The following is a 115,343-nucleotide window of genomic DNA, read 5'->3' as shown; positions in this document are numbered from 1 at the left end:
TATGACCGTTTTAGCGTCGAGTTTTATTCTCAAGCAAAAACTAAGTTCAAAAACGATATTTGCACTAATTTTAAGTTATGGTGGAACAGTCATTGTTATGCTTCAAGAGCAGAAAATGCTTTCAGATCAGCATAATTTCTGGTTTGGAGCAAGCTTAGTGTTTGCTAGTGCTGTTGCTTTTGCTTGCTACCTGTTATTTACCCCACCGTTAATTAAAAAATTTGGTTCGTGGAACTTAACGGGACTATCTTTATCTGCAGCTTGTATAGGTACTCTAATACATTTTCTAGTTGTAACTAGTCATCCTATACAGCTACTTACAAGCTTACCCATGCAAGTTATTTGGTACGGAATCTGTTTAGGTTTATTCGTTACTGTTCTACCCACGCTCCTATTGATATTGAGTATAGAATACGTAGGAGCAACACAATCCGCTATTATTTCATCCATTAGCCCCATTGTTACTATTCTGTTTTCATTCTTCCTTTTAGGCGAGCATTTAAATAAAATCCAGTGGCTCGGTTGTTTTCTTAATATTTTTGGTGTGATGCTTATTACACTTAAAAGAAAATAAAACTAATAATTAAATTATAAAAAATATATTTTAAGTACTTTTATTATCTATTTTTAATGATGATAAAAAGTCATTAACTCATGATTATTTATCGTGTTCAAATAACTATTAAAGTGCCCAGTTAAAAATTATGATTAATTTTTTAATCGGGTCTATCGTATGAGCCGTCAAATCTCAACCTTAATTGGTGTTTCAGCTTTATTACTTTGGTCCACTTTAGTTGGCTTACTCAGGCTTTCTACAGAAAGTTTTGGTCCTATCTATACAGTGACTTATGTATACACCATCAGTGCTATTATTTTATTTTTAACATATGGTCTACCCGATTTAAAAAAGGTTTCAAAGAAGTTTCTTATTCTATCTAGCTTGCTTTTCGTTGTTTTTGAATTGTGTTTTGCCTTTTCAATTACTCTAGCAAATTCATCAGAAAAATCGATTGAGATGAATATTATTTTTAATATGTGGCCAACTCTCATTATTATTATATTGGCAGTATTAAAAGAAGAAAAAGTAAATTTAATGACAATATTAGGAGTGATCATAAGTTTTTCAGGCATAGTGATCATTAACTATCATCCAAACCTAAACTTTATTGATAACTTTTTAAAAAACCCGATTAGTTACCTACTCATTTTTTTAGCATCTATTCTTTGGGCGGTCTATTGTATCTACACCAAAAAGCAAAGTAATGGAACTAATGCTGTTTCGCTTTATTTTATCTTAACTGCTATAGCCTTATGGATTCTTACTCTCTCTACTCAAGGTTTCCACCTACCTCACACGCATGGAATTAACGGCTACCTGTTTGTCTTTATCAATGCTGTTTTTTTCTCGATGGGTTATCTAGCGTGGAATATTGGTATTATCAAAGGCAATATGCCCGTTTTGATTATGCTTTCTTATTTTTCTCCAATTTTCTCATCGGCATTTTCAGCTTTTGTATTGAACTCCGATTTAACAATCAATTTCTGGTATGGTGCATTAACGGTTACTTTCGGGTCATTGATCTGCTGGTTCTCAATTCGAAAAAACCATGTTCAACATAACCAAGCGAAATTAGCTTCTTAATTTATTAGTCACAGCCATCGTATTTTGGCTGTGACTTTTTACTTTTATCAAACTTTATCAATCAAACGTGTAACACCATTCACAATCATATCTACTGCGATTGTTCCAATTAATAAAGCAGCTAAGCGTCCTACAACATCAAAATAACGATCAATATATTTGGCATGGCTATAACGTAAGTGATCATGAGAAAATTTCATTGCGATCAAAACACTACAACTCAGAAATAGCACTAAGGCAATCACTATAGCAGCCTCTACAAGAGACATACTCATGCCTGTAACTACAGCTGCACTAATTGTTCCTGGCCCAATCATAAATGGCATAGCGACCGTCCCAGCCAAATGTTCAGGCGCTCCTCGCATTTCACCAATCGTATCAGCTCCTTGAAATACATATCGATATCCAATCACTAGAAAAATCAGACCACCAAAAATCTGAAATGATTCAAACCTTACATTTAAATACCGATTAAAAATTGCTTCCCCACCCCATGCAAATAAGAGGAATACCACATATGCAATGAGACCTCCTTGAATCAAAGCCTTATTAAATACTCTAGTATCTGTATGTCGAATTAGTCCGATCATATAAATACTCATGAGGAATGGGTTAAGCAGTGAGAAAAACAAAATAAATGTACTAATAAAGGGTGATGACATTTTTATGATCCCTAAACGACTTCAGGAAGCTTTTAAACTTCCTGAAAATTGATAAATGAAAAACCCATGCAAACTTTTAGAAGCTATAAATCAACATTAGATTTAAGAGTTTGTTCCATTTCCCATCATCGCCAGATGCAAGCGAGCTGCCCGTTCCACCAACAAATGGATCGTTTTTACTCATCACATATTCGGTATATAAAGAAATACTTTTATAGTCCCAAGCCACGCCAACAATGTTGCGCTGAGAGTCATCAAATCCATTTTCTTTCTTGTTAAAACCACTAAAAACGACATACGGCGTAACATTGAGCGAATCTTTAACGTTCTTAAAGACATAGCTGGTATCAACAGTATAGAAATAGCCCTTATTCGCAATGTCGTATTCGCCGTCAAAAGAACCAAAAGTTGAACTAGCTGGACTCAATGAATCTTTATTACTAATCGATTGTCGCCCTCCAGTTAACACGACATTCAGATTTTTATAGTTAATACGGTTAAATAGAGCCCATGTATTTCTCGTACCATCAGCAGAAGTTTTTTTATTCTCAATGTCTGAATACCAGTAACTTCCACCTATTGATACCTTTAGATCATCTGTACTTAAAAACTTAAGATCCTGATCTACACGTGCCATCCACATGTTTTTTTCATTTAGGTTGGTTTTGAGTGGATCAGATGAGGTAACAACATTAGCCGTATAACGAGCTGAATCTTTGCTGGCCCCGTGATAGTTACCACCATCGGTTGCGAAATACGCTAAATCTACTTTGGTAGCAGACGGTAATTCAAAGTGATAGTTTGCGCCTAAATTAGAAGCATCCTGCAAACCCATAGTGTTGTTAATACCAGCATAAAAACTGCTATCCCAAAAACGACCTGGTCCAAAAGGAATGGGTTGCACACCTACAGTAATATGATCTGTTGTATTTAAATGGTAGCCGGCATAGCCATAAACTAGAGTAGAGAAATCACAGAATTTATCATATTGATAACAACGATATTCGACTTTTCCAAACCAGTCGGGTGACTCATAACCTAGTCTTAAAATAGCTGCATCAAATTTTACTTTCTGATCTGATGCAGACTCTCCGTAATCCTTATCTTGATAATTCCCACGTAAAGCACCTGAAATTGTTAAAGCACCCGTATCACTTTTAGGATCTCCAAAAGTTACTCCGGCAAAAGCAGGTAATGCCATTCCAACTGAAATTAACCCAAATCCAAGTTTTAAATAGACCTTGCTCATTTACAAATCCTTGTTTAAATGAATATTTGCAGAAAACCTTTCCTGTCCTCTGCTTATTTTTTCAGACAATACTTCCCTGTTCAGGAGAAGCTCCTGAAATTTAAAATTTTCGTTAATTCGCCTTAGCCCTCATTCAGGGCTAAGTTGTCAAAGTAATAAAGCGACCCACATTATTCTTTTCCTGAACAATATGGATCGCTTTTGTTATGCAATTCCGTGCAATTCTTTCCAGTTACCCGGATGTACGACATAACCAAATACTGCATGTCCACCATAAATGAGTTCGGTTCCTTCAGGAATCCATAACATTTGTCCCGGACGAACTTCATATTTGTGACCATTTGCAGTAAGTTCAAAACAGCCTTCAATCACAAAAATGACTTCGTCATAAAGTAATTTCCAACTTACTTCCGCCCCTTCCCAGCGTGCAAAACCAATACCCATGTTTGGGGAAACATCAGCTCCTAATGCTCTTGCCACATAAGCCGTACCATCTGGTGTTTCGCCACGTAAATTAAAATCAAGTTGAGCGCTATCAACTAACTTTACTTCTTTCATCTATTTCTCCCGCTTACAATTCACTACGACTGCGCCATTTTTCAAATCTAATGCGTGTTCTGACACCTAAGCCTAAGAACGGTTCTGGTGGATTTAAGCTAGGCATACCAGTGACATACTGAATATCTTTTAAAGCTTGAGAATCTGAGCCAACAACGAGGTCAGCCAATAGCGTTCCAGAAATTGTGCCCCATGCCGCTCCTACACCATTGTCACAAGCACTCGCATAAACGCCGTCTTCTAATTCACCAAAGAAATTAGTGAAGTTACGAGAAATAGCGTAAACACCACCCCATGTATGGGTAAACGGAACATTCGCCAAATCTGGATAACGATCTAAAAATGCTTTGCGATGATCTTCTTGTATCCAGCGACGATTATCATCGTTAATGTTTGCACCGTATTTAGGTACATGTTTATAAGTATTACGGATTAGGATACGGCGGTCAGCGGTCATTCTTAAGGTTGTTCCCGCATGATCGGCTGGAGTAAGCCCCCAATCTAACTCACCACGATAAACTTTCATTTCCTGATCAGTTAATGGACGTGTCCAGCTCGCAAAGGTCATGACTGGTAATAAACGGTTCTTCAAGTAGCCAAATTCACGCGTAAAAATACTCGTCGCAAGTAGAACTTTAGGTGTGGTGATTGACCCTTCATCGCCTTGTAAAAGCCACTGGTTATTACTTTTTTGCAAACTACGAATTGGAGATTGCTCTAATAGCTCAACGCTGTCTGGTAAATGGTCACCCATACCGCGTACTAAAGCTGCTGGTTGCATCAAATATGAACCAGGAGTAAAAATCGCACGGCTATAAAAATCTGTACCCAATACTTTTTTAAGTTCTGCTTTTTCGACCCAACGATATGGTTCACCTAAATCTTTCATTAGGTGTTCAAAATGATTGAGGTGCGCTTCACCACGCTCACCTACAGCACCTTGATATTTACCCGCCGCAGACCATTGGCAATCAATGTTATGTCGCTCTACGAGGCCTTGTAATTGAGCAATTGCCGATCGGTTCAGACTCAATAACTTTTGCTTATGCGAAGGGTCTGGATGTGATAAAGCAAATTTATGCGGTAAGTCAATTACAAACCCTGAGTTACGCCCTGAAGCGCCTTCTGCTACACGTTGTGCATCCACTAAAATAATACGGGCGTTCGGTTTGAGTTCAGCTAATCTTCGAGCTGCTGCTAAGCCTGCAAAGCCTGCTCCGATAATGGCATAGTCAGCTTTTTGTGGACCGATTAACTTTTTAGCGGGACCTGCTGGAGGTAATGCCGCATACCAACCACAGGTACTATCATCATTTGGTAAAGCAATCATTTTGTTATTCCCTTAACTTAAACTGTGGATGGACACGAATTTAGTTTTTCAAGCCACTCGCTACGGTGGTGCTGTAATTGCCGACCAAGTAAAGCAAAGCCTGTTAATTTGCCTTGTTCATTGTAAAAACCTGCAGCTAACTCGCCGTCATGTTGTTCCACTTTCCACTCACCTGTTCCCATTGCTGGCAAAACAGAAAGCGGCAAAATTGGTGTTTTTACTAAAACTGGTGTTAATTTCAAATCCGCAGCAGTTGACTGACCTAAAAGGTTATTCACCAAAGCTGGTAATGCTTGCGTGATTGGGTTGATATAAGGTGCCCACTGGCCGTTCACTTCTGCACAATCACCTAAAGCAAAAATTGCAGGGTCGCTACTACAATGATCAAGTCCGGTACAAATACCGCGTGCTGTTTCTAGACCGGCTGCTTGCGCAAGTGCAATATTTGGTCTCAGACCAACTGCACTTAATACCAAGTCAGTTTCAAATGACTGACCATCTTGGAGTGTTAACTGGTAACGACCATTTGCAGATTGAATAGAACGGATACTATTTTGTAATTTCCACTCTACGCCCAACTGGCCTAGAGCATTTTGTAGAGCATGGCCTAAAGGTTCTGGAATAAGACGCGCCATTGCCCATTTGCCAAGCCCGACAACCGTGACTTTGATGCCATGTGCAGCTAAATCATTGGCAAATTCACAACCGATGAGGCCATCACCAAGAATTGTGACATGCTGTTTATCTGATAATTGCTGACGGAAACGGCGATAATCCGCTAGATCATTTACGCTTAGTGTTGCAGTCGAATCACCATCAATTGGAATGACAACTGGTGTTGCGCCTGTAGCAAGTACGAGTCTGCCATAAGGATAATCACCAATTGTGGTTTGAAGCTTTTTATTGGCACGGTCAATATGAGTTACTTTTGTATGTGGATAAACGCGGATATTTAAACGTTGTTCCCAACTAAGAGCAGACTCACGAACTAAACTATCTCCGTCTTTACCTAAGGCTAAAGCATTAGATAAAGCTGGTTTGCTATATAAAGCACCATCATCAGCAGTAAATACGGTAATAGACAAGTCTGGAGATTGTGCACGTAAAGTTGAAGCCACTTGGTAGCCAGCATGGCCACTGCCAATAATAACGACAGGTTCAATCACTGGAGCTGCAGCTACTACCGGAACTTCCTCAATTTCAACATCAGTAATATCGAGCATTTCGAAGTCAGCTTTACCCACCTGACACTCCGGACACATCCAGTCATCTGGAATATCTTCCCATTTTGTTCCTGGTGCTATCCCGTCATCAGGCCAGCCTTTAGCTTCATCATAGATCCAGCCACAGACAATACATAACCACTTTCTCATCTTGTCTATTTCCCTTATTTCTTACAAATTACACGCTATGTTTCAAACGGATACCGATATTGCGAGTTTGAACATAACTGTAGATGGCTTCCTGCCCTTTTTCGCGACCAAAACCAGATAAACCCACTCCACCAAATGGTGTTTCGATACCGCCAGCAAACCATTCGTTAACAAAGACTTGACCAGCAATAAGACGGTTTGCTACTCGAAGTGTTTGATTCAGATTTTCACCAAATACACCTGCAACAAGTCCAAAGTCCGTACCATTTGCGATTGCAACAGCCTGGTCTTCGTCATCAAAAGGCATGATCACCATTACAGGACCGAAAACTTCTTCTTGAGCAATCGACATGTCATCTTTTGCTTCAATAATAGTTGGCAGGACAAAGTAACCTTCTAGATCTGCAGCTTTCCCACCCGTTAAAACATTGGCACCTTCTTCACGTGCTTTATCAATCATGGTAAGAATCTGTTGTTGCTGATCTTTAGATACAACTGGAGTAAGTTCAGCATTACTTTCGCCAATACCTACAGTTAAGCTCTCTGCAAGATTCACAACAGCTGCTTTAACTTCTTCATAGCGACTGCGGTGCACCAATAAGCGAGACATCGCTGAGCAAACTTGACCAGAGTTATAGAAAATTCCAACTTTAACGCTACGTAGTAATTGCTCAAGATCAACATCAGCAAAAGCAATTGCAGCTGATTTACCACCTAACTCCATTACTGAAGGTGTTGCACGTTCAGCCGCATCTTTCAAAATGCGTTGGCCAGTTGGAACTGAACCGGTAAATACGATTTGATTGGTATCTTGATGCTTAACCAGATGAGTACCAACTTCTGAACCTTTACCACAAAGCAAGTTCACTGCACCTTGTGGGAAACCAGCTTTCTCAATAGCTTTGATGAGTAAAACCATGCCTAAAGGTGAAACTTCAGGTGACTTAATGACTACTGCATTGCCAGCTGCTAAAGCAGGTGCTAATGAGCGTGCACAGATCGAGACGGGAAAGTTCCAAGGTACAATTTGAACCGATATACCCATTGGAATATATGAAGTAAAATCAACGTAATCTTTACCTAAAGGTACTGATATCCCTTCAATTTTATCTGCCATACCCGCGTAGTATTCAAAATAGCGAGCCGCTTCATCGAATTCTTCACGAGCTGTATCAACATTTTTGCCATTTTCAAGGCACAGGATTAATGCACCCTCTTCAGCAATTTCACGAATTGCTTCTGCGGCTTTTAACATCCAAGCTGTACGTTTTGCAGGACGCACATCAGTCAAAGCACCGCTATTCACACAACGTCGAGCTGCTGCCATCGCGGCATCTGCATCTTCAACACTTGCACGCGCAACTGTTGCAAAAGCTTTATCTGTTGCTGGGTTGATCACTTCCAATTGGCGAGAAGCATCTCGCCATTGGCCATCAACATAGTTGAGGTAATGTTGCATATTATGCCTCCAATGCCGTTTTAGCTTGGGTTGCTAACCATTTCTGGAAGAAGTGAGTTGGTAAATCCATCTCTGGTGAGAAAACCCCTCCACCAAAACCAGGTGAGTGACGACCCTTTTGCATGGTTTCAACGGCAAATACATCTTCAGCAAATACAACTTTCCATGATTCTAAAGTCGCTTCACGACATGCATCATATTTAGTGTCTAGTGATTCATCACCAACGTAATACAAGCGTAGTTTTTCAATTGTTTGCTCTGGAGCGATTGGATCAATCATCATTGCAAATGCATGATCCGCTTGAATACCTAACAATACGTTCGGGAACACTGCTACATATTCAGCATGGCGAAGTTGATCTTCTGGCCAGCTTGGGAATTTTGGTAAATGCGTACCCGCTGTTGCTGACAAGTTATATTTATAACTGCCCTGACCAGCAAAGCGATCTTCGAACATAATGTTGTAGTGATCTTCAAGTTTTGAATATGTATTTAGCGCTGGATGTACCCAAGGTAAGTGATAAGCTTCGCAATAGTTTTCAACTGTAAGTTTCCAGTTACTATTTACAGGTAACTCAAAAGTTGAACCTACTTTGCTATTACGAATAAGCTCTAGACCGTTTTCGCCCAAGAAAGGCTTCCAACGTTCAACTAATGGTGCAATATGCTCTTCAAATGTTGGCGCATCACCAGAGATATTGACGAAAACCATATCCATCCAGATCTCTGAACGAAGTGCTTTTAAGCCATGTTTTTCGCATTTAAAACGTTCATCTTTATGCTGGTTAATTCCACCAATATGTGGAGTACCTTTTAAATTACCGTTTAAGTCATAACTCCAAGAGTGGTATTGGCAACGAATCACACCCTCAATAGTGCCTTCTTGTTGCACCAAAATCATACCGCGATGGCTACAAACGTTATGGAAAACTTGGATTTCCCCTTCACGGTTGCGCATCATGACTAAAGGCATGCCCATGAAATTAACAGGCTTCACATAACTTTTTTTAGGTAAATCAGAAGCAAAACCAACACATACCCAAGTTTTACTTAAAATATTGTCGCGTTCAAAATTAAAATATTCGCTACTGGTATATGCTAAATTTGGCATACCATTTGATTCAGTAATAGGGTTTAAAACATTATCGACTTGCTGAACCGTAATTAATTGCTGGCTAACTCGACTATTCATCTGAGGATCTCCATATATTTAAAACTAACGCAGAACTCCCTGCGTTGAGATGATTTGCACTCTCTGCGATTTCTTTACAGATTGTGTAAAACCTAATGGCGACAGACAAACGACTTTTTAGAGGGGTATTGATGAGTTTTTATCATGCATCCTAAAACTTGCTTTCCCTTCGATAATTTTTAAATGTATTAGGTACAAGGAATGACCTATGACTAAAACTCACCCATAGATGAGAATAAATCGGTTGAGCAATCTTTATGCTCATCACTACTCTTTTGCTATTCGCATACAACGGTTAACAGGTAGTTAACTGCTACGCATCCAAGGAGGATTTATGCGCAATACATCAGGAGCCCATACTGGACTCAACTCAACAGTGATGATTGTCTCGAAGTTATTACTTTTTATTTTTATTGCGTTTTGTATTTTTAAAGAAAAACAGGCTGGTGAATACTTTCAAATTATCTCAGATGTTTTATTGCAAAATGCAAAATGGTATCTCCTATTTTTAGCTACTTTTTTATTAGGTTTTTTGATTTATTTATGCATGAGTCGATATGGGCATATTAGACTCGGAAAAGACGATGAAAAGCCCGAATATAGTAATATTGCATGGATTTGCATGCTTTTCTCTTGTGGTATGGGAATTGGATTGATGTTCTGGTCTGTTGCAGAACCAATCACTCACTATGCAAGTAATCCGTTTACGCAAGGTCTTTCAGATGAATCAGCACGAATGGCAATGCAACTCACCTTTTTTCATTGGGGACTTCACCCATGGGGCCTATTTTGCTTATCAGCTGTTGCTCTAGGATATTTTTCTTATCGTAAAGGTTTACCTTTGGCATGCCGATCCGTATTACATCCTTTAATTGGTGACAAAATTTATGGTTCTATCGGTAATTTCGTTGATATTGTCACGATCGTTTTAACAGCATTTGGTGTTTCTCAAGCCATTAGTATGGGAATTCTTGAACTGAATGTTGGTTTAAATCATACATTTGGTATCAATATTGACGTTAGAATTCAGTTGGTTCTTGTTCTTGTTCTAGGCGTTTTAGCAACCCTATCTTTATTATCCGCGATTGGTAAAGGCTTTAAAATTATTGCTGAAGGGAACATGATTTTATCCTATGTTCTTGTCATTGCAGTCATCATAATTGGTTCAACTCGTTATATTTTTAATACTTTTTTTGAAGGACTTGGGGATTACTTACAAAATATTGTAGGAATGAGTTTATGGAGTGATGCTCAAAAAGATTCAGGTTGGCAAAGTTGGTGGACTGCTTACTACTGGCCGTGGTGGATGACTTGGGCACCTTTTGTAGGTTTATTTATTGCTCGCATTTCACGCGGACGTACGATTCGTGAAGTTATTCTAGGCTCACTTGCTGCACCTACTTTACTCACCTTTATTTGGATTGCAGCTTTTGGTGGCGCTGCTCTTAAAATTGAAAAAGCGAACCATCAACCGCCAACTCATCAAGTTGTTGTGAGTAATGCTGCGATTGTTCAAGTAGATAAAGTCAAACCTCATGAAGTTACAATCGCTGAAGCGACTAAAGAAGACCCTGCCCGTGCTGTGTTTGTTTTCTTTGATCATATTTCAGAAAATCATACTGTTACGATTTTCTTAAGCGCACTTTTATGTTTATTGTTATCTATCCATATCATCACCATTGCGAACTCAGGTGCTTTAGTTTTATGTTTTCTAGATACTAATGGTTCCACTAATCCATCAGTAGGAATTCGTCTGGTTTGGGCAGTAATTATTCCACTTATTAGTGGGGGCTTACTTTTAGCTGGTGGCCTGTCTGCCATTAAGACAGCCTGTGTGATTGCGGGTTTTCCAATCTCCATATTGCTTGCGATTATGTGTATTTCTTTAATGAAAAGTCTTCGTCAAGATCCACAAGCATGGGTCATGATGCCTGAACATGTTCGTCCTGATTTCTGTAAAACCAAATCTGAAAAGCCTGTTGCTGAGACAAAGGCTCAACTCATTACAGATAACTAAATTTAATTCAAAAAAAGGGCTCTAAATAGAGCCCTTTTTTATTATTTTAACAGTGTTAATTTAATCCCTTTTGCCCTACTTGCCCTGGTAATTGCTCTAATAACCAGCTACGGAAATGCTTTACACTCGATGGAATAACTCCCCGATCTGAAGGTTCCAACATACTAAAATTTGCTTCGGTACGTAATACAGTTTCGACTGGGCGAACAAGAGAACCATTTTCCAAATAATCATCAATTAAAGACCCCCATGCTAATGCCACTCCCTGACCATTAATTGCAGCTTGGAGCAACATTGGATAGTTATTAATATTGACTCTATTTTTAGGTTTCACCATAGGATAGTTGACTGCTTCAAACCATTCGGCCCATGTAATCCAATCCTTTTGAGAATCATCTAGATAAAGCAATGCTTTACCAAATATTTCCTCTGGAGGAGTACCCTCCTTAAATTGAGCAAGATAATTTGGACTACAAACAGGAAATACTTCTTCTGGGAATAATGTGGTGACTTTCATTCCTAACGGAGGAGTTCGGCAATAAAAAAGTGCCAAATCAAAGTCCATTTTCTGTAAATCCAAGATATTTTCTGTCGTTAATATTCTTAGATCTACACCTTCGTTATTTTGCTGAAAAGTAGCCACTTTAGGCAATAACCAAAGCGCAGCCATTGCATTGGTCGTAGCAACAGTTATTTGATGCTCTCCTTGCCATTTCTTAATTTCAGCCGTTGCTTGTGCAACATTTAATAAAGCACTATAAATCGTTTGGTAATATTGCAAGCCCATGGGTGTTAAAGAAATATTGCGATTTGCTCGAATAAATAATTCTTTACCTAGATACTCTTCCAATTGTCGAATTTGGCGACTTATCGCTCCTTGAGTAACATTTAATTCATTTGCTGCTTGTGTAAAACTAAGGTGGCGTGCGGCTGCCTCAAACACAATCAAGCTATTCATTGGGGGTAATGGCTTAATCTTCATGGACACTCCTAATTTGTCCCATTTCCGTAGAAACTCTTTTCCAATTCGAGTTCTTTTACCAAGCTATTTACTACGAAAATCAGTTTTTGAACATGGCAATATGAAATAAACCATGACTTTTCCTAATGTATAGGGCCTACCTATATGGTGTTGACGTTCCTCCCTGTAAAGCCCATAAAATCTCATAAATATATTTGAATAAAAAGTGAGTAAAAGTATTCCATCCATGAGTTTTTCTCATTTGAATAATCCCTTACCAATGTAGGGCGTTTATAGCCTACCCATGCAGGCCATAAACTTTTTATTTGGATTAAATAAACCCCAGTAAAAAATACTCAAGTAACCTCTCCCTTTCATCTGGTTTGTTGGGGTCTAAAAGTTGAACCATCGCCCCATCAATCACAAATAAGAACATGTGTGCATCTTGTTTTGCGGCATTGGCATTGGTGGTTAAAAGCAAATTATAGATTTCATTAATGAACCAGTTTCGATATTCAACGACCACCTGATACGCCTTTGGATGTGTTTTTGAAATCTCAAGAATGGCTTTGAAAGGCAAATGGTAGAGTCCGTCTAAATCGGTATGTAAAAAGTAAATTTTGCGGAGCTTTTCAATTAGCGTTAATTCTTTTTGAACATTGATAATCGAAATCACCCCATGTTTAAGTCCATCTTTTTGAAAAGTTAAGCTCATTTTAATAAGACGTTCTTTCGAGTGAAAATAATTATAAAAAGTCGCTTTGGACGTTTTTGACAATTCAATAATTCGGTCTACCCCGACTTTATGAAAGCCATATTTATTAAAAAGATATCGAGAGGTATGAAGCACGCTTAAAGCACGAAATGGGAGATCTGAATGTGGCATAGTTTTACCGTTATAAATTAAATTTTTGTTGTATATAAATGAGATAAAAATGCCGCTGCTTTTTTGGGAGAAAAAAAGGCATAGCAAAGCCCATAAAGACTGTGCTTGGCACATCTCAAGTTTTATTGTTGATTAAGTTTTTGAGCCGTAATGACTTAAAGCCTGAAAACCCTAAAAGTAATCAAGCTGATAGATATGATTTAAGTCGTGTCGTTATAGCTTTTGGCAAAGGCTGCCAAGAAATTAAGAATGTGCAAAGCCAACTCCTTTTAATTGGGAGTTCTGCCAGACATTTATAGAATTATGGTGGCAGAACGGAAGAAGGTTGACAGACTAGTATTATCTCAAACTAGCACACCCGAGAGTGTCCCTCTCCCGTCCTACCGCTACGGGAGGGAACGAGTGGTACACCACACAAGGCTATTCCTCAGAAGGAAAAGCTCTGATGCGGGAGATAATATTCAGCCTGTCAAAGCCGGCTGGCAATGTGGCCAGCAGGCAAAGGATAAGCTTCACATTTATTGCAGTCAAGCACACAAAATGACATTTGTTTTAAATTAGATCATTAAAAAGTAAGGATAAATAATGAGTTGGTTATTGTTTAAGAGGGGTTTATAAAGGGGGAAGACTTGTGGCAGCTATAGCTAGAGATTTTGGTTATGATTACTATCAAGATAAGATAGTTGAGTTTTACTTACTTAATTCCCTCTATTGCTATAATTATGTAAACTTTCCATTTTTTATAATAAATTTTTGTTGAAGAACATTTTATGAAGCTTTCTAATTATAAAAGCCTAGTTATCGCTATTCTTGTTGGTATAGTTAGCAGTGGCTTATGGACATTCTTAAGTGGAACAGTAGCACCAGCAGTTACAGCCTATTTAATTAGAGTATCTAGTTCTTTTAGCAAAAAGGTCTTTATACAAATTTCTTCTCATGACTTAACTGCTTTACAGCAATCTACCTACTTTCTATTATCATTTTCGTATGTAATTTTAGTGTTTTTGATACTTTTCTCAATTTTCTTTGCAATGCTTTATAACAAAGAAAAATTTAATAAAATAAAAGCTGATATATATCAAATAGAAGCGGTAAGAGAAGATAGCATTTTAGAAGTTAGTCATGAAGATCTAATTAATGAAGTTAAAAAAACAGATAAAATTATCAAAAAACTATTTTTATTTACTAAAATCCTTTTCCCTGTTTCATTAATAATTTTGATTACTTTATCTTTATACTCAACATTAACCTCAAAATATGTTTATGAATCTATTACATATTTTGATTACCTTATAAAAGTAAATTCAGTAAATCTCGATGATCAAACTGAAAAAATGTATATGAGTAGGTTTACACAAATTCGCAATAGTAAAGATTATATAACTATAATCGTAGAACTCGAGAAATTAGCTTTGAAAAATGGCTTATCCTTCCTTCCAAATTCAACCATAAGAAAAGAGGAAGATTTATTAAAAGATCATCCAACTTCTAAATCAGTTCACTGGAATGATATTTAATATTAGATCAATCAATTGATCAAAACTTAAAATACAATATGTCTTTATATAACTTTATATAAACCAATAAAAAGCCCTAAACCATTACAGTTTAGGGCTTTTTAAGTCATGTAAAGCTATGGCGACTTTATATGTCTTTAATCTCTTGGTAGACTGATTGAGACACGAACTCGAAACCTCTACGATATCAAGGGTAGAATAATTAATTTAATTTCATATAGTTAATATATTAATAACGTATTTTTGACGCACAATTAATATACACTTTTGCCTAACTCATCCCGAACTACATCTATCCATTTATCGTAATAGTGCCATTGCTTCCCCGCCACTAATGCGCCGAAACCATTTGCCGGATTTTGGGCATCAAACTTTCGAACAAGTTGCGTATGCTGATGAAAATTAAAAGCCGAGTAACCTTCTGCTTTCATTTTAGTTACAACCTGTCCAGGCAAATATTTCGTTTTTTCAGTTTCCTTAATAACAGCGTAATGCTTATTTAACCCCTCAGCCAAAGGTGAATCTGATTTCACAAATTCAATCACTTTATCTGCCTGACCTTTTCTATTGGCTGTCTTTGGTATAAATAAGATTCGATATGCATATCTAGGATTAGCGTAATCATCCTCACTAAGCGCTTGGTCAAAATCAAGAATGTAAGAAGATATATGTTTTGGAAGCCCTTCTTGATCAATCAACATTTCTTTCTGTTCTTGGTCTATTGAGGAAAACTGTAAACTAAAAGAAAGATGATTTTCTATACCTAACTCATCACCAAAGAATTTCTTCAAATATTCATTATAGTTTAAACAACAAGCCTGAAATCTGGCACTTAATAAATCATCAATCCTATTCGTCATTTGATGTTCAATTTCATGCCTTAAGCCTATTAAGAATCTTAAATTATTTGCAGTATCTTTATCGATTGGATTCTCAGCGCTATTTAAACAACGCTCTAACTCCCAATACTTGAAAGCCCCTTTCGTAGTTTTATGATATCTTTTTCGAGTACCTTTCATATCAAAATATTTATATTCTATTTTTTTTGAGCGAAAGTAAGCATGAAAAAGATACGTCCATGCAATAATCATTAGAACAATATATGCTTCTGACTTAAAGCACATGCTTGGATTATTAAATATTTGCACACCAGCTAAAGCAGATTCTCGAGATTTCTTAATCAATTCACTTTTTACAGATGCTATTTGCCTTGTTTTTTTCATATATTCCCAATTTAAAATAAAGTTTAAATAAATTAATTTTTTGTTATTTTATTTTACTCGAATATTAATTTAAAACTTACTGATATTAATTATATTTGACGCAAAATTGACGTATTTTTATGAGTAAAATTGGCTTTTTTGACCTTTTACTCCATAAAATCCCCATTTTTTATTTTTATTAAAGACAAAAAAAAGACTTATAAGCTACTGAATTGCTTATAAGTCCTTGATATATCTTGGTAGGTATATCCAGACTCGAACTGGAGACCTCTACGATGTCAACGTAGCGCTCTAACCAACTGAGCTATACACCTAGAATGGAAAGCATCATATTCATTTTTCAAAAGCAAAACAAGTTATTTTCAATTGAAAAAAATACAAATGAGCAGACTTTAAGCAACCTTTTTTCATTTCCCAACAAAAGAAAAACGGTACATGGTTTAACCACATACCGTTTTGTTTAGCTGAATTTCAAGTTCAACTTAACAAGGACATTTCTTTAAAGTACCGCCTGCCGATGGATAACGCGCATCGACACAATGACGATAGAAAGTCTTTGCATCCATGGGTGTTAAATCAGGATGATGAGCTTTCATGTGCTCTACATAAGTCTGATAGTCTGGAACACCAACCATCAGTCGAAAGCTTTGCTGTAAACGCTGCCACAAGGTTGCAATACGCGACCAGTTCTTTGGAGAAAGCAACAGCTCTTTTTGCGAGAGCACCGTCATTTTGATGATTTTCGCAATAATGACAGTTCCATTTTTTGCAAATTTAAAATTCATCATTACTCTCCTCGTGGGGTGACCACTTCCGGATCGGCATATACAGCAGGCGCTTCATTTACTGTTGGTTTAGGGCTTGCTAAAGCACGGCGCACAATACCAATTGAAGCAATAATCATGACAATCGAAACAATCATAAAGAAGCCACAAAGCGCAGCATTAATCTGATTCGACATCACAATATTTTGCATTTCAGCAATACTTTTAGCTGGTTTTAATATTTCACCACGAGCAATCGCGTCAGAAAACTTATGTGCTTGCGCCAAGAAACCAATCTTTGGATTTTCGTGGAAAATCTTTTGCCAGCCCGCCGTCATACAGGTCACGAATAAGAAAATCGTTGGAATGATTGTCACCCATACATATTTTTCCTTTTTCATTTTAAACAGAATGACTGTACCCAAAATGAGTGCCATTGAAGCCAACATCTGGTTACCAACACCAAATAAAGGCCAGAGTGAATTGACACCACCGAGTGGATCAATCACACCTTGATAGACGAAGAAGCCCCATCCACCGACTGCAACAGCCGTACCAACCAAGTTACCAAAGAATGAACCTGATGCTTTAACCGCAGGAATAACAATACCAACCGTGTCTTGCACCATGAAACGACAAGCACGTGTACCCGCATCTACAGCAGTTAAAATGAATAACGCTTCAAATAAAATGGCAAAGTGATACCAGAACGCCATCATTGAACGGCTATTGAAAATTTCCGAAATGATATGTGCCATACCAATCGCAAAGGTAGGTGCACCACCTGTACGCGATAAAATCGAAGATTCTCCGACTTCCTGTGCCAACACAGTTAACATTTCAGGAGTAACAACAAAGCCTAAATTACGCACAGCTTCTGCTGCAGTTTCTACAGTTGTACCCAGTACAGCCGCAGGTGCATTAATTGCAAAGTACACGCCCGGATCTAAGACAGTTGCACAGATCATCGCCATAATACCGACGAATGATTCCATGAGCATACCACCATAACCAATCACACGAATATCAGCTTCGTTATCGACGAGTTTCGGTGTTGTACCACTTGATACAAGCGCATGGAAACCAGAAATCGCACCACAGGCAATGGTAATAAATAGGAATGGGAATAAGCTACCCGAGAAAACAGGGCCAGTACCATCAATAAAATGAGTCACTGCTGGCATTTTCAGTTCAGGTAATGCAATGATAATACCGACTGCTAAACCGAGAATGACACCAATTTTAAGGAATGTTGATAGATAATCACGTGGCGCTAACAATAACCAGACAGGTAAGACTGAGGCGATAAATCCATAAATGATTAAGCACCATGTTAGCTGTGTTCCTGTTAAGGTGAAAAATTCACCCCAGTAAGGATCTGCTGCAACATGTCCACCGTAAACAATGGCAAGCATCATTAAAACGAAGCCAATAATCGAAACTTCAGCAATACGTCCCGGGCGAATAAACCGCATGTAAACGCCCATAAATAATGCAATTGGAATAGTTGCTGCAATCGTAAACACACCCCATGGACTATGGGCGAGTGCTTTAACTACAACTAATGCCAATACCGCAAGGATAATAATCATTACCCCAAGCGCACCAAGCATTACAACAATACCAGCAAAAGAGCCCAGTTCCTGTTTTGCCATTTCACCTAGCGAACGACCGTCTCGACGCGTTGAAATAAATAAAACTAAGAAGTCTTGTACTGCACCTGCGACAACTACACCGACCAGTAGCCAGATTGTGCCTGGTAAAAAACCCATTTGTGCAGCCAAAATTGGCCCGACTAATGGCCCTGCTCCGGCAATTGCCGCAAAGTGGTGACCAAAAAGTACATATTTATTGGTGGGAACATAATCCAGACCATCGGCTAAACGGTGGGCTGGGGTTAAACGTCTTGGGTTTAATTCAAATACTTTAGTTGCAATAAATAGACTATAAAATCGATATGCAATGCTATATACACATGCTGCAGCAAGTACAAGCCAAACTGCATTGACATGTTCACCACGACTGAGTGCCAGCATCCCAAAAGAAATTGCACCTATAATTGCCACTAGGCTCCAGACCAGCTTGGAGGGAAGCGTAGATTTCGCTTTCATTGTGTCCATTCTTAACCTCTCAATAAATAACTACAGCATTTTTATATTGTTATGTACTGTTCTCTCTCAAATCCTTGTGACTGTACTCCTCCTTTAATTTTTTTCCTCTTATACTTTCGCATAAAAAAAGGGATGATTTACATCATCCCTTCGATAATAGTTTATTTTTTAACTATTATGCACGCTCTAAATAATCGCCAGTACGAGTATCTACACGAACGCTATCTTCTTGCTGAACAAATAACGGAACACGAACAACCGCACCTGTTTCAAGCTTAGCTGGTTTACCGCCACCGCCAGATGTATCACCGCGTACACCCGGATCAGTTTCAACAATTTTTAATACTACGAAGTTCGGTGCGCTTACAGTTAAAGGCACGCCGTTGAACAACATAATAGTACATTTTTCATTTGAATCGTCTTTTAACCATTTAGCCGCATCGCCCATTGCAGTTTTGTCTGCAGCGATTTGCTCAAAAGTTACAGGATCCATGAAGTTCCAAAGTTCGCCATCATTGTATAAGTAGTCCATTTCTACTTCTACGATGTCAGCCGCTTCTACAGTATCGCCAGACTTAAAAGTTTTTTCTAAAACTTTACCAGTTCTAAGGTTACGTAATTTTACGCGGTTGAACGCTTGACCTTTACCTGGCTTTACGTATTCATTTTCCATGATTGAACATGGGTTACTGTCAAGCATGACCTTAAGGCCCGGCTTGAAATCATTTGTAGAATAATTGGCCATGACTGGCACACTCCAAACTTAACAAGTCAACTATGCGATATAATGCGTTCTTGCATTATCTTAATCGTGTCAAATGATAAACTATTTATACCAAGAGCAAAACTGGCAATCGCAACTGAGTGACCTTATTACTGATCCGTCGGAGTTGCTAAGCCTACTCGAGTTATCCACCGATCAGCTATTATCAGGTGCGATTCTGGCTTCTGAACAGTTTAAATTGCGTGTTCCTCGCGCGTTCGTCGGAAAAATGAACGCAAAAGACCCGTTTGACCCGCTTTTGCTACAGGTTTTACCTCATCATTTAGAACTCGAAGAACATCCTGAATTTGTAACGGACCCTTTGGGCGAAGAAGCAGCAAATCAATTACCCGGCGTATTACATAAATATAAATCACGCTTTTTACTGACTTTGACTGGTGCTTGTGCCGTACATTGCCGTTATTGTTTCCGTCGTCATTTTCCCTATCAAGAAAATTTGCCAAAAAATGATGATTGGCTAAATATTAAAAATTACATCGAAGCGAATCCGCACATTAATGAAATCATTTTGAGTGGTGGAGACCCTCTTACGCTTTCTAACCGTAAATTAGCACTTTGGCTAGAACGTTTATCATCTCTCAAACAAATTAAGATTCTGAGAATTCATTCACGGGTTCCAATTGTGATTCCAAACCGGATCGACGAAGAGCTGATTTCTTTATTAAAAAACAGTAGGCTGCGTATTATTCTGGTGGTACACTCAAACCACGCTTCTGAACTCGATGACTTTACCTGTTCAAAATTGTTGCAGTTATCTGCCGAGCACATTACTGTACTTAATCAGGCAGTATTGCTTAAAGGCGTTAATGATTCTGCACAGACATTAATTGATTTAAGTTATCGTTTATTTGAAGCTCGCGTTATGCCTTATTACTTACATGTGTTAGATAAAGTAAAAGGTGCACAACATTTTGATTTAATACCATCTGAGATAGATGATATATATCGTGATGTGTTAGCGAACCTACCGGGGTATTTGGTTCCTAAACTCGTCAGGGAAATTGCGGGCGAAAAGAATAAAACACCGCTTTTTGGGGCAACAACATTTTGAGTTATATAATAAGTGATGATGAATAATGCACTATCGGACATTTTTCACAATCAAACCGAACTCACTCGTGAACGGTTAAGCTTTTGTGAAGCCAATATTAAAGATCTTAATGAATGGGTTACTACCCTTTCTATTATGCAACTCGGCGATACGTCAAAAGCATTATTCACCGCTATTTTAGAGCTCAAAGAATTAAAATGTAGTGAAACCTTACGTTTTGATCTTATACAAACGCTTCACCCCACCATTAATAACGTTCTTGCAAGTCTAGAAAAAAACTTTTTTAACCAAGGTGTGATTAGTACAGACCGTAACGAACATATTATTGAGTTAGCGATGTTGCTGCGTTGCTATTTCGCCAGTATTTATTTGAATATTGCACAAAATAGCCATGGGCAATTACAACATCAAAAGTTTTCTCTATTTGCCTATAAGCAAAAAAAGAACTTGCAAACGGCACGCACCTTATCGACTTTTCATGCACTACAACAATTAACGAGTCTCTTATATCAGCAGCATATGCTCTATAGTGAGCCTCTTAAAGGACAGTGGCTGGTTGCACATCAACTCTACGAAACTGCTGTTCAACACAAATATCATCTCATCAATATTAATCATATTCAGGGTATCCACCACCCTCTAGCAAATATTACCCAAGCTTATGCTCAGCTAATTCTGCTCGATATTTTAAATACAAATCAGATTCGCCAATCAGAAATTCAAGCCTTATTTCAATGTAGTTTTGACTGGGCAAGAATGATTCATATTTTGCCGAAAGATACAGCATTAACCAAATATGTGGTCGACCCAAGTAAAGACCATCCGCCAGTCTATAACACCAAACGCAGCTCTAACTTTAGCCCAAGCATTTTTATTGGCACACAGGCTTTACTTGAGCATGTCACTGCAACCATGCATAAAAATGCGCAATATATTTCTAAAAATGAAAAGTTTTATTTAAGCCCAGCGTTAAAGTTTCATGTTCAGACCATTTTAGGTACAACGGCTCAACGTCGTCACGAACGTTATGAGTACAATGCCGAACTACAAATTTGTTTTGGTTTAAGTACAGCTCATTTCTATCTTGCAAAAGCAAAAAACTTTGAAGAAACACTACAACTCAACAATAATTACAACTTACAAAGTGAGTCTAAAGTTTTATCAAATTTAGAGAAAAAAGAACAACAAACGACATCCTATCAACGCTTAAGTCGTGAAAGCAAAACCATTTATCAAACCACGGTTCTCGATATTAGTGTCAATGGATATCGTATTAAATGGTCTGGAGAAGCACCGAAAAATCTAAGAACCGGTGAATATATTTTAGTCAAAGAAACTTTGCATGGACAATGGCGCGGTGGCGTAATCCGCTGGATTAAACAGTCAACAGAAAAATCTCTAGAGTTAGGTCTAGAGATTTTGTCACAGGCAATGTTCCCTTGCGCAGTGCATATTCAAGCTGAGCGTCATACACGCAATTATCATCCTGCACTATTACTACAAACACAAAATCTAGAAGAAATACAAAATACGTTGATTTTACCGGGGTCACAAATTTTTAGAGAGCAACAAACAATTCATTTACGATTGGGGACAGAAGAAATCAAAGTGTATCTACTCAAAGCACAACTCATTACTCAAAGTTTTATTCAATTTCAGTTCGAACTTCTGAATGAGCAGCAACAAAATCTGCTTGATCAGTTCATGATGAAAAAGAATAGCAACTCTAGCAGTCAAGATTTATGGGAAGCACTAAAGTGAGAAACTCTTTATTATCTAAAAAGTTAAAACGTACTGAAACACGTTTACTCATTATTGATGACAACCAGCTACGTTATAACCAGATTTTAAATTTATTATTGGGGAATAATTATCAAGTTCATGCTTTATTACTTGATGATCTAAAAAGTTTCGAAAAACAGTTAAATACGCCTTGGGATGCTATTATTTTTGGTCGTGCTTATGACCTAAAAATTGAACAAACCCTCTCCCTTATTCAAGCATCTGAGCAGCCACATTTACCTGTTTTGTTATTGCAACCTGAAGATTATCAACCTCAGCAATATCAAACCTATATTCATAAAGGTATTTATGACGTAGTTCCATTAGAGCCGTTAGACTATTTTTATATCACGCTTATTCGGACCTTGTCGTATAGCCATTTATTACAAACCGAGCAACGTCTGACCAATGAATTGGAAACTATTCATTCTCATACACAAACATTGGTCAATAACAGCCATAAAGCAGTTGCCCTCTTTCAAGAAGGTATGCACGTTAAGGCAAATATAGAATACCTCAACCTTTTTGGCTTTAAGCAAGAAGAAGAGATTATTGGCCTACCCATCTTAGATGTTTTACAACCCAATGATTTAAATGTTTTTAAACAAAGATTTAAGAAGATTTCTTTAGGTCAATTTGATCAGGCACGTTTTGAAATCCAGAGTCAACATGCGGCAATTTCAGGTAATAATGCTTTAAAACTTGAATTTATTCCTAGTCAGGAAGAAGATGCAGTACAGTTAACCATTGACTATCAACTGGATTTACAAACACCTGCAAATACCGTTTTTTCTGAAAAGAGTTATGGGTCAATTAACCCGTGGCAACAGATTAATCGACAACTATCGACACATCCAGCTCAAGCAAATGCATTGGTTTTATTTAGACTAAATCAGTGTCCAGACCGTGTGTTTCAACTAGACTGGCAAACCCCTGGGCAATATTTTAATCAACTGCAAAGTTTCCTGAAAGAACAGGCTCAAATGCCGATTTTCAATCTTGAACTTGGCGCATATCTTGGGGTTTTGCAAGCCGAAAACAGTACAGTCCTTAACTCCCAATTGGCTGGTCTGCAAAGTTTGCAAAAAGAGCATTTATTAACGGTTGATGAACTTAATTACTCAGTGCAATTCAAACTGAGTTATGCCCAAATTACTGAACAGTTAAATGAAACTAACTTTGCAAAGCTTATTGATCAAACAAATCAGCAAGAGCTACCTAAAGCAAAATCAGAAATTGAGTTAACTCCAACAATCGATATTATCTCTTCTGAACCAACCAATTCCTCCCTATCACTTGATTTAAGCCTTCAAGATATTGATGCTCCTGTGCAATCATCGCTATTGCAGCAATTAAAGCAACAGCTAGCACGGGGTGAAATTCATTTAAAATATCAGCAGATCTATGATAAGCATGATCAAGAAACCCATAACTACGAAGTGACGAGTGGTTTTATTGCAGATGAACAGTGGCATGATTTAAATGATTTAGCCGTATTAAGAGATGACAGCGAACTTTCGATTCAATTAGACCGTTGGATTTTGGTCGAGGCTTGCAAGCAGCTACATAATTTCATTACGCAGTACCCGAAAGCTAAGCTGATTATTAATCTGAATATTGATATCTTGCTCAAAGATAAATCAGCCCCTGAGCTTATTTCGAAATTACTCACCATTATTGGTAGTAAGCAAGAAAGCCCGTTGATTTTACAATTTTCAGAGCAAGCAATTCAGCCACATCTTACAATTGCACAGCAACTCATAGCCCGCCTACATCAACACGGCGCAGAAATTTCAATTCGGGATTTCACATCTTCTATGTATAGTGAATCAATATTGCAACAACTTGATGTTCAATATTTAAAATTGCAATCGAAAAAGACAGAGCTATTAAACTCAGACGCTGGCTTATCGCAATTACAGGAAATGATTCTGAATTATTTGACTGTAAAACCTGTTGGGATTTTACTTGCAGATCTTAATGATATGAACTTGTTTGCGAATGCTTGGAATGTAGAAGCACGTTTCTTACAAGGTCGCTATTTCCAGAAAAGACTTGATCGCTTAACAGACGTACAAGACCAATAATGGTCTTGTCGTCCACAAACAAAAAACGGGCATAAAGCCCGTTTTTTGTTTCGTTTTCAGTATTAACGCTTGATAGAGCGAGACATACCAGAAAAACGTTGTTTGAATTTGTCGATACGACCACCAGTGTCTACATTCTTTTGCTTACCAGTGTAGAAAGGGTGGCAAGCTGAACATACGTCAAGGTAGATAGTGTCTTTACCTAAAGCAGAACGAGTTTCGATTACGTTACCGCAAGAACAAGTTGCTACTAATGTTGCATATTTTGGGTGAATATCGGCGCGCATCGTCGATTACTCCTAATTTAGAAAGGCTTAAGCTGTTATCGCAATTGATCACTCTCAAAATAAATCGAGGAAAGCTCAAAATGAGCAGATCAACACCACAACAGACCATTCTTTTGGCTCACCGAAACCCCTAGGGTTAGAGCTAAGCACAACAAGTGGACAAGATTATACGCCAAATAATTTTTATTTGCGAATTAATCTTTAGATTTAGCCCAGTAATTTGCAATGACCCCGCAAACCATTAATTGAATTTGGTGAAAGATCATAATAGGTAACACAATCATGCCTAAAGGTTGACCAATAAATAAGATTTGCGCCATCGGCACACCACTTGCCAACGTCTTTTTTGAGCTACAAAAGAAAACCGTAACTTGATCTGCTCGGTTAAATCCAAAAGCACGCGGTAAATACAGTGCTAATAACATAATGATGGTTAAAAGAACTGAACAAGCAACCACTAAAATAAGTAAGGTTTTCCAGTTCACCTGATGCCAAAGGCCTGCAACTACTGCCCCACTGAATGCACCATACACCACCATCAAAATTGAGCCTTGATCGAATGCTTTAACAATACTTGGAACTTTTGCCATATAAGGAAAAATATAAGGACGTAATATTTGTCCTAAAATAAATGGCACTAACAGCAACAATGTAATTTGTATAATTGAAGCAGTCGGATCGAACCCATGTTGGCTTTGGCCTAAAATAAAAAAGCTCACCAACACTGGTGTGATAAACATACCGATCAAATTTGAAAAAGATGCGCTACAGACCGCTCCAGCCACATTCCCTTTTGCAACTGATGTAAATGCAATAGAAGATTGAACTGTAGAGGGTAAAAAGCACATAAACAGAAAACCCCAATACAGCTGCTGACCGAGTAGAGGTAACAAAATCGGTTTAGCTAACAAGCCAAGTACGGGGAAAACAAAAAAAGTAAATGCGAAGACAAGTAAATGCATTTTCCAATGCAAAACGCCTTCGATTACAGCCTCACGAGAAAGCTTCGCACCATGCAAAAAGAATAAAATTGCAATTGCGACTGTAGTCAGTGTATTGAAATATTGCGCTGCTTGACCACTGACTGGAAAAAATGTTGCTAGCAGTACCATTCCAACTAACAAAATTGTAAATCGATCAAGTGCCAATAACTTCAACATAGCCACATCCTATGATTATTTTAGATAATAAAAAACCCAGTTGATAAATTGACCATCTGGTCAAGCGTTCATCATACTGGGCTAAAAAAATAAAGCTAGACTTTTAAGATCTAAATCTTAAAGCATCATAGTCAATTTTTAGTTATTTGTCGCATTAGCATCTTGTTGAATCAACTCGATTTTATAACCGTCTGGATCTTCAACAAATGCAATAACGGTAACACCACCTTTCATTGGGCCCGCTTCACGCACAACTTTACCACCACGTGCTTTAATTTCTTCACACGCTTTGTAGGCATCGTCAACACCAATCGCAATATGACCATAGGCATTGCCTAACTCATAACTTGAAGTATCCCAGTTATGGGTAAGCTCAAGCACAGTATTGGTTTCTTCATCACCATAACCAACAAATGCCAGTGTAAAGCGCCCTTCTTCATAATCACGTTTACGAAGTAACTTCATTCCTAATACTTCGGTATAGAACTTTAAAGATTGTTCTAAATTGCCTACTCGCAACATTGTATGAAGCATTCGCATGTTTATTCACCTGCCTTTTCTGATTCATGAGTTTGATGATCTTTTAGAAGCTTTCCAACCCAAACCACTAAAATCAAGATTGGAATACCAATAAGAGTGGTCATCAAAAAGAACTTTGGATAGCCAATATTACTCACTATGGTACCTGAATATCCACCCAAAAGTTTTGGTGTGAGCGTCATGAGTGAACTAAAGATCGCATATTGAACAGCTGTAAATGACACACTCGTTAAACTTGAAAGGAATGCAATAAATGCTGCACCAGCCAAGCCAGACGCTAAGTTGTCGACAATAATGGCAAAATAAAGCCATAAAGAACTATATGGTTTAATTACCTTACCGCTGATTTCAACTGACTGGCCAGAAAGAGGATCGATGTAAGGGAGTGGCTCAATATTTACATCTAATTCACTTGTCGCTTTTAGATTTTCGCTCACTGCATATGGATGAGATGCAGAAAGTATTTTTTGTTCGCCCTCTACCACTGCTACATCAAGTTTTTTACTCGTTGATGCCACTAATTTTTTCGCATCAATTGCTGCACTAAAAACACCTTTTTGGTCAGTCATTTTTGCATCAAAATTTTGCCCATCAAGACTAATTATAATTTTTTGTGCAGGAGTTAAAGCTTGTCCAAAGTATTGGCCACGAACGACAACACTTCCCTCTCCCTCTTTAAATGAAACCTGATCATTTCCCATGACAGGTAAAATTTGTAGAGGTAATTTTGCCAATTCAGTAGTGAGTAATGGCTGAGTACGTACTATAGGCGGCACAGTATTTTGTGTAGTATAAGCAGCCTTTACTTCAATTTGTTTTGTTCCGCTAAAAGCAGAACTTGGAACTTCTAATTTCCATAAACCCACTTCATCTGGTTTAACTTGATAGCTTTGACCGCCAACTTTTACATCAACCATATCTAATGGCTGACCAGATTTTACGAGCCCAATGAAGATTAAATTTGTAGAACTTGCTAAAACTGCACCCACAAACATAAGCTTCATAATGTTTATGCGCTGTGCTAAAAGTCCACCTAAGAACCCACCAACTAGACTAAATAAAACGCCATAGATTTTGACCGCTTCGGCAATTTCTTCTTTACTAAAGTTCAGATCTTGATAAAACACATTGGAAATGACGCCAGCAATAATGTCTGAAATACGGAAAAAACCAATGAGAAGTAATAAGACTAATGCAAGTTTGACACCATAACGTTTAAAGAAATCTAAAATGGGTGCAATCCATGTTTCTTTCGCCATTTGCTGATTAACTACACCAAATTTAACCAGTAGATAACCCACAAAAATGGCACAAGCTGTGGCCGTTAAGAATCTTAAAGCTTCTAAACCAAATAATGCGGCGTTGTCTTTTATATTTCCAGCTTGTGAGATTGCATCTGTAATCTGTCCAGAATAAATGTAGGTAACTACAAATGAAATAACAGCAATAAAAAATACGAACACCAAACGGTAATAATCACTACTCTTATAGTTTTTATAGACACGATTTACCTGAGGTTCACGAACAAGTAACGTCGTTACAATACCGACTAACATAACCGCTGCCATGGTTAAATAAGTCATTTTCCAAGCTTCGTAAATGTAATTACCTTTAGCTGTTCCCAAATGTGCAGCTAGAAATAATGCCCCCGCTCCAGCCACGATCATTCCGATTCGATAACCAGCATTATAAGTAGATGCCAACACGGTTTGCATTTCTGTTTCGGCTAATTCAATACGGTAAGCATCAATTACAATATCTTGTGTTGCTGCTGAAAAACCAAGTAACACCGCACCTACTGCCATTTGAACCAGATAACTCTGGCCTAAAGCCGGATCAGAGAAAGCCATAATACAAATAGCTAAAATGATCAAACACTGTGCGATTAACAACCAAGCACGTCTTCGGCCTAACATTTTAGTTAAAACAGGAACAGGTAACTCATCAATGAGAGGAGCCCAAACGAACTTAAAAGAATAACCTAGAGCCGCCCAGCTAAAAAAAGTAACTGCACTTTTATCAATGCCCGCTTCTCCAAGCCATAAAGAGAGACTAGAGAAAATTAATAAAATTGGAATTCCGGCAGAAAATCCAAGAAACAGCATAATTAATGCACGGCGATCTAAAAATGCTTTAAAAGCCGAGACCCAACCCGAAGCTTGTGTGGTCATTCGTTTTTTATTTTCCATAAATTATAAATGTGCCTATTCAAACTCTTCTTACAATTGCTTTCAAGATTCTTTATGCAAACATTTTGGGTTTGGCGATAAAAACCGCAAGTTTGCTTGATATTTTATGCTAAACCTGTATACCTTTAGGCTTCAAACTTCGTTTTCTTTTGCTGGATATCAACAGTGACACAAAAACTTGATCAAGTGACTATTTCAACTTTATCACTCGCTAAAACAAACACCACAAACGTCACAGTAAATGCATTTCCTTCAGCTTTTGAGAAACCTGATATAAAAATGACCTTAGATAAGACAGTTTTAAAACCTGAACAACTTACACATATTCCAGATTTTGAAAAAATTCCAGCTTCGACAAAACGCATCAAACCTCTTAATAATTTTTTAGGTCAAGATCGTGCAAAAGCATCTGTAGAGGCGGGAATTTCTTTACCCTACTCAGGCTATAATATTTTTGCAGTAGGAACTGCTGGTTTAGGCAAACGTACCATGATTAAACGTTTGTTACAGCAGCACGCCAAAACAATGCCAACGCCTGATGACTGGGTGTATGTCTATAATTTCAAGCAAGCACGTCAACCTATTGCTCTACGTTTTCCAGCTGGTCAAGGCACTAAGTTTCAACAGGCACATGATCAAACTTGGCAAATTATTTTAAAACAACTTGAACGCCGTTTTAGTGCAGAGACTTATCACAATCGTATTGAACGTATCCGTCAGGAAACAGGTGATGTACAACAGCAAGCGCTTGTTGAACTAACCAAAGAAGGTGAAGAACTCGACTTAAAACTCATTTCGCGTAATGAGAAACACGGTTTTGTGCCAGTACAAGTCAAAGATGATCAGGTTCAAGAACTTACCCAAACAGATATTGATGCGTTAAATAGTAAACAACGTGCTGAAATTGCTGCCAATATTCGTTATATGGATAAAAAGCTGGATCGCCTTGGTCTACATTTAGGTGATTTAGAAGATGATGCACGTGACAAGGTTTCTGTGTTAAATCGAGACATCGCTACTCAAGTCGTTATGCCAAGAATGGATCTGATTTTAAATAAATATGGTCAGGTTAAAGGGCTCGAAGATTACTTAAAACAATATGCGCAAGATATTATTGATAATGTTGAACTGATTTTAGAACAAGATGAAGATGATTATGCTCCATCAATGTTTAATCGTGTTCCTGCACGTTATCAAGCCAATGTGATTGTTTCAAATAAACCAAATAGCGGTGCTCCTGTTATTTTTGAAGACTTTCCAACACACTATAATTTACTCGGTCATGTTGAACAGCTCACCCATAACGGCACAATTATCACAGATTTCACTTTGATTCGTCCGGGTTCATTGCATCAAGCCAATGGCGGATTTTTAATGCTTGAAGCTGAGCAGTTACTAGAGCAACCTTATGCTTGGCAAGGTTTAAAACGCGCGCTTAAATCTGGACAGCTTAGATTATCTTCACTCGAACATATGCTGACTTTAACAGGTAGTATTTCGATTGAACCTGCTGCAATTCCACTCGACATTAAAGTTATTTTAATGGCTGAACCTGAAATTTATTATGAAATTTTAGAGGTTGAACCAGAACTTGGCAGTGTCTTTAAAATTCGTGCAGATTTTACCGATACTCTTCAGCGCAATGAAACAAATGAACAAGCCTATATGCAGTTGATTGCCGACTATGTACAAGCTGATAAATTATTGCCATTTGATCGTAGCGCTTTAGCAGCTTTATTAACTGACTCTAGCCGCCAAGCTGAAGATCAGAGCTCATTATCATTACATGCATCTACTTTAGGTGATCTCATTCGAGAAGCACACCACCATGCGTTTAAAGCCGAAGATAAGATCGTCACTGAACAGCATATCAACCTAGCTCTACAACATCGTCAATACCGCTTAGGCTATTTAAGAGAACTTTACTGGCAAGATCTGTCACGTGGTACACAATTAATCGAAACATCTGGATACCGTTTAGGTCAAATCAATGCCCTCTCTGTTATTCATTACGCAGATGTTGAGTTTGGTTTACCTTCACGTTTAACGGCGTCTGTTTATCAAGGTGGCGGCGATATTCTTGATATTGAACGTAGTGTAGAACTTGGTGGTTCACTTCACGCTAAGGGCGTGTTGCTGATGTCTAGCTTCTTGAAAGCTCACTTTGGCCGTGAACAGATTTTGCACTTCTCTGCTGCGCTTGCATTTGAACAGAGCTATGGTCAAGTCGATGGTGATAGTGCCACTGTTGCTGAACTTTCTGCGTTGATTTCTGCGATTAGCCAGATCCCAATTGATCAATCATGGGCGATTACTGGCTCTATGAACCAGTTAGGACAAGTTCAGCCAATTGGTGGCGTAAATGCAAAAATTGAAGGCTTCTATGATGCATGTAAATTGCAAGGTTTGACAGGTAAGCAAGGTGTCATCATTCCTCGTCAAAACATGCAGCATTTAATGTTACGTCAAGATGTTATTGATGTTGTTCGCAGCGGCCAATTCCATATCCATGCGATTGATACAATTGATCAGGCACTTGAAATTTTAATGGCTCGCCCAGTCGGTACACTCGATAAAAAGGGTAAATACAGCAAAAATTCTATTTATGCAGCAGTGATGGAACAACTTGAATATTGGCAAGCCATTGAAGATGGTGCTGAAATTGAAGAAGAACCAAAAAAGAAGAAGAAAAATAAGAAAAAAATTAAGAAGCATGAAGAACTTACTGCGAATGATCTGCCACAAGAAAATGCAGAAGAAGTTGCTGCATTAAAACAGAAGTAATAAAAAAGGGCCTGTAAAATACAGGCCCTTTTTACTTTTAGACTTGCAAAATTAACGAACGATCTGAATCGCTCGCCCTCCTGCTAACTGGCTAAAATATTGTTTAAGTGCTTCAACACAACGTTGAATTTTCATTGGCTGCTGTTCATGCTTGGCAATCTCAGCATACAAAGTAAACGTTGGTAATTTCCAATCTGGCATGAGTTCAATCAAAGAACCATTTTTTAATTCTTTTTGAGCATCCAGATATAAAATTCGTGCAATACCATGTCCTTGCTGACATAACGCTTTTGCAACTTGTAAATTATTGCTCTGCAAACGGCTTTGCATGTCAATATTAAGTGTTTCACCTGTTTTTACATGTTGAAAATTGAAATGGCGCGAGTCATTCATGACATTAATAGACAACAATTCATGATCTCTTAAATCATTAGGATGCACAATTGGACTAGACTGATTCAGATAACTTGGAGAAGCTACCAAAATTTGATCTACAAAAGCCATCGGAATGACAGAGCTACTCTCTTCTACTGGAGTTGAACTCATACGTACTGCAATATCAATTCGCTCTTCAAGTAAATCGATATAACGATGCCCAACTTCGAAATGCACGGATAAACCGCGATGAGCTGACATCCAGTGAGATAATGCAGGAATGAGGTGTTGAACTGCTAAATCGGGAGTTGTTGCAATACGCAAATCTCCGATTAAGTCATCCCTCAATTCATTAATTCTGATTTTTCCCCTTTCAGCGGCCGCCAACATCTCTTGACAGCTTGAAAAAAAAGCCTGTCCGGCTTCTGTCAAACTAAGTTTACGAGTGGAGCGATGTAATAGAGTTACATCCATTTCATGTTCAAGCGAGCGAATCTGTTGGCTCACTGCGCTTGTTGTAATTCCTAATTCACGTGCCGCACCACTAAATGAACTTTTTTCGACCACACAAGCGAAAACACCCATCGCACGAAGCTGATCTAACATAGGTTTCCTCAAATCTAATTCTAAATTTATAAAAAATGCTTATTGTTGTAATGAAAGCAACCAATTACATTATACGAGGAAACCTAAGTTTTTTGCATTAGCTATTTCGGTAAAAGATTTATAGGATTAATCGGTTTTCCATCCAAACGAATCTGGAACTCGAGCATGACTTGAGATGCACCAGTAGACCCCATTTCGGCAATTTTTTGCCCAGCGGTTATATTATCACCGCTTTTCACAAACATCTTGCTATTGTGGGCATACGCACTGATATATCCGTCAATATGCTTAATTAAAACCAGATTTCCGTATTCTTTTAAGCCATCAGCTGCATAGACAACTTGACCGTCGGCTGCGGCATAAATAGGATCACCCTGATTTCCACCATAACGGATTCCTTTGACATTATTTGCCAAATTAAACCCTTGAATTACTGGTCCGTTGGTCGGTTTTATCCAACGTAAACTCGAATTTGGTGCAACCGAAGTCACTGTAGTATTTGTTGACGGTGCAGTAGTTGACGGCTGAGTTACCGGAGTAACTGGCTGTGTTGTTGGTAAAGCAATGGTTTGACGCTTAATTTGTTCAGGTTGTGCCATGACTTGCGTAGACACTGTTCTTGGTGAAGAACCTTTCTTCAAACGCAACGATTGATTGACATAAATACGATACGGCGCAGGAATATCATTCATTTCGGCAATACTGATATAGTCCAAACCATAACGCATTGCGATACCACTTAAAGTATCACCTGAACGAACTGTGTAATAGTTAGGAGCCATTGCATAGCGAGAACTATTATTAATTTGTGGTTTAGAAGCACATCCAGCCATAGCCACGGTAAAACCTACAACTACAGACAACAACATAATTTTCATTATTTTGTCTTTTTGGATATTCACCTTGCTTTGTTGCCCAATTAAATGCATCGATCTCCCTCACTAAATGCTACAAATCATTTCGGCTAAGAGTACCAAAAAAGTAAGAGGAAACACGTTCCTCTTTTTCTTTATTCACAAAGTTATAACATTCGAGCTCAATTATTGACTCAAACTGACCTGAAGCTCTTCTAAAACCGCGTAATTTGTAGCATCCATTTGAATAGGTGTAACACTGACATATCCATTTGCTACCGCAAAGAAATCCGATTGAATCTGGCTTGAAACACGCTGCGGATCTGTAACGGCCTCGCCTGCTAATCCGATCCAGTAAACTTGACGTCCTCGTGGGTCGACATGGCTAGTAATAGGCTTAGATTGAGCACGGCGTCCCTGATAAGTAATTTGTGCTCCTTTTAACTGTGGCACATCAGGAATATTGATATTAAAGATGTGTCGTGGAGGCAAAGCTGGTAAACCGCTTGCAATAAAATCATGAACCCACTGTGCAGCCTGAGCATAATCTTCTTTATCGTTATAAGCACGCACATTAGGCCCAGCTAAAGAAACAGCAATTGCGGGTTGCTTCATTAAACGACCTTCAAATGCAGCCCCGACTGTTCCAGAATATAAAACATCATCACCTAAGTTCGCGCCACTATTGATTCCACTTACGACCAAGTCAAATTCGAAATCAAACAAGCCATTCATGGATAAATAAACACAATCTGCTGGCGTACCATTTACGGCCCATACATCTTCGGCAATTTGAATTGGGCGCAATGGTCGATCTAATGTCAATGCACTTGAAAAACCACTTCTTTCACTTTCTGGTGCAACCACAACCACACGGCCGAGTGGTTTTAATGCATCAGCTAAAGCCTGTATACCTGGCGCAAAAACACCGTCATCATTCGCAATTAAAATATTCACTAAAATCTTTCTCTACAAATAAACCTAAAGGTTTTCACAATTGAATTATTTGTTGAATTATATATATTTATGCCTCCATAGCATTATAAAATTGTGAAGAAATGAAAACTTTTGCTCCTTTTTTTCAGGTATTGGGGATCAGTATCACATTGTGTACGCAAGCGGTTTTTGCCGATGAGGATATCTCAACACAAGAGGCTGATAGCTTAATTAAAGATGATATTGCTGCAACGCAAGTCTTACAGGAAATTTGTCCAGCTTTCGTAGGAACAAATAAAAAACTTGAGTCAAATACTCAAAAAATTATTGCGATGTACCTAAATGGCTATTCAGATAAATCAATTACCCTTTCTACTCTACAAAATGATGCAAAGTTTAAAACCTTGTTAAATGAAGCACGCCAAGGTGCAAAACAAATGGACCACCATGAGCAACATGAACTCTGTGAAGAGATTGTCAATTATAAAGAATAGATTTTTTCTCTTTTAGCGTAGAGACTTATTGAGGTTTTCTGTTTTGTATTAAGCAGAAAACCAACATAACAATACATTTTTTCCATTTTTTTAAAATCTAAATTGGTTAAGCTAACCACATATTTAAAAATTTTATTTCGGGTTATCGATGTTTATGAAGAAAAGCTTAGTTCAATCGCTCTCTTTGGTTTTACTTATGAGCATGGCAACAGTTGGTTTTGCTGCTGATAAGAAGAAAACAGATGAAAAGAAAACCGAAAATGAAAATGTTGTTGAAGTAACTCCACAACAAAGCATAACTCCTGAAGAATTAGCTGCAATTCAAGTACTTTCTGAAATTTGCCCAAGCCTTATTGGCAAAAAAGATGCTGATTTTGCTCAAGGCTATGAACGTTTAGTTAAAGATTACCTACCAAATGAAACTGATGCTGTTTCTGCATTAGAAAAACGTAGCAAAGACAAAGGCTTCAAAAAATACTTAAAAGAAGCACGTAAAGATGCAAAAGCTGCTGGTGATGAGCAAAACACATTAGTTTGCCAAGACGTGAAAGCATATCAATCGCAAAACTAAATTAGTAAAAAACTCTTGAGTTACAATACTGTTTGAAAAAGCCGACTTCCCCCATAGAAGTCGGCTTTGCTTTATCCTAAAATGCTAGATTCTTCTGCTTCATACAAGATATTGGAATTACCTAGAATGACTCGAAAAAGCGCTATTGCTGCACTCCTCCTCTTACCAAGTTTTTCTTATGCAGCAACTGTCTTATCAGCTCCGCCAGAATTAAATAATAAGTCTTATGTATTAATGGATTACGAGACAGGACAAATTCTCGCTTCTAAAAATGAAAATGAAAAGCTTGCTCCTGCTTCTATGACAAAAATGATGACAAGCTACATCATTGAACAAAAATTATTAAAAGGTGAACTGACTGAAAATGAGCAGGTTCGTATGAACGAGTCTGCATGGTGTAAAGGAAGTAGTTCTGAATCATGTATGTATGTCCCTTTAAATGGTACAGCGACTGTTTTAGAAATGCTTCGCGGTATTATTATCCAATCAGGTAATGATGCATCAAAAGCAATGGCTGAACATATTGCCGGAAATGAAGGCACGTTTGCTCATATGATGAATCAGGAAGCAAAACGTATCGGTATGACAAATACCCAGTTTATGAACTCAACTGGTTTACCGGCAGAAGGCCATTATTCAAGTGCTAAAGATATGGCTGTTTTAGCACAACATATTATTAAAGACAGCTCAAGATATTACCCAATCTATTCTGAAAAAGAATTTACTTTTAATGGTATTAAACAAGGTAACCGTAATGCCTTGCTTTACACTGACCCAAGCGTAGATGGTTTAAAAACAGGCCATACTGATGAAGCGGGTTACTGCTTAACAACGTCAAGCAAACGTGGTCCGATGCGTCTCATTTCCGTTATTTTCGGAACAGATAGTGTTAATGAACGTGCCAATCAAACACGTACATTATTGTCTTGGGGCTTTGCAAACTTTGAAACTGTAAACATTCAACCAGCCAATCAAGTTCTTGCAAAAGCAAAAGTCTGGTTTGGTAAAGAAGATGAAGTTCAAGTTGGTTTAGCTGAAAACTTTAGTGTGACTATGCCTAAAGGCAAAGCTAACGGCATTAAAACGCAGTTAGTCGTTCAACCTAACTTAAATGCACCGCTTCAAAAAGGTCAAGTCGTGGGCAAACTTGTTGCTAGCCTTGACGGTAAAGTAATTGCTGAAAAACCATTAGTTGCATTAAAGCCAGTTGAAGAAGCAAGCTTCTTTGCACGTTTAATCGACCATATCAAACAATTCTTCAGCAACTTATTCTAATTTCTGAATAGTTGAATTAAGCACTCATGCTATTTAGCCTGAGTGCTTTTTTATTTTATAATCCTACAAATTTTATTTTGATACTACTCATGGCAAAGAACATACGTCCTTATCTTGAACACCGTCCTCAAGTTGATACAACATGTTATGTCGATGACATGGCCGTTGTAGTCGGTGAAGTTAGCTTAGCCGAAAATGTTTCTGTCTGGCCTTTTGCCGTTATTCGCGGTGACGTAAATAGTATTCAAATTGGTAAAAACAGTAATGTACAAGACCATTGTATGTTGCATGTTAGCCATAAAAATGATGCAAAACCTAATGGCTCACCTCTTATTATTGGTGAAGATGTAACAGTCGGACACCATGTCACTTTGCATGGCTGCACCATCGGTAACCGAGTTTTAATCGGAATCAACACTGTTGTTCTAGACGACGTGATTATTGAAGACGATGTAATGATTGGTGCTGGAAGTTTGGTTCCACCGCGTAAAGTCTTAAAAAGTGGTTATTTGTATGTAGGAAGCCCAGTACAACAAGTGCGACCACTGACCGAAAAAGAATTAGCATTTCTTCCTTATTCAGCAAGACATTATGTAAAAGTACAAAATAATCATAAAGTGGCTCAAGCAGAGCAAGATTAATTAGCTCTATGAAATATCAGCAATAAAACTCTGATTTTTTAAATGATATGGTTTTGTAGTATTACTCATATCGTTTAGCAGATCACCGTAGCCAAAAACCCCTAAATTTCGTATCATACGTCTTTTAAATCATGGTGCTTTTTTATGGCCGCATGGACTCCTCATGTCACTGTTGCTACAGTCGTAGAAAAAGACGGACGCTATCTTTTTGTAGAAGAACATAGCGAAGGTTTTGTACACACAGTATTTAACCAACCTGCTGGTCATGTGGAATGCGGTGAGTCATTAACTCAAGCAGCCATTCGAGAAACACTTGAAGAAACAGGTCATCATGTTGAAATTGATGCCTTGCTTGGTATTTATACGTATACCCCGCCCATGTTTCCGGATCGTACCTATTACCGCTTCTGTTTTCTAGCACATGTGACTCAAGTTGAAAATAATCCTCAACTCGATACTGGTATTGTAGCTGCTGTGTGGATGACACCAGATGAGCTTAAAGAATCTGCTCGTGCCCGTAGTCCGCTCGTACTAAAAGCAGTTGAAGATGCCATGAAAGGCCACCATTATCCTTTATCGCTTATTTATGAGCACCCTTTCTCTCCCTCATTAACTTCTCATTTGGATGCCTAGTCCTATGCAACAACGTGTCATCGTCGGTATGTCTGGTGGTGTAGACTCTTCTGTTTCTGCAGCACTTTTACTTCAACAGGGATATCAAGTTGAAGGTCTTTTCATGAAGAACTGGGAGGAAGACGACGGCACGGAATACTGTACGGCAATGGAAGATTTAGCCGATGCTCAAGCAGTAGCTGATAAAATCGGTATTAAACTCCATACAGCAAACTTTGCTATGGAATATTGGGATCGTGTATTTGAACTTTTCTTAGCTGAATATGCAGCTGGGCGCACCCCAAACCCAGATATTTTATGTAATAAAGAAATTAAGTTCCGTGCATTTTTAGATCATGCCATAACTTTAGGTGCAGACTTTATCGCGACTGGTCATTATGCTCGCCGTGGTGAAACTGCATACAACTCGAAAGGCGAAGCATACGCACCATTATTACGTGGTGTAGACAATAACAAAGACCAAACTTATTTCTTGCATGCTGTTCATGGTAAAGAAATTAACAAAACCCTATTTCCAGTAGGTGAAATCGAAAAGCCAGAAGTCCGCAGAATTGCTGAAGAACTTGATCTTGCTACAGCCAAGAAAAAAGACTCTACAGGAATCTGTTTTATTGGCGAACGTCGATTTAATGACTTCCTTAAACAATATTTGCCCGCTCAACCTGGAAAAATTGTACTTGATACAGGTAAAGAAGTTGGTGAACATCACGGTCTGATGTACTATACGCTCGGTCAACGTGGCGGAATTGGTCTAGGTGGTTTGAAAGGTGCAGCGGAAGGTGCATGGTTCGTACTACATAAAGATATTGCCAATAATCGCCTCGTTATTGGTCAGGGGCATGAACACCCACTCATGCAAAGCACGCAGCTTTGGAGTGAGTCAATTGACTGGGTGGCTGGTGAACAGAATATTCCTGTTGAAGGTTTACGCTGTACAGCTAAAACACGCTATCGCCAACCTGATCAGGCATGTACAGTTTTTATTGATGAAAATAGTGAACACGGTGTACGAGTTGAGTTTGATGAACCTCAGCGCGCTGTTACACCGGGTCAAAGCGTTGTATTTTATTCAGATGAAGTTTGCTTAGGCGGGGGTGTCATTCACCATACAAATGCCCCTACACCAAATTTTATTTAAGGGAATGAATGACATGGTGGAGTTACCATTTCAACAATCACAAGCCTTGAATGTTCGCCAAAACCGTGCCCTTGCCTTGGCTGGGGTATTTCAGGCTACCCAGCTCACGCACATGACAGCTTTAACGGGTCAGCAGAGTATTGGTGAAAGTGGTAACTTCTATTTTGAGCTGTTAATCAAAGCGAGTTTAAATATTCGCCCTACAGTCAACAATGGTGTTCAAACATTAGATTTTTTTAATCAGTTGGCAGATATTTCTTTAGGGCTTAAGACCCTCGAAAATTGTATTACTCAACCTTTTACAAACATGCCTAAATCTCGCCTTCCGAAAATGGGCACTGCCAAGCTTCCAATGTCATATGCAATGTCCCTTTTGCAATTAGAGAAGAAGGTCTATAGCAATCCTGAATACGTTGCAATTATTGAAAAAGCTCAGCAAAAGATTTTAAAACAGCTTTCTTTTTTTGATAATAATTACTTACACCCAAGCATTTTAGCCAATTTGGCTCAAACTTATGTTGATACTGCTGGGCAGATTAACCCTCGCATTCTCGTTCGTGGTAATGCAGAAGCATTTAAAGATACCAACCACACTAACCGCATCCGTGCTTGTCTGTTTACTGGCTTGCAAATGGCCCATTTATGGCGACAACTCGGTGGTAGTTCGTGGAACATGATTTTTAGCAAACGTAAATTGCTACAGGATATTCAGGCACTTGCTCGTTTACAGTACCAAGTCATCTAAGGCTGTAAAGAGATTATTTTTAGTTTTATGTTTATTCCAACATTAAGGAATCGTTATGAACGCTTTAACCGCACTATCACCATTAGATGGACGTTATGCCAGCAAATGTGATGCGCTACGCCCTTTTCTTTCTGAGTTTGGTTTAATTCATGCTCGTGTCACTGTAGAAGTGCGTTGGTTACAAGCGCTTTCTAACCGTCCAGAAATTGTTGAAGTTGCTCCTTTTTCAAATGAAACAAATGCAGCGTTAGATGCAATTGTTAGCAACTTTTCTGAAGAAGATGCTAACCGCATTAAAGAAATTGAACGCACAACTAACCATGATGTAAAAGCTGTTGAATATTTCTTAAAAGAGAAAATTGCAGGTATCGCTGAATTACAAAATGCGGGTGAGTTCATTCACTTTGCATGTACTTCAGAAGACATCAACAACTTGTCTCATGCACTCATGCTTAAAAACGGCCGTGAAGTTTTAGTATCAAGCATGAAGCAAATTTTAAATGCGATTTCTGCTTTGGCAACGACTCACGCTGAACAACCAATGTTGTCACGTACACACGGCCAAACTGCAAGCCCAACAACTTTGGGTAAAGAAATGGCAAACGTTGCATACCGTTTAGCTCGCCAAATCAAACAATTTGAAAATGTTGAGCTACTAGGCAAAATCAATGGTGCTGTAGGTAACTACAATGCTCACCTTTCTGCTTACCCAGATGTTGACTGGGCTGCACATGCTCAAGCTTTTGTTGAATCTTTAGGTTTAGCATTCAACCCGTACACGACACAAATCGAACCACATGACTACATGGCAGAGTTGTTTGATGCTTTACGTCGCTTTAACACGATTTTAATCGACTTTAACCGAGACGTATGGGGTTACATTTCTTTAGGTTACTTCAAACAAAGATTGAAAGATGGTGAAGTTGGTTCTTCAACTATGCCACACAAAGTTAACCCAATTGACTTTGAAAACTCTGAAGGTAACTTAGGTATTGCGAATGCTGTATTGGCACACTTAGGCGAAAAATTACCAATTTCTCGCTGGCAGCGTGACTTAACTGACTCTACTGTACTTCGTAATATGGGTGTTGGTTTTGCGCAAAGTTTAATTGCTTTTGATGCGTGTTTAAAAGGTGTTGGTAAACTTGAACTCAATGCAAACCGCTTACTTGAAGATCTTGATCAAGCTCAAGAAGTGTTAGCAGAACCAATTCAAACTGTTATGCGTCGTTATAACGTTGAAAAGCCATATGAAAAGTTAAAAGCATTAACTCGTGGTCAAGCAATGACTCGCGACATGATGGTTAACTTCGTAAATGGTGATGAGCTTTCTCAAGTGCCAAGCGAAGAACGCGCACGTTTAGCTGAACTTACTCCTGCAACTTACACAGGTAATGCAGCTGAACAAGCTAAACAAATTAACGATTTAATTAGCAAAATCTAATTAAAAAGTTTATAAAAAGCGGAGCTTCGGCTTCGCTTTTTTATTACACTGACATAAAGCACAATAAAGTTCTATTTCTAAAATGATCGAAAAACAATTCAAACTTAAACACTATATTGCTCTTGGCCTACTTTTAATTGCAATTGTCATTTCCGGCATTCAGCCCCTTGAATTTGAAGCTTATTTACTTCATCAGGTGGGTACAATTTTTATGTTAGTTCTCTTATTTATTATTTTTAAAAAGATTGGTCTCGATTTTTTGAGTTTTACTTTCTATTTAGGTTTTTTGCTCATCCATATTATCGGTGCACACTACCTGTACTCATATGTTCCGTACAATGACTGGATTCAACACATATTTCATTTTAATCTAGATCAATACATGGGATGGTCCCGGAACATGTATGATCGCTTAGTTCATCTTGCATATGGCGTTTTACTCTACCCTCTTATTTATCGAGTTTTTCAAGTTTGGTTACCTACAGCGCGGCCTTTTACTCTATTTTTACTTGTGGTTCAGTTCGTCATGGCATCTAGCGTTTTTTATGAACTGGTTGAATGGGCAATTGCGATTGGCTTATCACCAGAACAAGCTGAGAATTATAATGGCCAACAAGGTGACATGTGGGATGCCCATAAAGATATGTTGTTAGCAACAATTGGTGCAATTCTCTATGGACTGACGGCTTTTATAAAAGCACCTAAAATAAATCATTGATAAATAAAAAAGCGCTCAATGAGCGCTTTTTTTAAGAGTTTTTTAGACGACTGAATAAGTTTGATCTAACAGATTTGATAAAGCTGAAGAAGCCGTATTTGGTAGAAGCTGTTCTAGATTAGTTGTGACATCACTCGCTGTATTATTTACTTCGCTCTGTTCATGCACCACTGGTTTAGACTCTGTAGCAGATAAAATTTTTGCGATCGGGTCAGAAGCATCAGTCGAAGAGCTTTTTAATAAATCATCTAATGGCACAGATTTTTGCTGCTGACTATTCGATTCATTGGCTGTGTTTTGCACTAACTTTAATGTATTTAACCCGACACTATCCGCCACAGAAGGGACAACTTCATTTACATCACTACTGACAATTTCACTCGTACTCGCCACTTTTGGTGCGACCACATAAAAGGTAAATGGTGAACTCACTTCACTGGTAAGTCCTGCTGCGTCTGTTTGAATTAAAGTAATCGTATGTTTCCCAACAGCTAAATCTTTATCAAGTGTAAATGACCATAGATTATTGGCACCGACCTGACCAACTTTAATGATCGAAATTGCCACTCCATTATCGTAAATAGTCAACGTTGCATGAGACTCAACTTTGACAGTAATTTTTGGAGTTGAATCATCAGTTTCTGAGTTAGCAGCAATTTGTTTTACACTAGTACCATTATCATTATCCACTCTATTAAAAATAGGTTTCTCAGGAGCTATAGTATCTTTATCACTACCAACAATTTCCAGCGCAGTAGATTTATTTCCTGAACTGTCTATTGCTATTACAGAACCTTTCGAGCTATCGGTTAAAGCAGGAGAAATAGTGATTATAAATTTTCCATTCGCATCTGCTGTACCAGTACCAATAACCTTATCTGCTGAGTTTTTAATTTCTATTTTTGAATTGGCTTCAGCAGTACCAGTAACCGAAGTTCCTTCTGCATTCACTGTAGCTGTAGGTTTATCTGGCGCTACAGTGTCATAGCCAGAGGTGACCTCTAAAGGCTTAGAGGTATTACCTGCCGCATCTTCAACAATAATTGTCGCCTTTTGTGACTCTTTTAAGGCAGAAGAAAGCGTAATTTTAAATTCACCTTGCGCATTGGCCGTACCACTTCCAATGACTTTACCATCTGCATCTTTTATTTGAACTTTTGCATTAGCCTCTGTTTTTCCTTCAACCACAGTTCCTTCTTTATTTACTTCAACGAAAGGAACCTCTGGAAGAATAGTATCTTTCCCAGCAAAGATCAGAGTAGCTTCAGATTTATTCTCTGCTGCATCTACAGCAACAACTTTGCCACCCGCTTCACTGGTCAAAGGTGGAGTTAGCTTTAAAGAAAAAATTCCATCTGAATTTGCTTTTACAGTTCCTAATAATTTTCCGCTAGCATCATAGACGTTTACAGTAGCATTCGCTTCAGTTTTACCATCTAAGATCGAACCATCTTCATTTAATTGAGCCTGAGGAGCATCTGGCGCAATTGTGTCTTTAGTACCAGTAACAACAGCTGCTTTAGAATTATTACCAGCAGCATCTTGTGCAATAACAGCTACTTTTTCACCATTTACCAATGGTTTATCAAGTTTAATGGTAAAATTACCATTGCTATCGACAGTACCAGAAGCAAGGATCTGTCCCTTCGCATCTTGAATATAAATCTTTGCATTAGCTTCGGCCTTACCCGTGATCGTAACAGTGTCATCGGCCAGAGTAGCTGTTGGCTGATTAGGTGCAATTAAATCCGGCGCAGATGATGAATCATCTTTGTCATCTTTATCAAAAGCCCAAAGGTATAAACCTTCAGCGGCTAAAACTGCTAAGCCTGCTTTTAAAACATTGCCCATCGAAAAAGTTGGGGAATCATCAACTGCCATTGTTGAAGCTGGTTGACTAGTACTTGTATAGGCTAAATCTGTGACATGGTTTAGACCTGTATAGTCGATCACCTTACCTTGTGCATCGAATTGTGCTTCAACAAATTTTCCGTGCTCAGTCGGAAAAACAAGTGAATGGTCTGTTGTATTTGCTGCTTCATTAAAGAAATTTTCTAAAACAAGGGTTTCACCATTTTTTAAATGGATGATAAGACTTCCCCCCTGCTTTTCCATTGATGCTATATCTTTTTGACTTACACCAATTTGAATGATTGTTGGTTGGTTTAAAACCACTTTATTGAGCTGACCATCTTGTAGAACGTCCAAACCCTCTTTGGATGCCACAATTATTCTTGTCATTATTTCCTATCCTAAATTTCAATTATATTTTTAAATGTCTAACTTTTTAAATGATTCATCTAAAAGCTATTTTATTGCTGTTTAAAATATCAAAAGCATGTCTTTATCACAATTCAAAAAGTATATTTATCAATAATTATTTTTGACTTTTAATTAAAATATCTACTCCTCATAAAATTCATATCAGCCTATTCGAATATTTACTAAATTTCTCATATATTAAGGCCATCATTTACATTCGTAAGTAAAAGAAGCTAAAAGTGCTTATCAGAATCAAAAGAAATAATGCAGAAAATTTAGTTATTTTCGCATCTAACAAGGTCATTTTTAGCATACTCCAGCCCTGAAAACGTTTTGCAAAAATGCTATTTAGAATAAGAGTTGAAACATGCAACAAAACCAAAGCTAAAAACAAATTTGCAAAAAATTCGTGTAGGTCTTTCAAAGAAAAATTAACATGTTCAGTTGCATATCCTAATCCCACCACAACTGGAATCACGAGAAATATAAGTACAATTGAAACTTGAAAGAGTGCAATGCTGATTGAATGAATTGAATTTTTAGAAAAAAAACTCTTAAAGTTTGCATGGCTCAAGGATTTCTTGATCGCATTTATTGCTATGTTACTTCGCTTTTTAATACCGAACGGTGTTGTACTTGAAATACGTGGACTCAAAAAATGCCAGATCACTCTCACAGCAATACTAATAAGAAGTATGTAACCAAACATCATGTGGACTTGGTGTAGATCTTCATTATCTCCAGTAAAGTAAGCACCAATAAAGCCAAGCATAATAATGATATGTAAGATGCGTATAAGAATATCAATGTGTGACCATGTTTTTGACATTACAAAAACTCAGAAGTGAAAAGTTAACTATAACTTTTACAATTGAAACTTAAACAAATATTAATCAATTTTTTATCATTACTCACATAAAAAAAGAGCACCTATGTAGGTACTCTCTATTTCAAAATTTGGCTTAATTAAAATCTAGTATCGCGTATTTGAACTAAGGTTGAATTAGCTTTAGCCAAGCTATCTACAACTTTATTCATTACAGCCGGAATCAAGCTATCTGCCATCTGTGCCGCTTGCAAACCCAACTTTTCACCCAAGGTCGCTTTCTTACGCGTGTTAATTACATAGACATCATGTTGTGGTAATAAAGCTAATAGATATTCATCAGATGTTTGTAATTTATCAACAAGGTTCAGATTAAGTGCATCTTCACCATACCAATGCTCACCTGTAGCGACTTTATCAACATTAAGTTGTGGTCGATACTTTTCAACAAAGTGCTTAAATAACACATGAGTTTGTTGAAGCTCTTCTTCGAACTTCGCTTTACCTTCAGGGGTATTTTCACCAAACATGGTCACAGTACGCTTATACTGCCCTGCTGTGTAAAGCTCAAAATCAACATTATGTTGTTTTAAAAGACGGTTAAAATTTGGAACCTGAGCAACCACACCAATTGAACCAACAATAGCAAATGGTGCTGTAATAATTTCATTTGCGATACATGCCATCATATAGCCGCCACTTGCAGCCACTTTGTCTACACAAATTGTCAGATGGAAACCTGCATCGCGTAAGCGTACCAATTGAGCCGCTGCTAGACCATAGCCATGTACCATGCCACCAGGGCTTTCAAGGCGAACGACAACACGGTCACGACCTGCTTTAGCAGTTGCTAAAATGAGGGTAATTTCTTCTCGTATGTTTTCAACTGCTGAAGCTTGGATATCACCCTTAAAATCTAAAACAAAGATTTTCTGGTTATTTTTACGACGAATTTTAGCTTCTTTAGCAAGTTGTTGAGCCAATTGTAAAAGTTCTAAACGGCTTGCAGTTGTTTGTGCAATTTTTTTTCTCTGTTCATTTACACGTGCATTTAAATGACTAACACGTATTTCTGCAGGGAGTTTAGGCAAATGGAATAACATAAAATTCTAAGCTCATAAGTTATCTTTTATAGCCTTAAGATGTGGTTCTTTTGACTAAAATTCAATAGCGTTTTTGCAAAATAGATTCATTTTCATTTATAAAATAAAAAAAAGAGCACATGGCTCTTTTTTTATATGGATAACTAGTTAACCGAATCGTCCAGTAATGTAAGCTTCCGTCAACTGATGATCAGGTTGAGTAAAGACTTTTTCAGTTGAGTTGACTTCAATCAAATCACCTAAATGGAAATAAGCAGTACGATCAGACACACGTGCCGCCTGTTGCATTGAGTGAGTCACAATGACAATTGTATATTGCGTTGATAATTCAGAAATCAATTCTTCGATTTTTGCTGTTGCGATTGGATCAAGCGCAGAACATGGCTCATCCATTAAAATCACTTCAGGACTTACTGCAATGGTACGTGCAATACATAAACGTTGTTGCTGACCACCTGATAAACCAGTACCCGGTTGATTCAAACGATCTTTCACTTCATCCCATAGGCCCGCTTTACGCAAGCTATTTTCAACAATTTCTTCAAGATCATATTTATTACGCGCTAGACCATGAAGTTTAGGACCATACGCCACGTTATCAAAAATAGTTTTAGGGAACGGATTTGGCTTCTGGAATACCATACCAACCTGAGCACGCAATAATACGACATCAAGGTTTGGATCATAAATATTGTGGTTATCGAGTGTAATCTTACCTGTCACACGGCAACCATCAATGGTGTCATTCATACGGTTTATCGTACGAAGAAAGGTCGATTTACCACAACCAGACGGTCCAATAAAGGCAATAACTTCGTTTTGGTAAATATCGAGGTCAATACCCTTAATCGCTTCAAAATCACCATAATAAACATGGGCATCTTGTGCACTAATTTTGATTTCGGTTGAGTTCTGCTTTTTTGAAGTGTGTGGTTCAAAATGCGAAACATACGAAGTGCCATGATTCTGCGATTTATCTGTAAATTGAGATTGTTCAGTGTTCACTAACTTATCCTTTTCTAAGGAATTCGTAATATCAATAGTATTCATAATTTATCCTCTATTACCAACGCACTTCGAACTTTTTACGTAACCAAATTGCAAGACTGTTTAAACCAATCAATAGTGCAAGTAGTACGATAATCGCAGCGGCAGTACGGCCTTCGAAGAAGTTACGCAACTCATTACCTTGCCATAAGTAAACTTGGACAGGTAAAGCGGTTGATTGATCAAATGGAGTTGTTGGAATACTTGCAACGAATGCACTCATTCCAATTAAAAGTAAAGGTGCAGTTTCACCAAGCGCATGGGCAACACCAATAATCGAGCCTGTCATAATGCCTGGTAAAGCTAATGGTAAAACGTGGTGAAAAATGGTCTGAAACTTAGAGGCTCCCAAACCAAGTGCAGCTTGTCTAATAGAAGGTGGCACTGCTTTTAATGAAGCACGTGTCGTAATAATGACTGTTGGTAGTGTCATTAAACTTAAAACTAAACCACCTACAAACGGAGCAGATAAAGGTAAATGCATCCAGCCAATAAAAATTGCTGCGCCGAGTAAACCAAACACAATTGAAGGAACAGCCGCAAGGTTATTGATGTTAACTTCAATAATGTCTGTAACAATATTCTTTGGAGCAAATTCTTCAAGATAGATTGCGCTAGCAACACCAATTGGAATTGCAATAATGATCACAATCAGCATCATGAACAATGAACCCATGAATGCACCTGCAAGACCACTAATTGCTGGTGAACTACGAGAATCCGGATTCTTAAACAAGTTCAAATTGAACGTATTTTCAAGAACGCCTTTTGCTTTTAGTTCATCCGCAAGTTTACGTACTTCTGGTTCAAGTTGTTGCTGATCATCTGGCAATGAACGGTCAATATTACCTTTTAACCAGACATCAACATTGGCATCACCCAAGAAATTAAGATTTTCTTTTTTACCAATGAGTGATGGGTCTGCAAAAACCATGTCACGTAAACGATAAGCCTCTGAGCTCGCATAAAGACTACTTAAATGATCACGTTGACTAGCAAGTGCTGGGTCTTTGGCAATCATTCCATTTACAATAATGCCATCCCAATCCACCATACCCATTTTGGTTTGCCAATCGACATAACGCTCTTGATAATGTGCAGGTGTTTCTCCCTGCTCACGAACAGGTAAAGGACCTGCATCAATGACTTTCGGATCGAAGTAAATTGGAACATTCATACTGGTTTGCCAAAAAGCAGGTAAACCTTTTGCCAAAATACTGCTAAACAACAGCGCAACGAATGCAAGACCAATTACGACTGCCGAGAAACCAGCAAAACGAAAAGCTTTTTCTTTACGGTGACGCTTAGCCAAAGATTTTTCGATGACCTTTTTACGTCGTTCACGTGATTCAGCAGCAGCTTGTGGATCAAATACGTTCTGATCCATAGGAGACGATGTATTTGATGTACTCATTCGTATTGCTCACGGTATTTACGCACAATGTACAGTGCAACAATGTTTAAACATAAGGTAATCACAAAGAGTGTTAGACCTAACGCGAATGCAACCAAAGCTTGTGGGCTGGCAAAGTCAGTATCACCAGTTAACTGTTTTACGATCGTAACGGTCACTGTCGAAACAGCTTCAAATGGATTTGCATGTAAAAGTGGGCTGTTGCCTGCTGCCAAAACCACAATCATGGTTTCCCCTACAGCACGAGAGACAGCTAATAAAAAGGCGCCCGTAATACCTGGTAACGCAGCAGGTAAAACGACTTGACGAATTGTTTCTGACTTCGTTGCTCCAAGCCCCAAAGAACCGTCACGCATTGCACGAGGGACTTGGGTAATAATGTCGTCTGATAAAGAAGAAACAAACGGAATAATCATAATCCCCATCACGAAACCAGCAGTTAAAGCACTGGTCGCGTTAATTTCAAGACCAACATAGGCACCAGCTGTCTTGAAAAATGGACCAATAATCATCATGGCAAAAACACCATAAACAATTGTTGGAATACCAGCTAAAACTTCAATTGTCGGTTTTGCCCATGAGCGTAACGACGAAGATGCATATTCAGCTAAATAAATGGCAATCATTAATCCAATTGGTACGGCAACGAGTAAAGCAATGCCGCTGACCATGAGTGTGCCCCAAAGCAATGGCAATAAACCATAACTACCTTCAGCATTACCTGAAGTACTAAAGCCTGGGTTCCACTCTGTTCCGAAGAAGAAATCAAGCGGGCTTACAAAACGGAAGAAGTGCATTGCTTCGCCAAACATCGACATCACAATACCAACGGTTGTCAAAATCGCAACGCCAGAACATAAAATCAAAGCAACATTAATCGCACGTTCAACCTGATTACGCGCACGATATTGTTGATTAATCTTTTTCTTTGCCCACACTAAACCCAATAAAGCTGCACAAACTACAACAGCAAATTTGGCAAAAGAGCCAATAGTTTGAAATTTTGCAAACTGTTGAGCAGCAGCTAATTCATAGGCTGCCGGTTTATCACTCACCCCAAAACCAGAAGCAATTGCTTGAACACGATCAATCAATACACTTCTGCCAGCTTCATCAAGTGATGCACTTACAGATGCAGGAATATTATTAAAGATAATATGATTTAAAATACTTGGTTCAACCAAGCTCCAAATGATCAAAATTAAAAAAGCAGGGATACCGCACCAAAGACCAACCAGTGCACCATAATAACCAGGACGAGAATGTAACATCGCCGAGTTGCTTCCCTTACCTGCTAGGCTACGGCTCTTTCTCAGCCCAAGTTGATATGCGATTGCCACAAGGGCTAACAACACACCGATAAGTAGCAGATTCATGTACTCTCCACTGTTTTCTCAATTGTCATAATTTGGAAAAAACAAGTTAGACAAAAAGGCTGATGAACTCTCAAGATCACCAGCCTTCATTCAAACTAACTTATTTAACAGTTTTACCTGCTTTAAAGTCAGCCAATACTTTTGCACGTTCTGCATCAGACATTGCGATTAAGCCATCACGTTCAGCTTTAGAGCCTTTGCCTGTTGCTTTTTTGCTTACGAAATATTCTACATATTGCGGTAAGCCTTTAACTGATTTTAAGTGTTCACCTTTCACGTAGAAGAACAATGGACGAGACACAGGATATGTACCGTTCAATACAGTTTTCTCAGATGGAACAACGTTATTTACTGTTGCTACACGTAACTTGTCACGGTTCATATCATAGAAACTTAAACCAAACACGCCTACTGCACTTGGAGAAGTCTTTAAGCGAGCTAGAGTTTCTGTATAGTCGCCAGCAATTTCAATTACACGGCCATCTTTACGGAAAGTAGAACATGCTTTCTTCTGAGCATCTTTATCTAGGCTCTTGAAGTATTCATATGATTCACAACCAGCATCAACCATTTTCTCTTGGAAAACTTCACGAGTACCGTGGTTAGATGCAGGAATTACAAGCGTAATTGGTTCATTTGGAAGTGATTTATCAATCTGGTTCCAGTTTGTATATGGGTTTGGAACCAACTTACCTTTTGAAGGTAACTGTGCAGCTAAAGCAGCAAACACATGGTAAGGTTTTAATTTATAAGCTGCTTTATGTGAGTTAGACGCAAATACGATACCGTCGTAACCAATTTTGATTTCTTGAATTTGTTTTACACCAGCTTTGTTACAAGCTTCAATTTCAGTGCTTTTAATTTTACGAGAAGCGTTAGCAACGTCGATTGTGTTATCGCCAACACCTTGACAGAATTGTTTCAAACCAGCAGAAGAACCGCCAGAACCAACTACAGGAGTTTTAAATTGAGGGAATGTATTACCAAACTCTTCAGCTACAACGCTGGCAAATGGTAATACAGTTGAAGAACCAGCAATTTGAATCGTATCACGAGCTGCATTTGCAGTCGTTGTTACAGCTGCCCCAGTTACTGCTAACGCAATTGCGATTTGACGTGGATTTAAGCGCATTCTGTTCTCTCTCATTAATGCAATAGGTTGTACGTCACTTTTTGTTGAGTGCTTGTACGCTCTTCGATAGCTGCATTGTGAATAGAAAATATGACAATTAAGTTACAGTATGATGACGCTTTAATGATTTCGATATTGTTCGTTATCACATTATTATTTTTTATCTATTATCAAATATTTAATTCAACCCAAGTGGGTATTTTACCTTATATATTAGTCTGTATTGTGACACTGATTAAAAATATAGACTTTAAGTATTCATAAAATATAAAACCAAAATATATTATAAATATTTTAAAAATCGACTATTTAACTCTTTTTTTACTTTTACTACTAAAAATAATTTTATTACTAAAACTCTGATTAAAGAGGGTAATAAATAATAATTTCTTTGTAACATGAAAATAATATGACAAAAGATAAAGGGTTACCTACTTGAAGTCAGATAACCGCAATATCATTGTAAATTTAGTTGATTAATTTGATTGTACTTCTGGCATTGCGACCATTTTTCTGCGGTATTTGAAGAAATACATCAGTGCCAAAACAGCTAGCCAGATTGGGCCTAAAATAACAGCCAATCTCATATCTGGCGTCATTGCCATAATAATAAGAATAAAGCATACAAAACTAATGGTTAAGTAATTACTCCACGGGCTAAGAATGCTCTGAAATTTGGTTTGTCGTTTTTGCAATTTCATTGCTTTAGTAAATTTCAAATGTGTGACTGAAATCATGAGCCAGTTAATAACAAGTGCAGCCACAACAAGCATCATAAAGAGCTGAAAGGCTTGCCCAGGAATCAGGTAATTTACGACTACACATATGGCTGTGATTGATGCAGAAACAACTGCCGCTGGAACTGGAATACCACGGCTGTTTACTTTTTTCAAAATTGCTGGGGCATTACCCTGCTCTGCTAAACCATGCAACATACGACTATTACAATAGATACAGCTGTTATAAACCGAAATAGCAGCAATTAAGACCACAAAGTTTAGAACATTCGCAACACCATTACTGTTTAATGACTGGAAAATCATAACAAATGGGCTACCGCCTTCTGCCACCATATTCCAAGGGTAAAGGCACAGTAAGATCCCAATAGCACCGATGTAAAAAATCAAAATACGATAAACAATTTGGTTCACTGCTTTTGGAATAGTGGTTTCAGGTTTTTTAGTTTCAGCCGCAGCAATACCAATTAACTCTAAGCCACCAAATGCGAACATAATAACGGCTAAAGCCATGACAAAACCGTGAATTCCGTGTGGGAAGAAACCACCGTGTTGCCATAAATTTGCAATACCTGCTTGCGGACCAGCAGAACCTGTAAATAAGAGATAAGTACCAAAACCAATCATGCTTAAAATTGCAACAATCTTAATGCAGGAAAATAAGAATTCTGATTCCCCAAAAAAGCGGACATTCACTAAGTTAATGCCGTTAATTAAAATAAAGAAAAATAAAGCAGTCAGCCAAGTGGGAATTTCAGGCCACCAAAACTGAATAAAGGTTCCAATTGCACTGAGTTCAGCCATGCTTACCAACACATACAACACCCAATAGTTCCAGCCTGACATAAAACCAGCCATTTTGCCCCAATACTTATTGGCAAAATAACTAAATGAACCGCTTACTGGTTCTTCAACGACCATTTCACCTAAATGACGCATAATTAAGAAAGCGATAATTCCAGCAATTGCATATCCTAATAAAATTGAAGGACCTGCTAATTTAATCGTTTGAGAAAGACCTAAGAATAACCCTGTTCCGATCGCTCCTCCGAGTGCGATGAGTTGAATATGCCGATTGGATAAACCTTGTTTTAACTCGTGCTTATTGTTTGCATCCATAACATTATCTCCAATGTTGGTGTCACTTCCTGTACACCTTTATTCAGCACCATATCCGAAGGCCAGAAACCGACCTTCGGAAATACGTTTGCTTTAATATGAGTCCATTTAATTTTTAAGAAGAATTTTCCTATCTTCTATTTAAAACGAGCTTGCATCCTTACATTTAACAGGCTGGGAACGCTCCTTTAAAATTTCATAACCACGATCACCATAGTCAAAACGCGCGATGACTGAAGCAAATTTTTTCAAACTCACTGGTGCATCCATTGCTGGTAGTTTTAATTCAATAAAAGTTAACTGATCATTTTGCTGAACATTCTCTAAAACACTTCTAAGCTGTCCAGCAGTTTCTACTACATAGGTGGTATGGCCTTTTTTACCGTTAAATACAGCTGGAATTTCAGTGTATTTCCAGTTTTGCACATCGTTATAGGCTGCATTTTCGCCCATGATTAATCGCTCAATGGTATAGCCGCCATTATTCAACAAGAAAATAATAGGTTTTAGACCGTGACGAATAATCGTAGAAAGCTCTTGTACCGTAAGCTGGAATGAGCCATCACCAATAAAGAGAATTTGACGGCGCTCAGGAGCTGCCAACAAACTACCAAGTAAAGCTGGCAAGGTATAACCAATTGAACCCCAAAGCGGCTGAGCAATATATTTAGCTGTCGCAGGAAGTTTTAAGCCAGACAAAGCTGAGTTTGAAGTTCCTACTTCGCCAATAATCACATCGTCTTCTTTTAAGAAACCCGCAATGTAGTTCCAAAGTACATCTTGGCTTAACTTTTGTTGGGCTGGAGCTTCAATTACTTTCTGTGGCTGCTTTTCAAGAAGAGGCATTGACGATTTACGTGGTGCAACTTTTTTATTTAGCTCAACAAGTAACTGTCCAATTTCAATACCCGGAAAATCCTGACCAAAGATATTTAAGCCATAAGATTTAATTTCAATATAGTTCTTAGTCTCAATTTGATGCGTGAATACAGCTGAACCAACATCTGTAAAACGTGCACCAATACCAATTAGGCAGTCAGACTGTTCAATTATATTTTTCACATGCGGCTGGCTTGCCCCACCCACATACGTACCAATATAACGAGGTGAGCCTTCATCCATAATATTTTTTGCAGTATTCATACCCGCAAATGGAATTGAGCATTTTTGAGATAAATCATTTAAAAGTGAAGTTACGCCAAAAACTGAAGCTTCATTATCAATAAGAAGTGCAGGGCTTTTTGCATTGTTCAAAATGTCGCAAAGTTTGCTTACCACACTTTGCAATAAGTCTGGTTCAACAGCTGGATAACTTAAATCAAGTGGGCGCTCAGTAACTTCAATTTTAACGTGAGTAATATCTCCCGCTAGCTGGATGTGCACAGGACGGCGTTCAAGAAAACACTGACGTAATACACGATCAATTTCAAAAGCTGCATTTGCAGGAGTTAAACGTGTTTGAGCAACTGTGAACTCTTTCATACAGTTCATAATATTGTCGTAGTTACCATCGACAAGCGTATGGTGAATTAAAGTACCCTTTTGAACTGCATGTAAAGGCGGAATACCAGAGATATGAATAAGAGGTACATTTTCTGCATATGCACCTGCAATGCCATTAATCGCGCTTAAATCGCCTACACCATAAGTAGTTGCCAAGGCAGAAAAACCGTTAATTCGTGCATAGCCATCTGCTGCATAAGCAGCATTTAATTCATTACAATTTCCAATAAATTCGAGTTCTGGATCTGCTTCAACTTGTTCGAGATATGAGAGGTTAAAATCACCAGGTACGCCAAACAGATGTTGGATACCCATTTGTTTTAGACGAAGATTTAAAAAGTCACCGATTTCTATGAACATTGCTCTATATCCTTTGAGACCAATTTTTATTCCATAGAAAAATAATATTTCATCTACCTTTTAGATTTCGTGCATAATGAAAACGCATTTTAATAAAAATACATGATTTGTGTATCATAAAAGGATTTTATGCAATGGATAAGTTCGACTGGCAAATCATTCAGGCATTACAAAAGAATGGACGGCTCACCAATCAGGAAGTTGGTGATTTAATCGGTTTATCTGCGTCCCAATGCTCTCGAAGAAGACAGCTACTTGAGCAAAAAGGCATAATTTTAGGTTACACCGCCCGCATCCAGCAACAAGCGCTAGGACTGGAAGTCACAGCGATGATTCACATTAATTTAAGAACACACGAGGCAAAATCTCAGCAGGCATTTCAAGAGTTAATTGAAGCAGAAGATAACATTCAAGATGCATTTTCAATTAGTGGTGATGCGGATTTTATTTTAAAAGTCGTTGCTGAAAACTTAGAACAGCTTTCTCAATTTGTAACCGAAAGATTGCTTTCTTATAATTTTATTGGTCACATAAAGTCTTACATTGTTCTGAAAAAAATTAAAGAACAGAATCATTTTTTAATCAAACCTAAAGGTCACGGTTACCATCACACGACTTAAGCAGACTAATTTTACTAAAATAATTGAAAATAAAAAGGCGGATCTATCATCCGCCTTAAAATTAATATTTAGACTTTACTGATATGAACTGTTTGCCCAATCGTATTTTCAAGCAAACCTTCTAAACCGAACTCAGTACCTAAGCCTGACATTTTCCAACCACCAAAAGGCGCATGAGGCAGTACTTCTGCATGTGTATTGATCCAAACAGTCCCGCATTGAAGCTGAGTCGCATAAGTTTGAGCAGCTTGAATGTCAGAAGACCAAATTGAACCACCTAAACCAAATTCACTGTCGTTTGCACGAGCAATTGCATCGTTAATATCTGTATATTTTAAGACAGGTAATACCGGGCCAAACTGTTCTTCTTGTACCACACGACACGTATCAGAAACTTCAGTCAAAATGGTTGGTGCAATAAAATAACCTTGCTCTGGTAGCTGTTGTTGTCCTGAAAGTGCTTTTGCACCCTGCTCTATGGCTTCAGCAATAAGAGCTTTCACCTTATTATATTGCATTTGGTTTTGTACTGGACCAAACGTTGTAGAAGACTCCATTCCCCCGCCCACAACTTGAGCATTGGCAATGTCAGCTAACTTTTGCGATAAAGCTTCATATTGGTTTTCATGCACATATAAACGTTTTAACGCAGCACATGTTTGCCCCGCATTCAAGAAAGCCATGTTAAAAATCTTAGCAGCAATTTCATCGATATTTGCATCTGGTAATACAATGCCAGCGTCATTACCACCAAGCTCTAAAGTTAAATGTTTTAACTGTTGAGCTGCACCAGCCATAATGTGCTGACCTGTTCGAGTTGATCCTGTAAATACGACTTTTTGCACATCAGGGTGTGAAGATAATGCTTCACCAATCTCACCAGCACCAACCACTATTGAAATCACACCCGCTGGTACTTCTTGCTGAATAATTTCACATAAACGCAAAGTCGATAGTGGTGTGTATTCAGAAGGTTTGCTAATGACAACGTTACCCGCACGTAAAGCAGGCATGATATGCCAGACCGCAATCATGAGTGGCCAGTTCCAAGGAGTGATTGAAGCTACAACACCCAATGGCTGACGATGACGCTCAATACGCTTGGTTTCGCTGTCTTCAATCACCTCAACAGGTAAATCCATAGCAGCAGCATAGCGAGTCCAACCAATTGCACCCTGCACTTCCATTTGAGCAAGTGTAAGTGGTTTACCTTGCTCAAGCACAACTAACTCTGCAAGCATTTCAGCGTGCTTTTCAATACCATCCGCAATTTTGTTTAAAATCGATTTGCGTTCATCATGTGAAACTTGTTGCCAAGCTTTAGATGCTTGCTTAGCTGCACTCACGGCTTGATTCACCTGTTCAACCGATGCTTTTGCACAGCGTGCAGCTGTTAAACCTGTAGCAGGGTTAATAATTTCCAGTTCACCCTGTTCACCTGAACAAGATTGACCGTTAATAATCAGTTTAAATTCATTAAGTACATTAACTTGTTGCATTTCTTCTTCCTTGTCTTAATTGTAATTACAATGCCATTTCTTATTAATTCAATCAGAGATAATAAGCTGAACACTGTTTTCAAATATTGATGACATCAATAAGCTAAAATATTGAGAATCTACTAATACAATATGAAATTTGCTTGCTAGACATCATGCATAATTATTTTTCTTTTAAAAAAATATGCATGATTTGTGCATATAATCTTTTTCAAATACACATTTTAATAAAAATTCATATGCAATAAAAAAGCCTGGTAATGAACCAGGCTTTTTTAATATCAATTCAATTAGTCAATTGCTGGTACATAATTACCAGAAGCAATCGCATCTTTAATGCGGTCAGCTTCAGCTAGCACTTGAGCTAAAAGGTTTTTGACATTTTCAAAGGTTACTACAGGGCTTAATGTTGTCATTTTCAAAGACTGCACATCACCTACTTTCGTTACACCGATATTTGCTTCACCACGTGCAAACAATTCATCTGCTACGTTTTGGTTTAAGCTGTCGATTAACTCAACTGGATAACCTTGTGGAACAACACGGAACAATACTGAAGCAAATTGTGGTTCAACTAAAAGCTCTAGACCGTCAGTTGCCTTGATGTAATCTGCAACTTCACGAGTAAGTTTTACACCATGGTCAATCATTGAACCGTAAAGGTCTTCACCAAGCGATTCAATTGTCATCCACAATTTCAATGCATCAAAACGACGAGTCGTTTGTAATGATTTAGAAACAAGGTTTGGTACACCATGTTCTTCGTCATAAGCAGAGTTCAAGTATTCAGCTTCGTAGTGCATGAAACGGTAGTTCGCCTCATCTTTCAACAAGAACGCGCCACAACTAATGCTTTGGAAGTAATGCTTATGGAAATCGAGTGTAATTGAATCTGACAATTCAATACCATCAAGCATTGCACGATAGTCATTTGACAGAATTAATGCACCGCCCCATGCCGCATCGATATGCATCCATGAACCATATTTCGTTGTGATTTCACGAATTTTCTTCAATGGATCAATTGCACCAGCATCAGTTGTACCTGCTGTCGCAACGACACAAGCAACTACTTTGCCTTCTGATTGCAAATGCGCCATCGTTTTTTCGAGAGCATCTACATCCATTTGTGCATTTTCATTCACAGGAACAGTCACAACTGACTGGAAGCCCATGCCCATCATTGCCATGTTCTTTTGCACAGAGAAATGCGCATTTTCAGAACAAATAACTTTGACGTTTTTCATTGCTTCAGCTGGAATACCATCACGCTGTACAGACCACGGATTACCGTTTTCGTCTTTCCAGTTTTTCGAGATACACCAGTCACGAGCAAGTAACACACCCATTAAGTTAGATTGAGTACCGCCAGAAGTGAAAACACCTGCCTGACCAGAACCATAACCAACTTTTTGACGCAACCAATCAATGAGCTGAACTTCCATTAATGAACCGGCTGGGCTTTGATCCCATGAGTCCATAGACTGGTTAGTTGCATTGATTAACACTTCCGCAATCTGGCTCATCACCATGGTTGGGCAGTGTAAATGTGCTAATGAATGTGGATGATGTACTTTTAAGCTTTTATTTAAGAAAAGCTCAATCATACGTTGAAGTGATTCTTGTACACCCATACCTTCTTTTGAAGGTTGGAAAGAAATTGCTGAACGCAATTCTTTAATGCTACCGCCTGTGTACATCTTTTCATTTTGCAACCATGCTGAAACGGCTTTTACCGCTTCGCCCATTGCTGACTCATAGTCAGCAATGGATTGTGCATCATTGCAGAGTAACGCTTTACGATGTTCTGCAAAATCCACCATACTTATGCGCCTCGTACTGCAACCAATGCTTCTGCAATTGCTTTCTTAAAGCGAGCAACTACGTCAACACACTCTTCTTGAGTAATAATAAGCGGACAAAGTAAACGAATTACAGTGCCGTTACGACCACCTTTTTCAAGCAATAATTTATTGTTGAAGCAAGCAGTTTGAATTGCAGCAGCTAATTGAGAGTCTGCAGGAAGTGAACCGATACGGTCAGCTTGTTTACGCTCGTCAACAATCTCAACACCGATCATTAAACCGCGACCACGTACGTTACCGATACATGGGAATTCTTGAGCTAATTTTTTAAATTCAGCTTGTAGATAATCACCACGTTCTTGCGCATTTTGAGCAAGATTTTGTTCAGTAATCGTTTTTAATACGACAAGGCCTGTACCCATAGCAAGTTGGTTACCACGGAAAGTACCGGTGTGACCAGCAGGTTGCCAAGCATCAAATTTACGTTTAATACCTAATACTGCAAGTGGTAAACCACCACCTACTGCTTTAGACATTACAACAACATCAGGTTCAATACCTGCATGTTCAAATGCAAACATTTTGCCTGAACGTGCAAAGCCAGCTTGAACTTCGTCTAAAATTAAAACGATGTTGTGCTTTTCAGTCACTTCACGGATTTTTTGCAACCATTTTACTGGAGCTGTAACTACGCCACCTTCACCTTGAATCGCTTCAAGAATAACAGCAGCCGGTTTTGTTACACCGCTTTCAACATCTTCGATAAAGTTTTCAAAGAAGTAAGTTAAAGCGTCAACACCAGCTTCACCACCTAAACCAAGTGGGCAGCGGTATTCATGCGGATATGGCATGAATTGTACGCCTGGCATTAAACCGTTAACTGCATTTTTTGCACTTAAGTTACCAGTCATAGCAAGTGCACCATGGGTCATACCATGATAACCGCCAGAGAAACTGATCACTGAACTACGGCCAGTGTAAGTCTTAGCAAGTTTAATTGCTGCTTCAGTTGCGTCTGCACCAGCAGGACCACAGAACTGTAAGCAATATTCTTCTTTACCACCAGGTAAATATGCTAACAATGCTTCAGTGAATGCATCTTTTAAAGGTGTGGTTAAGTCTAAAGTATGCAATGGCAAACCACTTGCCAATGTATCTTGAATACTTTGAATCACCGCAGGATGATTATGACCTAAAGCCAATGTACCTGCCCCAGCTAAACAATCAAGGTACTCTGTACCTTCAACATCAGTAACCCAGCACCCTTGTGCTTTCGCTATCGCTAACGGTAATTTACGTGGATAGCTACGAACATTTGATTCCATTTGACTTTGGCGAGTCAAATAATATTCATTAGTAGCATTAGTGGCAGGGTTAACGGAAGTAACGCTCATATCGGATTACCATCTCTGATAGGGGTAGAAAGAAATAAGTCTGGTGACTTTTGGTCCTTTGACTCGGTGCTTTATAGAACTAGTAAAGACACTTATTTTATATCTTGTAACTAGGAGCGCGATGATACCTAATTTTACAAGAAAAAAAACGTCTTTTATGTACTTTACTCATCTAATCTTATTGAAAAAAAGTATCATCCCAATAGTTAAGATGAATTATCATCATACTATGTGACAACCTAAAGAAAATATTCTTTTTTTATATTACTTTTATTTTTTAAGTTACATTGACACACTTTAATTTTAAGTATTTATTTTTAAAAGAATTTAAATTTACCGAAATTTAAAAAAACTGATCTAAATATTACAAATACGCCACAAAATCTGCAAAAGTTATGCATAAGTTATGTTTAACATTTCTTAATGAAAAAAATTAAATTTATATTAATTTTTAAAGGAAAAAATTATGCGTACTTTAGCTGTTTCAACCCTTCTTTTAGGTTCTCTCCTTAGCCCTTTAGTTTTTGCTCAGGATGATAATGCTTTGAACTATAATATTGTGAATGTACAAGCTGAAGCTTCTCGTCAAGTTTCTAATGATGAAATGCATGCAACTTTATATATTGAAAAAAGTAACAAGCAACCAGCCGAACTTTCAAATCAGATTAATCAATTGATGAATCAGGCACTTGCCGTTTCTCGTAAATACCCACAAGTAAAAGTGGAAACTGGTGCTCAAAGCACTTACCCAATTTACGATAACGACAGTAATAAGCTAAAAGAATGGCGTGGCCGCGCTGAAATTCGTCTTGAAAGTAAAGACTTTAAAGCAGCGAGCCAGTTAGTCAATGAATTGCAACAAAGCTTCCAAACTCAATCCATTAATTTTACGGTTTCAGATGAGCAACGTAAAAAAGTTGAAAATGATTTGATGGTCGAAGCGTCTAAAAACTTTCAACAACGTGCTCAAATGTTGACTCAAGCGTGGAATAAAAGCCAATACACGCTCGTTAACTTAAACTTAAATACTAACAACTATTTCCCACAGCCTGTCATGCGAGCCAGCATGGCTAAGTTCGCTGCTGCTGAAGCGGCTCCAGCTCAAGACATGGCAGCTGGTGAGTCTAAAATTACTGTGAATGCAAACGGTTCAATCCAATTTAAATAATTTCTTTCTCTAAAAAAGCCGCATGAAATATGTGGCTTTTTTATGTATAAACCAAAATATTTAACTCAAATTTTGCAGAGAATCCCAAGCAGCTTTCGCCAAAATATCTTTATAAATTTTAGGATTTGAGGGCACACGTTGTGATAACCATGCACGGCAATAGTTCTCTGTAGACCCAATGACTAATGAAAGTAATAGTTCATGAGGAATAGATTTTAAAAACTCAGCCTCAGCATAATGTGAAATTTCACTAAAGATCTTTTGATTTCTTAATTTATTTTTCTGAACAAGACGTTGTTGGTCTTCACCCTGCATCACACTAAAACGAGCAGATATTAGAAATTTAGCAAACTCAGTCTGCTCACTTACCCAATCAATATAACTATGAATAAAAGCATATAGCACTTCTTGAAGGGATTTTGTACCCTCCAAGTAGTCATCTCTTAATGCCGCTTGGTCATCTAAAGCTGCAAAAAATAAAGTCGCAACAATCCCTTCTTTATTTTTAAAGTGGTGATAAATAGCCCCTACACTGCTGTCAGATTTCGAACGAATCATTTCAATGCTTGTGGTTTCAATTCCATTTTCTAAAAAACAAGACAGGGCATCTAATAAAATTTGTCTTTTTAAAGCAGCCCTTCTACCGGGATATAACCGCTCTAATAACTCTTGTGCAGATTGCATTGTTTATTCCCTAACCAGTTATCGGAGATATTCTGAATGACTTGACTCACTTTTGTAAACAGAATTATATTCTGTTAAAGAATATAATTCTGTTTTTATCAATATGGAGCTTTAAATCATGGCAACCACTTTAGAACTTTGGAACAAAGTGTCTACTTTTCCGAAAGGAAAATGGACTTTCTCACGCATGCTATGTTTAAAAGCACCGTATTTCGGCAGTATTTCACCGCTATTTATTGAGTTAAAACCTAATTATTGTGAAATAGCCATTAAGAAAAAACGTTCTGTTCTCAATCACATTGGAACAGTTCATGCGATTGCAATGTGTAATATGGCCGAGCTTGCAGGTGGCACAATGACCGAAGTCACTGTACCTTCTACTCATCGCTGGATTCCCAAAGGTATGACTGTCGAATATTTAAAAAAGGCAGAAACAGACTTAATTGCAGTTGCAACGCCTGTAGAGAAAAATTATGACTGGGATAAAGCTGGCGAATACTTAGTGAATGTAGAAGTCTATGACTCTCAAAAAGAGAAAGTCTTCCAAGCTACGATTACCATGTGGATTTCTAAAAAGAAGTAATAAAAAAAGCCCTGAACTGATCAGGGCTTTTTTTGTTTATTTTTTAAATGGTAAAGCATATTTCAAAATACGACCTACAACCTGACCAAACTGTTTAGTCAAACTTGCGTTGTTATAGTTCAGGCCATATTTTTTACATACAGCTTCAACTTTTGGAGCCATTTGGCGATAACGGCGCGCCGGAACATCAGGATATAAATGATGCTCAATCTGATGGCTCAAATGTCCGCTCAAAATATGTAATGCTTCTGAACCTTTTAAGTTTGAAGAACCACGAATCTGGCGCATATACCAGTGACCACGGCTTTCATCCTGTAAAACAGACTTTGGAAATACTTCTGCATCTTTAGTAAAGTGACCACAGAAAATAATCGTAAACGTCCAGATATTACGAAGACCATTTGCAACTAGATTTCCAGTAAATACAGGTAATGCTGCTGGCCCTGCAATTAATGGGAAAAAAACGTAATCTTTGAAAAGCTGGGTACCAATCTTTTTATTCACTGGTTTTAACTCTTCCACGAATTTTGCCATGCTCTTACGTTTATAAAGAACGCGACCAATTTCAAGGTTCTGAATGGCTACACCCCATTGGAACAATAAGCAAAATGGAATGCTATAAACCGGTTGAAACAAGAAACCAGGCTTCCAACGTTGCTCTGGGAATAAGCGAAGTAAACCATAACCAATGTCATCATCGATACCTTTAATGTTGGTATAGGTGTGATGTTTATAGTTATGAGTTTGACGCCAGTTATCAGAAGTACCAACAGTGTCCCATTCGTAAGTTTGACCATTAAATTTAGGATCGTTCATCCAGTCGTATTGGCCATGCATCACGTTATGACCCAGTTCCATGTTTTCCATAATTTTAGAAAAGCCTAATAGACCTGTTCCTAAAATCCATGCTGGTGGGAACCAACCTGCAAACAAACATGCTCGGCCTAAAAAACTACTATAGCGAACTGCTGCATAGACACGGCGGATATATTTAGCATCTTTCTCACCCAAATCATCCAATACTTCTTGTTTGATCTGATCGAGTTCTTTTGCAAATGCGTCAAGTTCTGCTGGAGTCAAATCTCGATTTTTAGGATTTTTAAAATATTCGACTTTCACTGGCATATTCATAAAAGTTCTCTCTTAAAGATCAATAACTAGATCAGATTGTGCTGAGTTCACACAAATTTTGAGTAATTGGCTTGGTTCGGTATTTTCACTACCGTTGAGTAAGTTACGTGTAGAACCTTGAGCTTTACTACAAACGCACTTATTACAAATTCCCATACGGCAGCCATGTGTTGGCTTAAGGCCTTCATGTTCCAGACTCACCAAAATTGATTCGCCTTTTGGAATTGCAATAACCTTATTAGACTGGGTTAATGTGACATTTACATAACCAACTTCAGCCGTACTATCACGCGTTAAGCTAAAAGCTTCTGTTAATACAGTCGGTGCTTTTTCAAAAAGCTGTTCCACTGTTGAAACGAAACCAGAAGGTCCACATGCATATATAGTGCTATTTTCCAAATCGTCTACTAATGCTAAATGCTCTGCATTTAAACGTTCATCATTTGGTGTTTCTTGTGTATAGAAAACCTGATAACTAAAATTTGGGAATTGCTCTGCAACTTTTTCAAAGTATTCAACAAAAGCTGCATCTGAGCGTTGCTTTACCCAATATAAAAGCTGCACTTGAACTTTATCTAACTGCTGGCTTTGTTTAATTGCAGTGATTAAGCTCAACATTGGGGTAATACCACTACCCGCAGCCAGCATAATTAATTTTGGTGTTTTGATATTTTGTTGCATGTCGCCATAAGGCTGACCTAGCTCAAAAACATCGCCAATTTGGCTTTCAGTCATAAACCAGTTACTGACAATACCATCGGCTACTTTTTTAATCGTTAAACGTAAATGTTGTTCGTCAATTTGCGTCAAGCTATAAGTACGTTCATAACGACGACCAGCAATTTCAACAATGACTGGATGATGCTGACCAGCAACACCTGCTTTCACTAAACGGTTGCATTTTAGTGTAAGACTTACCATGTCATGAGCGACAAATTCTTTTTTTACAATTTGAACAAGCCCATGTTTTACAGACCATAAAGGATTAACTTTTTGTAGCCAGAAGTTAGCCATTTCTTTATCAAAGATGGCTTGTGTCAATGAATTGAATAGAGAATTTCTCTTTTCGATTGCTTGCATAGCTGGAGGCTCTGTCGCTCTTTTTTAATTATTATACACATGTATATATATTTGTATATACACCCGTACTTTTAATTACAATTTCACAAGTTCAGCTTCTAAGGCTATAATCCTGAGAGTTTACAAATATATTGAACAGCATGACCCAATCTTCACTTTCTCAGAACCTGAATGACACACCTCAACAACAAGATGTCATTGAAATTAAAACAGCTACGCGTTCTGTGGGAAGAAAAGCGACAATTACTAAAGAAGAACTTTTTCAGGCTGCTCTAAATCTGATTGGCCCACAAAAAAGTATTGCTTCATTAAGTTTACGTGAAGTAGCACGAGAAGCTGGCATTGCGCCAAATAGTTTCTATCGACACTTTAAAGATATTGATGAATTAGCAATTTCTTTAATTGACCGTGCAGGTATCGTCTTACGTAAAATTATACGGCAGGCTCGCCTACGTGCTTCCTTACAAGAAAGTATTATTCGCAGTTCTGTCGATATTTTTCTTCAACAGCTCGATGCCGATGAAGGTAATTTAAGCTTATTACTACGCGAAGGTTTTACAGGTTCTACTTCTTATAAAGCAGCGGTTGATCGTCAATTAAACTTCTTCCAGCAAGAACTACAAGAAGATTTAATTCGTCTAGAGCACTTAAATAATAACCACTTATATCACCCTGAACTTGTTGCAAAAGCAATTACGCAACTTGTGTTTCACATGGGTGCCAAAGTGATTGATCTTCCAATACATCAACGTGCGGAAGTTGCTGAGCAAACGATGATTATGATTCGAATGATTTTAGAAGGTGCTCGGCATTTGGATGAAGCAGAAATTCGTTAAAATTATCTAATGAATGGCTTGTTAATAAACAGGCCATTTTTACATCTAACTCCTCTATTTTCCAATAAAAATATAATTCACCGATTGAAGCGAATAGCTTGCGAGAGTATAAATAATTATTCCATTTGCTCTTTCTTCTATATTCCCAACGATCTCAGGGATCAACATGCAAAATTTGAATAATCGTCAAAGTCTGATTGCAAGCTACATTCTTATGGGCATCTTTTTGCTTTCGGTTATCCCATTACATCTATTAGCAAGTTTTTTTGCAGGCTTTCTGATTTATGAAATTATTATTAGCTTAAGCTCGGTTGTAGAACGTTATATTGATGGTCAAAGAGCCCGCATTTTTATTAGTATTTTATTAAGTATTATTACTATTTCACTTATTGGTTTTTTCATTACAAGTTTAATTAGCTTTGTCGTTCATGATTTAAAAGGTGTAGGCATCCACAACATCAACAGCAAAGTTGATCAAACCCTGCTGCATTTACAAGCTGAAATTAGCAAATATCTTCCGGGTTATATTCCCGATAGCGTGACAGAATTAAAAGATGAAATTTTCGCGTTTATGAAAGATAACGTGACCATATTAAAAAATACCAGTTCCGATATTTTGCATAACTTCGTGACGATGGTTATGGGCCTCATTATCGGTATTTTGGTCGCTATACATGGTTTTCACCGCCGTACTCCCCAACCTGTTTTTAAATCTCTTTTAATCCAACGTATTCAAAAACTATCAATTTCATTTAAAAATGTTGTTTTTGCACAGATAAAAATTTCAGCAATTAATACGCTGCTCTTTATTTTATTTGCATTTGTTTTATTACCGCTTTGGGGAGTCCACCTTCCTTTTGCCAAAACTCTTACTATTTTGACCTTCATGTTTGGACTGATTCCAATTTTAGGTAATCTGATTTCAAATACATTAACGTTCATTGCCGCGCTTACTGTTTCACTCGGACTCGCAGGTGCAGCATTACTTTATCTCGTTCTGGTTCATAAACTTGAATATTTTATTAATGCTAAAATTATTGGGCATAAAATCAATGCAAATGCATGGGAGATTTTATTAGCAATGCTGGTATTTGAGTCAATTTTTGGATTAGGCGGTTTAATCGCAGCTCCAATTTTCTACGCATATTTAAAATTAGAATTAAAAGATGCGGGTCTCATCTAACTCAAAATCGATGTATAAAAAAAGCGCCCTCTAGGCGCTTTTTTTAGTTTGAGTTAATTATGGCTTAACCACAACTAATACTTGAATTGCTTCTGGTGTAACAGTTAAACCATCAAGCAAGCTCAAGCCTTCTTTTTGCAGCTTTTGTAAACGCTCAATTTCATCTTGACGAATACTTGGGTTGAACTGTTTTAGATAAGTTAAACGGTCAATTTCATATTGCCATTTATTGCCATAATGCTCTTTCGCTTGCTGCTGAAGCTGTGGCAAATCAACTTTTGCAATATCCAACGCTTGTTTATAACGTTCCTCAATGATATCACGGCGAGCTTTAACCACCTGACGACAGCTATTACCATCTAAGTGATGTAAATATGGTTTCAAAATTGCTGGATCAATTTTTTCAGACAAATCTTGACCAGTTTCGCTTAATAGCACACGAATTAACTGCTTAGGCAAGCTCGATGGTAAGTTCAACGCCTTAGGCGCAACGACATCGACTTTAAACCACACTTCAATTAATACTGAACCCTGCTTTAATGCATTAGATTTGAGTACAGCAACATTAGTACTACCAAATGATTGCGTACGGATCATTTCCATTACACTTTCAATGAATGGATGCTCTAAAGTTAAATATTGAGCATCTTCACGAAGCTGAGCCTGATCACGATAGAAAGTTGCTGTCATGCCTTCTTCGTCTAGCGCCAAACCTTGCACTTGCATTTGGTCAGTTGGACGAATAATTACAGTACCGTTACTTTGCTCATCAAAGTCGATATTGGTTGATGACATGAAACGCTTCACAAACATTGGTAGCGTTGTATTGTCATCATAATCTTCAAGTGCCTGAACAATCTCTTGCGCCACGATAGGACGACATGAGTTATATTCAAGTAAACGATCTCGGCCTGCTTGAAGTTCAGCTTCTAAAGCTTGACGTTGAACATTCACTTCTTCAAGCAAATCTTCAAATGTTTGACCTTGGTCTGCAAGTAAACAGTCTTTTAATTCAACAATAAAGTTCTCTTGCAGCGTTTGTGCTGTTGGCGAAATATTGCTGAAAATATTAAGTGCTTCATTGTACCAACGGAACATACGCTCTTGAGCGGTTCCAACAAGATATGGCACATGAATCTGAATACGATTTTCTTGACCAATACGGTCTAGACGTCCGATACGTTGTTCTAAAACATCTGGGTTAGCTGGTAGATCAAATAAAATTAGATCACTGGCAAATTGGAAATTACGGCCTTCAGAACCAATTTCTGAACACAGGAGAATCTGTGCACCGTAGCTTTCTTCAGCAAAATAGGCAGCCGCTTGGTCACGTTCAAGTAAGCTCATACCTTCATGGAACATCGCAGTACGAATGCCTGCATGCAAACGCAATACATTTTCTAAAGCTTCAACAACTGGTCCACTACGCGCAATTAAAAGCACTTTTTTATGCTTAAGATCTTTGCGTAGAACTTCCATTACCCATAGCACACGTGGGTCATTTTGCATCCATGAACCATCAAGTTGTGCTTCTTCTGGCCACATCTGCTCACGCAATTTTCCATCTTTTGACCAATCTTCTGGTGCTGGTAATGGTGCTGGCTGACAATCACGCCCTGGGAAGCCTTGAATTGCTTCACGCGTATTACGGAATAAAATACGACCTGTACCGTGACGATCTAATAATTCGTGAATTGCTCTAAAACGTTGATCAGGCTGGTCTTCAATACTATGCCCCAACAAACCCTCTAAAGCAGATAAATGCTCAGGAGCTAAAGGCTGATCAGACATGAGTACTTCAGCAATTTTTGCAGTCTGCTGGTACTGAGTTTCTTCATCTAAGAAGCGCTCTAAACTGCTAAAACGCTGCGGATCAAGTAAACGTAAACGTGCGAAATGACTTTCGACACCTAATTGCTCAGGTGTTGCGGTAAGCAATAACACCCCAGCCGTATTTTCAGCGAGCTCTTCAATTAAATCGTAGCGATCATTCCCGCCTTCCTCTTCGCTCCACATCAAATGATGTGCTTCATCGACCACGAGCAAATCGAAGCCAGCTTCTATTGCTTGCTCACGCAAATCATCATGGTCAACCATTAAGTCAACGCTGGCAATAATGCATTGCTCAGTCAAGAACGGGTTAAGTTCTGGATCATGTTCTTTAATAGATGCGGTACGTGTTAAATCAAACAGAGAGAATTGCAAGTTAAAACGACGGCGCATTTCAATCATCCACTGATACTGTAGAGAATCAGGGACTAAAATAAGAATTCGTTCTGAGCGACCGGTTTTAAGCTGTTGGTGGATAATTAAGCCAGCTTCAATTGTTTTACCCAAGCCCACTTCATCGGCAAGTAAAACACGAGGTGCAAAACGTTTACCAACTTCATGTGCGATATAAAGCTGATGAGGGATCAGACCAACGCGCGCCCCAACCATACCACGTAGAGGGCTATTCTGCATTTGTGCTTGCATAAGCATCGCTTCAATACGCAGGTCATACCACTCTTTATAGTCAACCTGACTTGCAAGCAAACGATCTAAAGGCTTCGATAACTGAATTTGCGCACCGATACGTGTTTCATTCAGCGCTTTACGATCTTGTTCGCCATTTTCTAAGGTACGAACAACGTTGTAACGTAAAACACCATGTCGGTCTTCAACAGACTCAACAATCCACTTCTTGCCTTCCTGATCTTGAACTTCATCATTTGTGTTAAAGATGATACGAGATAGTGGAGCATTGTTACGTGCATACACACGTGTCTCATCACTTTTGGGGAATAAAATGCTGACAGATCTTTCATCTACATCAATAAGCACACCTAAACCGAGTTCAGTTTCTGTGTCTGATAGCCAACGTTGACCAATAGCATACTGCTGCAATTTTTCCACCTTTCTCTCAAGTTCGCACTACATATTGTACGATGCAAATTAGCTTATTTTTGCATCTTTTTATGTAGTCTTTAAAGCAAAATTTTGAAGCAAAAACCAATTAAATGACTTTGCTACAAAAAATCACGCATTAAAATTTTTACATTAAAACGGTACAGGACAGTCAAAAGTTAATATTTCTGCTGTTACAGGATGATTAAAACTTAACTGTTTGGCATGCAAACACAAACGCGGAACAAGTTGCTGCTCCGGTGTTGCATACAGCGTGTCACCTACAATTGGATGCCCAAGATATTGCATGTGTACACGGAGTTGATGGGATCGGCCCGTAATTGGTGTTAATTTCACACGAGTTACAGGTTGCCCCTGAATCTGAAAATGTTCTATTGCCTGCCAATGTGTTAAAGCAGGTTTGTTGTGAGAAGCGTCGACAATATGTAAAGGTGGTCGGCTTGGATCATAGATAACAGGAATATCTACAGTCCCCTCACCCTCTAGATGACCTGCGACAAGTGCTTCATATATTTTTGAAGTCTGACGATCTTGAAATTGACGCGCAATCGTACTTTGACCACGCTTAGATAAACCAAATACCAAAATACCTGAAGTGTCTCGATCTAGACGATGAATGAGCAAAGTTTTAGGTTCAATCGCAACCAACCTTGTCAAAACGCTATCATGTAAATCACCCTTACCAGGAACACTCAAGATGTCCGAAGGTTTATGAATCACCATAAAATCATCATCACGATAGATCAGATGTTCACTTAGAAAATCACTCAAGGTTGTATTCCCAAGGTAAGATGAAAAACAAGCGGGCAATAATAAAAAGCTTACGTCCGAATTACAATGCCGTTCGGGTAAATTAACACCATAATTTGCAAATATTATGGATCACTTTAGGTCTATAGTTAGTCAATGCTTCAATAACTGCATAATATGCTGCAATGTCGGTGTTTGCATTAGCTCTTCAGCACTTAGACTTGCACCGTTCGCACGCCACAGGTCAACCAGATAATTCACGGCCGATTGATCTAGACCGTAGTTTCGTAAATCAATTTCAGGATGAATCTCCATGGGGTGTCGCCCCACCTGTTCAGCAATTGCCAATAAAATTCCTTTATCTGACAAGATATATTCAGACGGTGCACTTAAAGACCATAGACGCATTAAGGTCTGTGTATTTAAATGTTTTATATGGTCAAAACTGATCTTTTCAACCCATTGAATGTGCTGCTCTAGATTAGCCGCCAAGATCGCATCATTTACAATAGCTACATAATCGGTAATAGATAAAACAAGCTGCATGACTTGTTTAAACAGAGGTGACAAATCACCAGCCATCACAACTTGGGCTTTAGCATTTGACGACAGTCGCTGCCCCAACTGCAACATGGTTTGTTGAAGCTGAGATGCATCAATAAAAATAACTGGAATTTCGAGTGTCTGTGCTCTTTTACTTAGTAATTCTAAATGATCGGCTAATGGCTGGTGCGCCCAGTCCTGTGCATTTTCAAGTTCATTTAGCCCAACCATGAGCAAAATACTTTGCGTAGACTCAATTGACCAATTTGAAGTATTTGCTGCTAATTGGATTTTCCGAGGTAAAGGATAAAACATTGTTCTCTACAAATATAAAAATAGCTGAAATTAAAAAGCCCGTTTAACACGGGCTTTTTTGCTTACTTCATTTCAGCGAAAGTTTCTTTGGCAGCCTGAATCGTATATTCAATATCTTCATCAGAGTGAGCAGATGAAATAAAGCCTGCTTCAAATGCTGAAGGTGCCAAGTTTACCCCACGCTTTAACATGCCATGGAAGAACTTTTTGAAAGCTTCGATATCACACGCCAACATTGAGTCAAAGCTTGTAATGTCGTCTTGATCGGTAAAGTAAAGACCAAACATTGCGCCAGCTTGCTGAGTTTTAAATGGAATACCTGCTTCATTAGCTACGGCTTGTAAGCCTGCAAGTAACTTTTCAAGTTGAGCAGATAAATTGCTGTAAAAGTCTGGCTGACGTAAATGTTTAAACATCTCGATACCCGCACGCATAGCGAGTGGGTTTCCAGATAATGTACCTGCTTGGTATACACCACCTAAAGGTGCGATACATTCCATGATTTCACGCTTACCACCAAATGCACCAACAGGTAGGCCCGCACCAATAATTTTACCTAAAGTCGTTAAGTCTGGCTTAACGTTATAAACCGATTGAGCACCGCCTAAAGCAACACGGAAACCGGTCATCACTTCATCAATAATAAATACAGATTTATATTCATCACACACATCACGAATGGCCTGTAAGAAACCGTCGATTGGTTTCACCATATTCATGTTACCCGCAACAGGTTCAATAATAACGCCCGCAATCTCATGACCGAATTTAACAAAACATTCTTTTAATGCTGCAATATCATTGTAAGGCAGCGTTAAAGTGTGTTTAGCAAAATCAACAGGAACACCCTTTGAAGTAGGTTCACCCTCACCTAAAGTAAGTAAGCCTGAACCTGCTTTTACTAAAAGTGAGTCAGAGTGACCGTGGTAGCAACCTTCAAACTTCACAATTTTGTCACGGCCAGTGTAACCACGCGCTAAACGAATAGCCGTCATGGTCGCCTCTGTACCAGAGTTAGTCATACGCACCAATTCAATTGATGGCATGATTTCACAAATAATATCTGCCAATGTTGTTTCGTGTACGGTTGGTGCACCAAAACTTAAACCATCTTCTGCGGCTGTTTGTACTGCTTTAATAATTTCTGGATGAGCATGACCCAAAATCATTGGTCCCCAAGAACCAACATAGTCAACATAACGCTTACCATCTACGTCCCATAAATAAGCACCTTTTGCTTTCTCGATGAAAACAGGTGTTCCTCCAACGCCATTAAAGGCACGTACCGGAGAGTTCACACCACCTGGAATGTGTTTGCTGGCTTGTTTAAATAACTGTTCTTGCTTTGGAGATAAACTCATGGAAATGCTCGTCTTAAATATCTAAAAAATAATTTTGAAAGCTTAAGAAAATAATTGTGCCCAGGCCTGTACACGGGCAGGAATTTCAGCAGTTGATCGGCCTAATATATCACTAATGACTGCACAGAGGTCAGCCCCAGCCTCAATCACAGGTTTTGAGTTTTCAACCGTTAAACCACCAATCGCGCAAATTGGTAAATCATATTGAACTGCTGCCTGCTTAATCACTTCGATGCCCACATTACCTGCTTCAGGTTTTGTAGAGGTCGCGTAGACTGCACCAAATGCAATATAAGTCGCGCCATCTGCAATTGCTTTTTGTGCAAGCTCTAAAGAATTCAGACAAGTACGACCAATAATGACATTTTCTGGTAATTGCGATTTTGCATCGGTAATTTCACCGTCACTTTGCCCTAAATGCACACCTAATCCAAACTGAGCGGCCAGTTTTAGGTCATCATTAATCACAAAAGGAACCTGGTATTTTTCACACAATAGTTTGATTTGTTCGACTTCTGCGGGTTGGTTGGCTTTATCTACTTTCTTACGGCGGTATTGTAAAATTGCGACCTGACGAGTTGCGAGCGCGGCATCTAGTTTTTCTAATAATAATTGGATTGGGTCATCATTGGTAATGAGATATAAACCGCGCATACTCTACTCTCGCTTTAAAAAACTTCGCTAGTATAACGGATTTATAGGACATCATAAGTACCGATTGATATAGGCTTAGCAGTACCAATCGATATATTTAGAATAGAAAGTAAAAATTAACTCGGTATTTTGTCGTGCTTGCGATCAGTCAAACTCAAACGACCACGTGCAACATCAGATAGCATTCGCCAATCAGAAATAAAGCTATAGAAAGGTTGTTTAAAACTGGCAGGCTTATTTTTTTCAAACACAAAATGTCCAACCCAAGCATTTGCGTAACCCGCTACCAAACCATAGAACACATATTTGGCTTGTTTCTTACGAATTGCTTTTGAAAAAAAGTATATGCCAATACTGCTACCTACTACATGTAAGCGTCTGCTCATGATGTTACGGTGTTCAGTTAAATAAAAACGATAAAATTCCTGATAGTTTTTAATCGGCAATTCAAACTCTGGCTGAGCTTCATGGCTAAAGTTTACTGGTGCATTCACGATCATCTTCCTGATTTTTATTTGATCAAAACGTCACCTGATTGTACACCTAAATAAAAGCCTAGCGTCATATGTTTGATTGTAACTTTCTCTATCAAAACCATTATTTTTAGTACTAAGCTATTATACTTATTCAAGATAGTTTAAATACCTGATTCAGGGAGATATATTATGGTCGAAGTCGAACTAAAGTTTCAGTTACCTGAATCGAAGAAAAAAACTGTCCAGCAATACTTAAAAAAGCATAAAGCAAAGAATATTCACCTACAAGCAAAGTATTACGATACCCCCGATCGATTACTCGCAAAAAATGGTATGGCCTTACGTTTACGTAAAGAAGATGACCAATGGGTACAAACCTTTAAGGCTGCAGGTCAAAGCCACCTACACCGTGTTGAAGAAGAAATTCATTTAGGTACGTGTGACCAAGAACCTGACTTAAACCTTGAGTTATATCAGGATAATAAAGTCGTAACTGATTTAATTAATACAGCTTTAGGAGCACACGCTGAAAAATTAAGTTTGCAGTTTGAGACTGACGTACAGCGTACCTATCATGTATTTGAAGCAGATAATACGGCTATTGAAGTTTGCTTAGATGATGGCGTTGTAAAAACAGCAGATGCACAAAGTGTAATTTGTGAAGTCGAATTTGAACTCAAGCAAGGGGCTGTGAAAACGCTTATTCAATTTGCACAGCAATGGATTAATCGTTATGCCCTTTGGCTTGATGTAAGAAGTAAAGCCGAGCGTGGTAATTTATTGGCATTGGGGCAAGCAGCCTCACCCGCTGTACATGCCAAAACTCTGACATTAAATAAAGATATTACTGCTGAACAGGCTCTAAAAAAGATTATCGAAAACTGTTTAAGCCAGTTCTTACCAAATATGGCTGCAATTGCCGATAGCGTTGCCGAACCTGAGCATATTCATCAGGCACGTGTAAGTTTACGTCGTTTACGCAGTGCACTAAAACATTTCTCTAGCTGGTCAGGCGAGCTAAATCCTGTTTGGGAAGAACAAATTGCCGAGCTTTTCCGTAAGCTTGGAGACACTCGTGATGAAGATGCTATTCGGACCGAGGTATTACCTATCATTCAACAACATGGTTCACCTGAGCTTTTACTCCCCGTTTCAGGTCAGCCCTCAAAAGAACTCTCAACAATTTTTACATCTGCGGACACGATTAAGCTATTACTCGATTTATTAGCATTTGCGTATTCAGAAGAAAATTCAAAGAACAAAACAGGTGGGTTAAAAAAACATATTAAAAAGAGTTTAGATAAGCTACATCATAAACTGATTAACAATGCTGAACACTTCACTGAGCTTGAAGTTGCTGAACAGCACAAAATACGAAAGACAGCTAAGCAGTTACGTTATTGTGTTGAGTTTATTTCAAGTCTTTATCCTGACAAAAAAGTACAGCAATATTTAAAACAGCTACAACCTGTACAAAATACCTTAGGTCAATATAACGACTTATTTATTGCAGAAGGTATTTTCAATAAAGCTGTCGAAAATGACTCGTCTTTCTGGTTTGCATTAGGCTGGGTAAAAGCCAAACAACCTCACCTACAAAAGCGCTCAGCAAAAGCTTTACAGACTTTTAGTCAGACTGAAACTTTCTGGTAATTGATCTATAGTCGCTGTAAAAAAGCAGCGACTTTTTATCTGTATTTACCAAATACTTTCCACACGCCATTATCTGCTAACGGGTCGTTATAGCTATCACTACGTTGCTTTCTTGGCTTATCACGGGCATCGACCAATTTAAAATGCGGTTCAACCCCTAACACAATACCATTTGTATAAAACCGTGAACGGGTATATTCACTTTGCCCGTGCTGAAACACATAAGTCCGTAAATCAATGAACTCACGGTGAGCAACTAAAGCCGCGGTATCGTCGCTCTGCAACCATTCTTGCATCGTAAAAATCTGATCAGTTTCGAACTGCCCGCATTTTTCAATTAAGCTTGCCACACCACGAAAAGTTTTAGATTCTTTTGCGCGTGTTTTATTAATCCGAATTCGGTCTACATGAAAAAAGAATAGCGGTAAATTTAAATGACTTGGCAAATGAATGGCATCTGGTAATTCATCTTCCATAAATGGCTGAAAAAGCTCTTGTGCCCTTTCAATTAGACCTTGCCATTGGTGATAATAATTTTCGACTTCTTCTTGCAAGCCATAATAAATCGGCAACCCTTCAACATGCTCTAAATATTGAGGTGGGAAAACATGCTGGCGTAATAAAGCAATATCTGTTTTTAAACTTTGAATAGCAATTGCATCTTGCATATTAGATTCCCCCTTTACTTAGGCTATTTACAGACTAAGTCAAAGGTTTTGTTTCCGCAAGGGTTTGCCTATAATAAGCAGCTCTATTTTTGCGGGAATAAGTCATGTCTCAAAAGATTAATGCAACAGATATTACTGAAGAAGAAGCGTTAAATGCGGTTTTCTTTGAGCGTGCGGATGAATTCATTAAACAAGCCAATGATTTTTGTCGCCCGCCAAAAGGTGAAAAACCAGATCCAGCCGAACTGCGTGGTCAAGTAAGCGCAGCAATGTTGTTTGCTAGCGCCCGTTTTAACACATGGGTAGCAGCAAATAACTTTAAAGATGGCAATGAAATGCGCGCTGCTAAAGATCAAGTCATGTCTTATCTTGTGCAACAATTTCAAATGATGCTTGAAGATAACTTTGATGAGTACTGTGAACAATTCGAAAATTATTTACGTTTCCGTAAAAATGAAGATTTTCACACTCATAAACATGATCATTAAGATAATTTAAACTTACAAATAAAAAGCCACAATTTAGTGGCTTTTTATTTGTAAGAAGGCTTTATTTTTTTGCTGCCTGACCATATTGATCAGCCATAACTTCGACCAAATGTTCAGGTTTAATATACTTTTTAATTACTGCATTTACATCTGCAACAGTCAGCTTGGTCAAGTTCTGATCATGTCGAATCCGGTCTTGTAATGTTTTATCTGTTTCAAGCTGTAGATTTAACATCCCATGAATATTACGTTCATCTTCTAATGCCGTAACTCGTTTCTTCATGATATCTGCTTTAGCAGCTGCAAGCTCTTGCTCAGTCACGCCATTTTTCAACAAGTCATTTAATACTTTATGTATTGATGCAGACACTTGTGCTGAGCGACCTGAAGTATAATTTGCGCTAATGCTTAAGGCCCCAACATTCGTATCACGATCAAGTTGCAGCCCACTTCCAAAACCATAGACTAGCGCATTTTTCTCACGAAGCTCTTGAGCCAAACGTGATGAAATTTGCGACTCACCTAAAATATAGTTAAGTAAAATGAGAGCAGATGCATCTGGATGGTTTTTCCCAACTGGAATTGAAAGCACGCTTTGGTAACTACCAAATTCACGTTGCTCAGATAAAACATGAACTTGCTGTGCTGGAAAATCAACATGATTAATCAAGATTTTTTGATAAGGCTGTTTACCATTCCAACGACCAAATTCCTGATTAAGTAATTTCTGCATTTTTTTCGCATCAAATTTACCTGTAATGGCAATTTGAGCATGATTCATTGCAAAGAAACGCTCATACAACTCTTTCACTTGTTCTTGAGTGGCATTTTTCAATTGCTGTTTTGCCAGTTCAGGTTCAAAGTGATAACGCAAATCACCCGGTTGATATTCTTCAAGCAAACGTGAAAGCGTTAAACCCGCTACTACATCTGGCTCGGTATAAGGACGATCAAGGCTTGATAAACTTTGCGATTTAATTAAATCAAATTGAGATGGCTCAAATTTCGGATTTTTCATCACATCCAGAACAAACTCGAAAAACTCACCAAATTTTTCTGATTTAGACTGAATATTAATGGTCATGCCATTGCCGTCAGCACTTGCATAAGCCGCGCCGCCCGCATCAATCGATTTATCGGCAATATCTTGCAAACTATATTTATCAGAACCACGAAGCAGTAAATATGAGGTTAGATCAACGACCGTACCCTTATTAAATAAAGATTTCTCTGTGCCGAAGTCCATCGTAATCGTTGCATAAGTACGATCATCACGTGTTTCAACTGGGAATAAAGCATACTTCATTCCATTTTTTAGTTTTCCACGGATAATCTTTTTCTCATTGCTTTCAACATATTGCTTAGAAGTTTTTAAAAACTCCGCTACTTCTTGTTGATACACCTTTGGATCTTTTAAAGGCTCTGCCTTTGCTTCTACCTGATCTAGAGTTTTAGGTACCTCTTTTGCATTTTGTTGTTGAGCTTTTTTCTGATCTTCAGGTGTTGGCAAAATATCACCGTCAATGCGATGCTCCGCCACAAGGAATTGTTTTAAAGTTTGATTCACTTGGTCTAACTTAACGTTTTCTACTGAATCTAAATCTTTAAAATATTGATCCCATTGCCCACCAGCAACCGTGTAATCACTCAAACGTGAACCAAGTGCTACAGCATCTTTAGTGATTAAATCACCTTGAGTTTTCATTAAACTCTTAACACGATTTAATTCAACTTCAGTAAAAGGCTTTCCTTTCTCAATACCAGCTAGCAAAGAGCTTTCAACTTTTTTAGGGTCATTACTTGGTGCATAAATGGCACCCAGAAACACCACATTAAAATCTTGGTCTAACCACGTACTCGCATCAACATTTGTGGTAATGCCTGTTTCAACCATGTTCTGGTATAGGTGACCACTTGGCTGCATGGTATATAACAAAGGTGCTAAAGCAAGTGTCGGCTGAATTTTGGTATTTTTACCATTCATATAGATATGGAATTTAGCGAGATCGCTCCCCTTTTTCACCACAAACTGACGATTTTTTATTTTTGTGGAGTCAAGTACAGGAATCTGTACAGGCTTCGGAACCTCACGCGCCGCAATTGGACTAAAATATTGATCAACAGTTTTTAAAACATCTGTTTTATCGAACTTACCTGAAATGACCATGACTGCATTATTGGGTGCATACCAGCTACGATAAAAACGGTCTAGCTCAGGCATTTTAATCGATTTAAGCTCAGGTAAATCACCAATCGGTAAACGACCTAAATATTGATTGCCATAAGCTGATTTCCACATTTGATCCATCAGGACAGCAAAAGGTTGATCCATACGGACTTCGCGTTCGCGCTTTACGATTTCAATTTCAGAAGGAACAAATTTTTCTTGTAGAACTAATTTATCCATACGTTCCGATTCAAGATATAACACTTCATTGAGTGCAGTCTTTTCCGGACGAACAATATTGGTATATTTGGTCGAGTAATAATCTGTGCTGGCGTTCGTCATCAATGTATATTGATCTAGACGACGCTGAAACTCTTCCCCTTTAACATTTTTTGTCCCCTTAAAAGCCAAGTGTTCAAGCAAATGAGCTAAACCGCTTTTACCTTGCGGGTCATTTAATGAACCTGTTAAATAAATGGTATTAATAAAGATTTTATTTTCTTTGTCATTCGGTGCAAGTACTATCCGAAAACCATTATCTAATTTATATTCCTCAATATTTTGCTTGCTTTTTACTAGTGTGGTTTGTGCAAAAGACGCAGCACTTAAACCAAGAATACATAGGGAGAGAGTCAGTTGTTTAAACTGCATAAACATATAAATACCAATTAATTTGAATAATAAAAAATCAATAGTTGTGGGACTATAGTAGGAAATTTAAGCTGATATTAATAGTAAAGATTTGAAAAAAAAGCCGTTTATTTAAACGGCTTTATCTTTTAAGGAAAAATTTCAGCTTGCATATAAAGTTTCCCATATCCTGAAATTTCAATACGTTCCTCAGACAGGACATTGCAATATAAAACACCACCACGGCTAGAAGCCTGATAAGCCAAAATATTATTTTTGCCCAGCTTTTCTGCCCATAACGGCGCTATTGCGGTATGAATTGAACCTGTAACAGGGTCTTCGTTAATACCCGCAACAGGTGCAAAATAACGCGATACGCAGTCATATTGCTGGTCGGCTTTTGAGGTTATGGCAACCTCCATTCCTGTAGTTGTAATTGCAGTCCGTTTACCTAGAGTTTTGAGCAAACTCATGTCAGGCTGCTCATCTAATACATCTTGAACTGACTCATATTCGACAATGTAGGCTTGAACGTTTTGATAAACCGCTTTAAATGGTTTAGTTAACGCCTCACGTAAAACAACTGGGTAATCTTCGACTTGATGAGCTTTACGAATTGGAAAATTCATTCTGATTTTGTCATCTTCATCTTGATGAACGATAAAAAGACCTAAGTTTCGTACATGAAAATTAATGGTCTTTTTGTCAGTAAAATCTTTAAATAATACAAAAGCACTGGCAAGAGTTGCATGCCCGCAAAAATCTGCTTCGACCGTTGGAGTAAACCAACGAATTTCATAATTTTCAGAGTCTATGATTTTTACAAAAGCAGTTTCAGACAAGTTATTTTCAAATGCGATCTTTTGCATTAAATCTGCATCTAGCCATTCTTTTTCAACAATCACAGCCGCAGGATTGCCACGAAATAACTCTTTTGTAAAAGCATCGACTTGATACATTTTCATGATATTCAACTCTTTTAAATTAACTTATTGTCTTCATTTTTCTTACATATAAACAGACACAGATTTTAAAAAATTAGCATCACAGCCATCATTTACCCATAAAAAAACGACCCAATCAAATTGATTAGGTCGTCTCTTACAACTGATTAGTGATGGGTTAGTTCAACTTCATCTTCACTGTTTAATATTTCTTTATCGGTCTGGCCCATCAATTGACTCGTCACAACACCAGCAGTCATTGAACCATTAACGTTTAATGCAGTACGTCCCATATCAATGAGTGGTTCAATTGAAATAAGAAGTGCAACCAAAGTCACAGGTAACCCCATAGCTGGAAGAACAATCAGCGCAGCGAAAGTCGCACCACCACCTACTCCAGCCACACCAATTGAACTTAAAGTCACAATACCAACTAACGATGCAATCCACATTGGGTCTAGCGTGTTAATTCCCATGGTTGGCGCAACCATGACTGCCAACATTGCTGGATATAAACCCGCGCAACCATTTTGACCAATGGTCGCACCAAAAGAAGCAGAGAAACTTGCAATAGATTCAGGAATACCTAAACGGCGAGTTTGCGCTTCAATGCTCAGTGGAATACTTGCAGCACTTGAACGACTGGTAAATGCGAAAGTCAGAACAGGAGCAACTTTTTTGAAGAACTTAACTGGAGAAACACCTGTCAGGGTCAAAATAATGGCATGCACGACAAACATGATGGCTAAACCTAAATAAGAAGCCACCAAGAAGCCACCTAGGTTTAAGATATCTGCAACATTCGAACTTGCCACAACTTTGGTCATAAGCGCAAAAACACCATAGGGTGTAAGCGTCATTACCAAACGAACAAGCTTCATTACCCAAGACTGTAACGTCTGAATTGCAGTCAGAATACGCTGGCCTTTCTCTGCATCATCTTTCATGAGGTTGAGCGCTGCTATCCCTAAAAAGACAGCAAAAATAACCACACTAATAATTGAAGTTGGGTTTGCACCAGTTAATTCAGCAAATGGATTACTTGGAATAAAGGAAAGAATAAACTGCGGTACACTTAAATCGGTAACTTTGCCTACATAATCTGTATTAATGGCAGTTAAGCGTGCAGTTTCAGCAACGCCTTGCACTAAACCCTTCGCCGTTAAGCCAAACAGATTAGTAACAAATACGCCTACGAGTGCAGCAATCAGCGTTGTAAAAAGTAAAGTGCCGATCGTATAGAAACTGATTTTGCCTAAAGATGAGGCTTGGTGTAATTTTGCAACCGCTCCCAAAATAGACACAAATACCAAAGGCATAACGACCATTTGTAAAAGTTTTACATAGCCATTCCCAACGATATTAAACCAGCTAATAGATTCAGCAAGAATCGGATGGCCACCACCATAAATCAAATGTAGTCCTAAACCAAACACCACACCTAGAACTAAGCCAGCCAGAACTTTTTTCGATAAGCTCCAGTCTGTTTTACGTGTTTGGGCGAGTAAAAATATTAACCCGACAAAAACCACAATATTGATGATTAAGGGTATATTCATTCCCAAACTCCAAATTATTGCTTGTGTCATCTTTCAAGGGGGCATATTTGACCATAGCCAGCCTATATAAACTACCCTTTTCAACAATTTTATAGCATCAAGATGATTACAAACTTGCGCGAGAATATAAAATGACTTTTAAATACATATATATCACTTTTAATTTATAAATTAAGTAAGATATTTATGTATAAAAATCAGCCTCTACTTAAGCAACCTTTAATTCAAATTGTTGCTCAATAAAATGAATAAATTGCTTTAAATTGGTTCCCCATGTTTCTGGTAACTGGGCAACCAAGTAGGTAGTAAAATGAGCAGATGCTGTATTTAGTGCAAAACAATTGACTGAAACTTTATCTGCAACTTTTGTGAGATATGACTTCGGTAATAAGGCAAAACCAACACCTAACTCTACACAACTCACGATTCCGTCAAGACTTCCCATTTCCATAATTTGTGAAGGCGGAATACTAAAATCATTCAAGAAAAGTTCTATGGCATGCCGATATGAGCAACCTTGCCGAAATGCAATAAATCTGGTTTTTGCAAGGGTTGTCTTATCTGGGAAGCTCTCTTGTTGCTTAGGGCAAACTAGAACCAGTTCTTCATGCCACACAGGAATGCTATACAGCTCAGGAATAGAATGTTTAGATGCCACAAAAGCACAGTCCAATTCTCCCCCATGTACAGCATTTAATAAATAACCTGTCGGATGAGTTTGAAGCTCAATAGGTAAAGTCGGATATTGCTGCATACATTGATTGAGTAACTGGGGCAAACGTATTGCGGCGGTTGTTTCCATACTTCCAAGTCGAATGGTTTCAGCAGGATCAATCCCACCCTCTTGAAAGATTTTTTTTGCTTTCTGATGTAATGAGATCATTTGAACAGCATAACTATGTAGCTGTTGTCCGGCATTTGTTAAAGTCACAGGATTATTACGATTGAATAGAATAACCCCTAACTCTTCTTCAAGTTTTTTTATATGGCTCGTGATATTCGATTGAACCGTATACATTTTTTGTGCAGCCAATGAAAAACTTCCACTCTCTGCAACTGCTAAAAAAAACTCTAAAGACTTAAGCAACATTTCACTATCTCAAAATAAGATAACTCCCATCATATTAAATCATTTTTAATGATTGATAAACTCGCTTTTAATAATAAAAAAATTGAGTGTCTTCTCATGTCTACCTTTTATCGAATGAGCTTAATTATCTTTTTGGCGACTTGTCTGGGAATTGGCGTTTTTAGATTTTCCTATACAGCGCTCATGCCCATCATGATCGAGCAGTACCACTGGACCCATGATTTTGCCAGTTACCTAGGCAGTGCAAATTTATTGGGATATCTCATGGGTGCCTTATTAGCGCTATTGAGTATTAAAGAAAAGTACATTCCACCCATGATCTTACTTTCGACTATAGCAGGTAGTCTCAGCCTACTAAGCTGTTCATTCATGGATATGCCTTTAGTTTGGTTCATTTTCTGGCGCACGATTTCAGGTATTGCTGGCGGCTTACTTATGATTTTAGCGCCTAGCTTTGCAATGAAATACATTCCAACCACGCAAAGATTAAAAGTTAATTTTTTAGGATTTAGCGGGATTGGTGCAGGTGTGTTATCTGCCACCATTATTATTCCCTTACTTAAAAATATGCCGGTGCATTATGTTTGGGATATTTTTGCCGGTATTTCTCTCTTAGGAAGCTTAACTCTTTATCGATTATTAAGTCGTAATACGGCACAGATGATTAAACCACCATCTACTACTCTACAAGCTTCACAAAAATCACATTTAGGTCTTGTCATTATTATTGCCTATATGTGTAGTGCCTTTGCCTATATTCCACACTCTTTGTTTTGGATGGATTATTTATCTGGAACTCTACATTTTCCATTACAGCAAAGAAATTTATTTTGGGTTCTCTATGGAATGGGAAGCTGCATTGGTGCATTTGTCGCTTATTACTTAAGCCGAATAATGGGATATATACAGGCCATTAAATGGTTATATGCCATTTACTGCCTAGCTGTTGTTTTACCTTTCCTTTCACAGACCACTTCTTTACTGGCCTTATCTTCGCTTCTGACAGGCTTACTCACTCCCGCAACCGTATTTATTAGTTCTTATAGTCTGCTACAGATTTATGAGCAACGTTATCAAAAGCTTTGGAGCCTTGCCACCATTGGGTTTGCTAGCACTCAACTTTTAGGTGGGGTTGTCATTAGTACTTTGCATCATTTGCATTGGTCTTATGCCCATCTCTTTCTGTTAGGTGGAATCGTTCTTCTTTTTGCGGTTTGCCTTTTATTTCCTGTACGCCCTTCTTTCACCTCAACTCTCGGAGAAACCAAATCGTGAAAACTCTGCTCTTTCCTTTATTTCTAGTTGCCTTTGTTCTTTTTATTCAAGCCCTAGACCAGAGTTATCAGAAGAAAATCGGCTTTATTAAAACTCCGAAGCATCCCGAATTTATGCAATAAAAAAAGCCCTCAACCGAGGGCTTTTCTTATTCAAAATTTATTTAATCTTCCATATGTTTGATAATCGCATCACCGAATTCAGAACAACGTAACAAGGTTGCACCCGGCATTAAGCGCTCAAAATCGTAAGTTACGGTTTTAGCTGCAATCGCTCCAGAAATACCTTTAATAATTAGGTCAGCAGCTTCTGTCCAGCCCATATCACGTAGCATCATTTCAGCAGAAAGAATAATAGAACCTGGGTTTACTTTATCCTGACCCGCATATTTAGGCGCAGTGCCATGAGTCGCCTCATAAACTGCAATTGCACCACCAATATTTGCACCCGGCGCAATACCAATGCCGCCTACTTCCGCTGCTAAAGCATCAGAAATATAGTCCCCATTTAAATTTAGGGTGGCAATAACAGAGTAATCGGCTGGACGCATTAAGATTTGCTGTAAGAACGCATCGGCAATCACATCTTTAATAATGATATCTTTACCAGTTCTAGGGTTTTTAATTTTAACCCATGGACCGCCATCAATTAGCTCTCCACCGAAACGATCTAGAGCAAGTTCATAGCCCCACTCTTTAAATGCGCCTTCGGTGTATTTCATGATATTGCCCTTGTGAACAAGGGTCACCGAAGGCTTGTCATTTTCAATTGCAAACTGAATAGCTTTACGGACTAAACGCTGTGAACCTTCTTTCGATACAGGTTTAATTCCAATACCACATCCTTCAGGGAAACGGATTTTTGTGACACCCATTTCTTCTTGAAGAAACCTAATCACTTTTTTAGCTTCTTCAGAATCAGCTTTCCATTCAATACCTGCATAGATATCTTCCGAGTTCTCACGGAAAATCACCATATCCGTTAATTCAGGGTGCTGAACAGGTGAAGGAACGCCTTCAAACCAACGCACTGGACGTACGCAAACATATAGATCCAATTCTTGGCGCAAGGCAACGTTGAGTGAACGAATACCACCCCCCACTGGTGTCGTTAAAGGGCCTTTGATTGATACAACAAATTCGCGAAGTGCTTCGAAAGTTTCTTCTGGCATGTAATTGCCATAAATTTTATTGGCTTTTTCGCCGCAATACACTTCCATCCATTCGATCGAACACTTGCCACCATAAGCTTTTAAAATAGCAGCATCTACGACTGCTTTCATGGTTGGTGTAATATCCACACCAATACCATCACCTTCAATGAAAGGAATAATTGGATGATTTGGTACGTTCAGTGACAGGTCTGCATTTACTTTGATTTTGTCGCCATCGGTAGGAACCACAATCTTCTGATAACCCATTGTGTGCATTCTCCCTTTTATAATACTTAATTAACTAAAAATAATTATCGATACACAATACTTTCAACTCTTCTTAACGCATAATAGCTTAATTGAATTTAATCATTTTTGGGATTTATATGAGAAATAATAAAATTTCTCACTTAAATAAACCTCAATGTTTTCTCTAGTTATTTGAAAGAAGAAGCCATTTTTTATGAAAATTGTCATTCTCAACAAGCCTTATGACGTTCTCTCCCAGTTTCGTAAAGACGAAGCGCATATGACCGTCTCTGACTTTGTTGATGACCCGACTTTGCGTTTGGCAGGCCGTCTTGATATGGACTCTGAGGGTTTAGTTTTTTTAACCGATCATGGTGGTCTAAATCAGTTCATTACCAATCCTGCGAATAAAAAATACAAAACGTATTTAGTTCAAGTTGATGGTGATGTAACTGAAGAAGCGCTTGAACAGCTTCGTAAAGGTGTAGAACTGAATGACGGTATGACGCTTCCTGCAACCGCCATTAAAGTAAGTGAACCAGAATGGTTATGGGAACGTAACCCACCTGTACGTTTTCGTGCAAATATTCCGACATCTTGGGTCGAAATTTCAATTTGCGAAGGCCGTAACCGTCAAGTTCGTCGTATGACTTCTGCAGTAGGTTTTCCAACTTTACGTTTAATTCGTACTAAAATTGGTTCAATTGATTTAGTTCAACTCGGCTTAAGACCTGGGGATGTGAAAGAAATTGAGCCTTTGCTTTACCCTGACTTTAAAGATGTACCTGCTGAAGAGCCTTATCGTTCACGTTCATATGTGAAAAAACCAGGTGGTACTGGCGGTAAACCAATGGTTCGTAAGAATAAAGATGGCTCTACGAAGAAGTCTGGTACAAAACGTATCTGGCAGATGGATGAAAGTGAGAAACCTCGTCGTAAAACGAATGGCACAACTCGTCCAAATGCTAAAGCACCACGTGGTCGTGGTCGCAATGATCGATAAAATGTAAATTTTCAAAGCTCACTTCGGTGGGCTTTTATTTTATCGGTACTCCTTTACTCAAGATAAGTTCTTTATCAATGGGTTTCTGTCTCTCCTCATAATGTACTGCTAAAGATAAATACATTAATGAATTTCTAACAAGCCTAGCTAAGTCTATTAAAGACTGCTCAAATTCTGAAATTGGTATTTCAAAAATATACTTAGATTTAATCTCTTTTTCTTTTATTTTCTCTATAATTTCTTTGTATTCATTGGAGCTTTGAAGGTTATTTCCCTCAAGTTTATCTTTTTTCACTAATAACTCTTGATATCTAAATACTTCACTATAATTATATTTTGTATTTAATTCATATCCAAAGTCATCAACTACTCTAAAGGATCTATGTTCAAGGTGATTTCTTATTGTTGCTAATTTATATATTTCTAGATTTAAATAAAACTCAGGAGATTTTGAATTTTCCTCTATTTCTCTAAGAATATAGAATAACGAGTGAATAAAGTAATTTTTTGAATTTTTAAAAATATTATTTGGTTTAAAATTTCCTCCTTTATACTCTCCAAATATCTTTTGGAAACTTATCTGTCGATCTTCTATTTGTAAATTAAAATATTTTGCTATGAAATAAGAAATCTTATCAAATATTGAATAGAGGATTCTGAATGCGGCTTTCATATGAGAAGTCTTTAAATTATCAATCGCATGCAATGTATCGTAGACATGAGAATATGTTTTATTATAAAAATGTTCAGAATCTTCCTTTATTTCATATGCTTGGAATAACAAAAATCGAGCATATGTATACTCATTTCTCAACTCATCAAAATTTGAGTGAAATACTAAAGACTCCTTTAAACTTAGTGCGCTATTAATTTTCTGCATCATTGATGGAAGTCCTAATATATCTTGAAAAACTATTTCATCATTTAAAAGATCATTCAAATCATTAATAAACAGCTTTTTCTGGGCCACCCAATTCAAATATCTAGATTCCTGTTTTATATTAGTATTTTGTTTGTATTCTTTTAAAAAATTAAAATCTTCATTTTTAAAGCACTCATCATACCATTTCTGAAAAATGTATAATCGACCACCTATTTGTAATGGTGTTTTTTGTTCTTCTTCCAAAAAATCTATTTTATTATACGCCTCCAATATCAAATTATTAGCAAAAAAGTAATGAATAAATTTATGAGAATCCTCATATAATTGTTCAGCTCTAAAAAGAATATCGCTAGCTTTAGCAATTAGAGCAATACAGTTTCTATCAATCTCTATTGCTTTATCCCAGTAATACTGGGCACAAAAACAACGCCCTTGTGATGATAAAAAATTACCTAAATTTGTCAAAGCATATGAAAGTAATGTCAAATCACTTTTTTCTTTTTCTAAAAAGTAGACAGCTTTTTGATAGAGATTAACAGTATTAATTAAGTCCTTAGAGTACCAACTTTCTCTATAATATTTATATATACCAGAACTACAATTACCTAAGATATAATAGAAATATCCCTTACAAGTGTCACTTTCAAATATAAAAGAAGTTTGCGTGTGTACTTCTAATAATTCAACTAACTCATCTTTTCTATTCTTATCGAGTAACAAATCATCTGCTAACTCAGCTAATGCATTAACCTGTTCTATATTTAGTTTAATCATATTACTTGAATCTTATATTAATCTGTAACTTTGTACCTAAATTTTATATTTATGACAATAAAAAAGCCGGTGTTTATACACCGGCTTTTGAGCTATTCACTAACGAGTTAGTAATTAAGCACCAACAGTTGCAAGAGCTGCATTAAATGTAGCACTTGGACGCATTACAGCATCTACTTTTGCTTTATCAATTGCATAGTAACCACCGATGTCAGCTGGTTTACCTTGTACTTGAGCAAGTTCAGCAACAATCTTCGGCTCTTCTTGAGCTAAAGTATTTGCAAGTGAAGCAAATTTAGCTTTTAACTCAGCATCTTCGTTCTGTGCAGCAAGTGCTTCAGCCCAGTAAAGTGACAAGTAGAAATGGCTACCACGGTTGTCAATCTCACCTGTACGGCGTGATGGAGACTTATCATTATCAAGTAACTTGTCAGTCGCTTCATCAAGAGTCTTCGCAAGTAGCTTAGCGCGGGCATTATTTTCTTTAATACCCATCTCTTCTAAAGAAGCAGCTAGAGCAAGGAACTCACCAAGCGAATCCCAACGTAAGTGGTTTTCTTCAACAAGCTGTTGTACGTGTTTTGGCGCTGAACCACCTGCACCAGTTTCGTACATACCACCACCCGCCATAAGCGGAACGATAGATAACATTTTCGCAGAAGTACCAAGTTCCATAATTGGGAACAAGTCTGTTAAGTAGTCACGTAAAATGTTACCAGTCACAGAAATCGTATCAAGACCACGTACTACACGCTCAAGTGTGTAACGCATTGCACGAACTTGAGACATGATCTCAATATCAAGACCAGTCGTGTCATGATCTTTTAAATACGTTTGTACTTTCTTGATCAATTCATTTTCGTGTGGACGGTACGGATCAAGCCAGAAGATCGCAGGCATGCCTGAGTTACGTGCACGAGTTACTGCAAGTTTTACCCAGTCACGAATCGGAGCATCTTTAACCTGACACATACGCCAGATATCGCCTTCTTCAACATTTTGAGTCAATAACACTTCACCAGTGTCAAGATCGGTAATGTTTGCAATACCCGCTTCTGAAATTTCAAAAGTCTTGTCGTGAGAACCGTATTCTTCAGCTTTTTGAGCCATCAAACCAACGTTCGGTACAGTACCCATAGTCTTCGGATCGAAGTTACCATGCCACTTACAGAAGTTGATCATTTCTTGGTAAATACGAGCAAATGTTGATTCTGGCATAACAGCTTTAGCATCATATTGCTTACCATCAGCACCCCACATTTTACCACCAGCACGGATCATAGCTGGCATAGAAGCATCAACGATGATGTCGTTTGGTGAATGGAAGTTAGTGATGCCTTTTGCTGAGTCAACCATTGCAAGCGCAGGACGGTGTTCTTGACAAGCATGTAAGTCTTCAATGATTTCTTCACGTAATGACGTTGGAAGAGTTTCGATTTTCTCGTATAACCCAGCCATACCGTTATTGACGTTAATGCCTAATTCGTCAAATAACTTACCGTGTTTTTCAAAAGCTTCTTTGTAGTAAATTTTCACACAGTGACCGAAAACGATCGGGTGCGAAACTTTCATCATTGTCGCTTTTACGTGTAGAGAGAATAAAATTCCCGCTTCTTTACAATCATCAAGTTCTTTTTCATAGAAATCACAAAGTGCTTTCTTGCTCATGAACATTGAATCAATGATTTCGCCGTCTTGTAGCGCAACTTTTGGCTTAAGAACAATGCTCTTACCACTGTTCGTGATAAGTTCCATTTTCACGTTACGTGCACGGTCAAGAGTCATTGATTTTTCACCATGGTAGAAGTCGCCTTCTTCCATATGTGAAACATGAGTTTGTGACCACTGTTTCCACTCGCTCATTGAATGAGGGTGTTTTTTTGCATAGTTTTTAACTGCTGCTGGAGCACGACGGTCAGAGTTACCTTCACGAAGGACAGGGTTTACTGCTGAACCAAGGCACTTACCATAACGAGCTTTGATTGATTTTTCTTCTTCGGTTGCAGGATTTTCCGGATAATCAGGAATTGCATAACCTTTTGATTGAAGCTCTTTGATACATGCAGTTAATTGCGCAACAGACGCACTAATGTTCGGGAGTTTGATAATGTTAGTATCTGGATCTTGTGTAAGACGACCTAGCTCTGCAAGGTTGTCGGATACCTTTTGCTCTTCACTTAGGTAATCAGCGAATTCTGCGAGCACACGTGCAGCTACAGAGATGTCACTTTTAATAATCTCGATGCCAGCTGGCTTAGTAAAGGTCTCAATGATCGGCAGTAGCGAATAGGTCGCCAATAGTGGCGCCTCGTCAGTCAGTGTGTAAATAATAGTTGACTTTTCACCAGCCATATATAGCCCCTTCCGTTTGATTGAGTATTGAGGACCGAGCTTTTGGCCCAGTGCCTACGAACCGATATGCTTAAATAAAACCCTGAGAGTATCGACTCTCATTGCCTTCCAGTCAACGAAATATCTAGTGATAACGACATTTCGTAGCGAAATAATACATAATATAAATATATAGATAATTTTCTCATATCTAATTTATTGTAATACGCACATTCAGATCACTTTTCAGGCATTAAACATCATTAAATTACATGAGATATCTTTCAGTGTTCTGACAATTATTATACTTTTCATTCAAAATAAACTCAAAGGTAAAACGGATTTCATCTTTTGGAAGTACTTAAAAGTAAAAACCGATGTGCAAAACATCGGTTTTTTATAAACTATTTAGCTTTAATCTAAACTTTTAACCATTTTTCAGTTTTAGCTTGATCTTCAACTATAAGTTCAACTTCGGTTAAATCAGATGTTGTGCAATCGACTTCAAAAGATATTAACTCATCACGACGGAAAGCAAAGACAGTATAAGTGCCACCCTGTTTTGCATACTTCTCGATAAGCTTAGTGGATGCTTTTAAACCATCAATTGCAATAATCACATCATTGGCAGAAATACCTGCTTTAGCTGCTGCACTATCACGGCGGGCACTTTGCACAAGCACACCTTCTGGCTTATCGGCAAGTTTTAAGCCTAATGGCAAAGATTTGTCGGTTTTAACTCTATAGCTTAAACCAAACTCAGGAAGTAATTGATCAAGCGGTAATTCATCAGTCGTGTTAATCAAATGATTAATTTGTTCAATCCAATTATCACCCGTCAGTTCTTTACATAAATCAAAAATGGTTCTTTCATTTACTTGCATACCATTTTGAGTATTTTCATACAATCGACGCATTAAAGCATCAAGACTAGAACCACGTAGACGTAAACCTAAATCTAGGCACAGCGCAACCAAAGCACCCTTATTGTAGTAACTGGTACCCGCGTTATTTGAGTTTTCATCTTGACGATAAAATTTAATCCAAGCATCAAAACTTGATTCGGCAACTGTTTGAACAAAACGGCCTGGATTTTGTAAATAGCGATCAATTTGTGCTTTAAGTAAATCAAGATAAGACTTCTGAGAAATTACGCCACTACGCAATAAAATCAGGTCGTCATAATATGAAGTAAAGCCTTCAAATATCCAAAGTAAAGTGGTGTAACCTTCTTGATGCAAATTATAGTTTGCAAAGTTTTCTGGGCGGATAAACTTTACTAACCATGAATGAAAATATTCGTGACTACATAAGCCTAAAAAGCGTTGATAATCTTTAGAAGGTTCAGTTGGTTCATTCGATTTTGGTAAATCGTCACGTGGTGTAATCAAACTTGTGCTATTGCAATGTTCTAATCCACCATAACTATTCCCTGTTGCCATCGTCATAAAGGTATAGTTTTTAAATGGCGCTGAACCGAACATATTTATTTCAGCTGCACAAATCTTTTCAATATCGGCTTTTAAGCGATCAATATTGGCATTATGTGGGCCAGAAATTACAAACTCATGTTCAATATCATGTGTTTCAAAACCAAAACGTGTTTGATCAGCCAATTCAAACGGGCTATCAATCAGTTGATCATAATGATCGGCTTTTAAAGTAAAGCGACCTTTGACTAGACTTTTTGAAGCCAAACCTGTCGCCAACTGAAAATGTTTTAATTCATCTGGCAAGAAAACTTCGACTTCACAAGCAGACTCCTCTTGTCCTTCTAGAGCCAAACATACACACGCCGGATTAACATAGAGGCGTGTCTGATCGACATATGCACCACGTACAGACAAATCATATGCATAAACATCATATTCAATCGTCATTAATTCATGATCAGTATTAAATAAACGCCAACGATTTTTGCTCGTTTTTTTAATATCTAGCAGACGTCCAGCTTCATCATAAGCTTTAACGGATTCAATATGTTTTGAGAACTCTCGAATTAGATAACTACCCGGAATCCACGTTGGTAGCCAAAGTTCCTGATTCGGATTGGCTAAAAAGCGAATTGTCACGTGAACAAGGTGTTGTTTGTAATCATCGAACTCAATTTGATAATGCAACATAAATTCTTCAATTTAAAAATAAGAACGGCTTCACATTAGATTATCACTTTTTTGTATCCTCTTGCGTACATGTATTTTTTGGCAACAATTTCCACTAGCCTTCCATTAAAAAAAGGCATAGCATGCTGGGCATCTGTGTCCCGTATTTGCCAGTAAAAGTTAAGGTCATCCGTGAAATTTTTTCTATCTCTTTTTACCCTCTTCAGTGTTTTCTGCACTACCCTAACCAATGCTGCGTTACTCAATATTGCACCTGAAAGTGTTGAAGCCGCTGCATGGACTATTGTAGATACTCAATCGGGTCAAATCATTGCCGAGCATAATAGCCATGTGCAACGTGCACCAGCATCTTTAACCAAAATGATGGTTGCCTATATTGCTTTAAAAGAGATTAAAGCTGGAAGGCTGAAAAAAGAAGAAATCATTACTGCAACACCAGTGGTAAGTGTCGTGCAGTGGGATGAATCACAAATGTACCTTAAAGCTGGTGAACAAATTTCAGTTGATCAGTTATTGGCAGGTTTAATTGTGATGTCTGCGAATGATGCAGCCGTGACCTTAGCTGAAAAAATTTCTGGTGATGTTCCTCACTTTGTACAACGTATGAATCAGGAAGCTCAGGCTTTGGGTATGAAAGATACTCACTTTAGTAATCCTCCTGGGATTACAATGCCTGATCATTACACTACGGCACATGATTTAAGCTTATTAGGTCAAGCTGTAGTTAAACAAACGCCTGAATATTTACATTATTCAAAAATGCCAAGCTTTAGCTACAACCAACGTTTTCACCATGCGACTAACCTTGCTTTGAAATATGACCCATCTGTTGATGGTCTAAAAACGGGTTACACTAAAGCAGCTGGTTATAATTTGGCATTAACAGCTTCACGTCCTTCATTTTCATCAGACTTAGCTCAAAGACGTTTATTAGTTATTGTTTTAGGTACACCAAGTGCGGTAAAACGTGCTGAGATTGCAGATAAATTAATGAATCTTGCTTATACCTACACACGCGATGAAGTCATTATTCCTGAGCAAAAATTAATTGCCGAGCTGCCTGTTGTAAAGTCAACTTTAAAGATGTTTAAGGTAGCAACAAAGCAACCTACGATTGTAACGACTTCTTTATATGCTGACCCAGCACCGATCGACTTAAATAATTTTGATAATGTGACTCAGCGCGTTCAAGTACTTGATAGCAACCTGCAACCTAAGGTTATTGCTCCACTTGAAACGACTCAAACACGTGTAAACATTGAACTCAATGAAAAACAATTAACTGCACCGTTAATGAAAGTCATGAGTTTGGCAACAGTATCGATTTATCAAAATAATCAACTCATCCGTAGTCTTCAAATTGAAGATAACGTGCATATTGAAGAAGCCAATATTTTCCAAAAAATCATGATGTGGTTTTCTGGCCTCTTCTCTATTTTTTCATCAAGTGAACATAGTGCTGTAAAACTCTACCCTGTAGATTCGCACTAAAAACATCAAATTGTGCACAGATGCACAATAAATTTTATAAATAAAAGATGGCATAATTTAGCCATCTTTTTTTATAGAAAAATAATTAGGTGAAAAAATGACCCAAAATTTACATCACATTGTAATTGTTGGAGGTGGTGCTGGTGGCTTAGAACTAGCAACACAACTCGGTGAAACTTTTGGGAAAAATCGTAAAGCAAAGATTACATTGGTTGACCAAAACCTCACCCATATTTGGAAACCTTTGCTTCATGAAATCGCTGCTGGTTCTTTAAACCCACATGAAGAACAAACTAACTATTTTGCACATGCAGAAAAACATCATTATGAATTTGTGCTCGGAACATTAGTGGGAGTGAATAAAGATAAAAAGTTAATTGAGTTAATTCCTCCTCAAGTTTCTAAGGATCAACAAACTCATCCACAAGAGCTAAGTTATGACACACTTATTTTAGCGCTTGGTTCAGTATCAAATGACTTTAATACCACGGGTGTACGTGAAAACTGTCATTTTCTCGATAGCAGAAAGCAAGCCGATGTTTTCCAGCAAGATTTATTACATCTTTATATTGAAGCTCAAAATCAGCCAAATCAGCGGACTTTAAATATTGGAATCGTTGGTGCGGGAGCAACAGGTGTAGAACTTGCAGCCGAGTTAATTGAAACAACCAAAAACTTTTATAAATATGGCTTAAAAAAGATTCATCCCAACCAAGTTAAAATTACCCTTATTGAAGCCTCTGAGCGCATTTTACCTGCTCTAAGTGATAAAACTGCTGAACACAGTGCCGAGCAACTCAAGAAAATGGGCGTTGAAATTTTAACTCAACATCGCGTTGAAAAAATTGATGAACATTGCATCTATTTTAGTAATGGCAGTCAATTAAAAAGCGACATTACAGTTTGGGCGGCGGGTGTAAAAGCACCTAAAGTACTAGAAAATTTCACTGATTTTAAACGCGATAACATTAACCGTTTAATGGTCTATGCAACGTTGCAAACTTATTCTGATCCAAATGTTTTTGCTTTTGGTGACTGTGCTCATTGCCAACTTGATGCAAGACACCCTCCACTTGGCCCGCGTGCTCAAGTTGCAAGTCAACAAGCAAGCTTTTTAGTCGATGCTATCGCTGCCCGATTAAACAATCGTTCACAACCTATGTTCACGTTTAACGATAAAGGTTCTCTCGTGTCTTTAAGTCGTAATAAAGCCGTTGGAGAATTACTTGGTGATGTGAGTGTGCAAGGCTATATTGCAAAAACCATGTACGTATCTTTGTATCGTTTACATCAAGCAACGATTCATGGATACACTCAAGCTGGACTACTCACAATGAAAGATTTACTTACAAGACGCGTACGTCCAAAAATTAAGCTGTATTAAGTTGAATTTTTTAAGTTCATCCCTATTTATATAAAAACGCATCAGAAAAAGTGACAAAGATTAAGATTTTGTAGTCTACAAAATTTATTTTTCACTTTATGATGTACGCTTTAATTGATTGAATGGATCAAAAACATGACTGCTATTGCAAATAACCACGTGGTTTCATTCCACTACAAATTAACAAACGCTGAGGGTGAAACACTTGATCAATCTCAAGGTGAACCACTTGCCTATTTGCACGGTGCAGGCAATATCATTCCTGGTCTAGAAAATGCATTAGCAGGTAAAACTGTTGGTGAAAAATTCACTGTTAATGTACCAGCAGCTGAAGGTTATGGCGAATACAACCCAGACCTAGTACAAGAAGTTCCAGCTCAAATGTTCCAAGGTGTTGAAAACATTCAACCTGGTATGCAATTCCAAGCTCAAACAGATGACGGCGTTCAGATCGTAACTGTTAAAGCTGTTGAAGGTGACAACATTGTTGTTGATGCTAACTTCCCACTTGCTGGTCAAGATTTAACTTTTGAAGTTGAAATCGTAGAAATCCGTGAAGCTTCTGAAGAAGAATTAGATCACGGTCATGTACACGGTGCAGGTGGTCACCACCACTAATTCATCTTTAAAGATGATAAGAGCAAAGCTTCGGCTTTGCTTTTTTTATGTATTTATTTTTATATAATATCTTGATAAAAAACCTCTAACTCATTCAACTTTATAAGGGTCACTTTCATGTCAAACGTAAATCAGCTTATTTGGTTTCGTCAGGATTTGAGAGTTCGGGATCATGCTGCGTTATGGCATTCTTGCCAACAAGGACCTTCAATTGGGTTAGTTATTTTGTCACCAGAACAATGGAAAATACATCACGATGCACCTATAAAAATTAATTTCTATTTACGTCAGCTTCAACAACTTAAAAAAGAATTAGAACAACTTAATATTCCACTTATTATTCAAGTCATTCCCTACTGGAAAGATATTGCAGATTATATTTGCGAACTCACACATCAACTTCATATTGAAAATGTTTACTCAAATATAGAAGTGGGCGTGAATGAATTAAAAAGAGATAAAACTGTACAGCAGGCTTTAAATCATCAAGGTAAAGAACTTTTTTTATTTCATGACCGTACGATTTTCCCTTTACGTTCCATTCGCAATCAGTCACAGCAACCCTATCAGGTTTTCGGTGCATTCAAAAAAGCATGCTATTCGAAGCTAGATATAAGCGGTTTGCCTCATTGCTATCCAATTCCTGAAAAGCAAAAAGCTAATCCAGACTGTTTTTCAAATATACAAAGTTTAGGTCTAGAAGATATTGAAGCTTTTTTTGACTCATCTATTTCTAAAGAGCAGCAAGACTTATGGCCGACTGGAGAAAATTTTGCTCTGGAGCAGCTCGACCTATTTATTGAAGATCATTTATCTGCCTATAAGTTAGAGCGTGACTTTCCAAATGCAAAAGGAACTAGCCAACTTTCACCCTATTTAAATCTTGGAATTTTGTCTATTCGTCAATGTTTACAAGCTCTTTTTCGAGCTGAACATGGCAACTTCCATCTGGCAAACGAAGGTCAGCAAACATGGTTAGATGAGCTTCTTTGGCGTGAATTTTATCAACATATTTTATTTGATTTTCCACATGTTTCTAAACACATTCCGTTTAAAAAAGATACTCAGAAAATTAAGTGGAATCATAATCCAGAGCACCTAACCGCATGGCAAAATGGCCAAACAGGTATACCGATTATTGATGCGGGCATGCGTCAGTTACAAAAAACAGGATGGATGCATAATCGAGTCCGCATGATTACCGCTATGTTTTTATGTAAAAACTTACTGATTGATTGGCGAATAGGTGAACAATGGTTTATGAAACACCTAATCGATGGTGATTTAGCAGCAAATAATGGTGGTTGGCAATGGTGTGCATCAACTGGAACTGATGCTGTACCTTATTTCCGAATTTTTAACCCTATTGCTCAATCTAAGAAATTTGACCCAAACGGAGACTACATTCGTCAATGGGTAAATGAATTAGCTCATTTAGACAATAAAGTGATTCATGAACCCTACTCAACTAAAGCGAACCTTCAGTTGAATTATCCAAAGCCAATTGTTGATTTGAAAGAAACTCGTATGAAAGCAATTGAAACTTTCAAGAGTATTTAGATAAGAATTACGTCTTATCTGTTTATTTTTGATTAAAAAAATAAGAGAAATTTGACTATATTGTGACTTTACTCTAAAAATAATATTAAAGGGATTTATAAAAGGACAAACACAACAATAAATTCAAAAATCATCACAGTTCATTATAAAAGTATAAAAATTAACATTACAAAAGGTAGCCAGAGCTCGCATGCAACAAAAGAACCCAGGAAGAACACTCGTCTTATGGATTATCGCAGCTCATCTATTTATGGGGATGGTGGCATATGAATGGCTGCCTGTAAGCTTTAGAGGAAGCTGGATTTTCATTCTTATTCTGTTAATTTCTGGGGCTTTTTTAGAAGTCGGCGCATCTTTAATTGTTGGTTTAATCGCTTTCGTAGGCGTTGCAGTATATTTTCTACTCGACCTAGGAGCACAAACACATATTGAACGTCAGCTCCTTTTACTTTTTATTATCCCTCTCATTCCTCTTTTTCTGAGTGCTGTACGCCACAATATTGAAATTAACGTCCAAAAATATCGTGATATACAAAGTTATGATCGAAATTATCGCCGTGATATTTTCCCGCTTAGCGCGCTTAAATATTTCCAACGTAGTTTCTTTAAACTTCTTGATCACCACCACATACAAGACTATGAAGTCTTTGAAATTAGGGTTCTCAACCGAAGCTTAATTAAAGAAATGTTAGGCGATGATGTATGGAAAACAACTCAAAATGAAATGATTAAAATTTTGAGCCAGCATCATCCACAAGAAATTGTTTTCCAATTTGCTGATGATGATCTAGAAACGATCTACAGTATTGTTATTCGTAAGCAAAAAACAGAAGAAGAACCTGAATTTATTAAAAAGTTAAAAGAAATTATGACTTTGCGACTTGAAGTCGAATATAAAATTATTCAAATTCCACCTGAAGAGGAGATTACTTAATGTCTAATCTTCTTAATATTTGTGGAATTATTATTGCCTCTAGCCAATATCCAGATGGCACTTTACAACAATTCTATCGTCAATATTATCATTGTGAAATTAAAGCTGAACAAACAAAAACCGAAGTCCAAAATATTAATGACCTTTCCATGTTTTTCCCCTCTCAGGACACATGGTGGCCTATTTTTACAATTGATCAAATCAGTTCCGATAGTTTTCAAAGGCTTATTCATAAAGGGATAAAGCCAGGCATCATATTACCAGATGAAGTTTTTAGCTTTTCTCACTATTTCTTATTAAAAGAAGCGGTGAGTCAAGGTGCTATTCCGATTGTACTTTATAAATCTGAACAACCCCAATATTTTGCTGCCAAAGCTACCTTTTCGACTGCAATTGGTTTACGGCCTATGGCTGCTTTTGTTTCAACAGGCTGGGATGAAAACTTAATTTCACAAACCGCTGGCAGCTATATTGTTCAGTTTAATCCACTGGAACTTCCTCTTCCCTCTAGAGAGATTAAGCAAAAGCAGCACTTATTTTATTCAGCTAAAAGTTTTAATGGCCATGTTTCGGGCTATGAAATTATTATTAACCCTCCTGCTGATCTTCCGACCACAAATATTCGATATCCTCAACTCGGTATTTCATGGAAATTTAATAATATTAAATACATAAGCACCCCTCAACATGTAAACACTAGTTTTCTTGGATATCTTTTTATTGGTTTAAGCACAGTCGTAGTTCCACTCGATCTTATTTTAACCACGACCTATCCTGACCTACTTGGTACTTTCGGCAGCTATATTTCATGGATCTCCTTGGTCGTCGGGGTGATTTTATTGTTATTGCTGATCTCATCTATTATTAGGAGGGTTAAATCAAATGGCTCCCATTGATATTCTCTTCCTATTTGGTTTTTTAGGCATCTGGATTCCACAAGCATTTTGGGCATGGCTAAGTTATCAGGCTTGGAAATACTCAAAAACAGCAGAAAAAGAATTGCAGAATCTACCTGTGCCCGATAGATGGCCCGTTTTGAGTGTTTTGATTCCTGCCTATAATGAAGGCGTAGTCATTGAAGATACTTTACATGCTATCGCACAACAGGATTATCCAACCGAAGCATATGAAGTTTTGCTGATTAATGATGGTTCTAAAGATAACACCCTAGAAATCGCCGAAAATTTAGCACAGATTTATCCTTGCATAAAAATTGTCAATGTTCCTAAAGGAATGGGAGGTAAAGGTAAATCTAGAACATTGAATAATGGCTTACCCCATGCCAAAGGTGAACTCATTGTTGTTTATGATGCAGACAGTACACCTGAACCCGATTGCGTACGTTTATTAGCTCAAACACTACTTGCAGATAAAAAATTAGTGGCTGTAAATGGCAAAGTAAGAACCCGTAATTGGCAAGATAGTATTTTGACTCGCTTTATTGCCATTGAGTTCATCTTTTTTCAATGGATTTTCCAAGGCGGTCGTTGGCAACGTTTTGAACTATCCACATTGATGGGTACCAACTATGTCATTTGGCGTGATGCATTAGAAACCTTGGGTGGTTTTGATGAGAAGTCATTGGTCGATGACACTGAAATGAGCTTCCGGATTTTTATCGGCCAAAAACGAATTAAATGGGTTCCCTACGCAATTGGTTGGCAACAAGATCCACCCTCTTTAAGTGTATTTGTTAAACAGCGCTCACGTTGGACTCAAGGTAATTTTTATGTGACTCGTAAATATTTACCAGTAGCGTTAAGAACACCTTTTCCTATTGGAATTGAAATTCTAAATAACATTATGTGCTACATACTTTTCGTACCCGCTTTATTCTGGAGTCATATTACCTTGACGCTTGGGTTACTGGGTATAGCCGGCATTTCAGTTCCAGGCCCTTTCACATTACTATGGGGCCTCTCGTTTTGCCTGTATGTTGCACAAATGTGGTTTACCCTTTCACTAGAAAAAGTTAAACCAGAACTCTATTTTTACTCTGTTTTATCTTATGTAAGTTACTCACAAATATTTCTATTTATTGTTTTTAAAGCCGCATATGACATGCTTAAAAATAAAATACAGGGCAACTCCCTTCAATGGTACAAAACGGAACGTAGCAAGGAGAAAAAATAAATGAAAAAGACTTTTGATCTTTACAAAACAGCTCAAGTGCTCCTTGCCAGCACCAGTCTTATGCTCACTATGTCTGCTCATGCGTACATATGGAAACTCGACGATATTAGTACTTCAACTAAATATACGGTCGAGCCTCATTTTTTCTATATTGGAAAAGGTGCCCAGTGGCAAAACATTCAATTTTCAAGTGATTATTCCACTGAAAGTGATACAACTTTACTCGTAAAATATGATGATAAACTCATTTATAACACTACGCTGAGTGGCGATGGTCAATTCAAATTTGATATACCGTCAAGTCAGAGTGGCTTTCATCGTTTAGATTTTATTATTCAACAGTATGCTAAACCGACTACGCTGAATCAAACCAAAGAAACATTCTGTACAGAAGATATTGATCACTTAACTTATTTAAGCAATTCTCAACTCGACTTTACGCCTATTCGTAATGTATACCGTTTAAAAGACTTACCAGATGCTTTAGCTAATCCACAAGCGAGACGACCTACTCCGTTTGTTGGTATTTTAAAATATAACCGTAAAGAGATTATAGAAGCTTCCATGCTGGCTAGATTAGCAAGTTCATGGACTTCAATTACGCCAATTGAATGGGTTGATTCTGGACAAACTAATTTAAATGATGAAACAAATTTCATTATTGAAGTGATTCGCTCAGCTACACCACTCAAAGGAGGTGCTTTAGTACAAATTGCAAAACCAGCAGATGGAGTGGCTACTCTTTCAATTACTTATCACACCCCACAAGAACTCACTGCTGCCATAAATGGACTAATTAATCCCTCATATGTAGAGCAACTTGATACAGGAAGTGCCATTTTTCCGACTACAATCTCCACCCCAGCTTGGGCACAATTTAAAAAAATCAATACACTTGCCGATTTAGGCATTGAGGACTTCAGATTAAATCACGCGGAAAAGAACTTATTCCTTGATTTCCCAGCAGTATGGCAACCAACTGATATCTTGCAAGGGCAAATTGCACTTCGTATTCAAAGTGGTTTATTGCAAGGTTCAAATATTACAGCTTGGCTTGATGGCGGACTTGCTGGCAGTATGAAAACAGCCGACCTTGCTTCCGATCCAGTAAACCGACAATTCAACATTTTTGCAAAAGCGATTTCTAATACGACCAATTTTAGTTTAAAGCTAGAAAACTCGGTGATTGCTAACTCTCAGTGTTTACCCACTGCACATGGCTCACTCTGGATTGATACAGCTAAATCTACCCTAAAGCTGCCACATAAACTCAAAAATGGTGTAGCCGCAATTTCAATGACTTTAGCAACGACTCCGACTATTGCGATTGATGATCAATCTGGTGCGTTAAATATCGCTATTGTATTAGGTCAAACCGCGAAAAAAATGCTTTTAACCCAAGCACCAATGCCACTTAACCTAGTCCGTTATTCGCCAAGTGCTCCGCAAACAATAAATGTTCGTGTGAATAAAGATATTTATCAACAACAGGTATTAATGCATCAAGATATTATTTATGCACCTGCTGCCCAAAATGGTTTCATTGTCAGTTATAACAATAACCGCTTTGATGTGATTACCGACTCACAAGGTGGCGCACAAGCTTTCATGCACCTTTGGGAAAAAATACAGCATAAAATTCCAAATAACGTGACCAAAATGTTGGTTTCAGAAAATGGAAATATTTATGTTTTACAAAAGCTCATTGTCGGAAATCAAAAAGCGCCTTTAGTTCAACAATCTTCTTTCTTCTTATTAGTTGTGATTATCTCTGCAATCATGATAATAATTATCTTCTTGTGGTACTGGTTAAGACGAAATAATGAAAAAACAGATACCAATTAAAATAGCTGCTTTTATTATTTTAATTATATGTAGTGTTATGGCTTATGCGGGGCTGTTCAAACATCAAGGACAAGCCCCAAATATTGAAGGAATTTTCTGGCAGCCCGACAATAACACTACCCCACCAGAGGGAAACTGGCACTATTTAGGTGTTAACACATTTGTCCCCCAATGGTCTGTTGTTGAGTCTAAATCATGGTGGAAAGAATCAAACTTTCCTCAATGGGAAAAAGCTATTAATTTAGAAAAAATTAAGCAAGAGCCTTGGGCTAAAAATCTAATATTAGGATTAGCAGGCGAATATAATGAACCTAAAGCTCGGGCAAATGTCACTGAGTTAGGAGAAAAATCTGCTGAAATTATAAAAGAGCAAAAAACTGAACCTAAAGGTTATTACTTTCCAGTGGAAGCAGATCCGACTTGGTTAAGAGTAAGTGCTCTAGGTCAAGTTTTAGCTAAACTTCCAGTACCAGTTTGGGTGAGTATTTATAGTGGTGAACGCGAACCCGAACATTATGATTTATGGGTTAAAAGCTGGTTACCAGAACATAACGGCGTTTTCTTCCAAGATGGCGTTGGTGTAGGTGTACGCTCTCCTCAGCAAGCCAAACATATTTTAGATCAACTCGAACAAAAGCTTGGCAAAGATAAAGTAATTATAGTGTTAGAAGCCTTTAGAGTTAAAAAAAATGGGCAATTTAGAGCTGCATATCCTTGGGAGATTATTTCTCAACTAAAAGCATATGAAGGAAAAACCGTCTATATTTTTGATGGACCACACTACATGAATCGCTGGTGCGTCAATATTGTGAGCTTGTGGTATCGCTTCACTTATGGGGGCAAGAATACCTCCATAAGTGAGAAGAAACTTTTAACTCACAATTATGCTAATTCATAAGATTTAGCAATTTGGTCAAGAATACGTTGGGCTGCTTGCCCGTCACCAAATGGATTTTCTACATGTGCCATTTTCTCATAGTGCTGCTGGTCAGTAAGTAGTTTTTCAGCTTCTTCAATAATTTTTTGTTGATTTGTACCCACCAAAACACCTGCTCCCACTTCAACAACCTCAGGGCGTTCTGTAGTATCTCGCAAGATTAAAACTGGCTTATTAAATGATGGACTCTCTTCTTGTAAACCACCTGAGTCCGTCAAAATAAAAGTAGATCGGTCTATGACCGCCAGTAAACTTGGATAGTCTAATGGTTTAACAAGATGGATTTGCGGATGGTCTTTAAACTTATTATGGACGACATCATGTACAGCTGGGTTTAAATGAACTGGCCAAATAAAATGTAAGTCAGGATGTCCCTTCGCTAAATGCTCAACTGCATTACAAATATTTTGAATTCCATCACCAAAGTTTTCACGGCGATGAGCCGTAATAAGCACAACTTTGTCATCTTGCTTTAATTGAATTCCATAAGGTTCAAGCTGGTTCTTCAAATCAGATTTTTCAGAAATTAATTTACGTCCTAAATACACAGCATCAACAACGGTATTACCTGTAACAGTAATGAGTTCTAGTGGAATTTGTTCATTGAGTAAATTTCTTTTTGATTGTTCAGTCGGAGCAAAATGCCATTTGGTAATACGTGAAACCAACTGACGATTTCCTTCTTCTGGAAAAGGATGATCTAAATCATAAGAACGTAAACCAGCTTCGACATGTGCAACAGGAACTTTCATTGAAAATGCGACTAAGCCAGCTGCTAACACAGTTGTTGTATCACCCTGAATAACAATTGCATCTCTTTTTTGCCCATCAGTATATACATTCTCGATTTGGCTCAAACCGTGTATTAATAGCTGATTTAAACTTTGCCCAGCATTCATAATTTTAAGGCGGTGGTCAATTTCAACCCCAAAGAAATCTATCGCATCTCTTACCAGTTCGTCATGTTGTCCAGTAAAAATCACCTCAACTTGAAAGCGAGGGTCTTGTTTTGCCAATAAAATAACAGGGGCAAGTTTGATTAATTCAGGACGGGTTCCAAATACAATAGATATAAATATTTTCTTCATTTTAGAAATCCTTATAAAAGACGAGTTCTACTCGGGTATTGTTGTAATGATCTTTCGTATTTACTGGTACATCTTTAAAGTAATTGCCATATAGTCGTTCAACACGTAATTTTATCGGTTGATAATTAAAAGGCTGCCATGAAATGCCTGGGCCATATTCAAATAAATTATTGTAATATTCATCTTTACTGTCAGCTAAGCCATGCAATTTCATATAAGCCTGTACAGTTCCATTCTCGCCTTTATAGACATTCAAACCCGTACGTAAGCGTAAATCGCCAATAACGTTATAATCTTCTCTAGAATAAGTCGCTGCATTACCATATAAATCAGTGAAGTAATCATTAAAGCAAAGTGAATGATTACAATTATTTTGAGAATACCACTCTTGATACCCTGTCACCCCACCGACAACACTTTCACGAAATTTATCTCTATTTCGATCAATCAGATCGTAACTTCCACCTACTTCTAAATACATGCGCACAGGTATAGATGTCCAAGGTTGATAATTGGCGCCAACACCTAGAGTTACTGCATTTTCATCAATAATTTCAGGTCGTACACCGCCCTGAGACTGAGTATCTCGGTTTAGATTTAAAAAGCCATAAACCTGTGCTCGACCATTATCAAGATTCTTACCATAACGGGCTTTAAGTGGAAAAATCACATCGTCGTAACGTGACTCATATGAAGGTGCAAAATACACATCACGGAAATAAGTTTTAACTTCCCCTCCACTTAAATTCTTTACGGCCTGTGTCGCCTTATTGGCAATATCCGCATCTTTAGATTGTGTAAGCCCCTTAAAAACCACCAAAGCCTCTTTATTATTTTTTTGAGAGTTAAGCAGATAGGCTTCTTGGAGTTTTAAATTATCGTCTGCTGGGTCTAATGCCTCTGCTTTTCTTAAACTTTGCAAAGCTGCTTCTTGCTCCCCTAATCTAATCTGCAAATAAGTTAAACTTTTCCAGACTTTAATATCTTGTGGTGTCATTTCTCCAAGTTCTAATAATAACTTTTCGGCATTTTCAGGTTGAGTCTTCTCAATTTTATAAAATTGATCCCATTTATCATAAATCGGATTACCCGGTTTATATTCTTGATTCACAATCTCTTGAGCAAAGGTAGTCTCCATACCTAAGAGGCCTAAAGCTGGGCAGATCGAACCAATAACAATAAAGGAACGGGTTAGAGATTTTATTGTTTTGCTATTCATTGAGACCTCTAGAATAAAGTAGATAGAATGTATGCTTAGAAATAGAATTAAAATTTAATCAATAAATATTATAATTAAACTCATAAATTACACTATTTGGGGAAGTAGGTAGGTTCCATAAGTCGTTCATTTTATCTCCTTTTATATTATGTTTTGAAAAGTACTTATCTGATTGTTTTTCCTATAATGACACATTTTTTAATCGTATTATTGTAAATAATCTTATAGGATAAGATAAAAATTTATAACTAAAAAAGGTAAAGTCATGTCCTTTTCCCAACATCCAGAACATCATTTTATTCACCGCTCAGGTTGGTTAAGGGCAGCCGTTTTAGGTGCTAATGACGGAATTATTTCTGTTACTAGTCTAATCATGGGAATGGCTGCAAGTGGAGCCACTGCTCATACGCTTCTTATTACTTGTATTGCTGGTTTAATTTCTGGTGCGACTTCTATGGCTGCCGGAGAGTATATTTCTGTAAAATCACAAGAAGATATTGAAAAAGCAGACTTAAAGTTTGAAGCACAAGAACTCAAAAAGCATCCGCAACGTGAACTGGATGAGCTCACCCAAATTTATATAGCCAGAGGCTTAGCACCTGATTTAGCTCGACAAGTTGCGACTGAACTTACAAATCATGATGCCTTGGGTGCTCACGCACGTGATGAAATTGGTATTCATGAAAATACTGCAGCAAATCCTGTTCAAGCCGCATTAGCTTCAGCTGGCTCATTTTCATTTGGGGCATTGTTTCCGATGCTCGCTATTTTACTCAGTCCAGATATCTGGATCGAAAAAACAGTTTTAATATTTGGCATTATTTCATTAGCTTTTTTAGGGGCGCTATCAAGTCATTTTGCGGGTACTTCTAAGCTTAAAGGAAGTTTACGCATTACCTTGTGGGGAATTTTAGCAATGGCTTTTTCAAGCTGGATCGGGTCTTTGTTTCATGTTACTCCACTTTAAAAAACCAGAACTTATGAATATTTAAGAACTAAATATTTAAAAACTAAATGCCCAATATTATTTGCTCTTGGTTCTGATTTCACGTTATGGTGAACAGAAAGAAATGAGGTGAATAAAATGACCCTGTTACAACAACTTGAAATTAAACATCCAATTTTTCTTGCCCCTATGGCGGGTGTGTCTACGCCTGAACTTGCCGCAGAAGTTTCTAATCAGGGTGGTCTTGGGTCATTAGGGCTGGGAGCAAATACAGCGCAAAGTGCTCGAGAACAGATTTTAAAAACTCAAACACTTACAGAAAAATCATTTCAGGTTAATTTTTTCTGCCATCAACCCGAACAACTTAATTCTCAAACCTCAGCACAATGGATTGAATATTTACGACCACAGTTTGAAAAGTTCGGAGAACAGCCTCCTCAAAACTTGAACTGTATTTATCCAAGTTTTCTTGATAACGATGATTTTCTAAATGTCGTATTAGAAACTAAACCTAAAGCTGTCAGTTTTCATTTTGGTATTCCCCATCCGCATCAAATTCAGGCGTTAAAAAATGCTGGAATTATAACCATGGTTTCTGCTACTAATTTGGTCGAAGCACAAGCTATTGAAGCGGCTGGTATTGATATTATTATTGCTCAAGGGATTGAAGCAGGCGGACACCGTGGAATCTTTAATAAGACTTTTGATGCAGCGATTAAAACGAGTGATTTAGTACATCTTATTGTCAAACATTGCAAACGACCTGTGGTAGCCGCTGGTGGCATTATGAACGGCGCACAAGCAAGACATATGTTGAGTTTAGGAGCTACAGCTGTTCAACTCGGAACTGCTTTCGTTCAATGTCCATCTTCAAATGCATCTGTCGAATACCGTAAAGCTTTATTTAATGAGCCTGTGACCCAAATTAGTGCTAGCCTTTCTGGACGTCCGGCCCGCGGCCTGCTCAACCATTGGCACACACAAATTGATTTACCGAATCGACCGCCTCAACCAGAATATCCATATACCTATGATTTGGCCAAGCAATTAAATGCAATTGCAAGTAAGAATAAAGACTATGGCTTCGGTGCTTTTTGGGCAGGTAGTAATGTCTCACAAATACGTGAATTAGCTGCTGCCGATTTAGTTAATCAGTTAGTGGTAGAAATGCTAGAAGATGAGTAAATTTAAAAAAGCCAGTAAACATTTACTGGCTTTTTCTTTAATGCGTTTCTAATAAGTTAACCTGCTCAACTTGTACATCACTCATTAAATTGCCTTCAGCTAATAGCTGATTAAAATAGTTTTCGACCACTAATGCTTGTTCAGCAGTACTTTCAACTTTATACATGTTTTGGCGGAATTCGTTACTTGAACGTAATCCTTTTGTGTACCAAGCAATATGTTTACGGGCAATACGACATCCAGAATATTCACCATAAAATTGATACAGTTCTGATAAATGTCCAAGCAGCACATGCTTCACCTCTTCAATATTAGGTGCGGCTAAGTGCTCTCCAGTTTTTAAATAATGAGCAATTTCACGGAAAATCCATGGTCGCCCTTGAGCAGCACGACCAATCATGATTGCATCAGCACCTGTATAGTCGAGCACAAATTTTGCCTTTTCAGGACTATCAATATCACCGTTCGCAATAAGTGGAATATTGATTAATTCTTTGACATGTTTGATCAAATCATAACGTGCTGTATTTAAATACATGTCTTCACGAGTACGACCATGCAAAGCTAATCCAGCAATCCCCGCTTCTTCTGCCCTTTTTGCTACCCTTAAAATATTTTCTTGACCATTTAAAAATCCCAATCGGGTTTTTAATGTGACAGGAACATCAACAGCAGTGACCACTGCATCAAGAATTCGTGCCACTAAATCTTCATCTTGTAATAATGCCGAACCTGCGAGTTTATTACATACTTTTTTGGCTGGACACCCCATATTGATATCAACAATTTGTGCACCATTTGCCACTTGATAACGTGCAGCTTCTGCTAATTGCTCAGGATCAGAACCTGCAATTTGAGCAGAAATTGGAGCGAGTTCGCCGTCAAAATTTGCACGGTAGAGACTCTTTTTGCTCATCCGCAAAGTCTTATCCGCAGTCATCATTTCACTGACTGCATGGCCTGCGCCAAAATACTTACAGAGCGTTCTAAATGGACGGTCAGTGACCCCCGCCATAGGAGCAACGATTAAATTATTTGACAGTTGATAGGGACCAATATACATATATATTCATACAATTGATGATCAACATAGTATACTTCATCCGCTTAATCGGCTCATCTTTTTATGCAGGTGCTTTCCTCGCCATGAACAAACCGTTGTCTTCCCGTTTTTTATTAAAATCATTCGGTATGGTTGCCGTGTGCATGAGTTTAGCCGCTTGTGGTGATAAAGCTTGGTGGTCAAACAATGATGAGCCTGAACTAGAAAGCCAACAGATTAAACGTCTTATCCCATCACGTGTACATGATCGTGAGTCATGGGCTAAAGATATTGACGACATTATGAACGACTTGAAGATCCCTAAAACCAAGAAAAATGTCTGTAGTATTGTGGCTGTAGTAGATCAAGAATCTAACTTTGTTGCCAACCCTCAAGTGCCTGGATTAGGCCAAAAGGCTGTTGAAGAAGTTAGCACACGTTTAAATGAAAAATTTGAAGATAAGCTTGGTAAAACTATTGGTGGAACAATGGCTGGTTATTTTGAAGAAGTGCTAAGAACTCAGCCTTCTCCCGATAATAACTATATGAGTCAAATGCGTAAGGTTAAAACCGAGAAAGACCTCGACTTACTTTACCGAGAAATTTTCGACTTTATGGCTAAGCATTACCATGTGAGTGCATTAACAGGTGCAGCCAAATTAGTTGGGCAAGATATTGGCGAGAAAATGAACCCTATTACGACCTTGGGTTCTATGCAAGTTCATATTAACTATGCGAAAGCCAATAAACGTTCAAGCATGAATACCGCTGCACTTCGTGATGACTTATATACTGAATATGGCGGTTTATATTATGGTATTCATCGTTTAATGGTTTATCCAGCAGACTATGATAAAGCCATTTATCGATTTGCAGACTATAACTCAGGTATGTATTCTAGCCGTAATGCTGCTTTTCAAAGCATGTTAAATGACCTAACAGATACTGAAATCAGTCTTGATGGCGATCTACTTCTTTACACAAAAGATGGTGATCCACGCCCGACTCAAAGCCAGTCAGAAAAAGAGCTGATTACTGTATTTGCAAGAAATAATGTATTGGTTACCCCACGACAAATTCGTGATGACCTTAAATTAGAAAAAGAGAAAAAGTTTGAAAGTACTCAAACCTATATTGCGCTGACGAAACTTTATAAAGCAAAGACAGGTAAAGAACCTATCTATGCAATGATGCCGCAAGTGGTCATTTCTGGGCCAAAATTAAGTCGTGACTATAATACCAACTGGTATGCAACCCGCGTAAACGGACGATATGAATCATGTATGCAACGAGCGAAACGCATAAGACTATAAAAAGTCTCGCCCTGTTCGATTTTGATGGAACCTTGTGTAGTAAAGATAGTTTTACAGGGTTCATCTTTTATGCTTTGTCTAAGCGCCATATTGTTAAACAAGGTTTGAAAATCCTGCCGTGGATTCAAGCCTACTATCTTAACTTTTATCCTGCCCATGCTATGCGTGCCAAGTTATTCCGCAGCATGTTCAAAGATACCCCTGCAATTGAACTGCAAAGATTAGGTGAAGAATACGCACAAGAGTTAGTCTCTACGCTCTCACCTGAAATTTTTGCACAGTTACAGCATCATCAGTTACGCGGAGATCGAGTGGTGTTAGTTTCAGCTTCAATTGATGTCTACCTTGCCCCACTTTGCAAACTGCTAAATATCGAATTAATTTGTACCGAAACTCAAATTAAAAATGGCATGATGACAGGTTACTACTCCACCCCAGATTGTAGTAGCGAACAAAAGAAGTTAAGAGTACATCAGCAATATACGCTACAGCATTATCATCAAGTTTATGCATATGGTAATAGCTCAGAAGACCTAGATATGTTGAGCCTTGCGACACATCCATACATGGTGGGTGAAGATCGTGTTCTACCTCGTTTAACACCAGAAAAAAAGCTCGCATAAAGCGAGCTTTTTTAATTTTAAAATAATCTAGTAAATCGCCATATGATCACGATGAATCATTTCAAGTGAACGAGCTTCACCTAACACTTGATAAACTTTATCAGAGGCCAAGCCTTTAATAATTTCAGCAGATCGTGAGCTAAAATTCACTCGACCTACTGCAATACGTTTACCTTGTTTATCTACACATTCAACCACATCGCCACGATCAAAATGTCCTTCAACAGTTTTAACCCCAACAGGGAGCAAACTGCGATGTTTTAATTTAATCGCTTCAACAGCACCATCATCAATTACAAGACGGCCTGCTGTTTGTAAATGAGCAGCGAGCCACTGTTGATGAGCAGTCATACGGTCTTTATCTGTAGTAAACAGCGTACCTAGCATTTCACCTGCCATCACACGTGACAAGACATTATCACTTTCACCACTCGCAATGAGGGTTGGACAACCTGACTTAGCAGCTAAACGTGCGGCACGAACTTTAGTCACCATACCACCTCTGCCGAGCAAACCACCACCGCCAGCCATTTCGAATAAAACATCGTCCATAGCACGAACAGTAGAGAGTAGTTTAGCATCAGGATTATGACGCGGATCTGAGTCAAACATACCCTGCTGATCAGTTAAAATGATCAATAATTCTGCATGAACCTGACCTGCAACCATCGCAGCTAAAGTATCGTTATCACCAAAGCGAATCTCGTCGGTAGATACCGTGTCATTTTCATTAATGACTGGAATCACACGCCAATCAATCAAGTTTTGCAAAGCATCACATGAGTTCAAATAACGACGGCGGTCCGCTAGATCATCATGTGTAAGTAAAACTTGAGCAGTACGAATGCCATGTTCTTCAAGCACACTAGACCAAGTATGAATTAAACCCATCTGCCCAATCGCAGCACAGGCTTGCAGACTGGGTAGATCGGTGGGTCGACTCGCAAGCTTCATACGAACCATACCTTCAGCCACAGCTCCAGACGACACTAAAATAATTTCGTGTCCGGCATTGTGTAGATCTGCAATCTGTTTCGCCCAATGCGAAATAGCATTCAAATCTAAACCTTGCCCATTGGCTGTGAGTAAAGATGATCCGATTTTAACAACGATTCGTTTACACTCACTGAGCTGACGTTGCCCATCGACCACTTCTATCATGTTTTCCTCGGTTTTTTAGTCACGAACATAGATGCTTTCTACATCATTGTCGTCTTCATCATCGTCAAAATCATCATCATCGCCCAACATACCTTCAAGACGTTGTGCTCGACGCATAGCGCGATATGCTTCTTTTGCCGCAATGGTTTGTTCACGTGTTTCAATTTCTAGTTGTTCACGGAAAGCTCTTACTTCTGCTGCATATTCAGGATCTTCAACTTCGCGTTCACGTTGTTGTTCAAGCTGATCCATTAAGTAATAAACAACGTCTTTCGTTCCTTCGCTTAATAAACCTGATGTCTTAAAGACAGGTCCAGCCCACTCTAGTTCACCTAGAATATGCTGACACCACTCTTCACGACTTTCTTCAGCAATCTGATCAAGTTTGTTCAGTACTAAAACAATCGGTAGTTTAGCTAAAGTAGGAGAAAACTTAGCTAACTCGTTCATAATTGCTTTTGCATTATGCGCCGGATCTGAACCATCAATTGGTTGCACATCAATAATGTGCAAAAGAATACGCGAACGTGCCAAATGTTTAAGGAAACGAATTCCCAAACCAGCACCTTCTGCTGCACCTTCAATCAACCCTGGAATATCGGCCATTACAAATGAACGATGACGGTCAGCATCTACAACACCAAGGTTTGGAACCATGGTTGTAAATGGATAGTCTGCCACTTTTGGTTTTGCAGCACTTACAGCACGAATAAAGGTTGATTTACCAGCATTTGGCATACCCAACAAACCAACATCGGCCAATACTTTTAATTCAAGACGAATTTCACGGAATTCACCTTTGATGCCTGTCGTACATTTACGCGGAGCACGGTTAGTTGATGATTTAAAGTGGGTATTCCCCAAACCACCATCACCACCACCTGCAACCAGAATTCTTTGGCCGTCTTCAACCAAATCGCCAATAATATCGCCTGAATCTGTATCAACAATTGTTGTACCAACGGGTACTTTTAAAACCACATCTTCACCACCACGTCCGGTACAGTTAGCGCCTGCACCATTCTTTCCGCGCTCAGCACGGAACTTACGTGTGTAACGGTAATCGACTAGCGTACTCGTATCATCATCAGCTTGAATATAGATACTTCCACCACGTCCGCCATCACCACCATCTGGGCCACCAAATGGTACAAATTTTTCACGGCGAAAACTGGCTACGCCATTGCCACCGTCGCCAGCCTCTACGGTAATGACTGCTTCATCAACAAAGCGCATCTGCCAATCCTCTAAAAACTTTAAAACCGCCTATTCTGCCATATTTTCATAAAATTCTCGAATAGAAAATGGGACAATTCCCATTTATAACGATCTGTTTTTATCTTTAAGTCATTAAAAGCATTTTAGATTCATAAATACGAGCTTTACTTAAAATAAAATGCAGGATAACTATTTAATTTTTAAGGATGAACATTGCGTAGAGGTAAGGTCATTTGCATATCAAGATTTGCTTTTGTTTTTGGAACCGAATTATACATAATCGCATTAAATGAAGAGACATTCCCCATTTCCATAGGATCATTCACTTGTAGACTTGGTTTAAACTGATGTTTAACCGATAAATTTACTGGCTCATCAAATTCAAAATAAACAGGACCATCAAAAACAATTTTAACTGGAATGGTATAACTACGTTTTAAGTTAAAAGGAACGTCCAACTTAATGGGAATATCCAGTTTAAGCGGAAATTTTGGCAAAAATTTATTTTGATAGATGAGATCTGTCGTTGTTTCAAGAGGCATAACCTGATCAATCTTTAGCGTTGTTGAGTAGTCAACACTTACTGTAATTGGTGTCTCTACAGCAAAATTTAAATCTGCCAGATATTTCCCTTTTAGCGGTAGAGTCAATTGCCGATCTATATCTAATGTTGTATCAAGTTTACCAATAGACTGGACTTGTAAAGTATTGCCCACTTGAATCTTTGTTTCTAAAGAGTCAGGTAAAGTAATATCTGCATTATGAGCTGAAACGACTAAATTAGCTTGAATATTGAGGTATACCCAAAACATAACCGCAGCCAGTATCGTCATTAAAATGAAACTAATGAGCATACTCTTGAGTGAACGAAACATTAGCATCCACCCTATTGATTAGCTGTCGTCTGTGATGTTTCTGAACCTAATACCCGATTTAATCTCATACTGGACAGAGGAATTTTTAACTCACCATTTGCAATCTTCACAGGTAATGTGTTTTTCACATCGACTGAAGCATTTAGTGCTGTTTTAACAGGAACATTCAAATTACCCTCAATTGGAATATTAGTATCTAATCTTGCTTTTAGAGGAATATGTAAATTTTCTTTTAATACTGTCCGCACTGGTGCATCGAATTTTAAATGAACCTTTTGTTCAAGCGGAACATTAATATCAATGGGAACATCAAGTTTTAATGGAATTGATCCCTTTAACGGTAAAGTAATATCACGCCCCAAAACTCTGACTTGAACCTTCGTATCGATTGGTAAATTTTGCTCAACTTTTAATGTTTCTTTTACTGGAATTGTTGTGCTAATCGGCACCATATTATCGAAGTAAACACGCGGGGTTAGCGTTTGCGTTAGTGGAATATTCAGTTTCTCATCAATTGGAATACTGGCATTTACCCGCCCTTTCACATCCACGTTTAAAGCATCTTGTACTTTAACCTTAACTTGTAGAGGTTCTTGCAAGTCAATAGCAACCGCTTGATTCTTCAATGGAATATAAATATTAAAATGCTTAAACACCCATATTGCAATGAGCACACCACATAAATTGGCAATAATGATGAATATAAAAACGACCAACAAACGTTTAAACTGCGACAATTCCTATCCCTTACTATTTTCTTTTTTTCCTTAATTCCTATTCTCATTTATTTACAAAAAATAGTCAGCATATATTTTGTACGGTTGTAAAAAAACCCAGTCTAAACTGGGTCTTTTTGTGAAAAATTTTTATAGATC

97 protein-coding genes, 1 tRNA gene and 1 pseudogene (1 of these 99 cut by a window edge) are annotated in these 115,343 nt (G+C 38.0%); 40 read left to right on the top strand and 59 right to left on the bottom strand.

Features of this window, described 5'->3' with window-relative positions; all coding sequences use genetic code 11:
* A protein-coding gene (locus MMY79_RS05345) for a DMT family transporter (protein WP_252612423.1) crosses the window boundary here: on the top strand, window positions 1-574 show its 3' portion. The gene continues 341 nt to the left of window position 1, outside the view; 574 of the gene's 915 nt are visible here — the last part of the coding sequence; its start codon lies beyond the left edge, outside the window; its stop codon occupies window positions 572-574.
* Between the two features lie 159 nt (window positions 575-733).
* A complete protein-coding gene (yddG, locus tag MMY79_RS05340) occupies window positions 734-1,642 on the top strand; it encodes an aromatic amino acid DMT transporter YddG (protein WP_252612422.1) in 909 nt (302 codons plus the stop codon).
* Between the two features lie 47 nt (window positions 1,643-1,689).
* Here yddG and MMY79_RS05335 read toward each other — a convergent pair whose 3' ends face one another.
* The 8 genes and pseudogenes from MMY79_RS05335 to MMY79_RS05300 all read right to left on the bottom strand — a co-directional run bounded on the left by MMY79_RS05335 (window position 1,690) and on the right by MMY79_RS05300 (window position 9,465).
* Entirely contained in the window at window positions 1,690-2,304 is a 615-nt protein-coding gene (locus tag MMY79_RS05335) for a MarC family protein (protein ID WP_252612421.1), read from the bottom strand.
* A 76-nt stretch (window positions 2,305-2,380) separates the two neighbouring features.
* Window positions 2,381-3,553 carry a hypothetical protein gene (locus MMY79_RS05330; RefSeq protein ID WP_252612420.1) on the bottom strand — a complete coding sequence of 391 codons (1,173 nt, stop codon included), beginning with the start codon at window positions 3,551-3,553 and terminating at the stop codon, window positions 2,381-2,383.
* A gap of 204 nt (window positions 3,554-3,757) precedes the next feature.
* Window positions 3,758-4,111 (bottom strand): ethanolamine utilization protein EutQ, encoded by a 354-nt coding sequence (locus MMY79_RS05325; protein ID WP_003650499.1) that lies wholly within the window; start codon window positions 4,109-4,111, stop codon window positions 3,758-3,760.
* Window positions 4,112-4,124: 13 nt separating this feature from the next.
* Window positions 4,125-5,441: an FAD-dependent oxidoreductase gene (locus MMY79_RS05320; protein ID WP_252612419.1), complete on the bottom strand. Its 1,317-nt coding sequence runs from the start codon at window positions 5,439-5,441 to the stop codon at window positions 4,125-4,127.
* 17 nt (window positions 5,442-5,458) lie between these two features.
* Window positions 5,459-6,664, bottom strand: a complete 1,206-nt coding sequence (locus MMY79_RS05315; RefSeq protein ID WP_252613443.1) for an FAD-dependent oxidoreductase — start codon at window positions 6,662-6,664, stop codon at window positions 5,459-5,461.
* Window positions 6,653-6,814, bottom strand: a pseudogene (locus tag MMY79_RS05310) (rubredoxin); the annotation flags it as partial. The gene MMY79_RS05315 and the pseudogene MMY79_RS05310, both read right to left, overlap by 12 nt.
* A gap of 28 nt (window positions 6,815-6,842) precedes the next feature.
* Window positions 6,843-8,273 carry an aldehyde dehydrogenase family protein gene (locus MMY79_RS05305; protein ID WP_252612418.1) on the bottom strand — a complete coding sequence of 477 codons (1,431 nt, stop codon included), beginning with the start codon at window positions 8,271-8,273 and terminating at the stop codon, window positions 6,843-6,845.
* A 1-nt stretch (window position 8,274) separates the two neighbouring features.
* On the bottom strand, window positions 8,275-9,465 hold the full coding sequence (locus MMY79_RS05300; RefSeq protein WP_252612417.1) for an aromatic ring-hydroxylating dioxygenase subunit alpha: 1,191 nt from the start codon (window positions 9,463-9,465) through the stop codon (window positions 8,275-8,277).
* Between the two features lie 334 nt (window positions 9,466-9,799).
* Between MMY79_RS05300 and MMY79_RS05295 the strand changes: the two genes are divergently transcribed.
* Window positions 9,800-11,482, top strand: a complete 1,683-nt coding sequence (locus tag MMY79_RS05295; RefSeq protein WP_252612416.1) for a BCCT family transporter — start codon at window positions 9,800-9,802, stop codon at window positions 11,480-11,482.
* Between the two features lie 55 nt (window positions 11,483-11,537).
* Here MMY79_RS05295 and MMY79_RS05290 read toward each other — a convergent pair whose 3' ends face one another.
* Window positions 11,538-12,464, bottom strand: a complete 927-nt coding sequence (locus tag MMY79_RS05290; RefSeq protein ID WP_198495366.1) for a LysR substrate-binding domain-containing protein — start codon at window positions 12,462-12,464, stop codon at window positions 11,538-11,540.
* Window positions 12,465-12,774: 310 nt separating this feature from the next.
* Window positions 12,775-13,329, bottom strand: coding sequence for a TetR/AcrR family transcriptional regulator (locus MMY79_RS05285; RefSeq protein WP_252612415.1), 555 nt, complete (start codon window positions 13,327-13,329; stop codon window positions 12,775-12,777).
* Window positions 13,330-14,099: 770 nt separating this feature from the next.
* Between MMY79_RS05285 and MMY79_RS05280 the strand changes: the two genes are divergently transcribed.
* The gene (locus tag MMY79_RS05280) at window positions 14,100-14,846 is read left to right on the top strand and encodes a hypothetical protein (protein WP_252612414.1); all 747 of its coding nucleotides are present in this window, start codon (window positions 14,100-14,102) and stop codon (window positions 14,844-14,846) included.
* Between the two features lie 254 nt (window positions 14,847-15,100).
* Here the strand turns inward: MMY79_RS05280 and MMY79_RS05275 are convergent, their stop codons facing one another.
* From MMY79_RS05275 to efp, 5 genes are all read right to left on the bottom strand, one after another.
* Window positions 15,101-16,069, bottom strand: a complete 969-nt coding sequence (locus MMY79_RS05275; RefSeq protein WP_252612413.1) for a DUF3644 domain-containing protein — start codon at window positions 16,067-16,069, stop codon at window positions 15,101-15,103.
* Window positions 16,070-16,306: 237 nt separating this feature from the next.
* Window positions 16,307-16,383 (bottom strand) — tRNA-Val (locus MMY79_RS05270).
* 168 nt (window positions 16,384-16,551) lie between these two features.
* Window positions 16,552-16,857: a YbdD/YjiX family protein gene (locus MMY79_RS05265; RefSeq protein ID WP_004790909.1), complete on the bottom strand. Its 306-nt coding sequence runs from the start codon at window positions 16,855-16,857 to the stop codon at window positions 16,552-16,554.
* Window positions 16,857-18,953, bottom strand: coding sequence for a carbon starvation CstA family protein (locus tag MMY79_RS05260; RefSeq protein ID WP_252612412.1), 2,097 nt, complete (start codon window positions 18,951-18,953; stop codon window positions 16,857-16,859). The genes MMY79_RS05265 and MMY79_RS05260 overlap by 1 nt, the downstream gene beginning before the upstream one ends.
* Window positions 18,954-19,119: 166 nt before the next feature.
* Window positions 19,120-19,689 (bottom strand): elongation factor P, encoded by a 570-nt coding sequence (gene efp / locus MMY79_RS05255; RefSeq protein ID WP_004643557.1) that lies wholly within the window; start codon window positions 19,687-19,689, stop codon window positions 19,120-19,122.
* A gap of 73 nt (window positions 19,690-19,762) precedes the next feature.
* Here efp and epmB point away from each other — a divergent pair, with 73 nt between their 5' ends.
* From epmB to MMY79_RS05240, 3 genes are read left to right on the top strand one after another with little or no spacing between them, the layout of a single operon-like run.
* Window positions 19,763-20,779, top strand: coding sequence for an EF-P beta-lysylation protein EpmB (epmB, locus tag MMY79_RS05250; RefSeq protein WP_252612411.1), 1,017 nt, complete (start codon window positions 19,763-19,765; stop codon window positions 20,777-20,779).
* 15 nt (window positions 20,780-20,794) lie between these two features.
* On the top strand, window positions 20,795-22,540 hold the full coding sequence (locus MMY79_RS05245; protein ID WP_252613441.1) for a GTPase: 1,746 nt from the start codon (window positions 20,795-20,797) through the stop codon (window positions 22,538-22,540).
* A complete protein-coding gene (locus MMY79_RS05240; protein WP_252612410.1) occupies window positions 22,537-24,648 on the top strand; it encodes an EAL domain-containing protein in 2,112 nt (703 codons plus the stop codon). Before MMY79_RS05245 ends, MMY79_RS05240 begins: the two co-directional genes overlap by 4 nt.
* A 62-nt stretch (window positions 24,649-24,710) precedes the next feature.
* Here MMY79_RS05240 and rpmE read toward each other — a convergent pair whose 3' ends face one another.
* The 4 genes from rpmE to MMY79_RS05220 form a co-directional block, all read right to left on the bottom strand.
* Entirely contained in the window at window positions 24,711-24,935 is a 225-nt protein-coding gene (gene rpmE, locus MMY79_RS05235; protein ID WP_003650476.1) for a 50S ribosomal protein L31, read from the bottom strand.
* A 194-nt stretch (window positions 24,936-25,129) separates the two neighbouring features.
* A complete protein-coding gene (locus tag MMY79_RS05230) occupies window positions 25,130-26,101 on the bottom strand; it encodes a bile acid:sodium symporter family protein (RefSeq protein WP_252612409.1) in 972 nt (323 codons plus the stop codon).
* A gap of 132 nt (window positions 26,102-26,233) precedes the next feature.
* Window positions 26,234-26,635: a lactoylglutathione lyase gene (gene gloA, locus MMY79_RS05225; RefSeq protein ID WP_005307276.1), complete on the bottom strand. Its 402-nt coding sequence runs from the start codon at window positions 26,633-26,635 to the stop codon at window positions 26,234-26,236.
* 2 nt (window positions 26,636-26,637) lie between these two features.
* A complete protein-coding gene (locus MMY79_RS05220; protein WP_252612408.1) occupies window positions 26,638-28,824 on the bottom strand; it encodes an MFS transporter in 2,187 nt (728 codons plus the stop codon).
* A 165-nt stretch (window positions 28,825-28,989) separates the two neighbouring features.
* Between MMY79_RS05220 and MMY79_RS05215 the strand changes: the two genes are divergently transcribed.
* Window positions 28,990-31,608, top strand: a complete 2,619-nt coding sequence (locus tag MMY79_RS05215) for an ATP-binding protein (protein WP_252612407.1) — start codon at window positions 28,990-28,992, stop codon at window positions 31,606-31,608.
* Between the two features lie 51 nt (window positions 31,609-31,659).
* On the opposite strand, the gene MMY79_RS05210 is transcribed toward MMY79_RS05215, so the two are convergent.
* The 3 genes from MMY79_RS05210 to surE form a co-directional block, all read right to left on the bottom strand.
* Window positions 31,660-32,589, bottom strand: coding sequence for a LysR family transcriptional regulator (locus tag MMY79_RS05210; protein ID WP_252612406.1), 930 nt, complete (start codon window positions 32,587-32,589; stop codon window positions 31,660-31,662).
* Window positions 32,590-32,690: 101 nt separating this feature from the next.
* Window positions 32,691-33,518 carry a peptidoglycan DD-metalloendopeptidase family protein gene (locus MMY79_RS05205; RefSeq protein ID WP_252612405.1) on the bottom strand — a complete coding sequence of 276 codons (828 nt, stop codon included), beginning with the start codon at window positions 33,516-33,518 and terminating at the stop codon, window positions 32,691-32,693.
* Between the two features lie 111 nt (window positions 33,519-33,629).
* Entirely contained in the window at window positions 33,630-34,400 is a 771-nt protein-coding gene (gene surE, locus MMY79_RS05200) for a 5'/3'-nucleotidase SurE (protein ID WP_252612404.1), read from the bottom strand.
* Window positions 34,401-34,501: 101 nt separating this feature from the next.
* Between surE and MMY79_RS05195 the strand changes: the two genes are divergently transcribed.
* The 9 genes from MMY79_RS05195 to MMY79_RS05155 all read left to right on the top strand — a co-directional run bounded on the left by MMY79_RS05195 (window position 34,502) and on the right by MMY79_RS05155 (window position 42,038).
* Window positions 34,502-34,873, top strand: coding sequence for a hypothetical protein (locus MMY79_RS05195; protein ID WP_252612403.1), 372 nt, complete (start codon window positions 34,502-34,504; stop codon window positions 34,871-34,873).
* Window positions 34,874-35,021: 148 nt separating this feature from the next.
* On the top strand, window positions 35,022-35,444 hold the full coding sequence (locus tag MMY79_RS05190; RefSeq protein WP_252612402.1) for a hypothetical protein: 423 nt from the start codon (window positions 35,022-35,024) through the stop codon (window positions 35,442-35,444).
* 126 nt (window positions 35,445-35,570) lie between these two features.
* Window positions 35,571-36,719, top strand: coding sequence for a D-alanyl-D-alanine carboxypeptidase PBP5/6 (gene dacC, locus MMY79_RS05185; RefSeq protein ID WP_252612401.1), 1,149 nt, complete (start codon window positions 35,571-35,573; stop codon window positions 36,717-36,719).
* Window positions 36,720-36,808: 89 nt separating this feature from the next.
* Window positions 36,809-37,360 carry a gamma carbonic anhydrase family protein gene (locus tag MMY79_RS05180; protein ID WP_252612400.1) on the top strand — a complete coding sequence of 184 codons (552 nt, stop codon included), beginning with the start codon at window positions 36,809-36,811 and terminating at the stop codon, window positions 37,358-37,360.
* 144 nt (window positions 37,361-37,504) lie between these two features.
* Entirely contained in the window at window positions 37,505-37,993 is a 489-nt protein-coding gene (locus MMY79_RS05175; protein WP_005307298.1) for an NUDIX hydrolase, read from the top strand.
* A 4-nt stretch (window positions 37,994-37,997) separates the two neighbouring features.
* On the top strand, window positions 37,998-39,131 hold the full coding sequence (gene mnmA / locus MMY79_RS05170; RefSeq protein ID WP_252612399.1) for a tRNA 2-thiouridine(34) synthase MnmA: 1,134 nt from the start codon (window positions 37,998-38,000) through the stop codon (window positions 39,129-39,131).
* Window positions 39,132-39,144: 13 nt separating this feature from the next.
* On the top strand, window positions 39,145-39,876 hold the full coding sequence (hflD, locus tag MMY79_RS05165; RefSeq protein ID WP_004643577.1) for a high frequency lysogenization protein HflD: 732 nt from the start codon (window positions 39,145-39,147) through the stop codon (window positions 39,874-39,876).
* Between the two features lie 55 nt (window positions 39,877-39,931).
* Window positions 39,932-41,320 carry an adenylosuccinate lyase gene (gene purB / locus MMY79_RS05160; protein ID WP_252612398.1) on the top strand — a complete coding sequence of 463 codons (1,389 nt, stop codon included), beginning with the start codon at window positions 39,932-39,934 and terminating at the stop codon, window positions 41,318-41,320.
* 82 nt (window positions 41,321-41,402) lie between these two features.
* Window positions 41,403-42,038 carry a DUF2238 domain-containing protein gene (locus MMY79_RS05155; protein ID WP_252612397.1) on the top strand — a complete coding sequence of 212 codons (636 nt, stop codon included), beginning with the start codon at window positions 41,403-41,405 and terminating at the stop codon, window positions 42,036-42,038.
* Window positions 42,039-42,080: 42 nt separating this feature from the next.
* On the opposite strand, the gene blp2 is transcribed toward MMY79_RS05155, so the two are convergent.
* The 9 genes from blp2 to MMY79_RS05110 form a co-directional block, all read right to left on the bottom strand.
* The gene (blp2, locus tag MMY79_RS05150) at window positions 42,081-44,279 is read right to left on the bottom strand and encodes an Ig-like repeat protein Blp2 (RefSeq protein ID WP_252612396.1); all 2,199 of its coding nucleotides are present in this window, start codon (window positions 44,277-44,279) and stop codon (window positions 42,081-42,083) included.
* A gap of 232 nt (window positions 44,280-44,511) precedes the next feature.
* Entirely contained in the window at window positions 44,512-45,129 is a 618-nt protein-coding gene (locus MMY79_RS05145) for a cytochrome b/b6 domain-containing protein (RefSeq protein ID WP_252612395.1), read from the bottom strand.
* 137 nt (window positions 45,130-45,266) lie between these two features.
* Window positions 45,267-46,229 (bottom strand): protease SohB, encoded by a 963-nt coding sequence (sohB, locus tag MMY79_RS05140; protein WP_016137447.1) that lies wholly within the window; start codon window positions 46,227-46,229, stop codon window positions 45,267-45,269.
* Between the two features lie 147 nt (window positions 46,230-46,376).
* A complete protein-coding gene (pstB, locus tag MMY79_RS05135; RefSeq protein ID WP_252612394.1) occupies window positions 46,377-47,279 on the bottom strand; it encodes a phosphate ABC transporter ATP-binding protein PstB in 903 nt (300 codons plus the stop codon).
* 13 nt (window positions 47,280-47,292) lie between these two features.
* Window positions 47,293-48,690 carry a phosphate ABC transporter permease PstA gene (pstA, locus tag MMY79_RS05130; RefSeq protein ID WP_252612393.1) on the bottom strand — a complete coding sequence of 466 codons (1,398 nt, stop codon included), beginning with the start codon at window positions 48,688-48,690 and terminating at the stop codon, window positions 47,293-47,295.
* Window positions 48,687-50,066, bottom strand: coding sequence for a phosphate ABC transporter permease subunit PstC (pstC, locus tag MMY79_RS05125; RefSeq protein WP_252612392.1), 1,380 nt, complete (start codon window positions 50,064-50,066; stop codon window positions 48,687-48,689). The genes pstA and pstC overlap by 4 nt, the downstream gene beginning before the upstream one ends.
* Window positions 50,067-50,166: 100 nt before the next feature.
* Window positions 50,167-51,198, bottom strand: coding sequence for a substrate-binding domain-containing protein (locus MMY79_RS05120; protein ID WP_252612391.1), 1,032 nt, complete (start codon window positions 51,196-51,198; stop codon window positions 50,167-50,169).
* Window positions 51,199-51,674: 476 nt separating this feature from the next.
* A complete protein-coding gene (locus MMY79_RS05115) occupies window positions 51,675-53,054 on the bottom strand; it encodes an amino acid permease (RefSeq protein ID WP_252612390.1) in 1,380 nt (459 codons plus the stop codon).
* Window positions 53,055-53,195: 141 nt separating this feature from the next.
* Complete coding sequence (locus MMY79_RS05110) at window positions 53,196-54,917, bottom strand: thiamine pyrophosphate-binding protein (RefSeq protein ID WP_252612389.1); 1,722 nt, start codon at window positions 54,915-54,917, stop codon at window positions 53,196-53,198.
* A 134-nt stretch (window positions 54,918-55,051) separates the two neighbouring features.
* Here MMY79_RS05110 and MMY79_RS05105 point away from each other — a divergent pair, with 134 nt between their 5' ends.
* Window positions 55,052-55,537, top strand: coding sequence for an Lrp/AsnC family transcriptional regulator (locus MMY79_RS05105; protein WP_004643588.1), 486 nt, complete (start codon window positions 55,052-55,054; stop codon window positions 55,535-55,537).
* Window positions 55,538-55,605: 68 nt separating this feature from the next.
* Here MMY79_RS05105 and MMY79_RS05100 read toward each other — a convergent pair whose 3' ends face one another.
* The 3 genes from MMY79_RS05100 to MMY79_RS05090 form a co-directional block, all read right to left on the bottom strand.
* On the bottom strand, window positions 55,606-57,036 hold the full coding sequence (locus tag MMY79_RS05100) for an aldehyde dehydrogenase family protein (RefSeq protein ID WP_252612388.1): 1,431 nt from the start codon (window positions 57,034-57,036) through the stop codon (window positions 55,606-55,608).
* A gap of 290 nt (window positions 57,037-57,326) precedes the next feature.
* Window positions 57,327-58,859, bottom strand: coding sequence for an aspartate aminotransferase family protein (locus MMY79_RS05095; RefSeq protein ID WP_252612387.1), 1,533 nt, complete (start codon window positions 58,857-58,859; stop codon window positions 57,327-57,329).
* Window positions 58,860-58,861: 2 nt separating this feature from the next.
* Entirely contained in the window at window positions 58,862-60,235 is a 1,374-nt protein-coding gene (locus MMY79_RS05090; RefSeq protein ID WP_252612386.1) for a diaminobutyrate--2-oxoglutarate transaminase, read from the bottom strand.
* 466 nt (window positions 60,236-60,701) lie between these two features.
* Between MMY79_RS05090 and MMY79_RS05085 the strand changes: the two genes are divergently transcribed.
* The gene (locus MMY79_RS05085; RefSeq protein WP_252612385.1) at window positions 60,702-61,403 is read left to right on the top strand and encodes an SIMPL domain-containing protein; all 702 of its coding nucleotides are present in this window, start codon (window positions 60,702-60,704) and stop codon (window positions 61,401-61,403) included.
* 60 nt (window positions 61,404-61,463) lie between these two features.
* Here the strand turns inward: MMY79_RS05085 and MMY79_RS05080 are convergent, their stop codons facing one another.
* On the bottom strand, window positions 61,464-62,087 hold the full coding sequence (locus MMY79_RS05080; RefSeq protein WP_252612384.1) for a TetR/AcrR family transcriptional regulator: 624 nt from the start codon (window positions 62,085-62,087) through the stop codon (window positions 61,464-61,466).
* A gap of 118 nt (window positions 62,088-62,205) precedes the next feature.
* On the opposite strand from MMY79_RS05080, the gene MMY79_RS05075 reads away from it, so the two are divergent.
* On the top strand, window positions 62,206-62,670 hold the full coding sequence (locus tag MMY79_RS05075; protein WP_013197135.1) for a hotdog fold domain-containing protein: 465 nt from the start codon (window positions 62,206-62,208) through the stop codon (window positions 62,668-62,670).
* Window positions 62,671-62,706: 36 nt separating this feature from the next.
* Here MMY79_RS05075 and MMY79_RS05070 read toward each other — a convergent pair whose 3' ends face one another.
* Both MMY79_RS05070 and MMY79_RS05065 read right to left on the bottom strand, forming a co-directional pair.
* The gene (locus MMY79_RS05070; protein WP_252612383.1) at window positions 62,707-63,801 is read right to left on the bottom strand and encodes an acyl-CoA desaturase; all 1,095 of its coding nucleotides are present in this window, start codon (window positions 63,799-63,801) and stop codon (window positions 62,707-62,709) included.
* 12 nt (window positions 63,802-63,813) lie between these two features.
* Window positions 63,814-64,881 (bottom strand): ferredoxin reductase, encoded by a 1,068-nt coding sequence (locus MMY79_RS05065; protein ID WP_252612382.1) that lies wholly within the window; start codon window positions 64,879-64,881, stop codon window positions 63,814-63,816.
* 140 nt (window positions 64,882-65,021) lie between these two features.
* Between MMY79_RS05065 and fabR the strand changes: the two genes are divergently transcribed.
* Together fabR and MMY79_RS05055 are read left to right on the top strand one after the other, a co-directional pair.
* Window positions 65,022-65,717 carry an HTH-type transcriptional repressor FabR gene (gene fabR / locus MMY79_RS05060; RefSeq protein WP_013197133.1) on the top strand — a complete coding sequence of 232 codons (696 nt, stop codon included), beginning with the start codon at window positions 65,022-65,024 and terminating at the stop codon, window positions 65,715-65,717.
* A 166-nt stretch (window positions 65,718-65,883) separates the two neighbouring features.
* The gene (locus MMY79_RS05055) at window positions 65,884-66,900 is read left to right on the top strand and encodes an AI-2E family transporter (RefSeq protein ID WP_252612381.1); all 1,017 of its coding nucleotides are present in this window, start codon (window positions 65,884-65,886) and stop codon (window positions 66,898-66,900) included.
* A gap of 57 nt (window positions 66,901-66,957) precedes the next feature.
* On the opposite strand, the gene rapA is transcribed toward MMY79_RS05055, so the two are convergent.
* From rapA to MMY79_RS05025, 6 genes are all read right to left on the bottom strand, one after another.
* Window positions 66,958-69,795, bottom strand: a complete 2,838-nt coding sequence (gene rapA, locus MMY79_RS05050; RefSeq protein WP_252612380.1) for an RNA polymerase-associated protein RapA — start codon at window positions 69,793-69,795, stop codon at window positions 66,958-66,960.
* Window positions 69,796-69,939: 144 nt separating this feature from the next.
* Window positions 69,940-70,578 carry an RluA family pseudouridine synthase gene (locus tag MMY79_RS05045; RefSeq protein WP_252612379.1) on the bottom strand — a complete coding sequence of 213 codons (639 nt, stop codon included), beginning with the start codon at window positions 70,576-70,578 and terminating at the stop codon, window positions 69,940-69,942.
* A gap of 132 nt (window positions 70,579-70,710) precedes the next feature.
* A complete protein-coding gene (locus MMY79_RS05040) occupies window positions 70,711-71,415 on the bottom strand; it encodes an acyl carrier protein (protein WP_252612378.1) in 705 nt (234 codons plus the stop codon).
* 62 nt (window positions 71,416-71,477) lie between these two features.
* The gene (gene hemL, locus MMY79_RS05035; protein ID WP_252612377.1) at window positions 71,478-72,776 is read right to left on the bottom strand and encodes a glutamate-1-semialdehyde 2,1-aminomutase; all 1,299 of its coding nucleotides are present in this window, start codon (window positions 72,774-72,776) and stop codon (window positions 71,478-71,480) included.
* A 42-nt stretch (window positions 72,777-72,818) separates the two neighbouring features.
* On the bottom strand, window positions 72,819-73,430 hold the full coding sequence (gene thiE, locus MMY79_RS05030; RefSeq protein WP_252612376.1) for a thiamine phosphate synthase: 612 nt from the start codon (window positions 73,428-73,430) through the stop codon (window positions 72,819-72,821).
* A 116-nt stretch (window positions 73,431-73,546) separates the two neighbouring features.
* Entirely contained in the window at window positions 73,547-73,930 is a 384-nt protein-coding gene (locus MMY79_RS05025) for a DUF962 domain-containing protein (RefSeq protein ID WP_252612375.1), read from the bottom strand.
* A 165-nt stretch (window positions 73,931-74,095) separates the two neighbouring features.
* On the opposite strand from MMY79_RS05025, the gene MMY79_RS05020 reads away from it, so the two are divergent.
* The gene (locus MMY79_RS05020) at window positions 74,096-75,559 is read left to right on the top strand and encodes a CYTH and CHAD domain-containing protein (RefSeq protein WP_252612374.1); all 1,464 of its coding nucleotides are present in this window, start codon (window positions 74,096-74,098) and stop codon (window positions 75,557-75,559) included.
* A gap of 35 nt (window positions 75,560-75,594) precedes the next feature.
* On the opposite strand, the gene MMY79_RS05015 is transcribed toward MMY79_RS05020, so the two are convergent.
* Window positions 75,595-76,227, bottom strand: a complete 633-nt coding sequence (locus tag MMY79_RS05015) for a hypothetical protein (RefSeq protein ID WP_107882845.1) — start codon at window positions 76,225-76,227, stop codon at window positions 75,595-75,597.
* 104 nt (window positions 76,228-76,331) lie between these two features.
* Between MMY79_RS05015 and MMY79_RS05010 the strand changes: the two genes are divergently transcribed.
* On the top strand, window positions 76,332-76,715 hold the full coding sequence (locus tag MMY79_RS05010) for a DUF3144 domain-containing protein (RefSeq protein WP_252612373.1): 384 nt from the start codon (window positions 76,332-76,334) through the stop codon (window positions 76,713-76,715).
* 61 nt (window positions 76,716-76,776) lie between these two features.
* Here the strand turns inward: MMY79_RS05010 and MMY79_RS05005 are convergent, their stop codons facing one another.
* From MMY79_RS05005 to MMY79_RS04990, 4 genes are all read right to left on the bottom strand, one after another.
* Window positions 76,777-79,539, bottom strand: coding sequence for a pitrilysin family protein (locus MMY79_RS05005; RefSeq protein ID WP_252612372.1), 2,763 nt, complete (start codon window positions 79,537-79,539; stop codon window positions 76,777-76,779).
* Window positions 79,540-79,661: 122 nt separating this feature from the next.
* On the bottom strand, window positions 79,662-80,477 hold the full coding sequence (locus MMY79_RS05000; protein ID WP_252612371.1) for a PhzF family phenazine biosynthesis protein: 816 nt from the start codon (window positions 80,475-80,477) through the stop codon (window positions 79,662-79,664).
* Between the two features lie 146 nt (window positions 80,478-80,623).
* A complete protein-coding gene (locus MMY79_RS04995; RefSeq protein WP_252612370.1) occupies window positions 80,624-82,015 on the bottom strand; it encodes an L-cystine transporter in 1,392 nt (463 codons plus the stop codon).
* A gap of 208 nt (window positions 82,016-82,223) precedes the next feature.
* Complete coding sequence (locus tag MMY79_RS04990; protein ID WP_252612369.1) at window positions 82,224-83,105, bottom strand: LysR family transcriptional regulator; 882 nt, start codon at window positions 83,103-83,105, stop codon at window positions 82,224-82,226.
* A 96-nt stretch (window positions 83,106-83,201) separates the two neighbouring features.
* Here MMY79_RS04990 and MMY79_RS04985 point away from each other — a divergent pair, with 96 nt between their 5' ends.
* Window positions 83,202-84,380 carry a YbfB/YjiJ family MFS transporter gene (locus MMY79_RS04985; protein WP_252612368.1) on the top strand — a complete coding sequence of 393 codons (1,179 nt, stop codon included), beginning with the start codon at window positions 83,202-83,204 and terminating at the stop codon, window positions 84,378-84,380.
* Window positions 84,377-84,502 (top strand): hypothetical protein, encoded by a 126-nt coding sequence (locus tag MMY79_RS04980; protein WP_252612367.1) that lies wholly within the window; start codon window positions 84,377-84,379, stop codon window positions 84,500-84,502. Before MMY79_RS04985 ends, MMY79_RS04980 begins: the two co-directional genes overlap by 4 nt.
* A gap of 41 nt (window positions 84,503-84,543) precedes the next feature.
* Here the strand turns inward: MMY79_RS04980 and icd are convergent, their stop codons facing one another.
* Complete coding sequence (icd, locus tag MMY79_RS04975) at window positions 84,544-85,800, bottom strand: NADP-dependent isocitrate dehydrogenase (RefSeq protein WP_252612366.1); 1,257 nt, start codon at window positions 85,798-85,800, stop codon at window positions 84,544-84,546.
* Window positions 85,801-85,996: 196 nt separating this feature from the next.
* Here icd and MMY79_RS04970 point away from each other — a divergent pair, with 196 nt between their 5' ends.
* The gene (locus MMY79_RS04970) at window positions 85,997-86,785 is read left to right on the top strand and encodes an rRNA large subunit pseudouridine synthase E (RefSeq protein WP_252612365.1); all 789 of its coding nucleotides are present in this window, start codon (window positions 85,997-85,999) and stop codon (window positions 86,783-86,785) included.
* A gap of 34 nt (window positions 86,786-86,819) precedes the next feature.
* Here the strand turns inward: MMY79_RS04970 and MMY79_RS04965 are convergent, their stop codons facing one another.
* The 3 genes from MMY79_RS04965 to MMY79_RS04955 form a co-directional block, all read right to left on the bottom strand.
* Window positions 86,820-88,442: an LA2681 family HEPN domain-containing protein gene (locus MMY79_RS04965; RefSeq protein ID WP_252612364.1), complete on the bottom strand. Its 1,623-nt coding sequence runs from the start codon at window positions 88,440-88,442 to the stop codon at window positions 86,820-86,822.
* Window positions 88,443-88,556: 114 nt separating this feature from the next.
* Complete coding sequence (locus tag MMY79_RS04960) at window positions 88,557-90,794, bottom strand: NADP-dependent isocitrate dehydrogenase (RefSeq protein ID WP_252612363.1); 2,238 nt, start codon at window positions 90,792-90,794, stop codon at window positions 88,557-88,559.
* A gap of 398 nt (window positions 90,795-91,192) precedes the next feature.
* A complete protein-coding gene (locus MMY79_RS04955) occupies window positions 91,193-92,896 on the bottom strand; it encodes a PDZ domain-containing protein (protein ID WP_252612362.1) in 1,704 nt (567 codons plus the stop codon).
* A gap of 171 nt (window positions 92,897-93,067) precedes the next feature.
* Here MMY79_RS04955 and MMY79_RS04950 point away from each other — a divergent pair, with 171 nt between their 5' ends.
* From MMY79_RS04950 to MMY79_RS04910, 9 genes are all read left to right on the top strand, one after another.
* Window positions 93,068-94,387 (top strand): D-alanyl-D-alanine carboxypeptidase PBP6B, encoded by a 1,320-nt coding sequence (locus MMY79_RS04950; RefSeq protein ID WP_252612361.1) that lies wholly within the window; start codon window positions 93,068-93,070, stop codon window positions 94,385-94,387.
* A 97-nt stretch (window positions 94,388-94,484) separates the two neighbouring features.
* Window positions 94,485-95,771: an NAD(P)/FAD-dependent oxidoreductase gene (locus tag MMY79_RS04945; protein WP_252612360.1), complete on the top strand. Its 1,287-nt coding sequence runs from the start codon at window positions 94,485-94,487 to the stop codon at window positions 95,769-95,771.
* 135 nt (window positions 95,772-95,906) lie between these two features.
* Window positions 95,907-96,389, top strand: a complete 483-nt coding sequence (locus MMY79_RS04940) for a peptidylprolyl isomerase (protein ID WP_016137410.1) — start codon at window positions 95,907-95,909, stop codon at window positions 96,387-96,389.
* 117 nt (window positions 96,390-96,506) lie between these two features.
* Complete coding sequence (locus MMY79_RS04935) at window positions 96,507-97,949, top strand: deoxyribodipyrimidine photo-lyase (protein WP_252612359.1); 1,443 nt, start codon at window positions 96,507-96,509, stop codon at window positions 97,947-97,949.
* 190 nt (window positions 97,950-98,139) lie between these two features.
* Window positions 98,140-98,883 (top strand): hypothetical protein, encoded by a 744-nt coding sequence (locus tag MMY79_RS04930; protein WP_252612358.1) that lies wholly within the window; start codon window positions 98,140-98,142, stop codon window positions 98,881-98,883.
* Entirely contained in the window at window positions 98,883-99,779 is an 897-nt protein-coding gene (locus tag MMY79_RS04925) for a hypothetical protein (protein ID WP_252612357.1), read from the top strand. The genes MMY79_RS04930 and MMY79_RS04925 overlap by 1 nt, the downstream gene beginning before the upstream one ends.
* The gene (locus MMY79_RS04920; RefSeq protein WP_252612356.1) at window positions 99,766-101,016 is read left to right on the top strand and encodes a glycosyltransferase; all 1,251 of its coding nucleotides are present in this window, start codon (window positions 99,766-99,768) and stop codon (window positions 101,014-101,016) included. The genes MMY79_RS04925 and MMY79_RS04920 overlap by 14 nt, the downstream gene beginning before the upstream one ends.
* Window positions 101,017-102,861 carry a hypothetical protein gene (locus tag MMY79_RS04915; RefSeq protein WP_252612355.1) on the top strand — a complete coding sequence of 615 codons (1,845 nt, stop codon included), beginning with the start codon at window positions 101,017-101,019 and terminating at the stop codon, window positions 102,859-102,861. It abuts the gene before it with no gap.
* The gene (locus MMY79_RS04910) at window positions 102,839-103,759 is read left to right on the top strand and encodes a hypothetical protein (RefSeq protein ID WP_252612354.1); all 921 of its coding nucleotides are present in this window, start codon (window positions 102,839-102,841) and stop codon (window positions 103,757-103,759) included. Before MMY79_RS04915 ends, MMY79_RS04910 begins: the two co-directional genes overlap by 23 nt.
* On the opposite strand, the gene wecB is transcribed toward MMY79_RS04910, so the two are convergent.
* Window positions 103,744-104,886: a UDP-N-acetylglucosamine 2-epimerase (non-hydrolyzing) gene (gene wecB / locus MMY79_RS04905; RefSeq protein ID WP_252612353.1), complete on the bottom strand. Its 1,143-nt coding sequence runs from the start codon at window positions 104,884-104,886 to the stop codon at window positions 103,744-103,746. The two genes, MMY79_RS04910 and wecB, sit on opposite strands and share 16 nt — an antisense overlap.
* Before the next feature lies 1 nt (window position 104,887).
* Window positions 104,888-106,105, bottom strand: coding sequence for a hypothetical protein (locus MMY79_RS04900; protein WP_252612352.1), 1,218 nt, complete (start codon window positions 106,103-106,105; stop codon window positions 104,888-104,890).
* A gap of 265 nt (window positions 106,106-106,370) precedes the next feature.
* Between MMY79_RS04900 and MMY79_RS04895 the strand changes: the two genes are divergently transcribed.
* A complete protein-coding gene (locus MMY79_RS04895; protein WP_005307417.1) occupies window positions 106,371-107,072 on the top strand; it encodes a VIT family protein in 702 nt (233 codons plus the stop codon).
* 117 nt (window positions 107,073-107,189) lie between these two features.
* Complete coding sequence (locus tag MMY79_RS04890; protein WP_252612350.1) at window positions 107,190-108,236, top strand: nitronate monooxygenase; 1,047 nt, start codon at window positions 107,190-107,192, stop codon at window positions 108,234-108,236.
* Window positions 108,237-108,273: 37 nt separating this feature from the next.
* On the opposite strand, the gene dusB is transcribed toward MMY79_RS04890, so the two are convergent.
* Complete coding sequence (dusB, locus tag MMY79_RS04885; protein ID WP_252612348.1) at window positions 108,274-109,299, bottom strand: tRNA dihydrouridine synthase DusB; 1,026 nt, start codon at window positions 109,297-109,299, stop codon at window positions 108,274-108,276.
* Window positions 109,300-109,382: 83 nt separating this feature from the next.
* Here dusB and MMY79_RS04880 point away from each other — a divergent pair, with 83 nt between their 5' ends.
* A complete protein-coding gene (locus tag MMY79_RS04880; protein WP_252612346.1) occupies window positions 109,383-110,591 on the top strand; it encodes a DUF1615 domain-containing protein in 1,209 nt (402 codons plus the stop codon).
* Window positions 110,558-111,214 carry an HAD-IB family hydrolase gene (locus MMY79_RS04875; RefSeq protein WP_252612344.1) on the top strand — a complete coding sequence of 219 codons (657 nt, stop codon included), beginning with the start codon at window positions 110,558-110,560 and terminating at the stop codon, window positions 111,212-111,214. The genes MMY79_RS04880 and MMY79_RS04875 overlap by 34 nt, the downstream gene beginning before the upstream one ends.
* Before the next feature lie 27 nt (window positions 111,215-111,241).
* On the opposite strand, the gene proB is transcribed toward MMY79_RS04875, so the two are convergent.
* From proB to MMY79_RS04855, 4 genes are all read right to left on the bottom strand, one after another.
* Window positions 111,242-112,375, bottom strand: a complete 1,134-nt coding sequence (proB, locus tag MMY79_RS04870; RefSeq protein WP_252612342.1) for a glutamate 5-kinase — start codon at window positions 112,373-112,375, stop codon at window positions 111,242-111,244.
* Window positions 112,376-112,390: 15 nt separating this feature from the next.
* A complete protein-coding gene (gene cgtA / locus MMY79_RS04865) occupies window positions 112,391-113,611 on the bottom strand; it encodes an Obg family GTPase CgtA (RefSeq protein ID WP_252612341.1) in 1,221 nt (406 codons plus the stop codon).
* A 182-nt stretch (window positions 113,612-113,793) separates the two neighbouring features.
* The gene (locus MMY79_RS04860; RefSeq protein ID WP_252612340.1) at window positions 113,794-114,468 is read right to left on the bottom strand and encodes a hypothetical protein; all 675 of its coding nucleotides are present in this window, start codon (window positions 114,466-114,468) and stop codon (window positions 113,794-113,796) included.
* A gap of 11 nt (window positions 114,469-114,479) precedes the next feature.
* Window positions 114,480-115,205 (bottom strand): MFS transporter, encoded by a 726-nt coding sequence (locus MMY79_RS04855; RefSeq protein ID WP_252612339.1) that lies wholly within the window; start codon window positions 115,203-115,205, stop codon window positions 114,480-114,482.
* Window positions 115,206-115,343: the final 138 nt, after the last annotated feature.

It is taken from the genome of Acinetobacter sp. XS-4 (assembly GCF_023920705.1).
Lineage (GTDB): Bacteria > Pseudomonadota > Gammaproteobacteria > Pseudomonadales > Moraxellaceae > Acinetobacter.
The sequence above is the reverse complement of the archived record's forward strand: the minus strand, read 5'-3'. Positions and strand labels throughout refer to the sequence as shown.

Coding starts and splice junctions, on each gene's coding strand:
- epmB (WP_252612411.1), top strand. CDS start 19,763: ATGATAAACTATTTATACCAAGAGCAAAACTGGCAATCGCAACTGAGT.
- MMY79_RS04955 (WP_252612362.1), bottom strand. CDS start 92,896: ATGTTGCATTATCAAATTGAGTTCGATGATTACAAACAACACCTTGTT.
- MMY79_RS05175 (WP_005307298.1), top strand. CDS start 37,505: ATGGCCGCATGGACTCCTCATGTCACTGTTGCTACAGTCGTAGAAAAA.
- MMY79_RS05330 (WP_252612420.1), bottom strand. CDS start 3,553: ATGAGCAAGGTCTATTTAAAACTTGGATTTGGGTTAATTTCAGTTGGA.
- thiE (WP_252612376.1), bottom strand. CDS start 73,430: ATGCGCGGTTTATATCTCATTACCAATGATGACCCAATCCAATTATTA.
- dusB (WP_252612348.1), bottom strand. CDS start 109,299: ATGTATATTGGTCCCTATCAACTGTCAAATAATTTAATCGTTGCTCCT.
- MMY79_RS04940 (WP_016137410.1), top strand. CDS start 95,907: ATGACTGCTATTGCAAATAACCACGTGGTTTCATTCCACTACAAATTA.
- proB (WP_252612342.1), bottom strand. CDS start 112,375: ATGATAGAAGTGGTCGATGGGCAACGTCAGCTCAGTGAGTGTAAACGA.
- MMY79_RS05015 (WP_107882845.1), bottom strand. CDS start 76,227: ATGCAAGATGCAATTGCTATTCAAAGTTTAAAAACAGATATTGCTTTA.
- MMY79_RS05245 (WP_252613441.1), top strand. CDS start 20,795: ATGATGAATAATGCACTATCGGACATTTTTCACAATCAAACCGAACTC.
- MMY79_RS05155 (WP_252612397.1), top strand. CDS start 41,403: ATGATCGAAAAACAATTCAAACTTAAACACTATATTGCTCTTGGCCTA.
- MMY79_RS04935 (WP_252612359.1), top strand. CDS start 96,507: ATGTCAAACGTAAATCAGCTTATTTGGTTTCGTCAGGATTTGAGAGTT.
- MMY79_RS05180 (WP_252612400.1), top strand. CDS start 36,809: ATGGCAAAGAACATACGTCCTTATCTTGAACACCGTCCTCAAGTTGAT.
- MMY79_RS05110 (WP_252612389.1), bottom strand. CDS start 54,917: ATGTTCATAGAAATCGGTGACTTTTTAAATCTTCGTCTAAAACAAATG.
- MMY79_RS04920 (WP_252612356.1), top strand. CDS start 99,766: ATGGCTCCCATTGATATTCTCTTCCTATTTGGTTTTTTAGGCATCTGG.
- MMY79_RS05120 (WP_252612391.1), bottom strand. CDS start 51,198: ATGCGCTTAAATCCACGTCAAATCGCAATTGCGTTAGCAGTAACTGGG.
- MMY79_RS05305 (WP_252612418.1), bottom strand. CDS start 8,273: ATGCAACATTACCTCAACTATGTTGATGGCCAATGGCGAGATGCTTCT.
- MMY79_RS04945 (WP_252612360.1), top strand. CDS start 94,485: ATGACCCAAAATTTACATCACATTGTAATTGTTGGAGGTGGTGCTGGT.
- MMY79_RS05070 (WP_252612383.1), bottom strand. CDS start 63,801: ATGAATATGCCAGTGAAAGTCGAATATTTTAAAAATCCTAAAAATCGA.
- MMY79_RS05100 (WP_252612388.1), bottom strand. CDS start 57,036: ATGCAACAAGTTAATGTACTTAATGAATTTAAACTGATTATTAACGGT.
- MMY79_RS05115 (WP_252612390.1), bottom strand. CDS start 53,054: ATGGATGCAAACAATAAGCACGAGTTAAAACAAGGTTTATCCAATCGG.
- rpmE (WP_003650476.1), bottom strand. CDS start 24,935: ATGCGCGCCGATATTCACCCAAAATATGCAACATTAGTAGCAACTTGT.
- blp2 (WP_252612396.1), bottom strand. CDS start 44,279: ATGACAAGAATAATTGTGGCATCCAAAGAGGGTTTGGACGTTCTACAA.
- MMY79_RS04995 (WP_252612370.1), bottom strand. CDS start 82,015: ATGAATATACCCTTAATCATCAATATTGTGGTTTTTGTCGGGTTAATA.
- MMY79_RS05040 (WP_252612378.1), bottom strand. CDS start 71,415: ATGTTTTATCCTTTACCTCGGAAAATCCAATTAGCAGCAAATACTTCA.
- mnmA (WP_252612399.1), top strand. CDS start 37,998: ATGCAACAACGTGTCATCGTCGGTATGTCTGGTGGTGTAGACTCTTCT.
- MMY79_RS04925 (WP_252612357.1), top strand. CDS start 98,883: ATGTCTAATCTTCTTAATATTTGTGGAATTATTATTGCCTCTAGCCAA.
- MMY79_RS05190 (WP_252612402.1), top strand. CDS start 35,022: ATGTTTATGAAGAAAAGCTTAGTTCAATCGCTCTCTTTGGTTTTACTT.
- purB (WP_252612398.1), top strand. CDS start 39,932: ATGAACGCTTTAACCGCACTATCACCATTAGATGGACGTTATGCCAGC.
- cgtA (WP_252612341.1), bottom strand. CDS start 113,611: ATGCGCTTTGTTGATGAAGCAGTCATTACCGTAGAGGCTGGCGACGGT.
- MMY79_RS05275 (WP_252612413.1), bottom strand. CDS start 16,069: ATGAAAAAAACAAGGCAAATAGCATCTGTAAAAAGTGAATTGATTAAG.
- fabR (WP_013197133.1), top strand. CDS start 65,022: ATGACCCAATCTTCACTTTCTCAGAACCTGAATGACACACCTCAACAA.
- gloA (WP_005307276.1), bottom strand. CDS start 26,635: ATGCGAATGCTTCATACAATGTTGCGAGTAGGCAATTTAGAACAATCT.
- MMY79_RS04895 (WP_005307417.1), top strand. CDS start 106,371: ATGTCCTTTTCCCAACATCCAGAACATCATTTTATTCACCGCTCAGGT.
- MMY79_RS05315 (WP_252613443.1), bottom strand. CDS start 6,664: ATGCTCGATATTACTGATGTTGAAATTGAGGAAGTTCCGGTAGTAGCT.
- MMY79_RS05295 (WP_252612416.1), top strand. CDS start 9,800: ATGCGCAATACATCAGGAGCCCATACTGGACTCAACTCAACAGTGATG.
- sohB (WP_016137447.1), bottom strand. CDS start 46,229: ATGTTATTCCATTTGCCTAAACTCCCTGCAGAAATACGTGTTAGTCAT.
- MMY79_RS05090 (WP_252612386.1), bottom strand. CDS start 60,235: ATGAGCGTTACTTCCGTTAACCCTGCCACTAATGCTACTAATGAATAT.
- MMY79_RS05320 (WP_252612419.1), bottom strand. CDS start 5,441: ATGATTGCTTTACCAAATGATGATAGTACCTGTGGTTGGTATGCGGCA.
- MMY79_RS04930 (WP_252612358.1), top strand. CDS start 98,140: ATGCAACAAAAGAACCCAGGAAGAACACTCGTCTTATGGATTATCGCA.
- MMY79_RS05080 (WP_252612384.1), bottom strand. CDS start 62,087: ATGCAATCTGCACAAGAGTTATTAGAGCGGTTATATCCCGGTAGAAGG.
- wecB (WP_252612353.1), bottom strand. CDS start 104,886: ATGAAGAAAATATTTATATCTATTGTATTTGGAACCCGTCCTGAATTA.
- MMY79_RS04860 (WP_252612340.1), bottom strand. CDS start 114,468: ATGTTTCGTTCACTCAAGAGTATGCTCATTAGTTTCATTTTAATGACG.
- hflD (WP_004643577.1), top strand. CDS start 39,145: ATGGTGGAGTTACCATTTCAACAATCACAAGCCTTGAATGTTCGCCAA.
- yddG (WP_252612422.1), top strand. CDS start 734: ATGAGCCGTCAAATCTCAACCTTAATTGGTGTTTCAGCTTTATTACTT.
- dacC (WP_252612401.1), top strand. CDS start 35,571: ATGACTCGAAAAAGCGCTATTGCTGCACTCCTCCTCTTACCAAGTTTT.
- icd (WP_252612366.1), bottom strand. CDS start 85,800: ATGGGTTATCAGAAGATTGTGGTTCCTACCGATGGCGACAAAATCAAA.
- MMY79_RS05145 (WP_252612395.1), bottom strand. CDS start 45,129: ATGTCAAAAACATGGTCACACATTGATATTCTTATACGCATCTTACAT.
- MMY79_RS05105 (WP_004643588.1), top strand. CDS start 55,052: ATGGATAAGTTCGACTGGCAAATCATTCAGGCATTACAAAAGAATGGA.
- MMY79_RS05265 (WP_004790909.1), bottom strand. CDS start 16,857: ATGATGAATTTTAAATTTGCAAAAAATGGAACTGTCATTATTGCGAAA.
- MMY79_RS05075 (WP_013197135.1), top strand. CDS start 62,206: ATGGCAACCACTTTAGAACTTTGGAACAAAGTGTCTACTTTTCCGAAA.
- MMY79_RS05025 (WP_252612375.1), bottom strand. CDS start 73,930: ATGATCGTGAATGCACCAGTAAACTTTAGCCATGAAGCTCAGCCAGAG.
- MMY79_RS04960 (WP_252612363.1), bottom strand. CDS start 90,794: ATGGCTGGTGAAAAGTCAACTATTATTTACACACTGACTGACGAGGCG.
- MMY79_RS05210 (WP_252612406.1), bottom strand. CDS start 32,589: ATGTTAGATCAGCTTCGTGCGATGGGTGTTTTCGCTTGTGTGGTCGAA.
- MMY79_RS05290 (WP_198495366.1), bottom strand. CDS start 12,464: ATGAAGATTAAGCCATTACCCCCAATGAATAGCTTGATTGTGTTTGAG.
- MMY79_RS04890 (WP_252612350.1), top strand. CDS start 107,190: ATGACCCTGTTACAACAACTTGAAATTAAACATCCAATTTTTCTTGCC.
- MMY79_RS05000 (WP_252612371.1), bottom strand. CDS start 80,477: ATGAAAATGTATCAAGTCGATGCTTTTACAAAAGAGTTATTTCGTGGC.
- hemL (WP_252612377.1), bottom strand. CDS start 72,776: ATGAGTTTATCTCCAAAGCAAGAACAGTTATTTAAACAAGCCAGCAAA.
- MMY79_RS04970 (WP_252612365.1), top strand. CDS start 85,997: ATGAAAATTGTCATTCTCAACAAGCCTTATGACGTTCTCTCCCAGTTT.
- MMY79_RS05020 (WP_252612374.1), top strand. CDS start 74,096: ATGGTCGAAGTCGAACTAAAGTTTCAGTTACCTGAATCGAAGAAAAAA.
- MMY79_RS05325 (WP_003650499.1), bottom strand. CDS start 4,111: ATGAAAGAAGTAAAGTTAGTTGATAGCGCTCAACTTGATTTTAATTTA.
- MMY79_RS05280 (WP_252612414.1), top strand. CDS start 14,100: ATGAAGCTTTCTAATTATAAAAGCCTAGTTATCGCTATTCTTGTTGGT.
- MMY79_RS05195 (WP_252612403.1), top strand. CDS start 34,502: ATGAAAACTTTTGCTCCTTTTTTTCAGGTATTGGGGATCAGTATCACA.
- MMY79_RS05205 (WP_252612405.1), bottom strand. CDS start 33,518: ATGCATTTAATTGGGCAACAAAGCAAGGTGAATATCCAAAAAGACAAA.
- MMY79_RS05065 (WP_252612382.1), bottom strand. CDS start 64,881: ATGCAAGCAATCGAAAAGAGAAATTCTCTATTCAATTCATTGACACAA.
- MMY79_RS05285 (WP_252612415.1), bottom strand. CDS start 13,329: ATGCCACATTCAGATCTCCCATTTCGTGCTTTAAGCGTGCTTCATACC.
- efp (WP_004643557.1), bottom strand. CDS start 19,689: ATGGCCAATTATTCTACAAATGATTTCAAGCCGGGCCTTAAGGTCATG.
- MMY79_RS05010 (WP_252612373.1), top strand. CDS start 76,332: ATGTCTCAAAAGATTAATGCAACAGATATTACTGAAGAAGAAGCGTTA.
- MMY79_RS04990 (WP_252612369.1), bottom strand. CDS start 83,105: ATGTTGCTTAAGTCTTTAGAGTTTTTTTTAGCAGTTGCAGAGAGTGGA.
- MMY79_RS04880 (WP_252612346.1), top strand. CDS start 109,383: ATGAACAAACCGTTGTCTTCCCGTTTTTTATTAAAATCATTCGGTATG.
- pstC (WP_252612392.1), bottom strand. CDS start 50,066: ATGAATCTGCTACTTATCGGTGTGTTGTTAGCCCTTGTGGCAATCGCA.
- MMY79_RS05300 (WP_252612417.1), bottom strand. CDS start 9,465: ATGAATAGTCGAGTTAGCCAGCAATTAATTACGGTTCAGCAAGTCGAT.
- MMY79_RS05220 (WP_252612408.1), bottom strand. CDS start 28,824: ATGGAAAATAAAAAACGAATGACCACACAAGCTTCGGGTTGGGTCTCG.
- MMY79_RS04875 (WP_252612344.1), top strand. CDS start 110,558: ATGTATGCAACGAGCGAAACGCATAAGACTATAAAAAGTCTCGCCCTG.
- MMY79_RS05005 (WP_252612372.1), bottom strand. CDS start 79,539: ATGTTTATGCAGTTTAAACAACTGACTCTCTCCCTATGTATTCTTGGT.
- MMY79_RS04915 (WP_252612355.1), top strand. CDS start 101,017: ATGAAAAAGACTTTTGATCTTTACAAAACAGCTCAAGTGCTCCTTGCC.
- MMY79_RS04900 (WP_252612352.1), bottom strand. CDS start 106,105: ATGAATAGCAAAACAATAAAATCTCTAACCCGTTCCTTTATTGTTATT.
- MMY79_RS05055 (WP_252612381.1), top strand. CDS start 65,884: ATGCAAAATTTGAATAATCGTCAAAGTCTGATTGCAAGCTACATTCTT.
- pstB (WP_252612394.1), bottom strand. CDS start 47,279: ATGAATACTATTGATATTACGAATTCCTTAGAAAAGGATAAGTTAGTG.
- MMY79_RS05335 (WP_252612421.1), bottom strand. CDS start 2,304: ATGTCATCACCCTTTATTAGTACATTTATTTTGTTTTTCTCACTGCTT.
- MMY79_RS05260 (WP_252612412.1), bottom strand. CDS start 18,953: ATGGACACAATGAAAGCGAAATCTACGCTTCCCTCCAAGCTGGTCTGG.
- MMY79_RS04965 (WP_252612364.1), bottom strand. CDS start 88,442: ATGATTAAACTAAATATAGAACAGGTTAATGCATTAGCTGAGTTAGCA.
- MMY79_RS05095 (WP_252612387.1), bottom strand. CDS start 58,859: ATGGTGGATTTTGCAGAACATCGTAAAGCGTTACTCTGCAATGATGCA.
- MMY79_RS04985 (WP_252612368.1), top strand. CDS start 83,202: ATGTCTACCTTTTATCGAATGAGCTTAATTATCTTTTTGGCGACTTGT.
- MMY79_RS05085 (WP_252612385.1), top strand. CDS start 60,702: ATGCGTACTTTAGCTGTTTCAACCCTTCTTTTAGGTTCTCTCCTTAGC.
- MMY79_RS04910 (WP_252612354.1), top strand. CDS start 102,839: ATGAAAAAACAGATACCAATTAAAATAGCTGCTTTTATTATTTTAATT.
- pstA (WP_252612393.1), bottom strand. CDS start 48,690: ATGAGTACATCAAATACATCGTCTCCTATGGATCAGAACGTATTTGAT.